General features: G+C 47.2%; 85 protein-coding genes and 1 other RNA gene. 33 read left to right on the top strand and 53 right to left on the bottom strand.

Annotated features, from left to right (window positions below; all coding sequences use genetic code 11):
- Window positions 1-675: 675 nt before the first annotated feature.
- Complete coding sequence (locus tag K7B67_RS07025) at window positions 676-1,053, top strand: hypothetical protein (protein WP_252179648.1); 378 nt, start codon at window positions 676-678, stop codon at window positions 1,051-1,053.
- Window positions 1,054-1,134: 81 nt separating this feature from the next.
- On the opposite strand, the gene K7B67_RS07020 is transcribed toward K7B67_RS07025, so the two are convergent.
- The 10 genes from K7B67_RS07020 to K7B67_RS06975 form a co-directional block, all read right to left on the bottom strand.
- Window positions 1,135-3,327, bottom strand: coding sequence for a hypothetical protein (locus tag K7B67_RS07020; protein WP_252179647.1), 2,193 nt, complete (start codon window positions 3,325-3,327; stop codon window positions 1,135-1,137).
- A 47-nt stretch (window positions 3,328-3,374) separates the two neighbouring features.
- Window positions 3,375-4,577 carry a hypothetical protein gene (locus K7B67_RS07015; protein ID WP_252179646.1) on the bottom strand — a complete coding sequence of 401 codons (1,203 nt, stop codon included), beginning with the start codon at window positions 4,575-4,577 and terminating at the stop codon, window positions 3,375-3,377.
- Between the two features lie 47 nt (window positions 4,578-4,624).
- On the bottom strand, window positions 4,625-6,421 hold the full coding sequence (locus tag K7B67_RS07010) for a hypothetical protein (protein WP_252179645.1): 1,797 nt from the start codon (window positions 6,419-6,421) through the stop codon (window positions 4,625-4,627).
- A gap of 99 nt (window positions 6,422-6,520) precedes the next feature.
- Complete coding sequence (locus K7B67_RS07005) at window positions 6,521-7,885, bottom strand: hypothetical protein (protein ID WP_252179644.1); 1,365 nt, start codon at window positions 7,883-7,885, stop codon at window positions 6,521-6,523.
- Window positions 7,886-7,984: 99 nt separating this feature from the next.
- The gene (locus tag K7B67_RS07000; protein WP_252179643.1) at window positions 7,985-9,727 is read right to left on the bottom strand and encodes a C2H2-type zinc finger protein; all 1,743 of its coding nucleotides are present in this window, start codon (window positions 9,725-9,727) and stop codon (window positions 7,985-7,987) included.
- Between the two features lie 97 nt (window positions 9,728-9,824).
- Window positions 9,825-11,510: a C2H2-type zinc finger protein gene (locus K7B67_RS06995; protein WP_252179642.1), complete on the bottom strand. Its 1,686-nt coding sequence runs from the start codon at window positions 11,508-11,510 to the stop codon at window positions 9,825-9,827.
- Between the two features lie 69 nt (window positions 11,511-11,579).
- The gene (locus K7B67_RS06990) at window positions 11,580-13,268 is read right to left on the bottom strand and encodes a hypothetical protein (protein WP_252179641.1); all 1,689 of its coding nucleotides are present in this window, start codon (window positions 13,266-13,268) and stop codon (window positions 11,580-11,582) included.
- Between the two features lie 99 nt (window positions 13,269-13,367).
- Window positions 13,368-14,858 carry a C2H2-type zinc finger protein gene (locus tag K7B67_RS06985; protein ID WP_252179640.1) on the bottom strand — a complete coding sequence of 497 codons (1,491 nt, stop codon included), beginning with the start codon at window positions 14,856-14,858 and terminating at the stop codon, window positions 13,368-13,370.
- Window positions 14,859-14,956: 98 nt separating this feature from the next.
- On the bottom strand, window positions 14,957-16,120 hold the full coding sequence (locus K7B67_RS06980; protein WP_252179639.1) for a hypothetical protein: 1,164 nt from the start codon (window positions 16,118-16,120) through the stop codon (window positions 14,957-14,959).
- Window positions 16,121-16,269: 149 nt separating this feature from the next.
- The gene (locus K7B67_RS06975) at window positions 16,270-17,532 is read right to left on the bottom strand and encodes a NupC/NupG family nucleoside CNT transporter (protein ID WP_252179638.1); all 1,263 of its coding nucleotides are present in this window, start codon (window positions 17,530-17,532) and stop codon (window positions 16,270-16,272) included.
- A gap of 170 nt (window positions 17,533-17,702) precedes the next feature.
- On the opposite strand from K7B67_RS06975, the gene K7B67_RS06970 reads away from it, so the two are divergent.
- The 9 genes from K7B67_RS06970 to K7B67_RS06935 all read left to right on the top strand — a co-directional run bounded on the left by K7B67_RS06970 (window position 17,703) and on the right by K7B67_RS06935 (window position 46,420).
- Complete coding sequence (locus tag K7B67_RS06970) at window positions 17,703-20,081, top strand: ATP-dependent helicase (protein WP_252179637.1); 2,379 nt, start codon at window positions 17,703-17,705, stop codon at window positions 20,079-20,081.
- 48 nt (window positions 20,082-20,129) lie between these two features.
- Entirely contained in the window at window positions 20,130-20,915 is a 786-nt protein-coding gene (locus K7B67_RS06965) for a hypothetical protein (RefSeq protein ID WP_252179636.1), read from the top strand.
- 318 nt (window positions 20,916-21,233) lie between these two features.
- Complete coding sequence (locus K7B67_RS23990; protein WP_346658264.1) at window positions 21,234-21,476, top strand: type II toxin-antitoxin system RelE/ParE family toxin; 243 nt, start codon at window positions 21,234-21,236, stop codon at window positions 21,474-21,476.
- Window positions 21,477-21,506: 30 nt separating this feature from the next.
- The gene (locus tag K7B67_RS06960; protein ID WP_252179635.1) at window positions 21,507-21,902 is read left to right on the top strand and encodes a helix-turn-helix transcriptional regulator; all 396 of its coding nucleotides are present in this window, start codon (window positions 21,507-21,509) and stop codon (window positions 21,900-21,902) included.
- 309 nt (window positions 21,903-22,211) lie between these two features.
- Window positions 22,212-22,664 carry a DUF29 domain-containing protein gene (locus K7B67_RS06955; protein ID WP_252179634.1) on the top strand — a complete coding sequence of 151 codons (453 nt, stop codon included), beginning with the start codon at window positions 22,212-22,214 and terminating at the stop codon, window positions 22,662-22,664.
- Between the two features lie 160 nt (window positions 22,665-22,824).
- Window positions 22,825-30,705 (top strand): AAA family ATPase, encoded by a 7,881-nt coding sequence (locus tag K7B67_RS06950; protein WP_252179633.1) that lies wholly within the window; start codon window positions 22,825-22,827, stop codon window positions 30,703-30,705.
- An 81-nt stretch (window positions 30,706-30,786) separates the two neighbouring features.
- Complete coding sequence (locus tag K7B67_RS06945; RefSeq protein WP_252179632.1) at window positions 30,787-33,258, top strand: hypothetical protein; 2,472 nt, start codon at window positions 30,787-30,789, stop codon at window positions 33,256-33,258.
- A complete protein-coding gene (locus K7B67_RS06940) occupies window positions 33,251-38,560 on the top strand; it encodes an AAA family ATPase (RefSeq protein ID WP_252179631.1) in 5,310 nt (1,769 codons plus the stop codon). Before K7B67_RS06945 ends, K7B67_RS06940 begins: the two co-directional genes overlap by 8 nt.
- 63 nt (window positions 38,561-38,623) lie before the next feature.
- A complete protein-coding gene (locus K7B67_RS06935) occupies window positions 38,624-46,420 on the top strand; it encodes an AAA family ATPase (protein WP_252179630.1) in 7,797 nt (2,598 codons plus the stop codon).
- A gap of 241 nt (window positions 46,421-46,661) precedes the next feature.
- Here K7B67_RS06935 and K7B67_RS06930 read toward each other — a convergent pair whose 3' ends face one another.
- Window positions 46,662-47,321 (bottom strand): hypothetical protein, encoded by a 660-nt coding sequence (locus K7B67_RS06930; RefSeq protein ID WP_252179629.1) that lies wholly within the window; start codon window positions 47,319-47,321, stop codon window positions 46,662-46,664.
- Window positions 47,322-48,193: 872 nt separating this feature from the next.
- Here K7B67_RS06930 and K7B67_RS06925 point away from each other — a divergent pair.
- The 4 genes from K7B67_RS06925 (at window position 48,194) to K7B67_RS06910 (ending at window position 51,539) form a co-directional block, all read left to right on the top strand.
- Window positions 48,194-50,260 (top strand): capsular polysaccharide biosynthesis protein, encoded by a 2,067-nt coding sequence (locus K7B67_RS06925; protein ID WP_252179628.1) that lies wholly within the window; start codon window positions 48,194-48,196, stop codon window positions 50,258-50,260.
- A gap of 110 nt (window positions 50,261-50,370) precedes the next feature.
- Window positions 50,371-50,805, top strand: a complete 435-nt coding sequence (locus K7B67_RS06920; RefSeq protein ID WP_252179627.1) for a nucleotidyltransferase substrate binding protein — start codon at window positions 50,371-50,373, stop codon at window positions 50,803-50,805.
- Window positions 50,798-51,112 carry a nucleotidyltransferase domain-containing protein gene (locus K7B67_RS06915; RefSeq protein WP_252179626.1) on the top strand — a complete coding sequence of 105 codons (315 nt, stop codon included), beginning with the start codon at window positions 50,798-50,800 and terminating at the stop codon, window positions 51,110-51,112. The genes K7B67_RS06920 and K7B67_RS06915 overlap by 8 nt, the downstream gene beginning before the upstream one ends.
- A gap of 16 nt (window positions 51,113-51,128) precedes the next feature.
- On the top strand, window positions 51,129-51,539 hold the full coding sequence (locus K7B67_RS06910; RefSeq protein ID WP_252179625.1) for a DUF86 domain-containing protein: 411 nt from the start codon (window positions 51,129-51,131) through the stop codon (window positions 51,537-51,539).
- A gap of 47 nt (window positions 51,540-51,586) precedes the next feature.
- Here K7B67_RS06910 and K7B67_RS06905 read toward each other — a convergent pair whose 3' ends face one another.
- Together K7B67_RS06905 and K7B67_RS06900 are read right to left on the bottom strand one after the other, a co-directional pair.
- Window positions 51,587-52,072 (bottom strand): hypothetical protein, encoded by a 486-nt coding sequence (locus K7B67_RS06905; RefSeq protein ID WP_252179624.1) that lies wholly within the window; start codon window positions 52,070-52,072, stop codon window positions 51,587-51,589.
- A 1-nt stretch (window position 52,073) separates the two neighbouring features.
- Window positions 52,074-52,475 carry a toxin-antitoxin system HicB family antitoxin gene (locus K7B67_RS06900; protein ID WP_252179623.1) on the bottom strand — a complete coding sequence of 134 codons (402 nt, stop codon included), beginning with the start codon at window positions 52,473-52,475 and terminating at the stop codon, window positions 52,074-52,076.
- Window positions 52,476-52,531: 56 nt separating this feature from the next.
- Between K7B67_RS06900 and K7B67_RS06895 the strand changes: the two genes are divergently transcribed.
- From K7B67_RS06895 to K7B67_RS06875, 5 genes are all read left to right on the top strand, one after another.
- A complete protein-coding gene (locus K7B67_RS06895; RefSeq protein WP_252179128.1) occupies window positions 52,532-53,761 on the top strand; it encodes a transposase family protein in 1,230 nt (409 codons plus the stop codon).
- 566 nt (window positions 53,762-54,327) lie between these two features.
- Complete coding sequence (locus tag K7B67_RS06890) at window positions 54,328-55,617, top strand: capsular biosynthesis protein (RefSeq protein ID WP_252179622.1); 1,290 nt, start codon at window positions 54,328-54,330, stop codon at window positions 55,615-55,617.
- 306 nt (window positions 55,618-55,923) lie between these two features.
- Window positions 55,924-56,532: an acyloxyacyl hydrolase gene (locus K7B67_RS06885; protein ID WP_252179621.1), complete on the top strand. Its 609-nt coding sequence runs from the start codon at window positions 55,924-55,926 to the stop codon at window positions 56,530-56,532.
- Between the two features lie 68 nt (window positions 56,533-56,600).
- Window positions 56,601-57,305: a hypothetical protein gene (locus K7B67_RS06880; protein WP_252179620.1), complete on the top strand. Its 705-nt coding sequence runs from the start codon at window positions 56,601-56,603 to the stop codon at window positions 57,303-57,305.
- Between the two features lie 81 nt (window positions 57,306-57,386).
- Window positions 57,387-57,962, top strand: coding sequence for a Uma2 family endonuclease (locus tag K7B67_RS06875; protein WP_252179619.1), 576 nt, complete (start codon window positions 57,387-57,389; stop codon window positions 57,960-57,962).
- A gap of 26 nt (window positions 57,963-57,988) precedes the next feature.
- Here the strand turns inward: K7B67_RS06875 and recR are convergent, their stop codons facing one another.
- The 4 genes from recR to ffs form a co-directional block, all read right to left on the bottom strand.
- On the bottom strand, window positions 57,989-58,588 hold the full coding sequence (gene recR / locus K7B67_RS06870) for a recombination mediator RecR (RefSeq protein ID WP_252179618.1): 600 nt from the start codon (window positions 58,586-58,588) through the stop codon (window positions 57,989-57,991).
- Between the two features lie 100 nt (window positions 58,589-58,688).
- Window positions 58,689-59,015: a YbaB/EbfC family nucleoid-associated protein gene (locus K7B67_RS06865; protein WP_252179617.1), complete on the bottom strand. Its 327-nt coding sequence runs from the start codon at window positions 59,013-59,015 to the stop codon at window positions 58,689-58,691.
- 102 nt (window positions 59,016-59,117) lie between these two features.
- On the bottom strand, window positions 59,118-61,016 hold the full coding sequence (gene dnaX, locus K7B67_RS06860; protein WP_252179616.1) for a DNA polymerase III subunit gamma/tau: 1,899 nt from the start codon (window positions 61,014-61,016) through the stop codon (window positions 59,118-59,120).
- Window positions 61,017-61,143: 127 nt separating this feature from the next.
- Window positions 61,144-61,240, bottom strand: an RNA gene (gene ffs, locus K7B67_RS06855) — signal recognition particle sRNA small type.
- Between the two features lie 388 nt (window positions 61,241-61,628).
- On the opposite strand from ffs, the gene K7B67_RS06850 reads away from it, so the two are divergent.
- From K7B67_RS06850 to K7B67_RS06840, 3 genes are all read left to right on the top strand, one after another.
- Complete coding sequence (locus K7B67_RS06850; protein ID WP_252179615.1) at window positions 61,629-61,877, top strand: hypothetical protein; 249 nt, start codon at window positions 61,629-61,631, stop codon at window positions 61,875-61,877.
- A 206-nt stretch (window positions 61,878-62,083) separates the two neighbouring features.
- Entirely contained in the window at window positions 62,084-62,467 is a 384-nt protein-coding gene (locus K7B67_RS06845) for a DUF2237 domain-containing protein (protein ID WP_252179614.1), read from the top strand.
- Window positions 62,468-62,536: 69 nt separating this feature from the next.
- Window positions 62,537-62,965: a ProQ/FinO family protein gene (locus K7B67_RS06840; RefSeq protein ID WP_252179613.1), complete on the top strand. Its 429-nt coding sequence runs from the start codon at window positions 62,537-62,539 to the stop codon at window positions 62,963-62,965.
- Window positions 62,966-62,983: 18 nt separating this feature from the next.
- Here K7B67_RS06840 and K7B67_RS06835 read toward each other — a convergent pair whose 3' ends face one another.
- From K7B67_RS06835 to K7B67_RS06820, 4 genes are all read right to left on the bottom strand, one after another.
- A complete protein-coding gene (locus K7B67_RS06835) occupies window positions 62,984-63,757 on the bottom strand; it encodes an enoyl-CoA hydratase (RefSeq protein WP_252179612.1) in 774 nt (257 codons plus the stop codon).
- A gap of 54 nt (window positions 63,758-63,811) precedes the next feature.
- Window positions 63,812-64,969, bottom strand: a complete 1,158-nt coding sequence (locus K7B67_RS06830; RefSeq protein WP_252179611.1) for an acyl-CoA dehydrogenase family protein — start codon at window positions 64,967-64,969, stop codon at window positions 63,812-63,814.
- Window positions 64,966-66,174, bottom strand: coding sequence for a thiolase family protein (locus K7B67_RS06825; protein WP_252179610.1), 1,209 nt, complete (start codon window positions 66,172-66,174; stop codon window positions 64,966-64,968). Before K7B67_RS06825 ends, K7B67_RS06830 begins: the two co-directional genes overlap by 4 nt.
- Window positions 66,175-66,295: 121 nt before the next feature.
- The gene (locus K7B67_RS06820) at window positions 66,296-66,574 is read right to left on the bottom strand and encodes a hypothetical protein (RefSeq protein ID WP_252179609.1); all 279 of its coding nucleotides are present in this window, start codon (window positions 66,572-66,574) and stop codon (window positions 66,296-66,298) included.
- A 227-nt stretch (window positions 66,575-66,801) separates the two neighbouring features.
- Here K7B67_RS06820 and K7B67_RS06815 point away from each other — a divergent pair, with 227 nt between their 5' ends.
- From K7B67_RS06815 to K7B67_RS06805, 3 genes are all read left to right on the top strand, one after another.
- Window positions 66,802-67,155: a hypothetical protein gene (locus K7B67_RS06815; RefSeq protein ID WP_252179608.1), complete on the top strand. Its 354-nt coding sequence runs from the start codon at window positions 66,802-66,804 to the stop codon at window positions 67,153-67,155.
- Between the two features lie 183 nt (window positions 67,156-67,338).
- Window positions 67,339-69,795 (top strand): endopeptidase La, encoded by a 2,457-nt coding sequence (gene lon, locus K7B67_RS06810; protein ID WP_252179607.1) that lies wholly within the window; start codon window positions 67,339-67,341, stop codon window positions 69,793-69,795.
- A gap of 490 nt (window positions 69,796-70,285) precedes the next feature.
- The gene (locus tag K7B67_RS06805; protein WP_252179606.1) at window positions 70,286-73,468 is read left to right on the top strand and encodes a hypothetical protein; all 3,183 of its coding nucleotides are present in this window, start codon (window positions 70,286-70,288) and stop codon (window positions 73,466-73,468) included.
- 5 nt (window positions 73,469-73,473) lie between these two features.
- Here the strand turns inward: K7B67_RS06805 and K7B67_RS06800 are convergent, their stop codons facing one another.
- A complete protein-coding gene (locus K7B67_RS06800; protein ID WP_252179605.1) occupies window positions 73,474-73,950 on the bottom strand; it encodes a YbaK/EbsC family protein in 477 nt (158 codons plus the stop codon).
- Between the two features lie 245 nt (window positions 73,951-74,195).
- Here K7B67_RS06800 and ppnN point away from each other — a divergent pair, with 245 nt between their 5' ends.
- On the top strand, window positions 74,196-75,569 hold the full coding sequence (gene ppnN / locus K7B67_RS06795) for a nucleotide 5'-monophosphate nucleosidase PpnN (protein ID WP_252179604.1): 1,374 nt from the start codon (window positions 74,196-74,198) through the stop codon (window positions 75,567-75,569).
- A gap of 189 nt (window positions 75,570-75,758) precedes the next feature.
- Here the strand turns inward: ppnN and K7B67_RS06790 are convergent, their stop codons facing one another.
- From K7B67_RS06790 to K7B67_RS06780, 3 genes are all read right to left on the bottom strand, one after another.
- A complete protein-coding gene (locus K7B67_RS06790; RefSeq protein ID WP_252179603.1) occupies window positions 75,759-76,472 on the bottom strand; it encodes a Fic family protein in 714 nt (237 codons plus the stop codon).
- Window positions 76,473-76,570: 98 nt separating this feature from the next.
- Window positions 76,571-77,182, bottom strand: coding sequence for a hypothetical protein (locus tag K7B67_RS06785; RefSeq protein WP_252179602.1), 612 nt, complete (start codon window positions 77,180-77,182; stop codon window positions 76,571-76,573).
- A gap of 232 nt (window positions 77,183-77,414) precedes the next feature.
- Complete coding sequence (locus K7B67_RS06780) at window positions 77,415-78,029, bottom strand: hypothetical protein (RefSeq protein ID WP_252179601.1); 615 nt, start codon at window positions 78,027-78,029, stop codon at window positions 77,415-77,417.
- A 189-nt stretch (window positions 78,030-78,218) separates the two neighbouring features.
- Between K7B67_RS06780 and K7B67_RS06775 the strand changes: the two genes are divergently transcribed.
- The 3 genes from K7B67_RS06775 (at window position 78,219) to K7B67_RS06765 (ending at window position 83,165) form a co-directional block, all read left to right on the top strand.
- Window positions 78,219-78,944: a hypothetical protein gene (locus K7B67_RS06775; RefSeq protein ID WP_252179600.1), complete on the top strand. Its 726-nt coding sequence runs from the start codon at window positions 78,219-78,221 to the stop codon at window positions 78,942-78,944.
- A gap of 291 nt (window positions 78,945-79,235) precedes the next feature.
- Window positions 79,236-81,827: a bifunctional aconitate hydratase 2/2-methylisocitrate dehydratase gene (gene acnB, locus K7B67_RS06770; RefSeq protein ID WP_252179599.1), complete on the top strand. Its 2,592-nt coding sequence runs from the start codon at window positions 79,236-79,238 to the stop codon at window positions 81,825-81,827.
- A gap of 102 nt (window positions 81,828-81,929) precedes the next feature.
- The gene (locus tag K7B67_RS06765) at window positions 81,930-83,165 is read left to right on the top strand and encodes a macro domain-containing protein (protein ID WP_252179598.1); all 1,236 of its coding nucleotides are present in this window, start codon (window positions 81,930-81,932) and stop codon (window positions 83,163-83,165) included.
- A gap of 13 nt (window positions 83,166-83,178) precedes the next feature.
- Here K7B67_RS06765 and K7B67_RS06760 read toward each other — a convergent pair whose 3' ends face one another.
- Complete coding sequence (locus K7B67_RS06760; protein ID WP_252179597.1) at window positions 83,179-84,381, bottom strand: O-succinylhomoserine sulfhydrylase; 1,203 nt, start codon at window positions 84,379-84,381, stop codon at window positions 83,179-83,181.
- A gap of 103 nt (window positions 84,382-84,484) precedes the next feature.
- On the opposite strand from K7B67_RS06760, the gene K7B67_RS06755 reads away from it, so the two are divergent.
- The gene (locus K7B67_RS06755) at window positions 84,485-85,360 is read left to right on the top strand and encodes a 5'-3' exonuclease H3TH domain-containing protein (protein WP_252179596.1); all 876 of its coding nucleotides are present in this window, start codon (window positions 84,485-84,487) and stop codon (window positions 85,358-85,360) included.
- A gap of 7 nt (window positions 85,361-85,367) precedes the next feature.
- On the opposite strand, the gene purF is transcribed toward K7B67_RS06755, so the two are convergent.
- The 5 genes from purF to iscB form a co-directional block, all read right to left on the bottom strand.
- A complete protein-coding gene (gene purF, locus K7B67_RS06750; RefSeq protein WP_252179595.1) occupies window positions 85,368-86,879 on the bottom strand; it encodes an amidophosphoribosyltransferase in 1,512 nt (503 codons plus the stop codon).
- Window positions 86,880-86,985: 106 nt separating this feature from the next.
- A complete protein-coding gene (locus K7B67_RS06745) occupies window positions 86,986-87,483 on the bottom strand; it encodes a CvpA family protein (protein WP_252179594.1) in 498 nt (165 codons plus the stop codon).
- A 113-nt stretch (window positions 87,484-87,596) separates the two neighbouring features.
- Window positions 87,597-87,881: a helix-hairpin-helix domain-containing protein gene (locus K7B67_RS06740; protein WP_252179593.1), complete on the bottom strand. Its 285-nt coding sequence runs from the start codon at window positions 87,879-87,881 to the stop codon at window positions 87,597-87,599.
- Between the two features lie 302 nt (window positions 87,882-88,183).
- A complete protein-coding gene (locus K7B67_RS06735; RefSeq protein WP_252179592.1) occupies window positions 88,184-88,438 on the bottom strand; it encodes a hypothetical protein in 255 nt (84 codons plus the stop codon).
- Between the two features lie 112 nt (window positions 88,439-88,550).
- A complete protein-coding gene (gene iscB / locus K7B67_RS06730; RefSeq protein WP_252179591.1) occupies window positions 88,551-89,891 on the bottom strand; it encodes an RNA-guided endonuclease IscB in 1,341 nt (446 codons plus the stop codon).
- A gap of 540 nt (window positions 89,892-90,431) precedes the next feature.
- Here iscB and K7B67_RS06725 point away from each other — a divergent pair.
- On the top strand, window positions 90,432-91,856 hold the full coding sequence (locus tag K7B67_RS06725) for an ATP-binding protein (protein WP_256484766.1): 1,425 nt from the start codon (window positions 90,432-90,434) through the stop codon (window positions 91,854-91,856).
- Window positions 91,857-92,005: 149 nt separating this feature from the next.
- Here the strand turns inward: K7B67_RS06725 and K7B67_RS06720 are convergent, their stop codons facing one another.
- From K7B67_RS06720 to K7B67_RS06615, 21 genes are all read right to left on the bottom strand, one after another.
- Window positions 92,006-92,542 carry a Uma2 family endonuclease gene (locus K7B67_RS06720; RefSeq protein WP_252179588.1) on the bottom strand — a complete coding sequence of 179 codons (537 nt, stop codon included), beginning with the start codon at window positions 92,540-92,542 and terminating at the stop codon, window positions 92,006-92,008.
- 372 nt (window positions 92,543-92,914) lie between these two features.
- On the bottom strand, window positions 92,915-93,604 hold the full coding sequence (locus K7B67_RS06715; protein WP_252179587.1) for a hypothetical protein: 690 nt from the start codon (window positions 93,602-93,604) through the stop codon (window positions 92,915-92,917).
- Window positions 93,601-93,999, bottom strand: a complete 399-nt coding sequence (locus tag K7B67_RS06710) for a RusA family crossover junction endodeoxyribonuclease (protein WP_252179585.1) — start codon at window positions 93,997-93,999, stop codon at window positions 93,601-93,603. Before K7B67_RS06710 ends, K7B67_RS06715 begins: the two co-directional genes overlap by 4 nt.
- A gap of 177 nt (window positions 94,000-94,176) precedes the next feature.
- A complete protein-coding gene (locus K7B67_RS23985) occupies window positions 94,177-94,650 on the bottom strand; it encodes a polysaccharide biosynthesis protein (protein ID WP_346658263.1) in 474 nt (157 codons plus the stop codon).
- Window positions 94,651-94,873: 223 nt separating this feature from the next.
- A complete protein-coding gene (locus K7B67_RS06700; RefSeq protein WP_252179584.1) occupies window positions 94,874-95,356 on the bottom strand; it encodes a hypothetical protein in 483 nt (160 codons plus the stop codon).
- A 114-nt stretch (window positions 95,357-95,470) separates the two neighbouring features.
- On the bottom strand, window positions 95,471-97,312 hold the full coding sequence (locus K7B67_RS06695) for a nucleoside-diphosphate sugar epimerase/dehydratase (RefSeq protein WP_256484857.1): 1,842 nt from the start codon (window positions 97,310-97,312) through the stop codon (window positions 95,471-95,473).
- A 493-nt stretch (window positions 97,313-97,805) separates the two neighbouring features.
- On the bottom strand, window positions 97,806-99,290 hold the full coding sequence (locus K7B67_RS06690) for an aminotransferase class I/II-fold pyridoxal phosphate-dependent enzyme (protein WP_276576725.1): 1,485 nt from the start codon (window positions 99,288-99,290) through the stop codon (window positions 97,806-97,808).
- Between the two features lie 10 nt (window positions 99,291-99,300).
- Window positions 99,301-99,918 carry an acetyltransferase gene (locus K7B67_RS06680; protein WP_252179582.1) on the bottom strand — a complete coding sequence of 206 codons (618 nt, stop codon included), beginning with the start codon at window positions 99,916-99,918 and terminating at the stop codon, window positions 99,301-99,303.
- Window positions 99,908-101,038 carry a UDP-N-acetylglucosamine 2-epimerase gene (neuC, locus tag K7B67_RS06675; RefSeq protein ID WP_252179581.1) on the bottom strand — a complete coding sequence of 377 codons (1,131 nt, stop codon included), beginning with the start codon at window positions 101,036-101,038 and terminating at the stop codon, window positions 99,908-99,910. Before neuC ends, K7B67_RS06680 begins: the two co-directional genes overlap by 11 nt.
- A complete protein-coding gene (gene neuB / locus K7B67_RS06670; protein WP_252179580.1) occupies window positions 101,038-102,072 on the bottom strand; it encodes an N-acetylneuraminate synthase in 1,035 nt (344 codons plus the stop codon). The genes neuC and neuB overlap by 1 nt, the downstream gene beginning before the upstream one ends.
- 38 nt (window positions 102,073-102,110) lie before the next feature.
- A complete protein-coding gene (locus tag K7B67_RS06665; protein ID WP_252179579.1) occupies window positions 102,111-103,202 on the bottom strand; it encodes an acyltransferase in 1,092 nt (363 codons plus the stop codon).
- A gap of 162 nt (window positions 103,203-103,364) precedes the next feature.
- A complete protein-coding gene (locus K7B67_RS06660) occupies window positions 103,365-104,474 on the bottom strand; it encodes an N-acetyl sugar amidotransferase (RefSeq protein ID WP_252179578.1) in 1,110 nt (369 codons plus the stop codon).
- A gap of 2 nt (window positions 104,475-104,476) precedes the next feature.
- Window positions 104,477-105,763 carry an N-acetyl sugar amidotransferase gene (locus tag K7B67_RS06655; protein ID WP_252179576.1) on the bottom strand — a complete coding sequence of 429 codons (1,287 nt, stop codon included), beginning with the start codon at window positions 105,761-105,763 and terminating at the stop codon, window positions 104,477-104,479.
- A gap of 12 nt (window positions 105,764-105,775) precedes the next feature.
- Window positions 105,776-106,585, bottom strand: a complete 810-nt coding sequence (locus K7B67_RS06650) for a HisA/HisF-related TIM barrel protein (protein WP_252179575.1) — start codon at window positions 106,583-106,585, stop codon at window positions 105,776-105,778.
- On the bottom strand, window positions 106,578-107,234 hold the full coding sequence (hisH, locus tag K7B67_RS06645; protein ID WP_252179574.1) for an imidazole glycerol phosphate synthase subunit HisH: 657 nt from the start codon (window positions 107,232-107,234) through the stop codon (window positions 106,578-106,580). The genes K7B67_RS06650 and hisH overlap by 8 nt, the downstream gene beginning before the upstream one ends.
- Window positions 107,234-108,031, bottom strand: coding sequence for an SDR family oxidoreductase (locus K7B67_RS06640; RefSeq protein WP_252179573.1), 798 nt, complete (start codon window positions 108,029-108,031; stop codon window positions 107,234-107,236). Before K7B67_RS06640 ends, hisH begins: the two co-directional genes overlap by 1 nt.
- Window position 108,032: 1 nt before the next feature.
- Complete coding sequence (locus K7B67_RS06635; RefSeq protein ID WP_252179572.1) at window positions 108,033-108,746, bottom strand: acylneuraminate cytidylyltransferase family protein; 714 nt, start codon at window positions 108,744-108,746, stop codon at window positions 108,033-108,035.
- Entirely contained in the window at window positions 108,736-109,731 is a 996-nt protein-coding gene (locus K7B67_RS06630) for a Gfo/Idh/MocA family oxidoreductase (protein ID WP_252179571.1), read from the bottom strand. The genes K7B67_RS06635 and K7B67_RS06630 overlap by 11 nt, the downstream gene beginning before the upstream one ends.
- A 5-nt stretch (window positions 109,732-109,736) precedes the next feature.
- Window positions 109,737-110,945, bottom strand: a complete 1,209-nt coding sequence (locus tag K7B67_RS06625) for a CDP-glycerol glycerophosphotransferase family protein (RefSeq protein ID WP_252179569.1) — start codon at window positions 110,943-110,945, stop codon at window positions 109,737-109,739.
- A gap of 51 nt (window positions 110,946-110,996) precedes the next feature.
- Window positions 110,997-111,551, bottom strand: coding sequence for an acyltransferase family protein (locus K7B67_RS06620; RefSeq protein WP_252179568.1), 555 nt, complete (start codon window positions 111,549-111,551; stop codon window positions 110,997-110,999).
- A 43-nt stretch (window positions 111,552-111,594) separates the two neighbouring features.
- The gene (locus K7B67_RS06615; RefSeq protein WP_252179566.1) at window positions 111,595-111,900 is read right to left on the bottom strand and encodes a hypothetical protein; all 306 of its coding nucleotides are present in this window, start codon (window positions 111,898-111,900) and stop codon (window positions 111,595-111,597) included.
- 433 nt (window positions 111,901-112,333) lie between these two features.
- On the opposite strand from K7B67_RS06615, the gene K7B67_RS06610 reads away from it, so the two are divergent.
- Both K7B67_RS06610 and K7B67_RS06605 read left to right on the top strand, forming a co-directional pair.
- Window positions 112,334-113,185 (top strand): IS630 family transposase, encoded by an 852-nt coding sequence (locus K7B67_RS06610; RefSeq protein WP_346658273.1) that lies wholly within the window; start codon window positions 112,334-112,336, stop codon window positions 113,183-113,185.
- Window positions 113,186-113,654: 469 nt separating this feature from the next.
- A complete protein-coding gene (locus K7B67_RS06605; RefSeq protein ID WP_252179565.1) occupies window positions 113,655-113,933 on the top strand; it encodes a transposase in 279 nt (92 codons plus the stop codon).
- A 29-nt stretch (window positions 113,934-113,962) separates the two neighbouring features.
- On the opposite strand, the gene K7B67_RS06600 is transcribed toward K7B67_RS06605, so the two are convergent.
- Window positions 113,963-115,327: an IS110 family transposase gene (locus K7B67_RS06600; RefSeq protein ID WP_252179564.1), complete on the bottom strand. Its 1,365-nt coding sequence runs from the start codon at window positions 115,325-115,327 to the stop codon at window positions 113,963-113,965.
- Window positions 115,328-115,343 lie beyond the last annotated feature (16 nt).

Genomic DNA, 115,343 nt, shown 5'->3' with positions numbered 1-115,343 from the left:
CACTCATGGACGAGCCAAATACAACTGTCATAACTAAACCAAGAACTTTATTAAATCTATGAAAGCCATTAAAATGAGAAAATTTTTTATATTGCTGCTTATTCTCGTTTTTGTCCCAGATGTAAACGCGAATGATTGTTCTCACCCGAAGAATACTATTTGTCTCTGTAAGCTGATAAAAAAAGCAAGCGACATAGCAGGCATACAATGCAAACTGCTCGCAATATTACCAACCATGTATGGTGAATCACAAAGTCATCCGTCTATACAGGCACTCAATCTGCAACAGTCTGCGCTGCAAAATGAACTGAATCATGAATTCAACCAACTACTATTTGATCAACAGGTACCCCCCCTTAACCAGATACTGGAATTGAGCATGCTCATCATTCTCCAAATACAATTTCAAATACTGATAGTGAACAATTGGAATAAGTAATATTGAAAGACGTAATTCCTGATTCAGTCTGGCTGAAGGTGGCTGCGAACCCGTTAAAAGCATTAGGTTATTAAAAACAACTTGATAAGGCTAAAAGCATATTTTTTCATATAAAAAAAATGACTACTATTAGCTCCATCGTATTTCATGACTGACAGTGCTTATTGCTTGCAGCGCTACTTTTTTAAGCTTTACGGGTGAGTAAGTATTCTGCAGTATCTTTAAGGATTTTATCAATGGCTGTTCGAATTGGTTGGCCAACCGACTTCATCAAAGAAAAAACAATCCAATTAATTTTATTGTTTTCACTTACAATTCCTGCAGGAAGTCAGGCAATAGAAATAAAGGAAGCCATCCTGGTTAGATCAACATACGACAATTTATACTTAATAATAACAGTCAGGGAAGATCAGGGTTACAGCTTTTATCACATCTATCAGTTAGAAAACCGCTCAGGACAGTATTGGGGGACACACCTTCAAGAGCTTGATTCATTTAGAATTAATACCCGAAAACAAACAGTAAACATAGTTTCGTATGGGCTGCCCCCCTCCATTCCAACCAGTTTTTCTTTTGTAAGATGGGTAACCCCTGATGAATGTAATTTTAGATAGATTTTGTACGACACTTTCTATGTAAATACTCAACCTATGTAAATACTCAACCTATGTAAGTACTCAACGATAGATATCTGATCATTCTTTATCACCCTTCCTTCTTTTCTGGTTAGATGGCCGCTGGTCATGCGATTTCCTTTTAAGCCTCTGTTTCGCAGGCAGGTGGGTCTGTTTGTGCGCTTTCAGATTGCTCGTGCGGTCAGTGCTGTAGCTACAGCCCTTATGGTCACAGTGCTGCACCTTGAGTACCCTGATTTTTTTGGGTCTCTGGTCGGCAGGCAGGTGGATCTGTTTATGCACTTTCAGATTGCTACTGTAGCAGGTACTGAAGTTGCAGCCCTCATGGTCACACTGGTGCACCCTGGCTCTCTTGGGTCTCTGGTCAGCAGGCAGGTGGATCTGTTTATGCCTTTTCAAGTGATTTGTGTTGTCGTTACTGAAATTACAGCCCTCATGGTCACAATGATGCAACTTGTGTCTCTGGTCAGCAGGCAGATGAGTCCGTTTGTGATATTTTAGATTCCATGGACGGTCAGTGCTGTAGTTGCAGCCCTCGTAGTCACACTGGTGTACCTTGTTTCTCTGGTCGGCAGGCAGATGGATCCGTTTGTGGTTTTTCAGTTTATACATTTCGTAGTTGCTGTAGTTGCAGCCCTCATGTTCACACTGGTGCCAGGGTTTCCCGGTTCTCTCGGGCTCCTTACGTCTCTGGTCAGCAGGCAGGTGGGTCTGTTTGTGCTTTTTCAGATTGCTCTTGTAGCTGGTGCTGTAGTTGCAGCCCTCGTGGTCACAGTGGTGCGCCTTGGGTTTCAGGGTGGCAGGCGGGTGGGTCTGCTTGTGCTTTTTCAGATCGTCCGCCCGGTTGGTGATGTAGTTGCAGTTTTCATGGTCACAATGGTGCACCTTGAATCTCCTGGGTCTCTGGTCGGCAGGCAGGTGGGACTTCTTATGCCTTTTCAGATTCCCCATCTGGTCGGTGCCGTATCCGCAGCCCTGATGGTCACACCAGTGCACCCTGGGTCTCTGGTCGGCAGACAGATGGGTCTGTTTGTGCCTTTTCAGATCGCCCGCCCGGTCGGTGCTGTAGTCACAGCACTCGTGGTCACACCGGTGCACCTTGGGTCTCTTGGGTCTCCGGCCGACAGGCAGGTGGATCTGTTTGTGCCTTTTCAGATTGCTCACCCGGTCACTGCTGTAGTGACAGCCCTCATGGTCACACTGTTGCGTCTTGGGTCTCTGGTTGGGAGACAGGTGTCCCTGGTTGGAAGAAAGGTGTCTCTGTTTATGCTTTTTCAGATTGCCCCTGTAGTTGCTGCTGAAGTTGCAGCCCTCATGGTCACACTGGTACATCCCGGGTCTCTGGTCGGCAGGAAAGTGGCTCTGTTTGTGCTTTTTCAGATGGCTCGCCTGATCTGTGCTGTAAACGGGTGAGGTGATTTTCGGGTGGTTAACAGGCTCCGTTTCTGTCAGGTTTGCCTCTGACTCAGTGGCTATTTCACTGTCTGAAACAGGCTCCTGCTTAATCTTTTTCAGTGCCAGAGCCGCACAATACTGACTGATTTCATTGGATACTCGAAAAGGGTTCAGTGTCGTGGCTACATGCTGAACATCAGAGTCGGCATCAGAGTCGGCATCAGAGTCGTCTTCGTCAGAACGGTTATCACTGCTTTCATCAGAGGTGCCGCTGTCTTCGCTGTCACTATCTTCGCTGTCACTGTCTTCGCTGTCACTGTCTTCGCTGTCACTGTCTTCGCTGTCACTGTCTTCGCTGTCACTGTCTTCGCTGTCGGCACTCTCATCAGAGGCTGCCCGATTGTGAGCCTTAGCTCCGATGCCAGGGCTAGGAGAGACGCCGGTGGAAGGTAAGACGCCAGTGGCAGGTGAAAAGCAATAGCGGGTGTCTGGCTTTAAGAGGATATCATCACCGAAACAAGCTCGTGACCTATCGCTGTGGTTTGCCTCGGATTCTTGCTTCAACTCCCACCATTCAATAACCTCGCTCTCTTCTTCAGCACCCTCTTCTCCTGGTTGCTCAGACCTTTTGTCGCCTATAAAGCGAGGGAGCATCAGACTCTCCCTTTGTTTGGCTGTTGCAATGATTTCACGTTGCTGATCATCTCCTCGTTGTATCTCAGTGACGATGGCTTTAACCATAGAGTCAAGTTCTGGTAGCAAGAGCAAAGGCAACCTATTTTCCTGAGCCAGGCCATCAGAGCAATGGGTAGAAAAAGCCACGACCAAAATCAAAATCAATGGTTTTTTGGATAGCAAGAGTTGGCTTCTCAGTCGTTGAAATGTTTATTGGTAAGTCAGGTTAGTCAAAATCTGGAGATAGGTTGAAGGTTTATTTGAGGCGGGTTGGCAGGCAGATCATTCTTTATCACCTTTCTTTTCTTGTTAGATGACGGCTGGTTGTACGCTTTCCTTTTCCTTTTAGTTCTCTGGTCGGCAGGCAGGTGGATCTGTTTGTGTTTTTTCAAATTACCCTTCAGGTAGGTGCCGTAGTTGCAGCCCTCATGGTCACACTGGTGCTCTCTGGATCGCTGGTCGGCAGGCAGGTGGGTCTGTTTGTGCCTGTTCAGACGATCCGCCCGTTCAGTGCTGTAGTCGCAGCCCTCATGGTCACAATGGTGTACCTTTTTGAACCTCTGCTCGACAGGCAGATGGGTCTGTTTGTGCATTTTCAGATGACCCATGTCACAGGTGCTGTAATTGCAGCCCTCGTGCTCACACTGGTACACCTTGAATCTCTGCTCGGCAGGCAGGTGGGTCTGTTTGTGCCTGTTCAGATCCCCCTTCCGGTCAGTGCTGTAGTCACAGCCCCCGTGCTCACACTGGTGCACCTTGGATCTCTGGTCGGCAGGCAGGTGGATCCGTTTATGGATTTTCAGATTGCCCTTCTTGATGGTGCTGTAGTTGCAGCCCTCATGGTCACACTGGTGCTCTCTGTGTCTCTGGTCGACAGGCAGGTGGGTCTGTTTGTGCATTTTCAGATGGGTCGAGTAGCCAGTGCTGTAGTTGCAGCCCTCATGGTCACAGTGGTGCATTCTGGGTCTCTGGCCGGCAGGCAGGTAGGTCTGTTTGTACGTTTTCAGATGGCTCTTCTGGTCGACGCTGTCAGCAGGTAAGGTGATTTCCAGGAAGCTAACAGAGTCTGCTTGTGTCTCGTCTACCTCTGACTCAGTGGCTATTTCACTGTCTGAAACAGGCTCCTGCTTAATCTTTTTCAGTACCAGAGTGGCACAATACCGACTGATTTCATTGGCTGCTGAAAAAGGATTCAGTGTCGTGGTTACATACTGAACATCAGATTCGGCATCATCAGCAACGTCTTCGTCAGAACGGTTGCCGCTGTTTTCGTCAGAGGTGCCGTTGTCTTCACTGCCAGAGCCACCATCAGAGGCAGCCCGACAATAAGCCTTGGCTTCGACGCCGGTGGCAGGAGAGACGCCGGTGGCAGTAGAGCAATGCACACAAAAGGCGACGGCCAGGGTCAAAATCAATGGTTTTTTGAATAGCAAGGCTCGGCTTCCCAGTCGTTGAACTGTTTATTGGAAAGTCAGGTTAGTCAAAATCTGGAAGGTCGGAGGTTTCTTTGAGGCAGGTGGGTCTGTTTGTGCGCTTTCAGATTGCCCATCCGGTCAGTTCTGTAGTTGCAACCCTTATGGTCACACTTGAGCTTCTTGACTCTCTGGTTGGCAGGCAGGTGGGTCTGTTTGTGCATTTTCAGATTGCCCCCGTGGCAGGTGCCGTAGTTGCAACCCTGATGGTCACACTCTTGCCACTTGAGATTCCTGGGTTTTTTGGGTCTCTTGGTTATCTTGGGTCTCTCAGGTCTCTGGTCAGCAGGCAGGTGGATCTTTTTGTGCCTTCTCAGATTGCACACCAGGTCAGTTCTGTAATCGCAGTCCTGATGGTCACACTGGTGTAGCTTAGGTCTCCTGGGCCTTTTGGGTCTTTTGGGTCTCTGGTCGGCAGGCAGGTGGATCTCTTTGTGCCTTCTCAGATTGCTCGCCAGGTCAGTGCTGTACTTGCAGCCCTCATGGTCACACTGGTGCACCTTGAGTCTCTCAGGTCTCTGGTCGGCAGGCAGATGGGTCTTTTTGTGCGTTTTCAGATTGCCCAACCGATCGGTGCTGTAGTTGCAGCCCTCATGGTCACACTGCATTTTGAGTCTCTGTTCGGCGGGCAGGTGGGTCTGCTTGTGGTATTTCAGATTGCTTGTCTGGCCGGTGCTGTAGTTGCAACCTTCATGGTCACACCGGTGCACCTTGCGTCTGGGTCTACTGGCTCTCTCAAGTATCCTGGCTCTCTGGTCAGCAGTCAGGTGAGTCAGTTTGTGCGTTTTCAGATTGCCCGAATAGTTGGTCCTGTGGTTGCAGCCCTTATGGTCACACTGGAACACCTTGGGTCTCTCAGGTCTCTGTTCGGCAGGCAGATGTCTCTGTTTGTGCCTTTTCAGATTGCCCGCCCGGTCGGTGCTGTAGCTACAGCCCTCATGGTCACACTGGTACACCTTGAGTCTCTGATTGGCAGGCAGGTGGGTCTGGTCGGTGCTGTAAGCAAGTAAGCTGATGTCCAGATGGTTAACAGAGTCCACCTCTGTCGCGTCTACCTCTGAGTCAGTGGCTATTTCACTGTCTGAAACAGGCTCCTGCTTAATCTTTTTCAGTACCAGAGTCGTGCAATACCGATTGATTTCATTGGATACCGGAAAAGGATGAAGTGTCGTGGTTGCATACTGAACATCTGAGTCAGCATCCCCTTCTTGGTCAGAACGGTTGTCGCTGTTTTCATCAGAAGTGTCGCTGTCTTCACTGCTACTGTCTTCGCTGTAGGCACTATCATCAGAGGCTGCCCGGCGGTAAGCCTGGTGTTCGACGTCAGGGTCAGGGGAGGCGCCGGTGGCAGGGGAGACGCCGGTAGCGGGAGAAAAGCAATAGCGAGTGTCTGGCTTTAACTTTAAGAGGATATCACCACCAAAGCAAACTCGTAGCATGTCACTGTCGTTCGTCTCGGGTTCCTGATTCAATTCCCACCATTCAATAGCCTCGCCCTCTTCTTCAATGCCCTCTTCTGCTGGTTGCTCAGGCTTTTTGTCGCCTCTGAAACGAGCGAGCATCAGACTCCCTCTTTGTTTGGCTATTGCATTGATTTCACGTTGCTGATTTTCACCTTGCTGGATCTCAGTGACAATGGCTTTAACCGTAGAGACCTCAATAAAAGACCCCGAGGTGTTGAAAAGCGCCTTGTCGGCAGCCAGAGCGAACAGCAAAGGCAGACTATTTTCCTGAGTCTGGCCATTGGAGCAATGCACAGAAAAGGCAATGGCCAAGATCAAAATCAATGTTGTTTTGGATAGCAAGGCTTTGCTTCCCAGTCGTTGAACTGTTTATTGGTAAGTCAGGTTAGTCAAAATCTGGAGAGAGGTCGGAGGTTTCTTTGAAGCAGGTCGGGAGGCGGATCATTTTTTATCACCCTTTTTTCTTTTCTTGTTAGATGTCAGCTGGTCATACGCTTTCCTTTTAAGTCCCTGGCCGGCAGGCAGGTGGGTCTGTTTGTGCCTTTTCAGATGGCCCATGTGACCGGTACTGTAGTTGCAGCCCTCATGGTCACACCGGTGCATCTTGGGTCTCTGATTAGCAGGCAGGTGGGTCTGTCTGTGCCTTGTCAGACTGCCCACATGGACGGTGCTGTAGTTGCAGCCCTCATGGTCACACTGGTGCACCTTGGGTCTCTTGGGTCTCTGGTCGGCAGGCAGGTGGGCCTGTTTGTGTATTTTCAAATTGCCCGCCCGGTCGGTGCTATAGTTGCATCCCTCATGATCACACTGGTGCACCTTGGGTCTCTGGTCGGCAGGCAGGTGGATCTCTTTGTGCTTTTTCAGACTACTCGTGCGGCTGGTGCTGAAGTCGCAGTCCTGATGGTCACAGTGATGCAATTTAGCTCTCTTGGGTCTCTGGTCGGCAGGCAGATGGATCCGTTTGTGCTTTTTCAGATAGCCCGAAGAGTCGGTGATGAAGTTGCAGCCCTCATGGTCACATTGGTGCACCTTGGGTCTCTTGACTCTCTGGTCGGCAGGCAGGTGGGTCTGTTTGTGCCTTTTCAGATTGCTCGAACAGTTGGTGATGTAGTTGCAGTCCTCATGATCACACTGGTGCAGCTTGCGTCCCCTGAGTCTCTCAGGTCTCTGTTTGGCATGCAGATGGGTCTTTTTGTGCCTTTTCAGATTGCTCGCCCGGTCGGAGCTGTAGTGGCAGCCCTCATGATCACACCGGTGCATCTTGGGTCTCTGATTAGCAGGTAGGTGGGTCTGGTCGGTGCCGTCAGCAGGTAAGGTGATTTCCGGGTGGTTAACAGAGTCTGTCTCTGTCGCGCCTACCTCTGAGTCAGTGGCTATTTCACTGTCTGAAACGGTCTCATGCTTAATCTTTTTCAGTACCATAATCGCGCAATACTGACTGATTTCATGGGATACCGGAAAAGGATTAAGTGTCGTGGTTACATACTGAACATCTGAGTCGGCATCCGCTTCTTCGTCAGAACGGTTGTCGCTGCTTTCATCGGAGGTGTTGCGGTCTTCACTGCCACTGTCTTCGCTGTAGGCACTATCATCAGAGGCTGCCCGACGGTAAGCTTTGTGTTCGACCCCGGTGGCAGGGGAGACGCCGGTGGCAGGAGAAAAGCAATAGCGAGCGTCTGGCCGGACGAGGAAAAGAGTTTCAGTGTGCCAACACTGGGGGTCGACGTTTTCCTGAGCCTGGCCATTAGAGCAATGCACAGAAATGGCAATGGCCAAGATCAAAATCAATGTTGTTTTGGATAGCAAGGCTTTGCTTCCCAGTCGTTGAACTGTTTATTGAGAAGTCAGGTTAGTCAAAATCTGGAGAGAGGTTGGAGTTTTCTTTGAAGCAGGGTGGGAGGCGGATCATTTTTTCTTGCGCTTCTTTCTTTTCTCGTTAGATGGCGGCTGGTCATACGCTTTTCTTTTGAGTCCCTGATTGGCAGGCAGGTGGGTCTGTTTGTGGCTTTTGAGTCCCTGGTCGGCAGGCAGGTGGATCTTTTTGTGCCTTTTCAAATTGCCCACCTCGCTGCTGCTGTACTTGCAGCCTTCATGGTTACACTGGTGAATCCTGAATTTCTTAAGTCTTTGATTGGCAGGCAAATGGGTCTGTTTGTGCTTTTTCAGACTGCCTTTGAGGTCGGTGCTGTAGTCGCAGCCCTCATGATCACACTGGTACACCCTGAGTCTCTGGTCGGCAGGCAGGTGGGTCTGTTTGTGCTTTTTCAGGTCGCTCGTCCAGTTGGAACTGTAGTTGCAGCCTTCATGGTCACACTTGTGCACCTTTGGTCTCTGGTCGGCAGGCAGGTGGGTCTGTTTATGCTTTTTCAGACTGCCCTTCTGGTCGGAGCTGTAGTTGCAGCCTTCATGGTCACACTGGTGAATCTTGAGTCTCTGGTCGGCAGGCAGATGGATCTGTTTGTGCGCGTTCAGATTGCTAATCCGGTCGCTGCTGTAATTGCAGCCCTCATGGTCACACTGGTACACCCTGCGCATCTTGCGCCTCTTGAGTCTCTGGTCGGCAGGCAGGTGGATCTGTTTGTGTATTTTCAGACTGCTCTTGCGGTCGGTTCTGTAGTTGCAGCCCTCATGGTCACATTGGTGCGCCCTGGGTCTCTGGTCGGCAGGCAGGTGGATCCGTTTGTGCACTTTCAGATTATCCGCCCGGGCGCAGCTGTAGTCGCAGCCCTCATAGTCGCACTGGTGAATTCTGGGTCTTATGGGCCTCTGGTCGGCAGGCAGGTGGGTCTGTTTGTGCGTTTTCCGATGGCCCGCGTCGTTACTGCAAGCAGGTGAGGTGATTTTCAGTTGGTTAGCAGAGTCTGCTTCTGTCACGCCTAACTGTGACTCAGTGGGTATTTCATTGTCTGAAGTGAACCTCTGGTTAATCATATTCAGTCTCAGAGTCGCACAATACTCACCGATTTCGTTTAATGCTCGAAAAGGATCAGGTGTCGTGTTTACACACTGAACATCAGTTTCGGTATCAATTTCGTCTTCGTCTGAACTGTGGTTGCTGTTTTCATCAGAGGTGCTGTTGTCTTCACTGTCAGAACCCTCATCAGAGGCTGCCCGATTGTACGTCTCAGCTTCGACGCCAAGCTCAGGAAAGACGCTGGCGGCAGGAAAAACGCCGGTGGCAGGAAAAACGCCGGTGGCAGGAAAAACGCCGGTGGCAGGAAAAAAGCAATAGCGGGCGTCTGGTTTTAAGAGCATGTCACCATCAAAGTCAACTCGTGGCATAGCGTTGTGGTTCGCCTCGGGTTCTTGCTTCAACTCCCACCATTCAATGGCTTCGCTCTGTTTTTCAATACCCTCTTCTCCTGATTCTTCAAGTCTTTTATGACCTCTGGAACGAGAAAACATCAGACTCCCCCTTTGTTTAGCTGTTTCAATGATTTCACGTTGCTGATCATTTGCTCGCTGTATCTCAGCGGCGATCGCTTTAACCGTAGAGTCAAGCTCTGGTAGCCCATCCCGGACGGGAAAAAGAGTTTCAATGTGCCAACACCAGGTGTCAGAGAGTGGCAGCGCATTAGCCTCCCTGATAGAGCAATGCAGAGAAAAGGCAACGACCAAGGTCAGAATCAATGGATTTTTGGATAACAAGGCCTGGCTTCCCAGTCGTTGAACTGTTTATTGGAATCTCAGGTTAGTCAAAATTTGGAAAGATCGGAGGTTTCTTTGAGGCGGGTTGGGGGGCGGATCATTTTTTATCATCCTTTTTTCTTTTCTTGTTAGATGGCAGCGGGTCATACGCTTTCCTTTTGGGTCTTCTGGATCTCTGGTCAGCAGGCAGGTGGATCTTTTTGTGCGTTTTCAAACTGCTCTTGTAGTCGGTTCTGTAATTGCAGCCCTCATGGTCACACTGGTGAACCTTGAGTCTCTGGTCGGCAGGCAGGTGGATCCATTTGTGCGTTTTCAGATGGTGCTTGTTGTCGGTGCTGTAGTCGCAGCCCTCATAGTCACACTGGTGCACCCTGAGTTTTTTGGGTCTCTGGTCGGCAGGCAGGTGGGTCTGCTTGTGCATTTTCAGATGGTTCGTTCGGTCGGTGCTGTAGTTGCAGTCCTCATGGTCACACTGGTGCACCTTGGGTCTCTGGTCGGCAGGCAGGTGGGTCTGTTGGTGTATTTTCAGACTGCCCCTGCGGTCGGTTCTGTAGTTGCAGCCCTCATGGTCACATTGGTGCGCCCTGGGTCTCTGGTCAGCAGGCAGGTGGATCCGTTTGTGCGTTCTCAGATTATCCGCCCGGGCGAAACTGAAGTCGCAGCCCTGATAGTCACACTGGTGAATCCTGGGTCTTATGGGTCTCTGGTCGGCAGGCAGGTGGATCTGTTTGTGCTTTTTCAGAGTGCTACTACGGTCGGTTCTGAAGTTGCAGCCCTCATGGGCACATTGGTGCGTCCTGGGTCTCCGGTCAGCAGGCAGGTGGATCCGTTTGTGCACTTTCAGATTATCCGCCCGGGCGCAGCTGTAGTCGCAGCCCTCATAGTCACACTGGTGAATCTTGGGTCTTATGGGTCTCTGGTCGTCAGGCAGGTGGGTCTGTTTGTGCGTTTTCCGACGGCCCGCGTCGTTACTGCAAGCAGGTGAGGTGATTTTCAGGTGGTTAACAGAGTCTGCTTCTGTCATGCCTGACTGTGACTCAGTGGCTATTTCATTGTCTGAAGTGACCCCCTGGTTAATCATATTCAATCTCAGAGCCGAACAATGCTCACTGATTTCGTTTAGTGCTCGAAAAGGATCAGGTGTCGTGTTTACACACTGAACATCAGTTTCGGTATCAATTTCGTCTTCGTCTGAACTGTTGTTGCTGTTTTCATCGGAGGTGCTGTTTTCATCGGAGGTGCTGTTGTCTTCACTGTCAGAACCCTCATCAGAGGCTGCCCGATTGTGAGTCTCAGCTTCGACGCCAAGCTCAGGAAAGACGCCGGTGGCAGGGAAGACTCCGGTGGCAGGGAAAAAGCAATAGCGGGCGTCTGGCTTTAAGAGCATGTCATCATCAAAGTCAACTCGTGGCATATCCTTGTGGTTCGCCTCGGGTTCTTGCTTCAATTCCCACCATTCAATGGCTTCGCTCTCTTTTTCAATACCCTCTTCTCCTGGTTCTTCAAGTCTTTTATGGCCTCTGGAGCGAGAGAACATCAGACTCCCCCTTTGTTTAGCTAATTCAATGATCTCACGTTGCTGATCATCTGCTCGCTGTATCTCAGTGACAATCGCTTTAACCGTAGAGCCAAGTTCTGGTAGCCCATCCCGGACGGGGAAAAGAATTTCAATGAGCCAACACCCGAAAAGCAAAGGCAACCTGTTTTTCTGAGCATAGCCATTAGAGCAATGCAGAGAAAAGGCAACAACCAAGGTCAGAATCAATGGATTTTTGGATAGCAAGGCCTGGCTTCCCAGTCGTTAAAATGCTTATTGGGAATTTAGGTTAGTCAAAATCTGAAGAGAGGCGGATCATTCTTGATCACCCTTCTTTCTTTTCTTGTTAGAGGGTGGCTGGCCATGGGCTTTTCTTTTGAGCCTCTGCCTGGCAACCAGGTGGATATGTTTGTGCATTCTCAGGTTGCTCCTGCGGTCGGTGCGGTAATTGCAGCCCTCATGGTCACAACGGTGCACCTTGAGTTTCTTGATTCTCTGGTCGGCAGGCAGGTGGATTTGTTTGTGCGTGTTCAGATTGCCCATGTGGTTAGTACTGTAGTTGCAGCCCTCATGGTCACACTGGTGCAGCCTGAGTCTCTGGATTCTCTGGTCAGCAGGCAGGTGAGTCCATTTGTGCACTCTCAGGTTGCTCGAATAGTAGGTACTGTAGTTGCAGCCCTCGTGGTCGCACTTGTGCTTACTGGACCTCTCGTGTCTCTGATCGGCAGGCAGGTGGGTCGGTTTGTGATTTTTCAGATTGCCCTTGCGGTCGGTGATGTAATTGCAGCCCTCATGGTCACACCGGTACACCTTGAATCTCTCGATTCTCTGATCGGCAGGCAGGTGGGTCTCTTTGTGCGTTTTCAGATTGCTAATCCGGTCGGTTCTGTAACTGCAGCCCTCATGGTCGCATCGGTGCACCTTGACTCTTCGGTCAGCAGGCAGGTGAGTCTCTTTATGCTTTTTCAGATTGCCTGCATAGTGGGTGCTGTAATGGCAGCCCTCATGGTCACACCGGTTCGCCTTGAATCTTTGGTCAGCAGGCAGGTGAATCTTTTTATGCGTTTTCAGATTGCCTTTGTAGTGGGTGCTGTAATGGCAGCCCTCATGGTCACACTGGTGCCTCTTGGTTTCACTGGGTCTCGAGGTGATTTCCAGGTGGTGAACAGAGTCCGCTTCTGTCACGTCTACTACTTTTGACTCAGTGAGTATTTTACTGTCTGCAATAGACTCCTGGTTACTCATTTCCTGTCTTAGAGTCGCACAATACTCACTGAATTCGATTAATGCCCGAAAAGGATCGAGTGTCGTGTTTTGACACTGATCATCCGATTCAGCTTCGTCTTCATCAGAAGAGTTATGGCTGCTTTCATCAGCGGTGCTGCTGTCTTCACTGCCACTGTCTTCGCTGCCACTGTCTTCGCTGTCACTGTCTTCGCTGTCACTGTCTTCGCTGTCACTGTCTTCGCTGTCGGCACTATCATCAGCGGCTGCCCGACCGGAAGCCTTAGTCTCGACGCCGGAGTCAGGAGAAAAGCAATAGCCAGTGCCTGACTTTAAAAAAATATCATCACCGAGGCAAACGCGTGGCATGTCGAAGTGGTACCATTCAATGGCCTCGCTCTGTTCTTCAATACCCTCTTTTTCTGGTTCCTCAGGCCTTTTGTCGCCGCTAAGGCAAGAGCGCATCAGACTGCCCCTTTGTTTGGCTGTCGCAATGATTTCACGTTGCTGATCGTCTCCCTGCCGTATCTCAGTGGCGATCGCTTTAACCACAGAGTCAAGTTCTGGCAGCACATCCCGGACCGGTAAAAGCCTTATCCGGGTGGGTTGGTTATTTCCGCAGGATGCGACTTCAATAGAGCACCTCGGGGTGTTGATATGCGCCTTGCCGACAGCCAGAGCGAAGAGCAAAGGCAGTCCAGTTTCCTGAGCGTGGTCATTAGAGCAATGCACAGAAAATGAAATGGCTAAGGCCAAAATCAATGGTTTTTTGGATAGCAAGGCCTAAATTCCCAGTTGTTGAACTGTTTATTGGGAAGTCAGGTTAGTCAAAATCTGGAGAGAGGTCGGAGGTTTTTCTGAGGTGGTTTGGGAGGTGGTTCATTCTTGATCACCTTTCATTCTTTTCTCGTTAGATGGCCGCTGGTCACACGCTTTTCTTTTGAGTCTCTGGCTGGCAGGCAAATGGGTCTGTTTGTGTGTTTTCAGATTGCCTGCATAGCCGGTCTTGAAGTTGCAGCCCTCATGGTCACACTGGTGCACCTTCGGTCTATTGGGTCTCTGGCCGGCAGGCAAGTGGGTCTGCTTGTGCGCGTTCAGATTGCCCATGTGGTTGGTACAGTAGTTGCAGCCCTCATGGTCACACTGGTGCACCCTGGGTCTATTGGGTCTCTGTTCAGCAGCCAGGTGAACCCGTTTATGTGCTTTCAGATTGCCCGGATGGTCAGTGCAATAATTGCAGCCCTCATGGTCGCACTGGTGCACCTTGGGTCTATTGGGTCTCTGGTCGGCAGGCAGGTGGGTCTGCTTGTGCCTTTTCAGATTGGATCTCAGGTCGGTGCTGTAATTGCAGCCCTCATGGTCGCACTGGTGCATCTTGATTCTCCTGATTCTCTGGTCGGCAGGCAGGTGGGTCTGTTTGTGCGAGTTCAGATTGCTCACCCGGTCGGTGCTGTAATTGCAGCCCTCATGGTCACACTGGTACACCTTACGCCTCTTGTACCTCTTGATTCTCTGGTCGGCAGGCAGGTAAGTCTGCTTGTGTATTTTCAGATGACCCATGTGGTCGTTGCTCTCTGAAATGGACTCCTGATTCATCATTTCCTGTCTCCTCAGAATCACACAATACTGACTGAATTCGTTTAATGCTCGAAAAGGATCAACTGTCGTATTTTCACCCTGAACATCAGATTCAGCTTCGCCTTCGTCAGGACGGTTGTCGCTGCTTTCATCAGAGTTACCGCTGTCTTCAGTGCCACTGTCTTCGCTGTCGGCACTATCATCAGAGGCTGCCCGACCGTAAGCTTCAGTCTCGACGCCAGTGGCAGGAGAAACGCCGGTGGCAGGAAAAACGACAGTGGCAGGAAAAACGACAGTGGCAGGAAAAACGACAGTGGCAGGAGAGACGCCAGTGGCAGGAGAGACGCCAGTGGCAGGAGAAAAGCAATAACCAGTGCCTGGCTTTAAGAGGATGTCATCACCGAGGCAAATGCGTGTCATATCACTATGGTTCGCCTCAGCCTCTTGCTTCAATTCCCACCATTCAATGGCCCCGCTCTCTTCTTCAATACCTTCGTCTTCTGGCACCTCAGGCTTTTTATCGCCGCTAAGACGAGAGAGCATCAGACTGCCCCTTTGTCTGGCTGTCGCAATGATTTCACGCTGCTGCTCATCTCTTTGCCGTATCTCAGTGGCGATCGCTTTAATCCCAGAGTCAAATTCTGGCAGCACATCCCCGACCGCGAAAAGAAGCGCCTTGCCGACAGCCAGAGCGAACAGCGAAGGCCACCTGTTTTCCTGAGCGAGATCATTAGAACCGTGCACAGAAAAGACAATGGCCAAGGTTAAAATCAATATTTTTTTGGATAACAAGGCCTGCTTCCCAGTCGTTAAACTGTTTATTGGGAAATCAGGTTAGTCAAAATCTGAAGAAAGGTCAGAGGTTTCTTTGGGTTGGGTTGGCAGACGGATCATTCTTCATCACTCTTTTTTCTTTTCTCTTTAGATGGCAGCTGGTCATACGCTTTCCTTTTGGGTCTTTTGCCTCTCTGGTCGGCAGGCAGGTGTGTCTGCTTGTGCCTTTTCAGATTGTCCGCCAGATGGGTGCGGTAGTTGCAGCCCTCACGATCACACTGGCGTACCTTGGATCTCTGGTCGGCAGGCAGGTGGATCTGTTTGTGCCTTTTCAGGTGACCCAACTGGTTGGTTCTGTAGTCGCAGCGGTCACACCGGTGCACCTTCCTCTCGGATCTCTGGTCAGCAGACAAGTGAATATACTTGTGCATTTTCAGATTGTGCGCCTGATCGCTGCTGTAGTTGCAGCCCTTACGATCACACTGGTGCACCTTGAATCTCAGATTGGCAGGCAGGTGGACCTGTTGGTGCCTTTTCAGGTGGCCCAGCTGGTCGGATCTGTAGCCGCAACCTTCATGTTCACACTTATGCACCTTGGGCCTCTTGGGTCTCTGGTCGGCAGGCAGGTGAGTCTGCTTGTGCATTTTCAGATGGGTCGTGTATCTGGTTCTGTAGTTGCAGCCCTCATGGTCACACTGGTGCACTTTATGTTTCTTAGGTTTCTGGTCGTCAGGTATGTGGGTTTGTTTGTGCGTTTTCAGATGGCCCATGTGGTCGCTGCTGTCTGAAATGGACTCCTGATTCATCATTTCCAGTCTCAAAGTCGTACAATGCTCACCGATGTCGATTAATGCTCGAAAAGGATTAACTGTCGTGTTTTCAAACTGAACATCAGATGCAGACTCAGATTCAGCTTCGTCTTCGTCTCCGTCAGAACAGTTGTCGCTGTTTTCGTCAGAGGTACCGCTGCCTTCTCTGCTACTGTCTTCGCTGTCACTGTCTTCGCTGTCGGCACTATCATCAGAGGCTGCCCGACGGTAAGCCATAGCCTCGCCAGGAGAAAAGCTCTCGCCAGGAGAAAAGCAATAGCGAGTACCTTCGAGTCCCTCAGGCCTTTTGTCGCCGCTAAGAAGAACGGTTTCGACCTGTGTGTTGATAAGCACCTTGCCGACAGCCAGAGCGAACAGCAAAGGCCACCTGTTTTCCTGAGCGTGATCATTAGAACCGTGCACAGAAAAGGCAATGGCCAAGGTTAAAATCAATGGTTTTTTGGATAACAAGGCCTGGCTTCCCCGTCGTTGAACTCTTAATTGGGGAATCAGGTTAGTCAAAATCTGAAGAAAGGTCGGGGGGGTCGGTCAGATACTGAGCAGAAAGTCGCGCTCATGTTGGATGAGCCGGTGATTTCCGACTCATCCGGTGACAGGCGTTAAACAGCCAGAGTCAAGAACAGACCTGCGATGGTAGCACTCATCAGGTTAGAGAGGGTACCCGCCGCAACCGCTTTCAGACCAAAACGGGCGATGTCATGACGACGGTTAGGAGCCATGGAACCCAGACCACCCAGCAGAATAGCAATGGATGAAATATTAGCGAAACCACATAGGGCAAAGGTCAGAATCGCCTGTGAACGATCCGACAACAGAGTAACACCAGCCTTGGCTGCGGCTTCAGCATCGACGTAGTTAGCCAGGCTGGAGAAAGCAACAAACTCGTTCACGATCACTTTCTGCCCCAGGAAACTGCCAGCAGTCAGCGCCTCAGACCAGGGTACACCGATCACGTAAGCCAGGGGAGAAAACAGGTAACCCAGGATCAGTTCAAAAGTCAGGTCAGGATAACCGAACCAACCACCAGCCCAGCCCAGCATACCGTTGAGCATGGCAATCAGGGAGATGAAAGCCAGCAGCATGGCACCGATAATGGCAGCCAGTTTGAGACCATTGGCAGCACCGGTAGCAGCTGCATCAAAAACATTGGCGGGCTTTTCTTCAGCACTCTCTTCGACAATGTCGTCTACGTTATCGTGAGGTGTCTCGGTTTCAGGTTTGATGATTTTTGCCATCAACAAACCACCGGGAGCCGCCATGACGCTGGCAGCGATCAGATACTTTAATTCAACCCCCATGCTGGCGTAGCCCACCATAACCGCACCGGCAACCGACGCCAGGCCACCCACCATCACGGCAAACAGTTCAGACTGAGTCATACGACTGATGAAAGGACGAACCAGCAGAGGCGCTTCGGTCTGGCCAACGAAAACATTAGCGGCCGCAGACAGTGATTCTGTACGACTGGTGCCTAATACTTTACGCAGTGCACCACCAAACAGCTGAATGATAACCTGCATGATACCCAGGTAGTACAACACAGCAACCAGAGAGGCAAAGAAGATAACAACAGGAAGCACATGGACAGCAAAGATAAGACCCAGTTTGAAGCTGGACAGCTCGCCAAAAAGGAAACCAATGCCATTGTTAGCGTATCCCATAACAGCGTTTACGCCGTTGGTAATCGCTTCGAGAACGTATTGTCCGGCGGGAATGTAGAGCACAAAGGCACCGATACCCGCCTGGATGGCAAAGGCCCCGCCCACCGTTCGTAATTTTATTGCTTTTCTATTGTCCGATAGAAGCATCGCGATACCTAGCAGGACTGCAATTCCTACAAGGCTTATAAGCACCTGTTGCATAAGAACGATCACCTTCAAAGAGATTCTTGGGGCATTATACTTATCTGTCAATAACGGTCATAGAAAGTAATTGCCGAATAAAAAAATAATGTCCCACGTGCACCCTTGCCCCGATTCTCTGATACGATAAATGACTCTGTCTGATAAACTTTCACCGACGCATTGATTGTATGGAACTGACTGGCCCTCAACGGAGGGTAACCCGGCATGTCAATGGACATGCTCTTTGCATAGCCGTAGCCGGTTCAGGTAAAACAACCACCCTCGCCTTTCTTATTCGTGAATTGCTGAATCAGGGAATGGCTCCCCGACGCATCATGGTCATGATGTTCAACAAATCAGCCCAGCTGGACTTTACCCGCAAGCTCAAAAAACGCTGCCAGGAGTGGCCGGTACTGCCGCAAGTCCGCACCTATCACTCAACCGGCCTGAGACTCTTGAAGTCTCTCGAAGCCTGGGGGTTGAGAGCACCCTACAACCACAAGCCCCTGACAGAGAAAGAAATCGAACTGAAAATCCGGGAGCTGCTGCTGACATTAGCTCCTGATGTGCTGCAGGACAGGATCAAATCAGACAGCGCCCGCTACATTGAAGTGGCCAGCAGCTTTATCGATAACGTTAAAGCTAACCTGCAAACACCCTCCCACCTGCTGGCGCAGGCAGACTATTCTGATCATTTGCCATTTCTGGTGGAACTCTTTGAGGCCTTCGAGCAATGGCGTCACCAGCACCGAAGAATAACGTTTACCGATATGTTGTACGACGCAGTCTGTTTGATAGAAGCCAACCCGGACGTCATCCCCCGTATCACCAATAAAGTCGATCGAATCATTGTTGATGAATACCAGGACACCTCAACCCTGCAACACCGGCTGACACGCATCATCGCCGGTGAGCGAGCCAGAGTGATTGCCGTAGGTGATCCCGATCAAACGATCTATGAATTTGCCGGAGCCAATATACAAAATATTCTCCGGAACTTTGAAATGGATTATGCCAGCTCCGATACCGTTCACCAGTTGACTCTGCCCCATACTTTCCGATACGGCCACGAAATCGCCATGGCAGCCAGTCACCTGATCAGCCGTAACAGAAGCAGAAAAGACGTGATCTGTATTGCTCACCCGGACAACCCGGACTCGAGCATCACACTCTCACAGGGAGCTGGCGAAGATTCAGAACGGGTATTAACCACCATCCAGCAACATCTTGCCAGCTCCGGATCCCGGATTGCTGTGCTGTTGAGGGTCTGGGCACAATCAGTCCCACTGGAGATGAGGTTGCTGGCAAACGGTCTTGCCTACCAGTGTGAAGGCCCTTCCCTGTTTGACCGCCCTGAAATATCAGCCTTGATTTCAGTCCTGAGACTGACCTCTGGTGAATTGCAACACTTAAACCCTGCCGCTCGCGCTGAGATATTGACTTCGCTGTTTACCCTGCCCCACCTGGGCGTGAAGACGCCCCTGATAAAGCAACTGGTCGCCCATCTTCAGGAACACACTCAACAATGGGGAAAAGTACTGGATCAGTACGCCAGTAAAGTGTCCGGTATCACTTATTATCAACGTCAGAAATTATACGACAGGGCTGAAATACTACAGTCACTGGAAAAGACATCCGATCAGCAAGCGGCCGCAGCGGTGCTGCAACACTACATTCAACGCTCAGAACTCAGGGAAAGCCTGCAATCCATGAGCCTTAATGACCAAAGAACAGAAGAACAACTGCTGGCCATTGATGGTTTCTTAAGTTATCTGAGAAAAACCAACCTGACCGTCAGTGACAGTTGTCTGCACCTGGATGAATTAAGATCGAAACAGAAACAACCCTCCAAAAACCCTGGGCAACGCACCGAACAGATCGTGATCAGTTCCTGCCACCGGGCCAAGGGACTGGAATGGCCCACCGTTCTGATTCCGGGACTGACCGCAAAATACTGGCCATTCACAAGAACAGATGAGCTGACTCAAAGCAACGGTGAAGACCTGGAAGCAGAGCGAAGACTGCTCTACGTCGCCATGACCCGGGCCAGGGAAAAACTCTATCTGTTTACTGGCAATGGATCCCTGCAGCCCAAAGCCAACAGTTGGAAGAATAACAACTCGCAACAAATCAGCCTGTTTCTGAAAGAAATGCAGGTTCCCCATGTTCAATCCATTTGCCGGTCACTTAACCGTGTTTCAGAAGATGAACTGGTCGATCAACTCAAGAAAACAGGATTAACTAAAGCAGCTCGTCGCTACCTTCAGGCAATAAAACCGAATCTGGCACAGGTGATTGAAACGATCCCCTCACTGACACACCGCTCAAAACCAACCGCTTCCCCACACAGTCCGGCCTACCTGTCAGCACGGCAGAATATCTTGCGCAGGGAGGTGCCAGAAAACGCTCCCTGGCAACTCAACCGGAGAGTAAAACACAGCATTTTCGGGAAGGGTAAAGTCATTGAAGTCAATGACACCAATTTTGTCATCCTGTTTGACCGGCAACATAGCGTCAAACGATTTGCCCGCAATGAACAGGTTTTGCACCTGTTTGAGTTGCTTTGAACGGTAATTCTTGAAGGACATTTTTCTACCCTGTGCGACCTTTGGTTTTTGAAAAATGCTTTTTTCTTGATCTATCAACCTCTTGGTCTAAATTTCCGGTTCAGGAAAAGCACAAAACCGATGATCCCTGTAGAGGCAATGGCTGCTGTCGGCTTGCTTTTGAAAAGCTATTGGAACCCTCATTACCCTCTGTTTAACCTAATGGATCAACTGGATACGATATCTATGTTGACACAGGGGGATTACCCGGTTTTGATCACCACCAAAACAAAACCCGAAAATGGTGAAGGACAAAACGGGCAACAAAACCAATCACAAAACCAATCACAAAGCCAGCCATCTCAATCGCAAGCCTCAGGAACAATTACTCTTCATACAGCTGCTTTACCCAGCCTCATGTCTTCCGGCTCTGGTGGCGGTAACCAGAACCCCGAACAACCCCGACATACTTTTGGTTTAAATTGTTTCGTCGATTCCTGTCATGGTGTTTGTCAATTCCTGTCAGAGCATCCCGAAAGAAGTTGGACGGGCCACACTCATCACGGCACGACAGGAACGCAAACCGATCAGCGAGGAGTCGGTCGTTCCAGGCTTGTTGGCATTCCATCTATTCTTGTGCGTCGTTTCGACCTCATGTCTTGCGGCTTTGGCAGTGGATCTTCGTCTCTTAACGCTCTACCAGCCGAGTCATTGCCAATTTCGCAACTTTTGCCGATAAGTCACGCGCATATTGATCCACCGGAGCTTGCGGGCACTCTGGAAGATTCCAGCGACACTCATGGAGCAGAGTGGGATGTTGATCCCGATATGGATATTGAACCCTATGAAGAGTAGTACGTCACTTCAATGAGTTTGATGTGAACAATCTACGTTCATCCTGAGCGCCCTTCGACTCCGCTCAGGGTGAACGGAGTTTGGGTGCCACTGATAGAGGGAACCCGTCAATTATATTGAAAGCGTGTACCAGTTTGTTAGGTGGGGTATGCATTCCCACGCTGGAGCGTGGGAACGAGGGGGGGGAAGCCTGCTAGAGAGTTTTGCGACACCCTATGGAGCGTTGAAACAATTTTTGATTTACAAATTCAATTAACATGCTTTACTAAAAGCAAATTATTAATTTACCGATAGCAAATAACAAAGTACTATATACCCATGTTCGAGAAACGTTATACGAGACGGGCAACCAAGGAACTGGCAAAAATACCGGAGCCCGACAGATCACGAATCAGGCGAGCAGTGGAAAAGCTTCCGGACGGAGACATAAAGAAGCTTCAGGATGAACCAGGTTACAGACTAAGAGTTGGAAATTGGCGAATAATCTACGAAATACAGCATAATCAATTGATTATTGAAGTAGTAAGAGTTGGGCCGAGAGGCGGAATTTACAAGCATTAGAGAAGGGCTTTGTCCCTCCGGGGTTTTAAAATGGCTGAAATATTTAAACACGAAGGAAAACCGGCTTTTGTTGTCATGCCTCACGATGAATATCAGGCGATGTTGGAAAAAATGGAGGATGCTGAAGACTCTGAAGCCTTCAGAAAGGCAAAAGTGGACCTCGCCAACGGCAATGACGAAATATTGCCCAAGCACATCACAGACAGGCTTCTGAACGGTGACAACCCCATTACCGTCTGGAGAGAGTACAGGGAGCTAAGCCAGAAACAGCTACACGAACTATCAGGCGTCTCGACTTCCATGATTAGCCAGATTGAGAGCGGACAAAAAACCGGTTCTATAAAAACCATAAAAAGGCTGTCAGAGGCTTTGGATATTGATGTAGACGACATTGTTGTTTATCAGGAGATGGATAAAGAAACCTGAAAAAACGGCACCTGTAAGTCAGGTGCCGTTTGATATGCATACAACCCCCTCGTTCCCATGCTTTGCGTGGGAATGCATACCTCGCCTAACAAACTAGTGCATCATTTCAATGAGTTTGATGTGAACAATCTACGTTCATCCTGAGCGCCCTTCGACTCCGCTCAGGATGCACGGTCGAAGGATGCGGACTCCGAACCAACAATGGCATCTGTGCTTTGGTCATTCATTTTGCGCCCTTTCTGTTATTTGTCTACAGTGGTAGGCCAATGGAAGTATTTTATTTACAGGGTATCCAGTTGAGGTAAAACGATGAACTTGTATCAAAAAGACTTTTATAGTTGGACTTGTCAACAAGCAGAACTAATACGACAAGGTAAGTTCAATGAGCTAGATACTGAGAATTTACTTGAGGAAGTAGAAGATATGGGTAAGTCTCGCTATCGTGCTTTAAGAAACTGTTTAAAGCAACTGTTATTTCACTTACTAAAATGGCAAATGCAGTCGCAAAACAAGGACGATCTACATGATATGGATGAATGGTATCGTAGTTGGAAGGTCACTATTAATGCGCAGAGAGTTAACGTTGAAGTAGAACTAGATGAGAACCCCGGGTTAAAACATAAAATAGATGAAGTATTGCCTATAGCATATAGGTTAGCCCGTAACAGCGCAGCAGATAAGATGAAATGTGAGGTTAAAGATTTCCCAGAAACTTGTCCTTGGTCTTATGACCAGTTAATGACTGAAGACTGGCTGCCATGACTCGCTCCCATGCTCCAGCGTGGGAGCGTGACACACTACCGGTATGCATTCCCACGCAGAGCGTGGGAACGAGTGGAAAAATGAACTTCCATCCTGTCTAAAGGTCATAACATTTAACAATTTCAATGCAGTTCTTCATACGACAGGAGAGAAATTGACTATGGATGGTCAGATTGGTGGGGAAATAAACAAACCCGTTGTTGAGCTTGGTGTGCCTGATAACAGCGTGCCAGCCAAGCGAGCAAAGCTGGATTTATCGAAGGCAAAGCAGGTAGAAGCCTGCTCTGAAGTCATGTCCAACCTGAAGATAGCGCCATCTTCAGCGATCCCCGGTAAAGCGAGAACCGTATCCTCCACGGACGGCTCATGTCAAAAGTCATCCCATGCCTTCGATTTCCGTTTTGTCGCCAGTGATGATGAGGTTCGGCAGCTTTTAGTGGCCCGTACCTGCGATCAACATCAGGACGTCGCTGTTATTTCCCACCCCGATGACCTCTCACAGGCTAACCTGGTGAGCCGGTTGAGTATTGCCGATGATGGCTGCCATACGCTGAGCTCAGGCAAGCTGTTTGAAGGCTCACAGCCATTGACCCTGGTGATGGATATCCGAAAGCTCAGCGGCGAGGAGCTGCCGAAATTCAACGATCTGCTGGATCCCGACAACCCCTGTTTATACGACAAAGTTAGCCAAAAGAAACGCCCCCTGGGCGCGCATGTTTCGCTGTTGGTTTTGGCAGACCCTGAACAGTTGTCATCGGTTGGCCGGTCTGACGATGCCCCCGGTGCTGATTTCTGGCGGCGGATTAATCGACCGGGCAATAGCTGGCAATTTGACCCACAAAGCAACAATGCCTCATCGATGGATATTGATGAGGTTCCACCATTAGTGATTGAACTCCCCCCTGCCGAAAGGACTACGGACGACGACACTACCCTTGTTATTGACTGCCACTTGCACAGCAACTGGCGACAGTTGTTGTTGGGTGGCCCCGGTGTCAATGAACAGGGACGAATCCAGCACATCCCCGGCAGGCTTGAGACATTAACAGCCGGACAACGGGTAATTTTGAAAGGAGCCGACTGGCAAGATCTGGCCTTTGAACAGACAATTCGACAGATGCTGGCGCACAAGTGTTTTGAGAGCAATGGGAAGGTCTGCCAGTTACCCGACGATGTTCAGTTTTATCAGATGCCGGTAGAGAAAAAAGAGCTCCGTTTACTGTTCCAAAACCTATCCCACTCTAATGACCAAGAAGATGATAAAGAGCGGGCACCACCAAAGCCGATCATCATCAACGAGAGTAATATCAGCAAATGGCTAAATCCGATTGCCATTGCCCCGGAAGGTTATGCAGTTCCTAACACCTGCCTGTTGGAACAGATTCGGGCGGGTGGTGTCGTTACCGTAACGTCTCCTCTTACTGAGGCCGTCTGGTTTCGTTTGTTGGGATCCTTGCACACCATTCGCGAAACGACCGGTCTGGAGCCCCGACTTCAGGTAGCTCACTCAAGAAAGCAGCCGCAGGTGTTGGGGTTGCAAGAAAACGATGAACACCCTCTAAATGTCAGAACTCAGTCTGCCTTTAATGCAGCCATTTATCAGAAAGACGCTCAGGCAAGTCATTGGATCAACGATGGCCCGGCAAACAATAACCCGGAAAACGATGACCCGGCAAACAATGACCCGGAAGACCCCCTGGTCATTCAGGTCAATGACCAGACCGGCTTCAGCCAGCTATTCGATAATATTCACATCACTTCGGAACAAAAAGCCCATTTTGGACGACGCCTAAGTGGCTTGCAGGAAGCATTGACCACTGGCAGGCCGGTGGTATTGCGAGGGTTGGAAAGCAATTCAACCCTGCAACAGTTGCTGGAACCTCTGGCTGTCGGGCAACCTCTGTTGGTGAATGGCCAATTACAGACCTACCCGCAGGCTCATGTCACTGTGCTCTGGCCTGAGTCGGCGAACAGCCCCTCTCCAATATTTTGTTCGATGATTGCCAGGGGCGAGCCGTGTCCCGAGGTTGATCTCTGGGGTATTAATGCCGAAAGGCATGGTATTCCCCGGACTGAGCTGCCAGAACAAGCACTTAATAAACTTTACAAAGCCTTTAAAACCGTACCTGTTGAGCTTTGTAACCCTCTGCCTGAAATCACCGAAACCCTGTTAAATAACCTGATATTGGCTGCCCTGCGGGCACAGCAGCTTGACCAGTCACTACAGCTTTTACCCCGCCACTGGCGCAAGGCCATTAATAGCACCATTACCCATGGCACCCGTCAGCATCCGACGGTAAGGGATTTTATGAAAGTGGCTTGTTGGCGGTTATTGCCAGATGCCCAGAAAAAGCCAGATGCCCAGAAAAAGCCGTATGCCTATAAAAAGCCGGATAAACCAGCTTCGGTTGACCCGGATCAATTAACGGCCATCGTTAGCGGGGCTTACCGACTGGACAGAGCATTTGTAAAGCAGAACCTGTGGTCACTGGCCAGAGCATGTGACCCGATAGTATTTAATAGAGATTTAGAACTGTCCTATGAAAAACCATATCTATCGATAGATGAAGACGAAATTCTGGACAGGCTCTGTGCCATAATCGTCGCCAATGGGCCTGACAATCAACGAGAGGCCATGGCGTATCAGTTGAAAGTCGACCCGGCGGCAGTAAAAAAGTATCAAATGCTACCCATCAGGCCATCAAGACAGATTAAACGTTTGCAGGATGCACTGGCTTCTGACAAGCAATTAACTTTGCCACCAGAGCGGACCCGATCCGATGCTATTCACGCGCTGGCCACCGATTGTTTTCAAATTACCAAAACAGCAACGTCTAAAACAGAAGGCATTGAACGTATAAAACATCGACTGTCTGAAACACTGGCATTGCAAGACGCTGGTGATAAGCCTTTAGCTGGTGATAAGCCTTTAGCTGATAATAAGCCTTTAGCTGATAATAAGCCTTTATCAGCACTGGCCGAGGATCTTTATCACGGTAAGATCAATCAGCAGGATCGTGAAAACCGTCGATTATCCCGACTCCATGAACGGCTTAAAGATTCTCCCGTGATCTTCCTGCAGGGGGAAACCGGCACCGGGAAAAGTTACTTTTCCGCCAAAATGGCGAAAGCTTCAGGACCGGCTACGGTGCTGTCCCTTGGCCCTTCTGACACTGAACAAACCCTGATGAAACGCTGGCAGTGGCAAAAACAGGCCGATGGTGACCGCGCTATGGAACAGCAACACCGGATGCTGATGGAATGGGCCGAGGCCCGATCCGATAGAGACGAAGAATACCTCACCCTGATTCTGGATGAAGCCAATCTGGCTCAAACTGGCTTACTGGCGTCCCTGAATGGTTTATGGGAACCGAAACCCTGCATCTACGTAAATGGCCATCCTGTCCCGATCAGCGAAAAACACCGGGTAATTCTCACCGGTAACCCGGATGATTACGCCGGACGCCAGCTGGACCCGGCCCTGAAACAGAAACTGCCCAGGGCTTACTACCCACGGCTAGACGAGGCATTCCTCAGGGACAGGGTGGTGGAACCGGCTCTGGTCAATCAGTTACAACAATTACAACAACGTCAGCTGCCGGAGTCTCAACTAAGGGAGTCTCAACTAAAGGAGTCTCAACTAAAGGAGTCTCAACTAAAGGAGTCTCAACTAAAGGAGTCTCAACTAAAGGAGTCTCAACTAAAGGAGTCTCAACTAAAAGAGCTTGAAATAAACGACATTGCCCGCAGTGCCACCCACAGTGTTATGACACTCTGGCAATACTATCAGGAACTGTTGCCCGAACATGAGTTTACCCCAAGGGATTTAACGGATATCTGCAGTTGGGTGGGCTGGTATCTGGATCGTTCGTTATCCCCCGGTGACACGGTGACCTGCGGGCAAATGGATGCTTTGATCCAACAAAGTTTTCGGGATGTATTGGGCCCTGAAGTCAACGAGGCTGATCGGGATGCCCTGTCCGCACTGGACATCTGGTTTACTGCCCGTTATCAACCGGACAACGCTCTGAAGGACAAAGTCCATAACGATACCCTGCCCGAAATTCAGAAAGCCTTCACAGAATTCACCAGGAAATACCGACCTGAGTTTGATACCTCCGGCTCAGCCGTCTGTGAGCTGGTGCAAAGGATTGGGCAGGATTTAAGCCGTGCCCAGCAGGCTTATCATCACGGTATAAAACACGGCGGAAGACAGGCGACACTGATTGAAGGCCCCGCCGGGCGGGGTAAGGATGTCACCCTGAACCTGATGATCGAAAGTATCAGACAGCAGGCCAGGGAACGGCAGGAATTGATGCCGAAAGTCTTTTACCTGAATGCCAGCGACTGTTCCTGGGACAAAGTATGTGAAGCCATCCAGGAGGCAAAAGCTAAAGGCGGCATCGTGGTGATTTCAGAAATGAATCTGATCGACAGCCAGCATCTGGAAGGCGAGTTAAACGATATTCTGGCCGGTGACGCCCATCCGGGTTTTCACCTGTTTGCCACCATCAACCCACCGGAGTACAGCGGTCGAAAACCCTTGTCACCGGCGCTGAAAGGGCGTTTTCGACATTTGCCCATCCGCCAGTACAACCCGACAGAGTTGCAGGCTATTGCTGAGAAAGTGTTGCCAGAGACCCCGGAGGGGAAAAATGCGGCTGAAATTCTGACCTGGCTGCATTGTCGATTGAGGGCTGATCTGAACCGGAAAAAATTGTCGTTACAGCCCACCAGCCTTGATTTACAAAATGTCGCCAGGGCTGTTAAAGGGGGCGATTTTAGCCAAAAAAGCCTTCATCAATGTTTCAATCAACACTATCGGCTGTATCTGATGGCCGCCAAAACATCGCTGGAAAAACTGCCCGGGTTATCGGCTCCTGCCATCAATAGAGGAGCGTTTGATCCTGGACTGTGCCGTTGGTTAAACGAAACGGTATCAGGTATGGATCGCCCGTGGTTGATACGCTGCAGTCATCTCGACAGTTTTGATGAAAAAAACCGTGAAATCCGTATTAAGGTTCGTCTGGATAACCCGGATAAAGAGGAAGTCAAAGCGGAAATCATCAAGAGAGTGGCCCATAGCCAATGGCAGGCATCCGGTCTTTCCCTGAAGCCGGATCCGTCGGATGATATTCTCACCCAGGCACTGTACCGACACTGGCAACAATGCTGGTTTGCTCGTCACTTTGGCCAGACGGGCGTGGCTGTTAGTCGCGTATTTTCCATGACGGCAGAACAGGCACTGACGCTGAATTCAACCGATAACCAGCCTTACCTTCTTGAGGCTGATCGTCATATAAGTGCGTGGGACGCCCATGACGTTAAAGGATGGGCTGTGCTTTGGCATCAGATCAGTGAACTGTTGAACCATTTAGTAGACGATTTTAACAATGAGGCATCGGCTGTTGGTGATGATGATAACGCTCCGGCATTGAGTCAGCAAATGGATCATAAGCCACAACCTGTTGGCGCAACCGTTAGTGATAACGCTGCAAAAAAATACAATCCACAATTCGACAAGAAACAGGCTTTGGAGTTGGATAAGAGCACGAACTACAAGAATCGAAGTACACGAAAAATAGACGACCATATCATTTTTAACAGGCGAGACTTTCCTACCGGGCTTTATCGGTTCAAGGCTCATGATATTTATGTGTCTGCTGAGGGCGATATCGAATACTTCGGCATTAATGATCCCGTGCAGGGGGTCGAAATCCTCAAGCCTGCCCGGTTACCAAAACCTGACCAGGAAGTAACATTAACCGGCAACCAAACCCTGGCAATCTTTAAAAGGCGATCAATCAGTCGTTTCTATGAATTGCCCAGCCTCATGCCGGGCGATCGTATCACGGCTATGCGTACGAATCCCGCTACGGAATTTTTCTTGTCGCGGAACCAATACACTGGACTGCACACACTGACTATTCCAAGGGGCAGTATCCATCAGGAAATTGAATTTACTTATATCGTAGAACATGGAAAATCGGGCAAAAAAACACAGGCTGAAGCAGTCCAACCCTTACCATCAACACGGTTTGACGCCCGCTGCTGCGAAGGTATGAACACAGTACTGGACAAACTGTTTGACTCCATTGACCCGCCACCCGCCGAATTACAGATGCTTTTACTGCCCATAACAGCGGCTAAAACCACGAGGCAACGCATTGAGGCGATCAGGGACTATTGTCGGAGTTTTTCCGGTGATGCCGTACCAGACCCGGATTCCAATAAAAACTTCTTTGAATTCCTCGTCACCCAGCGACAAGGGAGCTGTCGTCATCGTGCGCCTGTTTTTGTTGCAATGTGCCGTTATTTCGGGATTCCATGTCGGGTGATTACCGGTAGTGCCCACACCTTTGCAGAGACTTCCGTCGATGGAGGCCGAACCTGGGAATCAGTAGACTTGGGTGGGGCGCCTGTCGAGACAACAGAAATCGTACCTGAGTTCCCGCACGTCAAGCGGATCAAGGACGATGACTCTGAGCCAAATAACATCAGTGATCTCCTGAAAGAGACTGATGAAGCACAACTGCAAAGTCTGGCTGACACCCTTAACATCACCCTTGAAGAACTGAAAGCAAACCTTGAGACAAACAGTGTATTGCTAGAAACCGGGCCAACTATTGCCACCATAGTAAGGCAACTCTGGAGGAAAAGAGATTTAGCCAGCTTTTCCATGGGTGTCTCACTGTTAGCGTCACTGGATAAAAAGGCATTGAGCCCTGAGGAGAAAGAATTGATCAGTGATGTGACTTATGACGATGAAAGTTGTGCACCAATGGTGAATACAGTCCTGGAAATATTACAAGACAATGATGAAGATCAGGTCACTGAACCACTCAAATTACTCTATTCAAAAATAATAGTTGAGGGCAAAGCAGAACCGGAAAGTTGGTTGAATGCAATAATAGGTACTCTGATTAGAAGTAACAGAAAAAAACGTTCGGTTATTGAATTTACCTTTAAAGCCCTGGAATTGGATTGGCTGGATCCATTGCCGCCCATTGACAGTACTAAACGCTTTCTCGAACATCATGATCTATTGGTGCATCTGCAAAGCATTGATGAACTCAAGGTGGGTGCCACCCGTTGCCTGAAGAAGTGGTATCAGCAGTTATTTTCCAGGGAAACAAATAACGACCTATGGCAGTCCGCTTATAAAAACTTCCGATTTGTTAGGGGCGATGCCTTGCACGTCACTGATAGTCATGATGGGGTTTCGTCATACTTTCAAAGAAAATTACCCAAATCATCGTTACAAAAAACCTGGACGCATGAACCTGAGGGTATTCCGAATATAGAACGAATGTTGGTACATGATCCCGCATTTGAGCAATTAAGCTCGCTCAAGGCAAACCACCGTCCGGTGATTATCATAGGGCAACCTGAATGGGAAAATACAGTGTTGGATGAAAAAGTCAAAGCCCTGATGCAACGAATGATTGCCAACAGCCCGGAATGCCTGCAGCCGATTTTTGACAAAACTAATCAATATGAGCAGATGCGAAAACAATGTAACAATGAGCTTGAGGCATTGAAAGACGCATATTATGATCATTATGAAACTAACAAAGATGAATATAATAAAAAATATCTTGAAATTGAAAACAGGTATAAACCTCTTTTGAAACACTTCTATCTGTCGGATCATGAGTTAAGTCTTCGGTTCAATTTTAAAAACAAATGCCATCAGGCGATTCAGCAGGCTTTCAGTTATTACCTGTACGGAATGACACACTCGAAAGGAGGTTGCTTAAAGTATTGTTGGGCTGATGCTGTTTTCTGGGAAAACATAAAAAAATGGCGCATCGATGATACCTATGGTTCTCACGACCCATCCTCACCCATTGAGCTGCATGCCATGATGTCTGTCATCATAAGCTCTTGGAGGTTCCAGGATTCCGTTGAAGATGCCTACTTGCGGGAGGTAAATAACGCCAGTGATGCCCTGGTGCTGAGACACGGTGATTTAACAGCCATCGCCAATGAGTTTTTGCACAGCGTGAATCTGGATTCACTGAGTGAGTCATTATCCTGAACTGAACTTCCATCCTGACTGAAGGTCATAGCATTAAACACTTTCAATGCAGTCCTTCAGATAACAGGAGAGAGATTGACTATGGATGGTCAGATTGGTGGCGACATAAACAAACCCGTTGTTGAGCTAGGTGTGCCTGGTAACAGCGTGCCTGGTAACAGCGTGCCTGATAACAGCGTGCCAGCCAAGCGAGCAACGCTGGATTTATCGAAGGCAAAGCAGGTAAAAGCCTGCTCTGAAGCAGTGTCCAACCTGAAAATATCGCCATCTTCAGCGACCCCCGGTAAAGCGAGAACCGTATCCTCAACGGACACTCCGTACCAAAAGTCATCCCATGCTTTCGATTTCCGTTTTGTCGCCAGTGATGACGAGGTTCGACAGCTTTTGGTTGACCAGACCTGCGATAAACGTCAGGACGTCGCTGTTATTTCACACCCCGATGACCTCTCACAGGCCAACCTGGTGAGCCGGTTGACTATTTCCGAAGAAGGTCGCCATAGGCTGAGTTCAGGCAAGCTGTTTGAAGGCCCGCAGCCATTGACTCTGGTGATGGATATCCGAAAGCTCACTGGCGAGGAATTGCCAAAATTCAACGATCTGCTGGATCCAGACAACCCCTGTTTATACGACAAAGTCCGCCAAAAGAAATGCCCCCTGGGTGAGCATGTTTCGCTGTTAGTTTTGGCAGACCCTGAACAGTTGGCATCGGTTGGTCAGTCTGACGATGCTCCCGGTGCTGATTTCTGGCGGCGGATTAATCGACCTGATAATACCTGGCAATTTGACCCACAGAGCAACAATGCCCCGTCGATGGATATTGATGAGGTTCCACCATTACTGGCTGAACTCCCCCCCGAAAGGACTATGGACGACGACACTACCCTTGTTATTGACTGCCACTTGCACAGCAACTGGCGACAGTTGTTGTTGGGTGGCCCCGGTGTCGATGAACAGGGGCGAATCCAGCACCTCCCCGGCAGGCTTGAGACATTAAGAGCCGGACAACGGGTGATCCTGAAAGGAGCCGACTGGCAGGATTTGGCCTTTGAGCAGACGATTCGACAAATGCTGGCGCACAAGTGTTTTGAGAGCAATGGCAAGATCTGTCCGTTACCCGACGATGTTCAGTTTTATCAGATGCCGGTAGAGAAAAACGAACTTCGTTTACTGTTCCAGAGCCTGCCCTGCCCTTCTGACCAGGAAGATGATAAAGAGCAGGCACCACCCAACCCGATCATCATCAACGAAAGTAATATCAGCGAATGGCTAAATCCGATTGCCATTGCCCCGGAAGGCTATGCAGTTCCTAACACCTGTCTGTTAGAACAGGTTCGGGCGGGTGGTGTCGTTACCGTGACGTCTCCTCTTACTGAGGCCATCTGGTTTCGTTTGTTGGGATCATTGCACACTATTCGCAAAACGACCGGCCTGGCGCCCCGGCTTCAGGTGGCTCATTCAAGACAGCAGCCGGAAGCATTGGGGTTGACAGAAAACGATAAGCCCCCTCTTTCCAACGTTAGAATTAACTCTGCTTTTAGTGCGGTGACTTATCAGCAACACGCCCAGGCAAGTCATTGGATCAACGATGACCTGATAAACAATGACCCGACAAACAATTACCCGACAAACAATGACCCCACAGCCCCCCTGGTCATTCAGGTCAATAACCAGACCCGCTTCAGCCAGCTATTCGATAATGTTCATATCACTTCGGAACAAAAAGCCCATTTTGGACGACGCCCAAGTGGCTTGCAGGAGGCATTGACCACTGGCAGGCCAGTGGTGTTGCGAGGGTTGGAAAGCAATTCAACCCTGCAACAGCTGCTGGAACCTCTGGTTGTCGGGCAACCTCTGTTGGTGAATGGCCAATTACAGACCTACCCGCAGGCTCAGGTCACCGTGCTCTGGCCTGAGTCGGCGAACAGCCCTTCTTCAATATTTCGTTCGATGGTTGCCACGGGCGAGCCGTGTCCCGAGGTTGATCTCTGGGGTATTAACGCCCACAGGCATGGTATTCCCCGGACCGAGCTGCCAGAACAAGCACTTAATGAACTTTACGAAGCTTTTAAAACCGTACCCACTGAGCTTTGTAGCCCTCTGCCTGAAATCACCGAAACCCTGTTAAATAACCTGATATTGGCTGCCCGGCGGGCACAGCAGCTTGACCAGTCTTCACAGCTCTTGCCTTATCACTGGCGCAAGGCCATCAATAGCACCATTACCCATGGCACCCGCCAGCATCCGACGGTGCGGGATTTTATGAAAGTGGCCTGTTGGCAGTTATTGCCGGATGCTCATGAAAAGCCAAATGCCTATAAAAAGCCGGATCAAGCCGCTTCGGTTGACCCGGATCAATTAACGGCCATCATTAGCGGGGTCCCCCGGTTGGATAGGGCGTTTGTGAAGCAAAACCTGTGGCCACTGGCCAGAGCCTTTGACTCAACAATCTTTAACAAAGCATTACAACTGTCGTATGAAAGGCCTATTCCGCTGCGGGACGAAAAAAAAAAATCTGGACGAATTCTGCGCAATGATCGTGGCTTACATGCCTGAAAAACAACAACAGGCCATAGCGCATCAGTTGGAAGTGGATCTGAAGGCCGCAGAGCTCCACCAACCTTTAGCCATCAGGCCATCAAGACAGATTAAACGTTTGCAGGATGCACTGGCTTCTGGCTGGCAATTAACTTTGCCAGAAGGGCAGACCCGCTCCGATGCTATTCACGGGCTGGCCGCCGATTGTTTTCAAATGGCCAGAACAGCAAAATCCAAAACAGAAGGCATTGAACGTATAAAACATCGACTGTCTGAAACATTGGTATTGCAGGACGCTGATGATAAGCCTTTAGCTGGTGATAAGCCTTTAGCTGGTGATAAGCCCTGGTCAGCACTGGCCGAGGATCTTTATCACGGTAAGATCAATCAGCAGGATCGTGAAAACCGTCGATTATCCCGACTCCATGACAGACTTACGGACTCTCCCGTTATCTTCCTGCAAGGAGAAACCGGCACCGGCAAAAGTTACTTTTCCGCCAAAATGGCAAAAGCTTCAGGACCGGCTACGGTGCTGTCCCTTGGCCCTTCTGACACTGAACAAACCCTGATGAAACGCTGGCAGTGGCACCAGCACGCCGATGGCGACCGCGCTATGAAACAGCAAAACCGGATGCTGATGGAATGGGCCGAGGCCCGATCCAATAAAGACGGTGAATACATTACCCTGATTCTGGATGAAGCCAATCTGGCCCAAACCGCCTTACTGGCGTCTTTGAATGGTTTATGGGAACCGAAACCCTGCATCTACGTAAATGGCCATCCTGTCCCGGTCAGCGAAAAACACCGGGTCATTCTTACCGGTAACCCGGATCATTACGCCGGACGCCGGATGGACCCGGCCCTGAAAGAGAAACTGCCCAAAGCTTACTACCCACGGCTAGACCAGGCATTCCTCAGGGACAGGGTGGTGGAACCGGCTCTGGTCAATCAGTTACAACAACAATTACAACGACAATTACAAAAACGGCAGCTGCCGGAGTCTCAACTAAGGGAGTCTCAACTAAGGGAGTCTCAACTAAAGGAGTCTCAACCAAAAGAGCTTAAAATAAACGACATTGCCCGTAGTGCCACTAACAGTGTTATGACACTCTGGCAATATTATCAGGAACTGTTACCCGAACATGAGTTTACCCCAAGGGACTTAACGGATATCTGCAGTTGGGTGGGCTGGTATCTGGATCGTTCGTTATCCCCCGGTGACACGGTGACCTGCCGACAAATGGACGGTTTGATCCAACAAAGTTTTCGGGATGTATTGGGACCCGAAGTCAACGAGGCTGATCGAGATGCCCTGTCCGCACTGGACATCTGGTTTACTGCCCGTTACCAACCGGACAACGCTCTGAAGGACAAAGTTCATAACGATACCCTGCCCAAAATTCAGAAAGCCTTCACAGCAGTCACCAAAAAATACCGACCTGATTTTGATACCTCCGGCTCAGCCGTCTGTGGGCTAGTGCAAAGGATTGGGCAGGATTTAAGCCGTGCCCAACAGGCTTATCATCACGGTATAAAACACGGCGGAAGACAGGCGACACTGATTGAAGGCCCCGCCGGGCGGGGTAAGGATGTCACCCTGAACCTGATGATCGAAAGTATCAGACAGCAGGCCAGGGAACGGCAGGAGTTGATGCCGAAAGTCTTTTACCTGAATGCCAGCGACTGTTCCTGGGACGAAGTGTGCGAAACGATCCAGGAGGCAAAAGCCAAAGGCGGCATCGTGGTGATTTCAGAAATGAACCTGATCGACAGCCAGCATCTGGAAGGTGAGTTAAACGATATTCTGGCCGGTGACGCCCATCCGGGTTTTCACCTGTTTGCCACCATCAACCCACCCCAGTACAGCGGTCGAAAACCCTTATCACCGGCACTGAAAGGGCGTTTTCGACATTTGCCGATCCGCCAGTACAACCCGACAGAGTTGCAGGCCATTGCTGAGAAAGTGTTGCCAGAGACCCCGGAGGGAAAAAGTGCGGCTGAAATTCTGACCCGGATACATTGTCAATTAAGGGATAGGCTCCAAAAGCAAAACCGACAATTACTGCCAACCAGTGGTGATTTACAAAATGCCGCCAGAGCTGTTATGAGAGGGCGCGATTTTACCAAAGAAGGCCTTCATCAGTGCCTCAATAAGCACTATCGGCTGTATCTGATGGCCGCCAAAACATCGCTGGAGAAGCTGCCCGGCTCATCGGCTCCTGCTATAGGTAGAGGAGCGTTTAATGCTGACCTGTGCCGTTGGCTCAACGAAACATCGGGCACGGATCGTCCGTGGTTGATACGACGCAGTGATCGCAATAGTACCGATGAAAAACACCATGAAATTTGCGTTAAGGCTCAACTGAGTCCAGAGGAAACCAAAACAGAAATAATCAAAAGGGTGGCCCAGACCCAATGGCAGGCATCCGGTCTTTCCCTGAAACCGGATGAGTCGGACGATATTCTCACCGGGGGACTGTACCGACACTGGCAGCAATGCTGGTTTGCTCACAGGTTTGGCAAGACGGGCGTGGACGCTAATAGCGTCTTTCCCATGACGGAAGAACAACAACTAACACTGAAATTATCAGCTAACCAGCCTTATCTCCTTGAAGCTGATCGTCGGATCAGTGCATGGGACGCCAATGACGTTCAATGCTGGACTGAGTTTTGGCATCAGATCAGTGACCTGCCGAACCATTTGGTAGACGACTTTATCGACGAGCCAGCCGCTGTTGACGGCACTGTTGACGGCACTGTTGACGGCGCTGTTGACGGCGCTGTTGACGGCGATAACGCTCCGGCATTACCTGTTGGCGCAACTGATAGTGATAAGGCTCCAAAAAAATACAATCCACAAGTCTACGGGAAACAAGCTCCGGTGTTGGATAAGAGAACGGACTACAAGAACCGGAGTGTGCCAAAAATAAACGAAGCTATTATTTTTAACAAGCCAGGCTTTCCTACCCGGCTTTATCGGTTCAGTGTTGAGGATGTTCATGTGTCTGCTGAGGGCCATGTCAAATACTTAAGCATTAATAATCGACACATGCAGGGAACCGAAGTCCTTCTGCCTGCCCGGCTACCAGAATCTGGCCAGGAAGTGACATTAACCAAAGACCAAACCCTGGCAACCTTTAATAAGCGATCAGTCAATGGTGAATATGCATTGCCCGGCCTCAAGCCGGACGAGCAGATCGTAGCCCTGCGTACTAAACCCGCTTGGCAAGTTATCCTGTTAAGGGACCGATACAGTGGGCTGCACACACTGTCTGTTCCAGAGGCCAGGGCCGACCAGGATATTGAATTTACTTATATCGTAGAAGCCAGAAAACCGGGCAAAAAAACACGGGCTCAAGCAGTCCCACCAGTACCATCAACACGGTTTGACGCCCGCTGCTGCGAAGGTATGAACACCGTACTGAACAAACTGTTTAACCCCATTGATGACCCGCCACCAGCCGAATTAACGGCGCTTTTACAGCCCATAACAGCGGCTAAAACCACGACGCAACGCATTGAGGCGATCGCGGACTATTGCCGGAGTTTTTCCGGTGATGGCATACCAGACCCGGACCCCGGTAAAAACTTCTTTGAATTCCTCGTAACACAGCGGCGAGGGAGCTGTCGTCATCGGGTGCCGGTTTTTGTTGCTCTGTGTCGTTATTTTGGAATTCCATGTCGGCTGATTATCAGTCATGCCCATGCCTTTGCAGAGACTTCCATAGATGGAGGCCAAACCTGGGAGTCAGTAGACTTGGGCGGGGCACCTGTCGAGGCAACAAAAATCTTACCTGAGTTCCAGACCATCAGGCAGGTCAAGGGCCATGGCCCTGAGTCAAAGAAGGTCAGTGATCTCCTGAAAGGGGCTGATTTAGCACAACTGCAAAGTCTGGCTGACACCCTTGGCATCACCCCGAAAGAACTGAAAACAAATCTTGAGACCAACAGTGTATTGCTAAAAACCAGGCTAACGACTGCTGACATAGTAAAGAAACTTTGGAAGAAAAAAGAGTTAGCCAGCTTTTCCATGGGTGTCTCACTGTTAGAGTCGCTGGAGACAAAGACATTGGGCTATGAGGAGCAAAAATTAGTCGGTGATACGACTTATGACCATCATAGTTGCGAACCAATAGTTGAGGCGATCATACGAATCTTGCACGACAATGATGAAGATCAGGTCACTGAACCACTCAAATTGCTCTATTCGAAAATAGTAGTTGAAGGAAAAGCAGACCCGGAAAGTTGGTTGAATTCAATAATAATTATTCTGAGTAGAAGTAACATAAGCAAACGTTCGGTTATTCAATTTGCCCTTGCAGCCCTGCGATTGGGTTGGCTGGATCCATTGCCGACTATGGGAAATAGTGTGCAGCTTTTCCGACACCATAGTCTATTGATACGTCTGCGAAGCATTGATGAACTCAAGGTTGATGCCACCCGTTGCCTGAAAAAATGGTATCAGAAGTTATTTTCCAGAGAAAAAAACAACGACCGATGGCAGTCCGCTTATAAGAACTTCCGCCTTATGACGTGGTATACCTCGCGCGTCACTGGTAGTCATGATGGGGTTTCGTCATTCCTTGAAGGTAAGCTAGCCAGCTCATATTTACAAAAAACCTGGACGCGTGAACCTGAGGGCATTCCGAATATAGAACGAATGTTGGTACATGATCCCGCATTTGAGCAGTTAAGCTCGCTCAAGGTAAACCACCGTCCGGTGATTATCATAGGGCAACCTGTATGGGGCGAGACCGTGATGAACGAAAAAGTCAAAGCCCTGATGCAACGAATGATTGCCAACAGCCCGGAATACCTGAAGCCGATTTTTGACAAAATAAATCAATATGAGCAGATGGAAAAACAATTTAAAAATGATAAGGAGGCATTGGAAAAAGCACAACACCTCAAGCCGTCGTATAAGGAGAAAATGCTTAAGTGGAATTTAGAAGACCATTGCCAACATGGGATTCAGCAGGCCTTTAGTTATTACCTGTATGAAATGACACACTCGAAAGGGAGTTGTTTAAGGTATTGTTGGGCTGATGCTGCTTTCAGGGATGTCAAAATAATATGGGGCAACTATGGCGCTCACGATCCATCCTCAGCCGATGAGCTGTGTGCCATGATGTCTTCGATCAAAAACTCTGACCGGCTACAGAAATCCGTTGAAGATGCTTACTTACGGGAGGTACAAAACACCAGTGATGCCCTGGTGCTGAGATCCGATGAGCTGACAACCATCGCCGATGAGTTTTTGCACAGCGTGAATCTGGATTCGCTGAATGAGTCATTATCCCGAACTGAACTTCCATCCTGACTGAAGGTCATAACATTAAACAATTTCAATGCAGTCCTTCAGATAACAGGAGAGCGATTGGCTATGGATGGTCAGATTGGTGGCGACATAAACAAACGCATGGCTGAGCGTGCTGTGCCTGATGATAGTGGCCGTGGTCTGCCAGACAAGAGAATAAAGCTGGGCCTGTCATCAAAGGCAAAGCAAGTAGCAATCTGTTCTCAAGTCATGTCCAACCTGAATGTATCGCCCCCTTTGGTGTCGATACCTGGTAAAGCGAGAACCGTATCTTCAACGGATTCCTCGTGCCAAAAGTCAGCTCATGCCTTCGATTTCCGTTTTGTCGCCAGTGATGATGAGGTTCGGCAGCTTTTGGTTGACCAGACTGGCGATGGCAATCAGGATGTCACGGTTATTTCCCACCCTGATGACCTCTCTCAGGCTAACCTGGTGAGCCGGTTGAGTATTTCCAAAGAGGGTCGCCATACGCTGAGTTCAGGCAAGCTGTTTGAAGGCTCTCAGCCATTAACTCTGGTGCTGGATATCCGTAAGCTCACCAGCGAGGAGCTGCCCAAATTCAACGACCTGCTGGACCCTGATAACCCCTGTTTATACGACAAAGTCAGCCAGAAAAAACGCCCACTGGGCGAGCATGTTTCGCTGTTGGTTTTGGCAGCCCCTGAACAGTTGGCATCGGTTGGCCAGTCTGACGATGCCCCCGGTGCTGATTTCTGGCGACGAATTAATCGACCGGACAATACCTGGCAGTTTGACGCACAGACCGACAGTGCGACCGACAGTGCCCCGTCGATGGCTACTGACAGGGTGCCACCGTTACTGGCTGAACTCCCCCCTGCCGAAAGTGCTATGGACGACGACACTACCCTTGTTATTAACTGCCACTTGCACAGCAACTGGCGACAGTTGTTGTTGGGTGGCCCCGGTGTTGATCAACAGGGGCGAATCCAGCACCTTCCCGGCAAGCTTGAGACATTGCGAACTGGACAACGGGTGATTCTGAAAGGAGCTGACTGGCAGGATCTGGCCTTTGAACAGACGATCCGACAAATGCTGGCGCAACAGTGCTTTGAGAGTAATGGCAAGGTCTGCCAGCTACCCGACGATGTTCAGTTTTATCAGATGCCGGTAGCGAAGGATGAGCTTTATGCTTTGTTCCAAAGCCTGTCTGATGCTAATGAGGAAGGGCTTTCCAGTAATGCAGCAGGAAACCCGATCATCATTAACCAAAGTAATATCAGGGAATGGTTAAACCCGATTGCTATTGCCCCTGAAGGCCATGCAACCCCAAATACCTGTCTGTTGGAACAAGTTCGGGCGGGTGGAGTCGTTACCGTAACCTCTGCTCTTACTGAGGCGCTCTGGTTTCGCTTACTGGGTTCATTGCAAACCATTCGCGAGACAACCGGCCTGAAGCCCCGACTTCAGGTGGTTCATACCAGGCAGCAGCCGGATGCCCTGGGACTGGCAGAAAATGATGGGCACCTGTTGTCTAACTCATGTAAAAAAGCCAGGGGCTTTACTACCGTCACTTATCAGCAACATGCCCAGGCCAGTCATTGGATAAATAGTTTGATAAAGAGCCAGCTATCAGCACCTCTGGTTATTCAGATCAATGACCAGACCAGCTTCAGCCAGCTATTTGATAATATCCATATCACCTCGGAACAAAAGGCGTTTTTTGGTCGACGTGAGAGTAAGTTGCAGGCGGCATTGACTGCTGGCGACCCTGTCGTATTGCGGGGGCTGGAAACTAATCCCGCCCTTCAGCGGCTTCTGGAACCCCTGATGATTGGGCAACCTCTGTTGGTGAATGGCCAATTACAGGTCTACCCACAAGCTGCTGTCACCATTCTCTGGCCTGAGTCTGAGCAAAGCGCATCGACCCTATTCAATTCGTTGGTTGCCAAGGGGCAGTCGTGTCCTGAACTTGATGTCTGGGAGATCAGTGCAAAGAAGCATGGTATCTCCCGGACTGAACTGCCAGAACAAGCACTTGAGCAACTTTATAAAGCCTTTGAAACCGTACCTGACAGACTTTGTAATCCCTTGCCCAAAATGACCGAAGCCTTATTGAATCACCTGATACTGGCTGCCCGGCGGGCACAACAGGAGGATCAGTCTCTACCGCTTTTACCCTGTCACTGGCGCAAGGCCATCAATAGCGTCATCACCCACGGTACTCGTCAGAATCCGTCCGTGCGGGATTTTATGAAAGTGGTCTGTTGGCGGTTACTGCCGGATGCCCGTAAAGAGCCAGATGCCCGTAAAGAGCCAGATGCCCGTAAAGAGCCGGATGCTCGTGAGGATCAAACTGCCTCGGTAGACACGGATCGGTTAAATGACATCGTTAATAGTGCCAAGCGATTGGACAGAGCCTTTGTCAAGCAAAACCTATGGCAACTGACCAGAGCCTTTGACCCGGCATTATTCGAGGATATCGAATGTCTACCCTATAAACCTCCTTTTGCATCGGAGTCTGGACAACTGACTTTGTTGGACCAGCTTTGTGCCTTGATCGTGGCTCACAGTCCCGAACAACAACGACAGGCCATAGCGTACCGGTTGGAAGTGGATCTGGAGGCAGCGGAGCCCTGGCAATCCTTAGCCATCAGGCCAGCAAGACAAATGAAACGTTTGCAGGATGCACTGGCTTCTGGCTGGCAGTTAACTTTGCCACCAGGGCAGACCCGATCCGATGCCCTTCTCTCGCTGGCTACCGATTGTTTTCACATAGCCAAAGCAACGAATTCTAAAACAGAAGGCATTGAACGTATAAAACATCGATTGTCTGAATCACTGGCATTGCAGGACTCTGACGATAAGCTCTGGTCAACACTGGCCGAGGATCTTTATCTGGGTAATATCAATCAGCAGGATCGTGAAAACCGTCGATTATCCCGACTCCATGACCGGCTTGCAGACTCTCCCGTAATCTTCCTGCAAGGAGAAACCGGCACCGGGAAAAGTTACTTTTCCGCCAAAATGGCAAAAGCTTCAGGAGCAGCCTCAGTGATTTCCCTTGGCCCTTCTGACAGCGAACAAAGCCTGATGAAACGCTGGCAGTGGCGGCAATACGGCGATGGCGACCGCTCTATGGTGCAGCAAAACCGGATGCTGATGAAATGGGCCGAGGCCCGATCCAACAAAGACGGAGAATACCTTACGCTGGTGCTGGATGAAGCCAACCTGACCCAAACCGGATTGCTGGCATCCCTGAATGGTTTATGGGAACCGGAACCCTGCATCTATGTGAATGGTCATCCGGTCCCGGTCAGCGAAAAACATCGGGTCATTCTTACCGGCAACCCGGGTGTTTACGCCGGACGCCAGCTGGACCCGGCTCTGAAAGAGAAGCTACCCAGGGCTTACTACCCACGGTTAGACGAGGCATTCCTCAGGGACAGGGTTGTGGAACCGGCTCTGGTCAAGCAGTTACAACAACGGAATCTAACGGATTCTCAACTAAGAGAGTCTGAAATAGACGACATTGCACGCAGTGCCACCAACAGTGTGATGACACTCTGGCAATTTTATCAGGAACTGTTGCCAGAGCATGAGTTTACCCCGAGGGATTTAACGGATATCTGCAGTTGGGCAGGCTGGTATCTGGATCGTTCGTTATCCCCGGATGACACGGTTAACGGCAAGCAAATACACGGTTTGATCCAACAAAGTTTTCGAGACCTTCTGGGACCCGAAATCAGCGAGACGCATCAGGATGCCCTGTCCGCACTGAACATCTGGTTTACTTTCCATTACCAGGTGGACAACACCCTGAGAGACAAAGTTCATAACCAGATCCTGCCCGATATTCAGAAGGACTTCAGAACACTCACCGAAAAAAACCGACCTGACTTTGATACCTCCGGCTCAGCCGTCTGTGAACTGGCGCAACAGCTTTGGCAGGATTTAAGCCGTGTTCAGCAGGCTTATCATCTTAAAACGAAACACGACGGTCGTCAGGCAACACTGATTGAAGGCCCAGCCGGTCGGGGTAAGGATGTCACCCTGAACCTGATGATCGAAAGCGTCAAACTACAGGCTAAGGAACGGCAAGAATCCATGCCGGAAGTCTTTTACCTGAATGCCTGTGATTGTTCCTGGGACAAAGTGCGTGAAAAGATCCAGAAGGCAAAACTCGAAGGCGGCATCGTGGTGATTTCAGAAATGAATCTGATCGACAGCCAGCATCTGGAAGGTGAGTTAAACGATATTCTGGCCGGTGACGCCCATCCGGGTTTCCACCTCTTTGCCACCATCAATCCACCCAAATACAGTGGCCGAAAACCCTTATCACCGGCGCTGAAAGGGCGCTTTCGACATTTGCCGATCCGCCAGTATAACCCGACAGAGTTGCAGGCCATTGCTGAGAAAGTATTGCCAGAGAGCCCGGAGGGGAAAACTATGGCTGAACAGCTGACCTGGATACATTGTCAATTGAGGGATCAGCTAGAAAAGCAAAACCTGCCGTTACTGCCGACCAGCCTTGATATACAAAATGCCGCCAAAGCTGTTATCAGAGAGCGCGTTGTTACCAAAGAAGACCTTTATCAATGCCTCAATAAGCACTATCGGCTTTATCTGATGGCCGCCAAAACATCACTGGAGCAACTGTCCGGGAAATCGGCTCTCGCTATGGGCAGGGGAGCGTTCAATTCTAAACTGTGCCATTGGTTTAACCAAACGGTATCGGGCATTGATCATCCGTGGTTAATACGACACAGTGATCACAACAGCACGGATGAACAACACCATGAAATTTGTGTTAAGTCGCAACTGAGTCCAGAGGCAGCCAAAACAGAAATCATCAAAAGAGTGGCCCAGACCCAGTGGCAGTCATCCGGTCTTTCCCTGAAACCGGATGAGTCGGACGGTATTCTCACCGGGGGACTGTACCGATACTGGCAGCAACGCTGGTTTGCTCATAAGTTTGGCGAGACGGGCGTAGACGTTAATAGCGTATTCCCCATGACGGAAGAACAGCAACAAACGCTGCAGTTATCGGCTAACCGGCCTTACCTTCATGAGGCTGATCGGCAGATAAGCGCGTGGAACGCCAACGGGGTGCCATTGTGGACCGAATTCTGGTGTCAGCTCAGTGATCTGCCAGAGCATCTGGTTGACGATTTTATTAACGAAGCACCCCCTGTCAGCATCAAGTCCGCTCCTGAACAGGAGATGCCGGAAGACCCTGAAGAGCAGGTTCCGGCACTGGATCAGAGCGCGGACCATAGACCGCAATCTATTGACAAAGCTCCCGTTGACAAAGCTCCTGTTGACAAAGCTCCCGTTGACAAGACGCTGACCACTGTCGTTGATAATGCCCCTGAAAAATACAATCCACAAGACCACGAGAAAGAGGCTCCGGCATTGGACCACAGCACGACTTATCAGAAGCAGGCGGTACCACAGATTGACGATCATATCCTGTTTAAGTCGCCTGGCCATTTTCCAGGGATTTATCGCTGGTGGGCAAGGGATATCTATGTCACTCCTGAGGGCGAGATCAAAGAGATCGATATTAGTCATAGGTTCATGCAGGGAGCCGAAGTCCTTATACCGGCCCAGTTACCAGAACATGATCAGGTCGTGACATTAACCGAAGATCAAACGCTGGCAACCTTTGACTGGCAACCGAACTGGAAATTGGATAATGGTCGATATGCGTTGCCGGGCCTCTCGGCAAAAGAGTCCATTGTGGCAATGCGCTTAAAACCCAAAGTTGGATATTCCCTGTTAAAGGACCGATATACCGGGCTTTACATACTGCAGCTGCATGAGACTACAACCCGAAATATTAAGCTTGCCTACGTCGTTGAACACCTGAAACCGGGCGAAAAAATACCAGCCCGGCCAGTACCATCAACACGGTTTGACGCCCGCTGTTCAGAAGATGTGAAAACACTACTGAACGGTATGTTTAAGAACATTGGCGATCAACCCTCCGACCTACAGGAGCCTTTGCTGAGAATAAAAAACGCCCGAAACACGAGGCAACGCGTAGAGGCGATCAGGGACTATTGTCGAGCGTTTTCCGGTTATGCCATGGCGCAACGCCATCAATCATTCTTTCAATTCCTTGTCACACAGCGGCAAGGGAGTTGTCGTCATCGTGTGCCTGTTTTTGTGGTTTTGTGTCGTTATTTCGGGATTCCTTGTCGGAAAATTTGCAACCGTACTCACAGCTTTGCAGAGTGTTCATTGGATGGTGGCCGCAGCTGGGAGTCCGTGGATTTGGGCGGGGCGCCTGTGGAAGAAAAAGAAATCCTGCCTGACTTCCAGGACACCCGACAGGTCAGAGCTTCTGGCATTGAGTCAAGGAAGATTATAAATCTCCTGAAAGAGTCTGACTCAGCACAACAGCAAGCTCTGGCTGAAGCCTTAGGCATTAATCCTGAAGAACTGGAAAAAGCCCTTGAGACAGGCAGTTTGTTAGCAGTAACAACGCCAAAAATCTCCGGTGTGGTAAGGAATCTTTGGGTTAAAGAAAATTTAACCGATTTTGCCATGGGCGTCTCGCTGCTGGTATCGTGGGAAACAAAAGCATTGGGCGAGATGGAGAGTAAATTGATCTTTGATGTGCCTGATCGCAAACGGACTCGCCATCAACCGGGGCAGGAGCTTGTCTATCAACCGATGTCGGAGGCAGTCAAAGAAATATTGGTGAACGGTGATGGAGATCAGGTCACTGAACAACTCAAGTTATTGTACTCAAAAATGGTTGTTCAGGGTATAGCAAACCCCCTGCAATGGTTGGGTGCAATGGTGAATATACTGACCAAAACAATTTTCTCAGAGCAACCTCCAGTTATTCGCCTTGCTGGTGAAGCCCTGGATTTGGGCTGGTTGGATCCACTTCCTGACTATCAAAGCGATGTAGTAAGTGCCGAAAAACATCAAGAACTATTGCAGCGTCTGCAGGACTTTGATGAACTGAAGGTTAAAGCTATACATTGTCTGAAAAAGTGGTATAGGACAGTATTGTCGGGGGAAAATATTAGCCGGGAATGGCCCTTAGCTTATAAAAGCTTCCAAAAGCAAAAAAAGGACACCCTCATCGTCAAACATAATCATGGTGGGTGTTCGCAATCCTTTAAACGTAAAATTGTCAGCCAATCTTTAAAAGCCGCCTGGACTCACGAACCTGAGGGCGTTCCGAATATAGAACGAATGCTGGTGCAGCAACCTGCATTCGTCCAGTTAAACTCGGATAAGGCGAACCACCGGCCAGTGATTACCCAAGGGGAACCTGACTGGTTCAATACAGACCTTACAAAAAAGAGCGAAGAGCTGTTTCAACGAGTGGTTGAAAACAGTCCAGACCTGAAGCAGATGTCGGAAAGAGTCAAAAACTATAAGGAAATTCTTTTTGATAACCAATTCGATGAACAATCGCGTAGTAGGCTAAATAGGGAGCTAAGTGCTGTATATTATTTAAAATCCAAATGTCACGAAGTGATTAAGCAGGCTTTTAGTTATTACCTGTATGAAGTGTCACACTCGATGGGTGGTCGTTTAACTCATTGCTGGGGTTGTGCCTTCTTCAGCACGGACTTCTCTATTGACATTGACACTGACACTGACACTGACAGCGGCAGCGAACTCGACAGCGACATAATATGCGACAGCTATGGCGCACATGGCCCATCTTCACCAGAAGAGTTGTATGCTATGTTTTCTGAAATTAATAGTTCTCCATCATTTGTGAGACCTGGTGAGGGTGACTACTTACGGCAGGCACTTAACATCAGTGATGCTCTGGTGCTCGAATCCGAAGAGCTGACAAAAATTGCTGACGAATTTTTGAGCACCGTGAATTTGAATTCGCTGTGTGACTTATTATTAATGTACCAGTCATAGAACTTTCTCCTTGCCTGAAGGTCATAGCATTAAACAATTTTAATGCAGTCCTCCCAATCACAGGAGAGAAATTGACTATGGAAGGTCAGGTTGGTGTGGACAGAACCTCCCGGCAGGCTTCCATGGTGTTTGCCAGGCACAAGTCAGTACCAATAAGATGAGTTTGTTCCATGGAAGAGAGGTCCGACTGGACGTGAGCATCTTCACGGCGGTGTTTATATTCCTTCTCAATGTCTTTTTGCTACCTGACTGTGATTCCCTCGGTTTTTGCAATGTGCATCCTTCGGGAACTGTCGTCGTCTATTACGTCTCCAGCGATCACTTCTTCGGCGATTTTGATCTTCAGCCTGTCTGTGGCTATTTCCTGGGCTGTGATTTTAAGAATTCGGTCCCTTTCAGTTTGCTGCTCTTTAAAAAAAGTCTGGTAATCGGACAGATCGTATTCCGGAAACAACGGTTTGGAGCCGTGGGTATAATGCAGGACAAGGTTCTGGTGAGAATCGGTTTTCAGATATAAGGGCTCTGCGGTGCTGAGCGCCACGCTGGTAATGGACTCAAGGCCAAAACATTGCCAGGTTTTGTTTTCAGGAGTGTCTATGGGCTGACAAAGAGTATGCGGGTCGGCCACAGGTTCCGGGCCACTGATAATAAAAGGATCATCCGATGAAACGTGAAGAAACTGATTATTGCACGACTCCGGTTTATTATTTTTTTCCGGATCATAGAGAAGCGGTTGCCAGGTTTGCTGCCTGATTGTCAGTACACCCAGTGCCACCAGAGATCCTGTAATAGCAGAGGCTTGGTCTGGCAGAGGGTACGCCGTCAACCCGCCGGGAATTTGTGCTTCTGCTGAAGCTATGAAAGTCAGGAAAAAGAATAAAGACTTCAGTAGCTGTTTCAATGTCTTGTCTCTCTTTTGTTGTTGAACATTCTTGTTGAACAGCAAGGAATAGATCAAATATCCCATAAGTTTTTTTTTTGGTTTTTTTTTTTGGTTTTTTTTTTGGTTTTTTTTTGGTTTTTTTTTGGTTTTTTTTTGGTTTTTTTTTGGTTTTTTTTTGGTTTTTTTGGTTCTTTTTAAAACTCTGGTTCCCATGCTTTTAGGCCCTGTGGGTTCCAGCGTGGGAACGAGTCAACATCAGGCGGCACCAGCTAGCTGATTGGCTGCGTAGAGCAATGCAGCCTTAATCTGCTCAGCCAGAAGATTAGGGTGTTCATCCAACATTAGTCGCGGGGTTCTCCATCCTTTTGCGAAGCAATAGGGTGGAGGGGGATAGCGAGCAAGGCGCTAGCCTTGCCCTGTATACTGGTCACTGAAGAAAAAGACACTGAAAGAGCGGGTGCATCAATGCGAAGTCTGTGGTTAAATGAGTTGGGGTCGGAAACCGGCCTACCCAGAGCTTGCTCTGTAAAACCACCACCAAATCTTTAGAATTGGTGGTGGTAGTTTATTATCTCTGTCTGCGTCATACCACTTGCCAGCATTTTAAGTATGTCTGTGACCGTTATTCGGGTTCCCTTAATACAGGGTTTCCCGAAGCGTTTTGCCTTATCAACCCCAATATGCTCTGAATAATCTTCTCTATTCATGAACCGCCACTTTTTTCGTTTTGTAGCCAACTGATTTTTGCACCTGTACAATCAGGTCATCGTCGATAGCAAGGTTGCCTAAGAGCCTGACTTTAGCTGCTGTATCGCTTACACAGTTCCAGTTTAGTCCTGCCGGTCTTCAGATTCCAAGCCATTTATTTCTATCAAATATCAGTAACTATTTTGCAGTCTTATTTAAAACCAAAACCCGCTTTTATCACGCTTTCTCGCGGTATCAGTCACGCAAGGGAGTTAACCGCTCTGTTGCAGTGCGATGCCATAGAGCTAAAAAAGCCTTTCACGACCATACATCCTTCTCATGTTGTCCTGGGCTGGGGTAAAAAAGCCAACACAGCGCCAGCGGTTGCGCTTGCAAAACAGCATCAGATTCCCTACTGGCATCTGGAGGACGGCTTTATCAGCTACCTGGGCCACCCTGCCCTGGGTGACAAACGCTTTGCCCTGATCGTCGATCAACGAGGCATTTATTACGATGCTACCGGCCCTTCAGATATCGAAGACCTTCTCAATCATCCCGACTGGTTCAGCGTAGAGTTAAAAGCACGGTCTGCCAACCTTCTGGCTCAGATTACCCGGCACAAAATCACTAAATATAATCATGAGCCTGTAGACAACTGGCAGCCTGACACGGGTGAACAGAAACGGGTGCTTGTGGTTGATCAGACGTACGGCGACTGTTCCGTTAAGTTCGGGTTAGCCGATGACTCCAGCTTTAAGAATATGCTGGATGCGGCGCTTGCAGAGAATCCGGATTCTGAAATCTGGATCAAAGTGCATCCCGATGTGGTTCTGGGTACTAAAAAGGGCTATCTCGGCAGTCATCTTCCTGATCATCCCAGGGTGCGTATTCTTGCTGACAAGGTGAATGCCCAGTCGCTGTTTCCCTGGTTTGAAAAAGTCTACGTCGTTACCTCTCAACTGGGGTTTGAAGCACTCTGGCATAAGAAACATGTCGTTTGTTTTGGTGTACCTTTTTACAGCGGTTGGGGGTTAACCGATGACCGGGTTCCCTGCCCTCGTCGGAAACGGACTCATACCATTGAAAGCCTCTTTGCAGCTGCCTGCCTGAAGTACACCCGTTATATTGATCCGGAGACGTGTGAACGGTGTGAGCTGGAAGACATTCTGGAGCTGATTCCCCTTCAGAGACAATCACGAAGCCAACCCGTCAAAACCCTTTATGCGGTGGGTTTCAGTTTATGGAAGAGAGCCTTTTTAAGGAGTTTTACCCGAGGGATTTTGGAAAAAATTCAGTTTGTAAAATCACTTCAGCAGGCTGAAGCGAAGGCGACAGCGGGCGATGGTATTCTGGTTTGGGGAGCCAGGCATCATGACTATACACCGCCATCGACTATTAAACTGTTCAGGGCAGAAGACGCCTTTATTCGCTCTGTAGGCCTCGGGGCGGATCTGCGTCGGCCCAGTTCTTTGATCCTGGATCAGACCGGTATCTATTTTGATGCTTCACGGCCTTCTGATCTTGAAACTGCCATCAATACCCTTGAGTTGAATGATCAGCAACTCGTTCGGGCAAAAGCTTTGCGTAATACACTGAAACAGCAAAGGATCAGCAAATACAATCTGCAAGGTTCAGAGCAATCTCTGTTTGAGTCTGCCAGAACAGATCAGCGCAAGATTCTGATTACCGGCCAGGTGGACAGCGATGCTTCTATTCAATGGGGCAGTCCTGAGATCGCAGCCAATCTTGAGTTGATCAAGGCGGTTCGGACCTATGCGCCTGATGCTTTTATTGTTTACAAGCCTCATCCGGATGTGCTTTTAGCAGGGAGAGAGGGTCATATTCCTGAGCAGCAGGCCTTGAATTGGGTCGATCATGTTGTGACGGATGGTGATATTTTTGATTGCATTGAGCAATGCGATGAGCTGCACGTTATGACTTCTCTGGCGGGCTTTGAAGCTCTGACACTCGGCAAAACCGTTCATTGCTGGGGTCAGCCTTTTTATGCAGGCTGGGGGGTAACGGTTGATCACTTTAGCTGTCAGAGACGCGATGGCCAGCGAACGTTGGACGAATTGATCTATTTTGCCCACTGTTATTACCCTGTGTATGTCAATTGGCAAACCCGACGGTATACGACACCGGAGAGAGTTATTGCTGCCATTGAAAAAGAACGTCGTTCAACAGCTGAAAGTGGTCACTTTATAAAACGGTGGGTGAGCAGGAAACGACGGAAGCTGGGGTATTTGGTTGAGGCTTTACTGGGGTAGGTTTTTTTGGCGCTTTTACAGGCTGGCTGGTCATTTTGAGCTAAACCGACTTTACTAATCAAGTTTCTGGGATAAGATGATCTAAACAGAAATGACCACCAGTAAGATACATGACGATAGACACTACTTTTTTTTCCCGCTGCATTAAGACACTGGACACTGCTCGTCAGCAATTGCTCGACTGTGAAGAAGGCAGTATAGAGTACGATATGTACCGTTCGGCCTGTGTGAAAGAGTTTGAAATCATCCTCGAACAGGCTGGCAAACTGCTTCGCAAGTGTCTGAAGGATTTTGTTCATAGCCCCAAGGCAGTCAATCGCCTTGTGTTTAAAGAAGTCTTCCGGCAGGCGGCGCAGCATAGCCTTTTGTCTATTGAGGAAACCGAACGCTGGCTGATTTATCGGGACAATCGTAACAACACAGCCCACGATTATGGTAAGAAGTTCGCTGAATACACCGTTAAATTGCTGCCAGACTTTATCGCTGATGCCACTGCTTTGGAGAAAGCGATAGTGCAGCACATGGAACGAGTTAAAGATGATTGATTTACGGGAAAAAGATCGCAAGTCTGTCTGTGATCTGGCATCACAGATATTCCCCTGTGGCACCATACTGTGGGCTTATGGGAGCCGTGTAAAAGGCACTCATCATGATGCCAGCGACCTGGACCTTGTTGTTCACTTTCCCGATGGGCAAGACGACATTGATAGTTTCAATCAGCTGGCAACATTTAATGAAGCCTTGCGTGACTCCAACATACCGATCATTGTGCAGGTACTCTCCTGGTCTGCTATACCAGAGTCTTTTAAAACCAATATCAAATCCTGTTATGAAGTGCTTTGTTTGGTTTGAACTCAGCAGAGTTAAAATGGATGACGTGATTCTGAGTATATACAGCATCATCAAACGATGCCTTGTGCGTATCGAAGAAGAGTATGTCGGGCACGAAGATGAACTGACAACAAACTTTACCCGACAAGACGCCATTATTTTAAATATCCAGCGAGCATCATATGCAGCACAGGATCTGGCGAACCGAGTCATTCGCCTGAAGCAACTGGGCATCCCACAGGAAAGCAGGGAATCGTTTTCCCTGTTATCTGATCATGGTTATGTGCCTGTGGATCTGGCAGATAGCATGATAAAAATGGTCGGATTCAGGAATATTGCTGTTCATGAGTACCAGAAATTGAATGTAGATATCCTCAAGGTGGTCATTGAAGAGCATGTACAGGAGATCAAACTATTTGCTGAAGAAGCAATGAAGAGTTTCCAGTGACTCAAGTGACAAACAAGCCATGGCGGTACTGAAACCCGGATGTATTTTTATTCAGAGCAATTTTGCGCTCTTTGCATCGAAGGCAAGATTATCTTGGGAAGATTCATTCTATTGCACAAGCTGGTCAAGTATTCACGCCAATAGGGCCAGACCTGAAAGCTGACATGTTTTAAGGCAAACTCACTGATAGCTTGTTCAGAGAGCTTTGCTTGTTGGAGTTCATATTCTGCAACAAAAGTTGCCTCTATAACTGCTTTCGGGATGACAGAATCTGGCTCTTCAGCTTCTTGTGAAACCAGCCGGGCACCAAGCTCTACATGAAAGCGTAGAATATGAGTTTCCTTGTTATCCTCATCTAAAAAGGTAACTTGTTCCGAGCGAGTGACCCGATGCTTGAATTGGGGCTGCAACAGGTAAGAAGAAGGATCATAAAGTGGAAAAAAACGATCTGCCAGCTCGCTGTTAGAATTTAACAGACCAATATTTTTTAGCTCGAGGGCATCCAATGCTTCTTGAAGTAATTCGTCATTCATTTTAATGCCAGCCAACTTTCGCTTTCGGTAGAAGAGTTTCCCTGCTTTGAACCAGCTTTAGATTAGGCTTTCCTACCGGTTCAGAAGAAGTTGAAGCCTGGGTCCTGTACCCTGTGATGTTTTGATAGCCAGCGTTATAACCGGACTGATAAGACAGCACATTAACCAGATATTGATTAAGACTGATACCTTCCTGCTCAGCACCTTCAGACAGGCTGCGATGCAATGTTTTTGGTAAGCGCAGGGTTACCCTGCCACTGTATTCATTGGCTGGTTCATAGGGTGTGGGCATGGCTTTACCCTTGGCAGACAAACATTCTGCTGTCACCTCAATGGTATCAATTGCCAGTGCGAGTCTCTTCCAACATGAAATGAGCCTAAAGGGGACTCCTGTTTCTAGCATGAAATGAGCCTCACGCTTTTGGATCTTTCGTCCATTATTACTGGATGAAAATCATCATGAACACGAGGCTAATTAGTACCCTCCAGCAGGTTCAAGAACTGCTTAATCAAGCACCATTGATAGAGCCCGGTTGGGAGTCAAAAGACGAGTGTTATCAATGGGTTGAAGAAGTTTTGAGGCACTTCCGATATCGATCACTCACTCGGTCAGAGAAAGGGATTATTAAGCGGTATCTGACAGTTGCCACAGGCTACTCAAGAGCTCAAATCAGCCGCCTTATCAAGGCATACCTCTCAGCAGGTCATTTGAAGCGCAAACAGCGGACCAGCAATGGGTTCAGCAATCAGTACACCAAGGCCGATATAAGGCTCCTCGCTGCGACAGATCAGCTTCATAATGGTCTAAATGGGGCTGCTATCAAAAAGCTCTGTGAAAGGGCGTATGTGCAGGGTGACCAGAGCTATGAACGCCTGAAAGATATTTCCGTCTCACACATATACAACCTGAGAAAGTCACAGACATACCGTAACATCCGGTCACCTAAAGACGTCACCAAACCGACAAAACGAGCAATTGGTGTACGGCGAAAACCAAGGCCAGAAGGACAGCCAGGCTTTATACGCATCGACACTGTACACCAGGGTGATCAGGATAGAGTCAAAGGCGTGTACCATATCAATGCTGTTGATGAGGTGACACAGTATCAGGTTGTTTGCTCTGTTGAGAAGATTAGTGAGACATTTTTGATTCCTGTTTTGGAGGAGCTGCTGGCTTCATTTCCCTTTAAATTAAGGGGTTTTCATTCTGATAACGGTTCTGAATACATTAATGGTCGTGTATCAGAATTACTTGAAAATCTTCGTATAAATTTTACGAAATCAAGAGCAAGAAAGACGAACGACAATGCACTTGTAGAAAGCAAGAATGGTGCGATCATCAGAAAAATACTTGGGTATGCTCATATTCCTCAGAAGTATGCGACAGAAATAAATGAGTTCAATAAAATCTATCTTACCCCATACCTAAACTTTCATCGTCCGTGCTTCTTCCCGGAAACAGAGGTAGACGCAAAGGGCAAGGAAAAGAAAAAGTATCACTATGAAAACATGATGACCCCCTATGAAAAATTCAAAAGTCTCCCCGACTTTAAGAAATATTTGAAAAAGGGAGTCACCCTCGAAGAACTTGAGGCAAGAGCTACAAGCATGAGCGATAATGAGTCAGCAAAGCAGTTGCAGGCTGCCAGAGAATTACTGTTTCAATCAATTTTTGAACGAAAGGCCTGAAAGCACTGGCTTGACGCCCCTTCAGGCTCATTTTGGGATTAGAAAATACTATCAGGCAGACCGTCGTGAGTAAACACTTTGTGGCCTCCACGCTTCCCATCCTTTACGTCAAAGCCCAGAGTGACAAGCAGAGCGGTAAGTTCGCCGCAGCGCATTGATGCACCAGCATTGTCCAATTCTCTGATCACCCTATCAAATAAATTATCTGTAATCATGACACTATATTTAGTGGCAGACTCAGAATATAGCAATGAGAAACCTGACAAAACCAGTATTTATTCTAAATATGTATAAATGCTAGTTATGTATATTTCCTTACAACTCGTTCCCACGCTCTGAGGGTGTCAAAAAACTTTGCTTTTCACGCTGGAACTCACATGGCCTAAAAGCACGTACAAGAGATCAAACTGTTTGCTGAAGAAGCAATGAAGAGTTTTCAGTGACAACTTCCCCCTTGCTGTAAGTAATTACACCGGGTTATATTTTTACACTCCTGTGCTAGCATTTGCGCTTTACACGACTGTTAACAAACGACCCAGATCACGCAAAGGGAGCGGGTTTAATCAATGACTGAATCTGCTGTACTGTTCCTTCAGGGTCCGCTGGGACCGTTTTTCAAACGGCTGGCACGCACCTTTTCCAAAGCCGGTTACATCACCCATAAAATCAATTTTAATGGGGGCGACCGGTTTTTTTCGTGGGCTGATGTTCAAACCCATTACCAGGGTAAACCCGCTGACTGGGCCGCTTTTCTTAAGCAGTACCTTACTGAACATCGTATTGAAGCCGTCTTTCTTCTGGGCGATTGCCGTTATTATCACAGAACAGCGAAGCCGGTCTGTGATGCCCTGGGGGTTCAATTTTGTGTCTTCGAAGAAGGCTATTTACGACCTGACACCATTACCCTGGAAGCCGGTGGCGTTAACTCTTTAAGCCAGATGGATCTCAGCCGTGAGAATCTGGAGAAAGTACTCCCCTGTTCAGTTAAGTCCAGCCAGACAATCGGCGGCACCATGAAACAAAGGGCTGGCTACGCTGCTTTTTATTATTGGGCCAGTTTTTTCGCAAAAGGTGAATTTTCTGAGTACCGGCATCACAGGGCTACTCATCCGGTCAAAGAAGGCTTTTGCTGGTTGCGGGGCTTTACCAGGAAGTGGCTGTTTAAAAGTTACGATCAGCAAACGCAATTTCGTCTGGATAATGAGTTTGACAAGAGATTCTATCTGGTTCCATTGCAGGTGCACGACGACTCTCAGATGATTTTCCACTCCCCTTATGAGTCAGTTAAAGCCTTTATCGAAGAGGTGATGATTTCTTTCCGAAGACACGCTGATTCAGATAAAGTGTTGTGTTTTAAGCATCATCCGATGGACAGGGGCTACACAGAATACGGTCGGTTTATTGAAGCGCTGGCAGTAGATCTGGGCATCGGGGACAAAGTGCTCTACTGCCATGACATTCCTTTACCCGATTTATATCACCACACCTGTGGCGTAGTGACCGTTAACAGCACCGTTGGGATTTCTGCCCTGCTGCATCACCTGCCTACCAAGGTCATGGGGCGTGCTTTTTACGATATTGAGGGGATTACCCACCAGGGGTCACTGGCATCATTCTGGACAAACCCTGAGCCTGTTGACCGTGATTTATTTACCCAACTTCATTCATTTTTGTTTCAGAAAACCCAGATCAATGGCAGTTTTTTCAAGCACTGCCGGCTTACTTGCAATAACTGCCTGAGTTTTTACGAAGCATTTCTGAAACCTGTCTCCACATGCCCGCCCTCAAAGCCAAAGCTTGATTTGATCTCTGAACAAGCAGAGTCGTTCCCCTCCGCTTATATCCGTGCTGCATAAAGCAGCACCGCCCTGACACTCCTGCCCTTCCTATACACCTCTGCCTGACATATTTCTCTACCTAATATCGGTGGGAGACTCCTGTTAGTCACTTGAAATGCCAGGCAGGTGGAGGACAGTTGTGGAAGAACTACTCTTTATTACACATAAGCCCGCGTAACCCATGGGCAGAGGATTTTAGCCCTACCCTCCCATCACAATCCCCCCCAGCAATAAGCTATCAAAAAATTTCTCTAAAGCCTGGATTTTATCGGCCGATAGCTAATGCGTGGAAACCACAAGGATGATAATTTCCAGGGGAAGTATATGAAAAAAGCTATTGCCAGCCTCTGCCTGTCAGCCCCGCTGCTGATCCAGGCACAGAGTGCTCACGCAGAAGATTTTGTTCCAGATAGTATCAATGTTAGCTATGGACAGTACCTTGACCTTGTTTCGGGTCGCTCAGCGGATTATACCAATCTGCGCCTGGGCATTACCTGGGACTGGAAAAAGAACTTTTATCAATCTGATCACATGGTGCTCAGCAGCTATTTCGAATTGGCTGCCAGCTCGTGGAAAAGCAATCTCACAGCCAGTGACAACCCCAGCCCTGATGGCAAAGATAAAGCGACGGCTATCAGTTTTTCGCCGGTATTAAGAATGGCCTTTCTGCCAGACGCCAGCGTTCGTCCGTTTCTCGACCTGGGCGTGGGTGCCGCTTACCTGTCTGAAAAAGATCTGGAGAAAAAGAAGCGATCTCCCATTAATATGGGCGGTCATTCCCAATTCGAGATCCGGGTCATGGCAGGGGTTGAATTTGGATCCCAGCGGCAGTTTGAACTCAGCTACGGCTGGTTTCATTACTCCAATGCCGGGCTGCACAGCATGAATGAGTCCATTGACTTTCATTTTGTGACACTGGGCTACCACTGGTAATAACTTAGTCAGCAGCCTGCTGAATCCATAACTAGAATGGATACATCATAGCGTTATGGTGTATCCCAATGGCTGCTGGCTTATCGACAATTCTTGGTTTTTTTACCGCCTGGATGTCTCACGAGTCCCCCTGGGTCTATATAGCTACAGACACCCCGGAAGATTTCAACCCTCATTGCCACTATCAGGTGGAGTTCGATCAAACCTGGTTCTTCGCAGCCGCTGTCAATAAAGATGCTCTTTTGCTGACCCCCTATGGCAGTCTGGAAAATGCGGATACTTACGTACTCAAAATTTCTGCCACCCAGAAAAACTCCCTGATCATAAAAAGCAATGGCAGCACCAGTGAACAGCCTCTTGGCTTTGAATCCATTCGCAGATGGTGCCCTTCTGCTCCTGAAAAAATAGACCTCAATAACAACAACAGCTTTAACCTCAGCCAACGCCAGAATATTGAATGGAAGGAGTTTCCGGACGCGGATTCCACGAAAAAAGTGATTGAGCAGGCCAAAGACAAAAAACTTCAGGCCAGCAGCTTCAACAGAAATTGTTTTTATCGAGTAAAGCTCGACAACAACCAGAGCTGGCAAACCGCTTTTGGGACAGATAATGGCGGCTTCACGCTTTATATCAACACTTACTTCCCGGACTCGGTAACGGGCACACAGAAAACCATTGACTGGATGACGACGGATCAATATACCCGAACACGAGAGGGCGAGGAGAAAAGCACGGGGCAGGTAAGACGTATTCAGTACTTCTGCCCTGAGTGACAAGACTGTACCAAGCCTGAGTGATTGATTTTGCTGAATAGAGTTATAATAAATTGCCCGGTAAACAGAACAGGACTTAACATGTCTCAAAAAATCAGTCACTCCCTGGTCACCCCTGATGCTTATCTGGCCCACGAAAGGGCATCAACGACTACTCGCCATGAATATATTGATGGCTATATAGTGGCTATGGCAGGCGAAACCATTCAACATGGCAGAATGATCGCTAATTTAACCCGCATTTTAGGTAATCATTTAGTGGGAAAGCCATGTGATGTATTTGCAGCGGATGTTAAATTAAAAGTTGAGTCCGCCTTTGTTAAGTCCTTCAGATATCCCGATGTCATGGTCTCCTGCGAACAAGAACGGCGTTTCGAAGATATGTGCGAGTCTGCTACGGTTTTGGTTGAAGTGCTATCCGAGAGCACAGAACTGACCGACCGCGTTTATAAGTCAGCGGAGTACGGGCATATTTTAAAGGCGACTCAAGGTGAGTATCTGGTCGTTAATCCCAACTACCCTGTCGTAGAAAAAAGAATGTGGCGAGATGGACGTTTTAAGGTCGTAGCCACTTATAACGAAACTGATAGCATCATACTGGAAAGCCTGAAGCTGGAAATACCCATGACTGATCTATACCACTCACCCTCCCAATAACCCGTTTTCAAGAATACCCCTGAATTTCAGAGCTCCAGTTTCCGTCGGCCTGCCAAAGCGTGGGCCAAGGTTCCGCCATCGACATATTCCAGCTCACCCCCCAGTGGCACACCGTGGGCTATCCGGCTGGCTTCCACCCCCATGCTTTTCAGCTCTTCAGCAATAAAGTGGGCCGTCGCTTCGCCCTCAACCGTTGGGTTGGTGGCAAGGATCACTTCTTTGACCTTGTACTCGGCGACACGCTCCAATAAATCGGTCACGCCAATCTCGTCAGGACCAATGCCATCAATCGGCGAAAGATGCCCCATAAGCACAAAATAACGGCCTGAGTAGCCACCAGCCTGCTCCAGGGCCATCACATCAGAAGGGTTTTCTACCACGCACAGTGTTGACTGCTCGCGACCCGGGTGACTGCAAATATCACACAATTCACTTTCGCATAATGTTCTGCACGACTTGCAACGCCCTACCCCTTCTGCCGCATTGGTCAGGGCTTTAGCCAGCCGAAGTGCGCCCGCACGGTCTTTTTCCAGCAGATGTAACGCCATTCTCTGGGATGACCGGGGCCCTACTCCGGGCAGACAACGGAGGGATTCCATCAATTCCTTGATCAGAGGACTGAACATAAATGCACTCAAACTCCAGTCAGGAGCCACCCACAATGAGTGGATCCTGATCTTCAAAAACGACTATTAAAAGATGCTTCGGAAAATAGTGCTATGACACTTAAAAAGGCATCTTGAAGCCGGGAGGCAGACCCATACCCGAGGTCAGGCCACCCATTTTATCTTTGCTGTTTTCTTCCACTTTACGCACGGCATCATTGACAGCTGCAGCCAACAGGTCTTCCAGCATTTCCTTGTCTTCTTCCATCAGGCTAGGATCGATTTGCACATCCTTGACATCATGACGACCGGTCATAACCACTTTCACCAGACCTGCACCAGATTCACCGGTGACCTCAGCGTTTGCCAGCTCTTCCTGGATGCGCTGCATGTCTTCCTGCATTTTCTGGGCCTGCTTCATCAGGTTTCCCATACCGCCCTTAAACATAAAAACTCCTTTACATTAACGTTTGGCTCATCAATGGATCACAGAAAGCGACGAGCCAAAAACAACCAGGATCACCGGACGATGGAAACGCCCGGCCAATCCTTACTTAATCACATTGCCAATTGGCTGAACGCTGTCTTCGATAACAACAGCGGAAAACTGATCAATCAGGCTTTGCACATGCTGATCGTTAAAAATACTGGCGCGAGCTTCAGCCATTCGCTCAGCTATTTTACGCTCCCGCCAGGCGGCCGGGGTTTCTGCCTGAGCCTGACCAATCTCTATCTGAACTCTGAGCGGCTGGTCAAAATAGTCGCTCAGCGCCTTCTCAACCCTTTGCCGGTGGGTGTCGTTGTACAAGGTACTTCTACTGCCGTCCAGCCGCAGATCAACCTTGCCTGCCGAATGACTGACATACTCACAATGAGAGGCAATGGTTCGGGTCACACCACCCAGGGGAAGATTTCTGAACACCGGGATCCAGGACTGCACATCCAGATCAGCAAAAGATATTTGCGCTTCAGGTACGAGACTCTGAACATGCTCCTCTTGCACTGCCGCAGGTTCAGGCTCCGACTGAGTGACTACTGGCTGTGATGCCAACTCAGAGGCATAAGCCTCATAAGTGGACACGGAGGGTGGAACCTCCTCTGCCTCCTGCTCCAGACAAGCATCAACAGCAGGCGGAGGCTCTACTTCGACACTTTGCTCAACCTGGGCCGACTCCGGAGCCGGTGAAGGCGAAAAATCTTCCGGTAATGGATTTTCAACAACAGCCGGTGTCGGCGGCTGAAAGTCAGCAGGCTCAGGCTCAGGCTCCGAATCAAGAGCAGGAGCAGATGCCACAGGCTCTGACGACTCTGCGGTTTGAGTCACCGCTTCACGCTGGACACCCTGGGGTACCTGTATGGCAACAGGCTCAGGCTTGAATGCCAACATTCTTAGCAAAACCATTTCAAAGCCACCCCGCGGGTCCGGTGCCAGGGGAAGATCTCTTTTCCCCACCAGACCGACCTGATAATAGAGCTGCACATCTTCAGCCAGCATATTACCCGCCAGTTCCAACACCTGCTCACGATCACCCTGGCTATTATCTACTGCCTCAGGGACTGCCTGCGCAATGGCAACCCGATGCAGCATGGAGAGCATATCATCCAGCACAGCCGCGTAATCCGGTGCATGTTCAGCCAGATTGGCAACAGCGGCCAACACTTCAGGGGCAGTGCCTGATGAAAGAGCTTTAACTATTTTCATCACCTGACCCTGATCAATGGTACCGAGCATGGCACTGACTTCCTGCTCGGTGACCTGACCATTACCGAAGGCGATAGCCTGATCGGTCAGGCTCAGGGAATCCCTCATACTGCCATCAGCTGCCCTGGCCAACTGCCAGAGTGCCGAACCTTCAAAAGGAATGGACTCCTGACCAAGAATGTTTTCCAGGTGACCAACAATCCTCTGGGGCGTCATATTTTTCAGCCCAAACTGCAAGCACCGTGACAGAATGGTCACTGGCAGCTTCTGAGGATCAGTGGTAGCCAGCAAAAACTTCACATGGGGAGGCGGTTCTTCCAGGGTTTTCAGCAGCGCATTGAAACTGTGCGCCGAGAGCATGTGCACTTCGTCAATCAGATAAACTTTATAACGCCCCCGGGTAGGCGCGTACTGGACGTTATCAAGCAGCTCCCGGGTATCCTCTACCTTGGTTCTGGAAGCCGCATCCACTTCAATGAGATCAACAAAGCGCCCTTCATCTATTTCGCGACAGGCAGCACACTGCCCACAGGGAGTGGAACTGACACCCGTTTCACAGTTAAGGCATTTGGCCAGAATCCGGGCAATGGTTGTCTTGCCGACGCCCCGTGTACCCGTAAACAGATAGGCATGGTGCAGTCGATCCTGGTCCAACGCGTTGACCAGAGCCTGTAGTACGTGAGTCTGGCCCACCAGCTCTTTAAAAGTGCGGGGTCGCCATTTGCGCGCAAGAACCTGATAACTCATTGAAAAGTTTGAATACCGGTAACAGAAACTGAAGGCTCTATGCTAACCAAGAAAACGAAAGATTGCACGGTTCACAGGGGTTAGATAAGGATATTTCAAAGACAGGCAAAATACAGATGGAGGCAAACCCTGCCAGCCACACCCCGGCACATGATGTCACTGCTACCGTTGCTCCCTTCCGGGCCTGGCGGGGTTCACAGCTGATCATTGCGAGGGGACCGACAGGGTCCACCAAAAACAGACGTCTCGTCTGGATGCAGCGCATTCTCCACAAAACAGCCTGCCACGTCAACCACTTATGGCAACGAAGCCTCTGCCCTCCGTCACCAGGTCGTCAACAAACCCTCAACGCTCATCTCATAAAGAAAGCAAAAGAGTGTTACCTTCTACCCCTTCCGTAACGTAACACTGAGAAAAATAACTCAAAAAAACCGCTTGCACGCCTACCAATCACAAACGCAATACGTATACGTATAAGTATCTATACGCACCGGTTTACAACTGGCACGTATTGTGCAAAATACTCCCCTGTAGCGACTGGCCAGCCTGAAGAAGAGATGCCAGTTTTTTGCAGAACACGTACTTTTCGACCAAGACTATGTTGGAACAGCCATGAGTAAACCTGCACAAAGTCACATGGAAACTTACCTGAAATACTTGCGAGCCAGTGTGCAATTGAAGGAAAGCAGCAAGCCCGAAGTAGAAGACACTGTTAAGGCAAAAGACTCCTCACAGATTGAAGACTCTTTACAGGTCGAAGCCGAATACCTGAGAAGCATTTATAAATTACTGCCAAGAGAACAGGCTCTGCAAATGACGGTCAGACAGGCAAAAGTCCATACGTCTATCAGACCGCATTGATTTCCTGCACAGAGCTAAACGATCATGTACGTATACACCAATAAAAATCAGTGTCCTGACGACCTCTTTCAGATCAGGACCTTCCTGAAAATTCTCCATTGACTATCGAAGCAACCTGCTGTTAACTCCCACCTTCGGATTGTCTTTGGAATACGGCGTCACTGAACCCCGCCCTGAAGCACGGGGTATCCAGTTGAGGTAAAACGATGAGCACACCGACTTCTGATCAAAAAAATGTTCTCGGGGAACCTCTTCAACCCTGCTGCCTTGATCCCATTACCGGCATCTATCGGGATGGTTACTGCCATACCGACAGAAATGATATTGGGGTGCACGTTGTCTGCGCCAGAGTCACTAAAGCGTTTTTAGAATTTTCGCTTGAACAGGGTAACGACCTGATTACACCCAACCAGGCTCACAGTTTTCCCGGGCTTAAAGAAGGTGATCAATGGTGCCTGTGTGCACAAAGATGGGTACAAGCCTATGAAGCCGGAGTCGCTCCTCCGCTCTACCTGAGATCCACTCACGAAAAGGCTCTTGAAATGATCAGCTTTGAGATATTGAAATCAAAAGCCCTTGATATTCATTGACCATTGAAGCCCACAATGCAGTACAATTGCACAGAACAAACATCTCAAGTAATCAGTCATGAGCACAGTATGCCCAATGCAGATACTCAATGCAGCCTTTCCTCTTCCGATGAACAGTCTTCAACTGAAAACAGCCACGAACTGTCCAGTTCTGAAGCACTCCGCCTGATCAGGGAACGCTGGCCAGAAGCCTTTCGAGTGGCTTCACCCCGCCCTCTTAAAGTCGGCATCCATAACGAGATGAAACAGACCGGTGAGTTTCCGGTCAGTACCATCAAAAAAGCTTTGAAACTGTTTACCCAGCAGGATCGCTATTTATCATCCATCAAGGAAGGCAGAAACCGGATCGACCTGAATGGCAAGCCTGCCGGCAAAGTCAAATTGAAAGAAGCGGTCAACGCCGAGATTCTTCTCTATCAAAGACATCTGGCCCGCCAGAAAAAGCATGAACGAGTCTTTGTCGGGCAACTCAAGCGGGTGACCGGGCAACCCGGCTAAGCCGGGATGAGCTTTCGCCTACTCATAGCGCCATTGGGGTGATCGTTTTTCCAGAAAAGCCTTGACGCCTTCGTTCTGATTCTGACCTTCGAACAACTCCAGGAATAGATCCCGCTCACGATCGTATCTATTCCTTGATGCACGCCGATTCAATTGAATCAGCTTTTTACAGGCCACAACAGAATCAGGACTTTGTCGGCTGACTTTTTCAGCAAGCTCCCGGGCCATAGAATGCCCCTTGCCCTGCTCCACAACTTCATCAACCAGACCTATCTCAAAGGCTTTTCCGGCATCCACTTTCTCACCCAGCAATATCATGCGCTTGGTCCAGGGTTCGCCCACCAGCCACATTAAATTCTGAGTACCACCTGCACAGGGCAACAGACCGACACCTGCTTCCGGCAGGCCCAACAAAGCTTGTTTTTCGGCCACTCTCAGGTCACAGGCCAGCGCCACTTCAAGACCACCACCGAGGGCGAACCCATTGATTGCAGCGACAGAGATACCCTTGAACTCTGTCAGTGCCTCAAAAGCCAGGGCAAACGCTTCCGCCAAAGGCCGGGCCTGTTCAGGCGAAACATCGGCAAACAGATTAAGGTCGGCTCCGGCACTGAAAAACCGTTCCTCTTCGGAGCGAATAATCAGGGCGGTTATCCTTGGGTTTTCATCCAATTCATAAACCATCTGCTCAAGAAGTTTCAGACCTTCCAGCGTCCAGGTGTTGGCCGGTGGGTTATTCAACTGGATGGTGGCAATATGACCTTCCAGAGAAAGTTTTAAACGATCAGACATTGTTCACTCCAAGACATTGTTCACTCCAAGACATTGTTCACTCCAAGACATTGTTCACTCCAGTCCTGAACATTCATCAGCCAGAACCCGGCGGGCAATGATCAGCCTCATGATCTCATTGGTCCCTTCCAGAATCTGGTGTACCCGTGTATCTCTGACATGGCGCTCAAGAGGATACTCATTGATGTAACCGTAACCCCCATGAAGTTGCAATGCCTCATCACAGACTTTAAAACCAATATCCGTGGCAAAACGTTTAGCCATGGCACAATAGGCAGTGGCTTCAGGGTCGTTCTGATCCAGCTTGAAGGCTGCCAGCCTGACCATCTGCCTGGCTGCCGTTAACTCGGTGACCATATCAGCCAGCCGGAATTGCAGAGCCTGGAACCCGGCTAACGCTTTACCAAATTGCTTACGGTCTTTAAGGTAGTCCCTGGCCGTGTTCAGCGCCTGTTGAGCCGTACCGACCGAACAGGTTGCGATATTAATTCGACCACCATCCAGGCCTTTCATAGCGAGCGTAAAACCTTCGCCCTCTTTACCCAGGAGGGCACTGATGGGAATCCTGACATTATCAAAACTGACCAGCCGGGTAGGCTGACTTTTCCAACCCATTTTCTTTTCATTGCGACCATAGGTGATGCCCTGACTGTCAGCGGGCACGGCAAAGGCAGAGATCCCTTTTGGACCTTCCTGCCCCGTACGTGCCATAACCAGCAGGAGATCGGTACTGCCAGCACCTGAAATAAACATTTTCGAACCGGAAAGGACGTACTCATTTCCTTCCCTGACAGCACGCATTTTCAAAGAAGCGGCATCACTTCCGGAACCCGGTTCTGTCAGACAGTAGGAGGCCAGCTTGTCACCGGTTACCAGGGCTTCGCTCCACTCGGACAGCACTTCGTCACTGGCCGCCAGCCCTACCATCCAGACCACCATGTTATGAATGGTCATATAAGCGGTGGTTGAGGTACACCCCATGGCCAGCTGTTCGAATACCAGACTGGCGTCCAGCCGTGATAAGCCCATCCCTCCCATTGACTCAGGTGCGTACAGGGATAAGAAACCCAGCTTGCCTGCTTTTTTTAAGGTTTCGATCGGGAAAATACTGTCTCTGTCCCAGTCAGCGGCATTAGGCAGCAGCTCTTGCCGGGAAAACTGGGCGGCAAGATCACGAAAGGCAATTTGATCTTCTGTGAGAGTAAAGTTCATTGAATCAACTCCACGGCAATAGCAGTGGCTTCACCCCCACCAATACAAAGTGATGCAACGCCTTTGCTGCCACCTTTCTTTTTCAGGGCATTAAGCAGTGTCACAATGATCCGGGCACCGCTGGCTCCCAGTGGGTGACCCAGGGCACAGGCGCCACCAAACACATTCACCTTGTTGTGATCCAGACCCAACTCCTGCATACAGGCCAGGGTTACCACCGCAAAAGCTTCATTGATTTCAAACAAGTCTACGTCTTCTGCCTGCCAGTCTACCTTTGCCAGCAATTTACTGATGGCAGTGATGGGAGCAATGGTAAACTCTGCCGGTAACTGAGCATGGCTCTGATAACCTTTGATGCGGGCAATGGGGGTTAAGCCTTTGGCCAGCGCGTCTTCCTCTCGCATCAAAACCAGGGCTGCCGCACCATCGGAAATAGAACTGGAGTTGGCTGCTGTGACCGAACCGTCTTTATCAAACGCCGGCCTTAGCTGCCGGATCTTTTCAGGACGTGCTTTACCGGGCTGCTCATCCACGCTGATTTTACCGCTATTTTTACCGCTGCTATTTTTACCGCTGCTATAGCGAGTGCCCACTGGCACAATCTCGTCAGTAAATGCCCCCTCCTCAATGGCAGCCTGGGCTCTTTTCAACGATTCCAGTGCATAGTCGTCCATTGATTGTCTGGATACTTGAAAACGTTTGGCAGTCTGCTCAGCAAAGACACCCATGGCATGACCATCGTAGGCATCCTCCAGCCCGTCAGTGAACATATGATCCTGAACCTGACCGTGCCCTAATCTCAAGCCTGCACGGGCTTTATCCAGAAGGTAGGGGGCGTTGGTCATACTTTCCATGCCGCCTGCAACCACGGCATCAGCCTCGCCCAATTGTAGCTGAGCCGCTCCCATCATGACGGCTTTCATGCCTGAGCCGCACACTTTATTGACGGTTGTCGTACAAGTAGAGTCCGGCAGGCCAGCCCCTCTGGCAGCCTGTCTGGCAGGAGACTGCCGACAGCCTGCCGGCAGCACACAACCCATCAGAACTTCAGAAATATCGGCGGCAGCAAGACCACTTTTTTCAACAGCAGAACGGATGGCAACAGCCCCCAGCTGGGGAGCGGTAACCTCGGAAAGACTCCCCTGGAAGCTTCCCATGGGAGTGCGTGAAGCTGAAACGATGGCAATAGTGACTTGATCAGACATGGTAATCTCTTGTTGTTGTTCACAGAGCCAGTATCCGACACAACGGACCAGCTCTCAAACATTCTACTGCAACAACCGACAAAAAATACCATCTGAACATTTGACTCAGGATTGTTTTCCTTTAAAAACAACTGTCGTCCGCAACATCAAAACACCCCCACTGGACGAACAGGTCTTCAACTTCACGAATGGCCTCTTTATCCGCTTCACTGATATGCCTCAGGACAGCATTGGCCATGACCGAGGCCAGATCACTTTTAAGCGACTCCCCCAGGCCCGCTGGTAGGCGAAGAATGACATCCCCAAAAAGAATCGTGCCACCCTGGGTCACCCGGATGACATATTCCCCCTGGGTCGATTCAGTCATGGTGAGAACGGCTTTTTCTATAGACTTGCTCATTACTTTTCTCCTCTTGGCTGATCGCTGACCTCTATCCATGCATCGGCTGAGAAGAAAAAAACATTGCCCGAATTCACCCCATCATAACCATCGTCGTGAACAGTAAGGGAAAGTCACCTTGTGAACGATCTCCGACATTGGTTTAATAGCCAGGCTGTACATGACGTCCAACTCGGTTATCCAGACAGTGCCCGATAACAGCAGATTGGCCAGATGGGAAAAGTGCATTGCTACAAGAAAGCAGGATTCAAAACGAACCTATCCAGACCCTCAGGGACTCGCGACCCAATGTAATGCTGCCAGAGTCAACCCGGCATCATCAACTCTACGACTGCCCTGTCTATGTCTGGTATGCCAGTGGCTGGATCCGCTTTAAGAAAGCACAGCCCCAAAGACGCTGGTTCGTTTATATTGAATATCGAGACCGCACCAGAGCCAGCCAATATCACCTGTCAGAGTTCGACACTCCAACCTGCGCCCTGGACTTTATGGACAATGAAGCCATTCATCTGGCGCTTCCAGACATTTGTCCAAAGCAAACCCGAACATACCCCATTGTGAAAAGCACTACTCTTAAGTAGCTTCACTACACCCCGGCCATTCATCACGGGCTCCGGATTCTTCTTTTTCTGCAAATCAAGTGGAGTGGCAGGCAGCTTTTACTCAACCATACTTAATAGCATTGCCTATTGAAATCACCGGAGATGACTCCAGATAGTCATTATCCACTTTCTATTCATTCCGAGACTTAATCTGAAAACACTATGACAGATCAGGATAATCAGGAACCCGAAGTTATTTCAGCTGATGAACAGGTAGACGACATGGGAACCGGGCTGGTGCTCCCGGAACAGGCTCTACCTGACAAGCTTTACCTCATCCCTGTCTCAAACCGGCCATTTTTCCCAGCCCAGGTTCAACCTCTGGTATTCAGCAGTCAGGAATGGGAAGAAACACTTCAGCGAGTTGCCCAGAGTCCACATAAAGTGGTGGGACTTAGCTATGCTGCCGGCATGACAGGAGCAGGCCATAAAATCAGCCCCGAAGATTTCCCGGAAGTGGGCTGCACCGTAAAGATCCATAATATTCTTGCAGAGGGTGACCAGATTCAATTCATTGCCCTGGGAATGCAGCGCTTTCGGATCACGCAATGGCTTCGCAAGCGCCCACCCTATCTTGTTCAGGTGGAATACCCCGACAATATTGAAGACGATACCGATGAAATCAAAGCCTATGCGCTGGCACTGATTCAGGCCATCAAGGAACTGATCCCGCTAAATCCACTCTACAGCGAAGAACTCAAAAATTACCTCAATCGCTTCAGTCCAAAAGACCCCTCCCCACTGGCGGACTTTGCAGCAGCCATTACCACAGCACCCGGACCAGAATTGCAGGAAGTGCTTGAAACGCTGTCGGTTCAGCGTCGAATGGAAAAAGTGTTGACCCTTATCCGCAAGGAACAGGAGGTAGCCCGACTTCAGGGTGAGATTAACGCTGAAGTGAACCGAAAAATCAGTAAGCATCAACGTGAATTTTTCCTGAAAGAACAGCTGAAAGTCATACAAAAAGAACTGGGTATTTCAAAAGACGACAGAACGGCTGAAATAGAAGCGTTTGAACAACGGATTGCCGAACTGGATATTCCGGAAACACCCCGGAACAAGATCAATGATGAGATGAAAAAGCTCTCGATTTTAGAAATGGGCTCCCCCGAGTACGCCGTCTGCCGCAACTACCTCGACTGGGCAACCTCAGTACCCTGGGGCAAATACTCCGAAGATATATTTGACCTTGCCCATGCCCGCAAAGTATTAAATGCTGATCACGATGGGCTTGAAGATGTCAAAGACCGCATCATCGAATTTCTGGCTGTTGGCGCCTACAAGCAGGAAGTGTCAGGCACCATTATGTTGCTGGCGGGCCCTCCTGGTGTCGGTAAGACCTCTATCGGACGATCTGTTGCCCGTGCCTTAGGCAGAAAGTTTTATCGTTTCAGTCTGGGCGGCATGAGGGATGAAGCAGAAATCAAAGGCCATCGCCGCACCTATGTCGGCGCACTGCCGGGTAAACTGGTTCAGGCGCTGAAGGAAGTTGATGTTGCCAACCCCGTTATCATGCTCGATGAAATAGACAAAATGGGGGCTTCCTATCGGGGAGACCCTGCTTCCGCCATGCTGGAAGTACTCGACCCGGAGCAGAACAACGAGTTTCTCGACCACTACCTGGACATGAGAATCGATCTTTCAAAAGTACTGTTTATCAGTACCGCTAATCAGTTGGATACGATTCCCGGGCCGCTTCTGGATCGCATGGATGTTATAAGACTATCTGGTTATATCACGGAAGAAAAAATGGCTATCGCCAAAAATCATCTGTGGCCAAAACTATTGAAACAGTCTGGTTTAAAAAAGAGCCAGATCAGACTTTCCGATGCCACCCTAAAAGCCGTCATCGAGGGCTATGCCAGGGAAGCCGGTGTCAGGCATCTTGAAAAGCTGCTGCAAAAAATTATACGTAAAGTGGTTGTTCAACTACTTGAAGGTTCAAATCAGAGCCTGAGCGTGACCAGCAGGAATCTATCTGAATACCTGGGTGCACCCTACTTCAGAAAAGAGAGGCCTATTGAAGGCATTGGTGTCGTAACCGGTCTGGCCTGGACCGCCATGGGGGGCGCAACCCTGCCAGTGGAGGCCAGCCTTATCCACCACCAGCGAGCAGGCTTCAAGCTGACCGGAAAACTAGGGGATGTCATGAAGGAGTCTGCTGAAATAGCCTACAGCTTTGTTTCAAGCCAGGCTGAAAAACTGGGCATTGCAAAAGACTATTTTGAAAAAGCCTTTATCCATCTCCACGTGCCTGAAGGCGCCACCCCAAAAGACGGCCCTTCAGCCGGTATCACCATGGCAACTGCACTGCTATCGCTTGCCACGGGCAAAAAACCCGCCCCTGTTGCCATGACCGGGGAACTGACCCTCACCGGCAAAGTTCTGGCTGTAGGTGGAGTCAGGGAAAAAGTCATCGCTGCCAAACGACAGGGTATTCACACCCTGATCATTCCGGAGGAGTGTCGAAGGGATTACGACGAGCTACCAGATTATATCCGAAAAGGCATGACCATCCATTTTGCCAACACTTTCGAAGACGTGCACAAAGCAGCATTTGTTACAAAGACGTCACCGATAAAGAAAAGCGCAAAGAAGAGTGCGGGTAAAAAGCCCTAACGAACTGTGCCGCCCCTTAGGGGGCGGCACATGATGCTTTGCTCGAACAACGAAGGAGACCTCCGTTAGGACACATGAGTGAGCGAGCTTAAGTATTGTCTCCAAAGGCTGTATTGTCCATTCCCGGTCAAGAATTTTGAAGCATAAAGAATGCTCTTTTATGTCACTTTGTAAAAGTCCAGCCTTTCTCTTTTTTTATCTGCCATTGATTCGACATTTTATAGCGGCAAAAAAACACAGTTGCTCTTTTCAACTCCCCCTTCTTCTGAGCACTACAGCCATCAGCTAAAATGGGTTAATGAGTGTAAAAACCTAACAAACCCATAAGCTGACAACGGACTGTGGCGACATGTCATCACCCCTTACGCCAGGCAGTAACAATTCATCCCCCTCCCGCAGGTTAACCGACAACAATGATCTGCCTCCCGCTCCAGTTACTGGACAGGATCATTTGGGCAGACAGGTCAGTGAGACGGCAACAAACAGTCAATTGAGCCACGAATCATCTGACCAGCACACACCTGAACCTCCCCATATCAACGAAAGAAAGACGGAAAGACGACCCTGGTTTTTCCAACGATGGTACAGAAGTTACATCGGTAAAAAAGGCGCGGCATCCCCTCAAAACCCTGACCTTAACCCTGATGAAGAGGAAAAGCAGAGCCATTACCTTGGCATACTGAAAGGCCTGCCAGGCAAAGCTGCCGGAGCACTGGCGAACCTTCCTGGCGCAGGTTATGAAAAGGCTGCATCAAAGCTGGATAATTTCGTCAGTCGTCAGGCCGGTATTGAGATAACCCATGAAGACGAAAAGGGTCAATGGCGCTCTTTATTGTATGACTTGCTGTGCAGTTATACCGGAGTCGTTGTCAACGGCGAGCAAACCCCATTTAACTTTAACGAAATACTCATCAAGAATGGTGAGGATCTGCCCGTTAGAGTGACGGCATTAAACTTCGACTCAAAAAGAGTCGTCCAGGCATCAGCAAGCTATTTAATCAATGGACAGGCGACAGAAAACCACTTTCAAGTGGGAGACCTTTCCTGCACCGTTGAAATTCCGCTTGCAGATCGCCCTCCTCTGACTCTTCATTTTAAACTCGAAAACACGACCCTCTCAGTCGCCACCGATATGAGTATCGCCCAACTATTAAAAAACACATTCGTTGCCTCTTCTCAGGATCGAACAGCGGTGCAACTTTCAGCCGAAAGAGTAGAAGTCCGATATGAAAATCTCGATACTTATGAAGAACTGACGACCGTGCCTGCCCCTTCAGTAGAGTCAGACTGCCTGGTGGGTTTTGAGCGGGGAAAAGTCACCATGGAAGGCGTCCGGTTTTGCAAGCCTCTGGACTTGCTTGAAGCTTCACCGAAACAGACTTCCATACTCGTTTTCGACTCGTTAAAGTTTACCAACGAATCAGCCCGGCCAGCTTTGGTAGAGGTCAAAAGTGTCAAGGTTCAACACCTTGATGATGCTCATAACGGAACCTTCGCCAGTTCACTGACCATTCACCCCAAGACCATTCGCAACATGCCCTATATTGGCTGGCTGCTGGCCCCTCTCTTCTCCAGGCCTGTTCATCTCGAAGTTGTCGCTTTTATGCAACACGGCGAAATCAGGATAAAAGATTTAAAACGCGGTATCAGTGTTTCCGGCGGAAGACTGACGAGCTGGTTAGTAAAAAAAGCACTGACGGCCAGGCAAACACGACTGGTTCCCCATGAAGCAAGTACGGCACTTCAGATTGGCTGGCCATTGACATTTGTCGCCTGCCAAGTCGATCTGCCTGGCCTGCTCCCTGGAAAGCCGGCAAGCAGGGCAGAGTATCAGGATCAAGTCACTTTTGAGCAACTGCATCAGAGGCCGACTCACGATCCTTCAATAGCTGACCCATCTCCGCTGGACGACACTTCACTTGAAGAACTTCCTTCACGTCATCACCTGCATTTAGAAGCGCTTGATCAAGAGGAAGGAGTACTTATTATACCCGACACCTTCAGTAGAATACTGAGTGAGATCGCCTCAGGAGATCAAGCCTTAGCCCAGCCATTAAGAATGGTGCCAAGGTTGTTGGAAACACGTTGTATAGAAGCAACAAAAGGTGACGAAGCCGCCTGTCGGGCCTTGCTCCGTTTTGTCCGGGATCAGGAAAAATTTCAGCACGAAAGTGACTGCATGATCGCTCTTCAGGCGATTCCAGCAGCGTTCTTTGTCAAGGAAGCTGCAAAGGCCGATGATGAAACATGGTTATGGCTTGAGAGTGTTGCCCACAGGCTGATTGCCGTCGATGGCGAGAAAGCCTTTGAGCTGTACAAACAGCTACTAAAAAGAAAAGACATCGAAAATGCCAGTGAACTGGTCACTGATATTGAATGGCTGATTCATCTGGCAAAGAACCTGCCTACCAACACGCCCGAGGAAAAAGCCCTGGCCTTTCGACTGGCTGAGTTTACCTATAAGTCCAACCCGGAAAAAGCAGAAGACATTATCAAACTGCTTATCCGTTGGAGCCAGAACAAGCTCTATAAAAACAGCCAGATGAGAACCTTTATTGAAGATTTAATCAGTCACCACCCTTACTTTACCGACCCTCATCATCTCGTTTCATTACTTAATCTGCTTGACCGGAGTCATCCGGACATCGTCGCCCATGCACTGGCCCACTTCCCGATACAGACTCTTCTGCAAAACTTCCAGGTACACGACAACATCCGGGCGCATAACACGCTGGGTTTTCTTAAAGAACTGCTGATTAGACATGGTTTATTCAAAGAAGCTGCTGAACTGTTGATTGAGTCAGGAAATCACAGACAGGCCGCAAGGATGCTTGACCTTGGCATCAGGCAGGGTAACCCTTCAGCCCTGAAAGTCATGCTGGAACTGGCGGTAAGGGATCAGCTACCTGAAGACATAACCTTAGAAAAAGAAATGCGTCGCCTCAGACACTTAATGGAAAATCCCACAACCTCTGAAGCAATGAGCGAGGCGGCTATGTCAATCTTAGCCGATGTTATGAAACAAAAGCCTCACCCGGAACTTGCAGAGATTTTCACTGAAGGTGTGCTGATGGCAGAGGAAAAAAAAGCGTATTTTGTTAAAGCCGTCAACAGCCTGTTTAACCTTCAAGACGGCGAAGCGGTGACTCTGAGTGACCGCCTGCAAACCCTGAATCAGATTGAAGAATATCTGAAAGCCGCCCGAACGGATGAGTCAGCCTATTTAAACAAACCTCTCATATTGAAGCAGATTCAGGATGCCAATCAACAGGTTGATCGGGTCATGAAATTACTCATCAAAGTAAGAGGCCCTGTTGAACCCAATCTGCTGGCCGCGCTCATTTCAGCTTCTCAGGCAGAAGCAGACATTGAAACAGAAGAAGACGACGATGTGTTTTTTGATGCTGAGGATAACTTCTTCGACCCAGTGATTGATGAAGCGTCCGCCACTCTGAATGAACACACTGCGACAGCCAATAATGAAGAGAACGAAACAACAATCGCTTCAACCGATCACACTGATCACCAGGAAGAAGAAGCTTTTCTTTCAAGAAGCTTACCAAGCTATACGTCACTACTTGGCCAGCCGGTATTCTCCAGACCTTCGAGCGAATTTCTCGACCCGGCACTCAGGAAAGTATGGGCCTCAATACTTGGGATGAGGGTCAAGTGATCCCTTCAGGCTATCGCGGCCCTCTGTTTCTTTGAGAGCACAACGGGGTGTACCAACTCCTGAAAGTCCTGCCAGCCCATCACCAAAAGTTCCGATGAATCACCACTGTTGAAAGCGACGATGCTGCCCCTGTCCAGCGAGTCAACTGCGTAAACAGGCAGACCAAACAACCCTCCGAAAGGCGGTGTGGCTCCCAACCCACAATGACCAAAGGTTGATGCAAACTCTTCCTCCGTGGCCAACTCTGCGGTATGACTGCCTGCTGCGTGTCGCAATTGACTGAAGTTGACTCTTTCGGTGGCTGGCAGTACACACAGTGCCAGCTTGCCATCGAGTTTAACCACGACTGTTTTGGCCAGATTATGCCCACTGATGTGCGCTTTTTCGGCAATTTCCTGGGCCGTAAAAGCAGGAGGATGACGATGGACGGCAAAGGGCACATGATGATGGTTCAGATAGTCTACTACTCTTTGTTCAGCCATTTTCACTACCTCTGGCAAAGCCTGAAAGAGCCGAAACGAGATGTGAGCCGAAGCATTCAACTCATAGAACGGAATTAACATTCTAAATTTGTCAGAGGATAGTCAATCCGTCAAGACTGAAAAAATGTCTTATATCCACATATAATAAATCTGTCGCCGATTGCACAATACGACCATGGGACCAGACCCACTGTGCTATTCAAATCGCTGGACGATTTTCACGATAAAAAAAACCAGGGGGTATCATGACCGCCAGAAATACTGTTTCCACCATCGTTAACCCTGTGGGTTCTATGCGTGTTCTCTCAAACCGTGAGGTCAGCAGTCTCCAGGACACCAGCCAGAAAGGCCTGCATCGTTTGTTCCGACAGTGCGCCCTGGCCATACTCAACTGTGAACAGGAAGGTGATGACGCCGAAGAAATCATGGAGCAATTCCAGGATTTTGACATCCGCATAGTCCAGGAACACCGTGGGCTGAAACTGGAGTTAATTAACGCGCCCGCCGATGCCTTTGTGAGCGGAAAACTGATTCGCGGTGTCCGGGAAAACCTGTTTTCCGTTCTCCGAGATATACTTTATGTGTCGTCTCACATCACAGAAGACCCACGCTTTACCCTAGAAAGCTCCACTGACATCACCCATCTGGTTTTCCAGATTCTCAGACACGCAGATGCTTTTATTACCCAACAGGTGCCCAGTATTGTGGTGTGCTGGGGTGGACACTCTATCGCCCGACATGAGTATGAATATACCAAGAAAGTAGGTTATCAGCTGGGTCTGCGGGGTATGAATATCTGTACAGGTTGTGGCCCTGGTGCCATGAAAGGCCCGATGAAAGGCGCCTATATCGGCCATGCCAAGCAGCGCACCTCCCGTGGTCGATTTATTGGTTTAACCGAGCCGGGCATTATTGCGGCGGAATCACCCAACCCTATTGTTAACGAATTGATTATCCTGCCGGATATTGAAAAACGTCTGGAGGCGTTCGTTCGTCTGGGTCATGGCATCACCGTTTTTCCGGGTGGGCCGGGCACCTGTGAGGAAATTCTCTATATTCTTGGCATTCTGCTCAACCCTGCCAACAGGGACGTTCCTTTCCCACTGGTGTTCACAGGGCCGGAAGCGGCCAGAGACTATTTTGAAAAAATTGATGCCTTTATTGGCAATACTCTGGGGGAAGAAGCCCAGTCACGCTATCGGATCATTATTGATGATCCGCTGGAGGTCAGCCGGGTAATGAAAAGCGGACTGGAGCAAGTTACCCGCTATCGCAGAAAGCATGGTGATGCGTACTACTTCAATTGGTTACTTCAGATTGATGAGGATTTTCAAACCCCCTTTGACCCAACCCATGAAAACATGGCGAATCTTGAGCTAAATACCCAGCTGCCTCCCCACGTCCTGGCAGCAAACCTTCGACGGGCCATGTCAGGTATTGTGGCGGGTAATATCAAAGAAGAAGGCGTTTGCCAGATCAGGGCAAAAGGCCCGTATCAGTTAAAGGGAGAGCCGGAGCTTATGAAACAGGTAGACAGTCTGCTTCAGTCTTTTGTCGAGCAATTCAGAATGAAGTTGCCAGGCAGTCGTTATGTTCCCTGTTACGAGATTGAAAGCTAGTACACGCTTTCAATCTAATTGACGGGTTCCCGGTTCCCTCTATTAATGGCACCCAGACTCCGTTCACCCTGAGCGGAGTCGAAGGGTGCCGGGCACGGTCTTTATTGTTGGTTCGGAGCCCACATCCTTCGACTCCGCTCAGGATGAACGTAGATTGTGCCTGGCACCCTTCGCTTTCTTGCTTTTTTGTTAGCCACCCAATGGGGCAGGTTTGAAATTACCTAAGATTTTCTTATTGAGGCATGATCTCAGAAAGGTATTCATCCCGCTCATATCTGCTGTTGCATAGAAGTCAAGCATCAACTGGTTAAACTCTATCTGTCGTTTGGCTGGAACATTGATAATTGGAAACCCATGTGAAAGCAGAATACCATTCATCATAAACCGTCCCATACGCTTATTCACATCCCAAAAGAATTGTGCCCTTGCCATTCTCAGAAAGGCAGTGATTGCCCTGTCATAGACATCGTTATAACCGATTATTTCTGACTCAATCTCAGCCCAGACAGTATCAAGTTCTTCAGATGAAGGAGGCTCGTATTTTGAGCCACTGATCGTTACGGGACCCGTCCGAAAAACTCCCCACGCCAGAGCTTCTTCTTTACCGGCAATGCCGTGAATGGCCAAAGCAACGTCTTTGGAAAAAGAGAACTTACCTTCAGAAACCAGGGCAAACAGATATTTCCAAGCCTCTGCCTGATGCAGAGCCATATTCTGGTCGCTTATTTTATGACCGCCAACCGTAATTCCATCTAACAGGGTTTGGATTTCTGAAAAAGTCATCGCAACGCCTTCAAGGTTTACAGCGTCGTAAACCAAAGAAGGAATATCACGGATGGCAAGCTGCCTGGCCATCCCGCGATGAGGAGTCATTCCCCAAACAGTATCTTTTGCCGTTGTCATTGGCTCGTCTCGAAGGTAGAAATCCCTGCATTATATCTGCATGAGCTCTGATCGTCATGCAGCTCGATCTTTTATATGTATTTTTTTAGACGGCAATGTTACTGCAATGCTGCACGAATTAAATTCATAGTTTCTTCGTACTCTTTTGCTAAGTCGAGATTAGTACACGTTGCTAAAAAAACCTCATCTTTTACCAATATCTCGTACAATTTTGATAAAAAATCTTTTGCTGCTTCGGAAACTTGTTCATCTTCTAGCTTGTCTCCTTCATTAAAAAGATCAAACTGTGGAACAGTAAATGTAACTTCATTATCAAATGGAGCGCTAGCCACCCCTCTACCAACGGACATCATCCGAACACAATCCTGCACCGCTCGCTCAGCAAAATCTTTATCTTTAGACCCCTGGCGCCTGGCTTGTTTTCTTACTAGTTTTAAAAAGACATCGCTTGAAGCAGGCATATCTGGCTGCTGCCTGGCAAGCAATGATGCATGATAAAACCTCAGAAATGAGAGATTTTCTTGAAACTCTAAACCAGAAAAAAGAGTCGCAACTTCTGGTTCAAGCTGCTTTTGTTTGACACCTATCTCATTAACAAGAGACACCAGACTATCCATCGCTTTATAGACTGATGCATTGGCGTTATATGAACAAAAAACAGATAAAACAAAAATAATTCGAGCTATTATAATGGATTTTTGATTTTTCATGTGATTCAGACTTCTTTACTTTGAAAATGAACACTGAAATGTAGCACCTTTTTATTATTTTGCAGGATATTTAACTTCTCAGCCGCTCTGACCTGTCGCTGCTTGTTATGTCCACTGACTCGAATGTTAGTGAAACTTTCTTTTTACAAGGATTTGATAGGGCTTTCAATCAGCTATCAAGGATGAACCGTTTTATTACGGTTCATACGTGTTATTTTTTGAGACTACAACGTTACTGCAATGCTGCACGAATTAAATTCATAGTTGTTTCGTACTCTCCTGCTAAGCCCAGATTAGTACACGTTACTAAAAAAACCACATCTTTTACCAATATCTTGTAAACTGCTGATAAAAATTCTTTTGCTGCTTCGGCAACTTGTTCATTTTCCAGCTTGTCTCCTTCATCCAAAAGATCAAGTTGTGGAAGATGATAACGTATTCCATTAAAAGCTGTAAAGCTAGCATCTCCTTTACCCATGGACATTAGCCCAGTTAACTTTTGCACCGCAAGCTCAGCAAAATGCTCAGACTTGGAGCGCCTGGTTTCTTTTCTTACTTGTTGCATATAGACAACTCTTGAAGGAACTACACCTGGCTGTTGTCTGGCAAGTAATGTTGCATGATGTATTCTCAGATGCATGACATGGTTGTCCATTTCTGAATCAGAAAAAATGGACACGCCTACTTGGTTAAGCTGCTCTTGTTTGAGACCTATCTCATTAACAAGAGAGACCAGGCTATCCATCGCCTTATAGACTGATGCATTGGCGTTATATGAACACAAAACAGACAAAACAGACAAAACAAAAACAATTCGAGCTATTACAATGGATTTTTGATTTTTCATGTGTTTCAGGCTTATTTACTTTGAAAATGAACACTGAAATGTAGCACCTTTTTATTATTTTGCAGGATATTTAACTTCTCAGCCGCTCTGACCTGTCGCTGCTTGTTATGTTCACTGACTCGAATGTTAGTGAAACTTTCTTTTTACAAGGATTTAATGAGGCTTCCAATCAGCTATCGAGGAAGAGCCATGCAACCATTACAAGGTAACCAGGCATCAAAAGCTTTATTAAGATCAGGAATGGTTGCTCCATGCACCACAGCATCTAATCCACCAGCACAGTGGAAACTGGAGATCTGCCAATACAAGGCAAACTTGCTACCGAATTATTTTAAGCTTAAGCACTTTCCATTTATTCTCAATGGGAAGCTTTATCATCGTATACACCAGCAAACAGGCTGTGACTCTGTTTCAAAAAATGATGAGATTTTATTAGAAAGTTTTACTGACCGACAAGAAGAAAAAAGCAGCCTGATAAAAAAGAGACTTTCTGATGTCATAACAAAAGGTTTTAACAATGTTTGTACCGGTTTTGATGAATATACAAAAAAAACAATATATGGCGTATGTCACGACTTTGCTCACTACCTCAGCCTTGGCTTTTCAAATTGTGAGTCCAGGAAATATAAAGATTATGATGCTTTTTACGAATCACTCCCATACATAAAAGTCACTGAGTTTACTGGAGAACAGGATTTAAGGTTTGGAGATATTGTGGAAATAACAGAGCAGCCTGCCTGCGTTGAACATAAACCTCCGGTTTACCACAGCATGGTTTATATCGGTGATGGAAAATATATTAGCAAGATTTCCGGGCTTGATATTTACATCCACGATCGTGAATCAATATTGGATATGGTTGAGGACTGGAAAAAAGGAAATCTGAGGGTTATCAGAGAGGCAGACACCCGGTAAACACCGCAACCCGGAACCAGCTTGTCAGGTGCGCATCTACCGACTGGATGGCATTATACAACCAGTATTCACCTGATTTATAGCAAAGATTTCGGGATACCCTTAACTTGAATAATGCTATCCGCTATACTGCCCGCGCCGCCGGTGGGTTGAAGAACCAAAGGTTACGGTTGTTTTCACTGATAACCTGTACACAATAATTCCCACCAGTATACGATGCCTGCACACACCACTGTAGCAATAACAGCAAAGGTGACCGGACAGGCCGCACAGATTAATGAGGGTAGATGCGTGCTAGAAGCCTATAGAAAACATGTCGAAGAGCGTGCAGCAGAAGGTGTCCCGCCAAAACCATTAAGCGCCGAACAAGTCACCGGGCTGGTAGCCCTGCTGAAAAACCCACCAGCCAGTGAAGAAGAATACCTGCTGGAGCTGCTGGAAAACCGAATTCCGCCAGGCGTCGACGAAGCCGCTTACGTTAAAGCCGGTTTCCTGTCCGCCATTGCCAAAGGCGAAGCAGAGTCCCCATTGCTGGATAAGAAAAAAGCGGTTGAACTGTTGGGCCTGATGCACGGTGGCTACAACATTGAAACACTGGTTGAGCTGCTGGACAGCACCGAACTGGCGGAGCTGGCTGCAGAACAGCTGAAAGGCACCCTGCTGGTGTTTGATGCCTTCCACGACATTGAAGAAAAAAGCAAGGCCGGAAATGCCCACGCTAAAGCGGTACTTCAGTCCTGGGCGGATGCCGAGTGGTTCACCCAGCGTCAGGCCGTTCAGGAAAGCATCAAAGTGGCTGTCTTCAAAGTGTCTGGCGAAACCAACACCGATGACCTCTCTCCGGCTCCTGATGCCTGGTCCCGTCCTGACATTCCGGTTCATGCCCGTGCCATGTACAAAATGACCCGCGATGGTCTGGAACCTGAAGAACACGGTGTGACCGGCCCGTTGAAACAGATCGACGATATTAAGGCCAAGGGCCTGCCTGTTGCCTTCGTAGGCGACGTCGTGGGCACCGGCTCTTCCCGTAAGTCTGCTACTAACTCGGTACTCTGGTTCTTCGGTGACGATATTCCCGGCGTACCTAACAAACGTGCTGGCGGTATCTGTATTGGTGGCAAAGTCGCTCCTATCTTCTTCAACACTATGGAAGATGCGGGTGCCCTGGTTTTTGAAGCCCCCGTTGATAAGCTGAACATGGGGGATGTGATTGAGATCCGTCCCTACGACGGCAAAATCCTGTCCGAGTCCGGTGAAGTGCTGTCTGAATTCGGCTTCAAGTCCGATGTTATCCTGGACGAAGTTCAAGCTGGCGGTCGTATTAACCTGATCATTGGCCGTGGCCTGACTGACCGTGCCCGTGAAGCCCTGGGGCTGGGGCATTCTGATAGTTTCCGTCGTCCTGTTGCTCCCAAAGCCTCCAACAAAGGTTTTACCCTCGCCCAAAAAATGGTCGGCAAAGCCTGTGGGGTAGAAGGCGTCCGTCCCGGCACTTACTGTGAACCCAGAATGACCACCGTCGGTTCTCAGGACACCACCGGCCCAATGACCCGTGACGAGCTGAAAGACCTGGCTTGCCTTGGCTTCTCTTCTGACCTGGTGATGCAGTCGTTCTGTCATACAGCGGCTTATCCCAAACCTGTTGATGTTGAAACGCATCACACGCTGCCTGACTTTATCATGAACCGTGGTGGCGTCTCCCTGCGTCCCGGTGACGGTATCATCCACAGCTGGCTGAACCGGATGCTGCTTCCAGACACGGTGGGTACGGGGGGCGACTCTCACACTCGTTTCCCACTGGGTATTTCCTTCCCTGCCGGTTCCGGTCTGGTGGCCTTTGCTGCGGCTACCGGAGTAATGCCTCTGGATATGCCAGAATCCATTCTGGTTCGCTTTAAAGGTGAAATGCAGCCGGGTATCACACTGCGTGATTTGGTACACGCTATTCCTCTGTACGGTATCAAGCAAGGTCTGCTGACGGTTGAGAAGAAAGGCAAGAAAAACGCCTTTTCTGGCCGCATTCTGGAAATCGAAGGTCTGGAAAGCCTGACTGCCGAGCAAGCCTTTGAACTGTCGGACGCTTCTGCGGAACGTTCCGCTGCCGGGTGTACCATCACGCTGTCTGAAGCGTCCATTAGCGAATACCTGAAGTCCAACGTGACCATGCTGCGCTGGATGATCAGCGAAGGTTACGGTGACCCCCGTACTCTGGAGCGCCGTGCCCGCAAGATGGAAGAGTGGCTGGCTAACCCTGTTATGATGCGCGCTGATGCTGACGCAGAGTACGCTGAAGTGATTGAAATAGACCTGTCTGAAATCAAAGAGCCGATTCTCTGTGCGCCTAACGATCCAGACGACGCCCGCACACTGTCTGACGTAGCGGGCGACAAGATTGACGAAGTCTTCCTGGGTTCCTGCATGACCAACATCGGTCACTTCCGTGCAGCAGGTAAACTGCTGGAGCAGAACCAGAACCCTCTGCAAACCCGCTTCTGGATGTCTCCTCCCACCAAGATGGACAAAGCCCAGCTGGAAGAAGAAGGCTACTACCACATCTATCAGGACAGCGGTGTTCGTACCGAAATTCCGGGCTGCTCACTGTGCATGGGTAATCAGGCTCGTGTCGAACCGGGCGCCACGGTACTGTCAACCTCTACCCGTAACTTCCCGAACCGTCTCGGTGACGGCGCGAACGTCTACCTGTGTTCCGCTGAGCTGGCTGCTGTTGGTGCAATTATGGGTAAGATTCCTACGGCGGATGAATACATGGCCTACGCTCAAAACCTGGACTCCATGTCCGGCGAAGTCTACCGTTACCTGAACTTTGATCAGGTTGAGTCTTATCAGAAGGCAGCCGATGACGTTATCGCTAAAGCAAGCTGATCAGTGAGCTGATTATCACCCCAACAATCCCCGCTATTATGCGGGGATTTTTTTAACTCGTTTTACGGGGACTGGTTGCCGGAAGCCTGTTCAAGAGAAGAATTGCTTATACTGAAAACTATCGGTAAATTTTCTGGCATAACAAAATTTTCTGGCACAACAATGATTCCAACGCCTGATTCGGTCAGCTCAGCATCCAACTGGAAGATTTTCAAAAGCTGGGTAAAACATAAACTGCGCACCGCCTTTACCCGGAACCGGAAAACCCGGGTACTGGAAGATCCCGCAGCCTTACTTCAGGAAGCCAGAGCCAGGGGCGACAATCCTTATTCGGGTATCAGACTTCGCAACATCAAACGGGATGAAAATCCGCAGTCCCACATCAACAGAACCGCTCGACAATCCAGAAATGACTTTGCCCGCATTGGTATTAATGTCGACTCACTGCCCGAAGAAACTGACCTCTTATGTGAGCTTCAGAACAAGCTGCTAACCCGTGCCAAGCTTCTTCAAATCCAAATCTTTAAACAGGGAACGCTGGCAGACATGCAAGCTTTCTCCAGGCTGGTGAATCAGGTGATCGTCGGCGACTGGGTAGCCGTCCTGAATCATCTTACTCTGCAAAACCCTGCCGACAGGGCCCATGAACTGGCCGCTTTTGTCAGACCTCTGCAACGGCTACTGACTCCCGAACAGGAACAGCCTGCCGACACTCTGATCCAGAAGGATGTCAGGATACCCGCTGACCAACTGTTAGAAAAAGAAGTCTTTTTGCTGTCCGGGGATATCAGCCGCATAAACGAGTTACGAACCCAGCCCATTCAAGCCATTGCCTGCCCCTACACGCCCAGGGGGGCAGAAAATGAAACGGCTTTACTGACTCAGCTTTCCGAGATTGACCCCGGTTTGGCTAGAAAAGGATTTCTGGAGACCATTAAAAGGATGAACCCGGGACTGGCCATCATTTCACCCAGCCCTGCCCTGCAGGACAAAGGCTTCAGTCACATGGTTCATGCCATGCTTCCCCATGCCAGTTCCAGGAATATCAATTCAGAGCTGAATAGCGCCTACCAATCGGCCATCGAAGCCGCTCACAGAAAAAACCTGTCGAGTATCGCCATCCCCATTTTCAGCGCCGAAATGAATATTCGCCCTCAAAGAGCAGCAGCCATTGCTTGTATCGCCATCAGCCGATATATGAGCAGTCACCCTCATAAAACCAGACCGCCCAAGGTGTACCTGGTTTGCCCTGGCACCCCGGAAGGTCAAAAGATTCAGCTGTACATGAACCATTACCTGAGCCAGAAGATGCCAAAACCTCCTGCACAGGAACACTAGGAGCCTCAGGGGATTACAGCAAACGCCTTAAGCCTTTCTCAAGATCCGCCTTCAAATCTTCAAGATTCTCAAGACCTACCGCCACCCTGATCAAATTCTCAGTAATACCGGTTCTTGCTTTGTCTTCATCAGAAAGACGACAGTGTGTGGTCGTGGCCGGATGGGTGATCGTTGTGCGGGTATCCCCCAGGTTCGCGGTTCTGGAAATAAAGGTGACGGCATTCATAACTTGCCAGGCCTGCTCTCTGCCGCCTTTCACTTCGAAGGCAAGAACACCGCCAAAGCCTTTCTGCTGACGTTTTGCCAGACTGTGACCAGGGTGAGACTCAAGGCCGCTGTAGTGAACCCTTTCGACAGCAGGATGGGCTTCCAGCCACTGGGCCAGCGCCATCGTATTACGACAATGGGCATCCATTCTCAGGTTGAGTGTTTCAAGGGATTTGTAAAAATTCCAGGCATTGAAAGGGCTCATTGAAGCGCCAGCCGCACGCTGCCAGAGATGCATCTCATTAATAAGCTCTCTACTACCCACCGCCACGCCACCCATGCAGCGTCCCTGACCATCGATATACTTGGTGGTAGAGTGGACAACAATATCCGCACCCAGCTTAAGAGGTTGCTGCAGGGCCGGTGTACAGAAGCAGTTGTCCACCATCAGCAAAGCGTCATTGTCATGAGCAATGGCGGCCATAACTTCCAGATCCACCACCTCACCCATAGGGTTCGAAGGCGTTTCCAGAAACAGAAGACGCGTTTTGGGACGCATGGCTTCTCGCCATTGCTGGTAATTCGTGAAATCAACAAACGTGGTGTTAACGCCAAACTTGTCCATGTATTTGGCAAAAAGGGTAACCGTTGTGCCAAAAACACTGCGTGAGCAGATCACATGATCACCGGCTTTCAAGATGCCCATACACATACCCAGGATAGCCGCCATGCCTGAAGCCGCGGCACAGGCCAGCTCTCCCCCTTCCAGGGCTGCCATACGTTCTTCAAACATTTTTACTGAAGGGTTGGTGTACCGTGAGTAAACGTTGCCCTGTTCATCACCGGCAAAAACAGACTGTGCCTGCTCAGCACTGTCGTAAGTGAAGCTGGAAGTCAGATAAATCGCTTCGCTATGTTCTTTTTCGCCACTGCGGATGACACCTGTCCTGATCGCCTGCGTTTCAAACGCCCATTGATTCTGGTTATTACTTTCGTCGTTGTCTTTCATTTTTGGTCCTATACTATCGCTCGGGCTGCTTAGTGGCTCAGGGCTGCTTATCAATCGCTCAAGGCTGTTCACCATAAAAAATAGTTTGCCCTGCGATTGACAAGTGACCAACGATAACGAAAAAATCCGACGGTTAACAGTAAAAATACCCACTCTGGCTACCGGGTTTACGAGTGATAAAGGAAAAAATAGAATGCGCCCTCACCTGCTTTTGATTGATGCTCTTAATCTTATCCGAAGAGTGCATGCTGCTGTCAGGGCCCCCGATGAAGACAGTCAGGTGGATGGCGCTATTTCGGCCACCCTCTCTTCACTGACACGAGCCATTAAAGAAACCGCGCCTAGCCATTGCCTGATGGTGTTTGATGGCAACCCTCCCACCTGGAGACACGCGCTTTTCCCTGACTATAAAAAGGGTCGTAAGCCCATGCCCGAACCCTTGAGGAAAAGACTGGGTGATTTTAACCGGGCGTTTCTGAACATGGGGGTGAAGACCTTCCGAAAGTCAGGCCTGGAAGCGGATGATGTGATTGCAGCTGTGGCCTGTAAAGCATCAAAAGCCGATATCGAAACCACCATACTGTCAACAGACCGCATTTTTCTGCAACTGTTGAGTGCCCCGCAAATAAGGCTGCGTGATCATTTCCAAAAGTGTGATTATCAAGGCGAGAGCGTACAGAACCTGTACGGTTTTGGCGCAGACAGGCTAACCCAGTTCTGGGCCATGGCTGGCGTGGGGGATGTGCCCGGAGTTCAGGGCGTAGGCGACAAAGGAGCCACTTCCCTGATTCTGGAACATCAGGAAATAAGCAATATTTTTTTGCTGGACGAGGAAGCTAAAGGAGCGGCAGGAAAGGTAGTGAGGCAGAAAGACCTGGCATTATTAAGCCTGAAACTGGCGACTCTGGCCTGTGATCTTGAGGTTGGGGTTAGGATGAGGGATTTGAGATATGTGCCAGCTTCCGGAGAAGCTGGCTGAGAAACTGTCAGTCAAGCTCGTCATCATTATAAAGATCAATGATCGAGTCGCTTCCCTCATTCGCCCGGGTCTCTTCGTTCCTGCTGGCAGCCAGGCGGCTAAGATAGTCACTGTCGATACCGCCGGCCACGTATTTACCATCGAAAACCGAACAGTCGAAGTCAGCAATATCGGGATTCAACGAAGAAACGGTCTTTTTAAGATCATCCAGATCCTGGAAGATCAGACGATCCGCCCCGATTTCCTGCTCAATCTCCTTATCACTCCGGTTATAAGCTATCAGTTCTTCTGATGTCGGCATATCAATCCCATAAACATTGGGGTAGCGAATCGCAGGGGCAGCCGAGCTAAAATAGACTTTCTTTGCACCACTGTCCCTGGCCATATCGATAATTTGCTGACAGGTCGTACCTCTGACAATAGAGTCATCCACCAACAGAACATTCTTGCCTTCAAATTCCTGGCGAATCGCACTGAGTTTTTGGCGAACGGATTTCTCGCGAACTTCCTGACCTGGCATGATAAAGGTACGACCGATGTAGCGGTTCTTAACGAAGCCCTCTTTATATGAAAGCCCTAATCTCCTTGCAATCTCCAAGGCGGAGGTTCGGCTGGTGTCAGGAATGGGCATGACGACATCAATATCGTGTTCTGGCCACTCTCTGAGAATCTTGTTGGCGAGAATCAGCCCCATTCTCTGATGAGCCTGGTAGACAGAAATACCATCAACAATAGAGTCAGGACGGGCCAGATAGACATATTCAAACATACAAGGGTTCTTGACGCCCGACACACACTGGAACGTGTGCAACTGATTATTTGAGTCTATAAATACAGCTTCGCCCGGCTCAACATCACGGATAACCTCAAAGCCGGAGGCGCTTAAGGCAACGGATTCAGAAGCCATCATGTATTCTGTGCCTTTGTCGCTTTCTCGCTTACCGTAGATCAGAGGGCGAATACCGTGAGGGTCGCGGAAACCAATGATGCCGTGACCATTGATCATAGCGACCACAGCGTAGCCACCTTGGCAACGCTTATAGACTTGCCCAACAGCCTGAAAGAAGTCTGCCGGACTGGGCTGCAGCTTGCCAGACTGCTCCAGCTCATGGGCGAAAACATTCAGCAAAATCTCTGAATCAGAGTGAGTATTGATATGGCGAAGGTCGGTTTGAAAGAGCTCTTGCTTGATATTCTCGGCATTGGTCAGATTCCCATTGTGGGCGAGAGCAATGCCGTAAGGAGAGTTAACATAAAATGGCTGGGCCTCGGCTGAGCTGGAAGTCCCTGCGGTAGGGTATCGAACATGAGCAATCCCCATATGCCCTACCAGTTTCTTCATATGCCGGGTTCTGAAGACATCACGCACCAGCCCGTTATCTTTTCTCAGACAGAAATGACCACCCCCCAGGGTCACCATTCCAGCTGCATCCTGCCCCCTGTGCTGAAGCACGGTCAGCGCATCGAACAACAGCTGGTTTACATTCACCGTCGCCGAAATACCGACAATTCCACACATTTATCACACCCTCTATCACACCCTCAGGCTGGATTAGTGACTCCAAAGCTCTGGTTTTTTGTACTTATCGCCGTCTTTAGAGACTGTTTTTTTTCAAGAGTTCATTTCAACCGGCTTGCAGCACAGGTTCAACCCACTGGACTACGGTTTGTCTGGACCAGTCTGCAAGCAGTAAAAAGTGTGGCAATAGTACCGAATCTTGCCATGCTTCGTCATTCTCTAATGGCGCAAATGTCATTAATCCCACCACCAGCACTACCAGCAGGCAGCCCCTGAGTCCTCCAAATACCATGCCCAGCATTCTATCAGTACCCGTAAGGCCGGTGACTTCAACCAATTCTGAAAACAGTCGACTCACCAAGCCACCCACCAACAGGGTAGCGACAAAAAGCAGAATCGATGCGGAAATGACTCTGACAGAAGGGGTTTCGACGTACTGGGTCAACAAGTTCGCAACACTGCCATTAAACGTCCAGGCCACAAAAATAGCCGCAACCCAGGTCAGAAGAGAGAGAACTTCCTTAAAAAAGCCACGTTTAAGGCTGATGAGAGCAGAAACAGCAACGATGGCCGCAATAACCCAGTCAATCCAGGTAAAGGTCAAGGGAATACTCCTAAACAAGTCTTAATTCAGACCAGACTATCGGTTTTGGAGCATGGACTCAACATACAAAAAAGCCCGTCACTCTGGACGGGCTTTTTTGTGGAAGTGATTCACTACTCTTCAAAAATAATCCTGGATTCGTTTTTCTTCATAAAGGCTTCACCAATAAACTTCACTCGGTCAAGGTCATCCATACTCTTGAAAGGGCCGTGCTCTTTACGGTGTTTTACTATTTCTTCTGCGGTTCGTCTGCCCACGCCGATGAGCTTTTCATCCAGTTCCTGAACAGTGGCTGTGTTGACATTAACGACCCACTTTTGTTCATCGCTGTTGGCAAATGAACCGCTAGAAAGCATCAGAAGGCTGGAAAGAGCAATGGTTGATAGAAGTTTTGTCATAATCAAACATCCTTATTGATTATTGAAGTTTGGCTTCGGATATCTCGAAACCGTTATTTTCAGTTTTAGACCTTTTTTTAAAAAAAAACCAAGTAGATTAAAAAAATTTAAGAACACCACAAAGCGATTGAATGTAAACGACTGATTTTATAAAGAACTCAGGGCAAACTTCAGGATAAGCACTCGGACAATAAAGCCAATATTTTGACCATGCGGTAATACAGAGAATACTCTTTCTTTCATCGTTGACAGGAAAAGATTGCGGCTGTGCGCAATCCATTCTTATTAGTCAGGTGACGTGATTATTTTTTGAGGAGAGATACGATGATGGATAGGGTGTCTTCAATTCTGTCAAGGCGTTTGTCAATCGCATCGAAACGTTTGTCGTGCTCGTCCAAGCGTTTGTCAAGTGCATCGAAACGTCTGTCGTGCTCGTCCAAGCGTTTGTCAATCGCATCGAAACGTCCGTCGTGCTCGTCAAGACGTTTGTTCAGCTTTTTAATATGGCTGTTTGCTTCACCGACTGTGCTAACCAAATCAGTCAGGGTGTCTAGCATGTGGTCAAACTCTGTCGACTGGTACTTGGACTTTAAACTCACTTTATTTACTCATTTTTCCTCAACTGGATACCCCGTACTTCTAGTGCGGGGAGGAATGTTGACTTGCTCGTTAGAGCAAGCTGTAACCATAACCATCCACAGACTGAATTTTCTGACAGTTTCTCCATGAAATTCCTTGGATGGTATCACTTTCAGTCTTGATGTTGAATGAGCCTGTCGTTCTCACTGCAACCCGTCCTGTATACGCTCCTTGCCGTTTACCGGCCGGAACGATAGCCTTGATGATATCTCCAGTCTGAAACCCCTGAACCTGCTTAGAACCTTTAGCTTTTGTACGGGGAAACCCATGCTTGTCAACTCTACACATTTGTCGTGAGCCTCTACCCATAGCCTTAATGATTAAGGGTTGTGTGCTCTCTGCTATGTATACACTGGCTCCTGACTCCCCTACACAAGCGGCATCGATCCAGTGCTCTTTCTTGTATCCTTGCTGAGTGCGGTTGAACTTCGTTCTACCGCCAGTAGCAAAGATGGTAGGAAGACCGATAGCCTGAACACGTCTGGCGGTTTCGTTTCTTGTGGCATTGACAGCAGCAGCATCTTTCAAACAATTGACCTTCTTTCCTTTCAGGATGTTGGTCACATTTCTGACTCTTGCTGTATCCAGCTTGTTCTTGTTCTTTTTCTTTGAAATAGATTCAAGCCACTGCTTAGGGTGGATGGCTCCTTTCTCTTCATTGCATGTACGACATGCAATGTACAAATTGCCGATCCGGTTTGAGCCTTTCAGGGCTCTGGATATGAAATGTTCGATGTTGAGGATTGGGTCGTTACTCACTCCCTTACAGTAAGAACACTTGTGTCCATCTCGATACAACAAATATTGTCTCAACTCAGTGCCAAACAACGTACCACGTTGATACTCGACTCCTGAAATGTCTGGATTCTCCATAAGTTGCATATCGAACTTAACACGCTCAACAGCTACATTACTGATGGGTGCTTTCAGGCAGAGCCTTTTAGTCCAAGTCTCAGTATTGAAAACCCGACTCATAAGGCTAGGCGGTAGCCAACCTTCGGGTCTTGTTCGATTCATGAAACGGGCTTTTCTATAGCGGGTTTTCCGGTTTCTTCTGGCTCGACGTGTTGCACGTCGAGACTCAAGAGAATCCTTAACCCTCTGTCCTCTATGCTGGAGTTCAGCAGCAAAGACAACTTTCTTTCCACGATCACAGTCAGCAACAACGGCTATGCCTGTTGTTTTGCTTCCAACGTCGAATTTGAGTTCCAGTGGCTGTACATCGCCACCTTCTCTTTCCTTCAGGATGATTGTGAAAGGATAGCGTCTGAAGACAGCCGCTTTACCCTTGTCTAACAGCTTTCTTGCCCTTGCCGGATGGCAAGGCATAAGAGGCTTTTTGTTTTTGTCTAATACGAACACTCGGTTCATACGTCGTTGTCCTTAGATTTGGTGCTTACGCATCGTTCTAGCCTTGCGGCAGTAAAGTTCACCTCGACAATGTTATCCAGCGGTTTCGAGATAGGAACACTTCGATTAACCCTCAATACGATGTTTAATCCCTATCCTTAGAGCTTGGGACTGGTGAAGCATCCCAAGGTAACTATATATTCGTTGGTAACGTAGCAACCTTGCGGTTACTGAGTCTGGTCACTTCTAACCCTAAATTGAGAGCTTTCTCAAGCCCCGTCCTTCAGGGCGGGGTTCAGTGACTAAGATTGCAAGAGTGATCAGCATAGCAGTGATCAGCATAGCAGTGATTAAAATATAGGGAGCAAAAAATTTACTCAGCCTGCCAAGAGTCCAAACCGACCTGCACTGGCTGCTAGAAAAAGGCTATTTCTTCCCGTAAATTATGTCGAGTAGTCGTCAAGTCCGGGCTTGCCCAATAATCCAATAAGATCAATCTATTGACTTTATCTAACCCTGAAGCACAATTAAGATCAACTTTTTGATCTTAATATAAATCCTATGTTAACTATATCTGGCAATGAGATAGTAAAGCGCCTCTATTTCGATAACCCCTGGTGGGAAACCTCCAGTGTTGAATCCAGGTACCAAAGCTATCCCAGGAGGTTTTATTTCACTCCTTTCTTTGAACTGGTCAGGGAATCATCCATAAACCGGGCTGCCGTCTTAATGGGACCCAGACGAGTCGGTAAAACCGTTATGGTTTACCACACCATTGAAAAGTTACTTGAAGAAGGTGTAAGCCCGACCAACATTCTCTACGTTTCTCTGGAAACACCTATATACACGGGTCTTTCGCTTGAACAAATTTTAAATTTTTTTAGCGAAGAATTTAAGCATAAAAGAGACAGTAAGCTCTATATCATTTTTGATGAGATACAATATCTTCCAAATTGGGAAGTTCATTTAAAATCACTGGTTGATTCCTATGTATCTCACAAATATATTGCCACAGGTTCAGCGGCCCCTGCTCTGAAACTGAAAAGTCGTGAGTCCGGTGCCGGTCGATTCACAGAATTCCTGCTTCCACCGTTAACATTCGCTGAGTACCTTTCGTTTATCAATAAGTCAGATAAACTGATGAGCTATGACCATGGGTTTTGGGAAGCTTTAGATATAGAAGAGCTCAACAAAGAGTTTGTAAACTATCTGAACTATGGCGGCTATCCAGAAGCTGTATTTTCAACATTGATACAAGAAAACAGCTCCAGATTCATAAAAAGCGACATCATTGATAAAGTGCTCTTAAGAGACTTACCAAGCCTGTATGGAATCAATGATGTTCAAGAACTGAATAAGCTTTTTAATGCCATAGCCTACAACACTGGTAATGAAATAACGTTAGAGGCACTGTCAAAATCATCAGGCGTTTCAAAAAACACCATAAAGAAATATATTGAATATTTAGAAGCGGCTTTTCTAATAAAGATTATTCACCGCGTAGACATCAGTGCAAAAAAATTCAAAAGGGCAACAACCTTTAAAGTCTACCTCACAAACCCTTCAATGAGAGCAGCTCTTTTTGGCCCTGTTGAGGAAAACCATGAAGCTATGGGAGCCTTGACAGAAACAGCCATCTTCAGTCAGTGGTTCCATAATGCTGATATAGAAAACCTGCACTACGCTCGTTGGAAAGCAGGTGAAGTTGATATCGTCTGGCTAAACCCTGCCACTCAAAAACCCTACTGGTGTGTTGAAGTAAAATGGTCTGATTTACCATGCTCTGACTTCAGATACTTAAAGGGAATTGTCGCATTCATTAAACAGCATAATTTAGATGATGGCTTAGTCACCACAAAAACACTGTCACGGAAGCAAATCGTTGATGGTGTTGACTTACGGTACAAGCCCAGTGCTGCTTATGCATATACCCTGGGGGCAAACATGCTCGGAGAATTAAATCAGGTAGTCGGAGAACTATCTTGAAAACACCGGGGACTAATACTCGTACTGACAAAAAAGTATCCCCTTTGTTCCGACGCTGGGGAGGCTGTCGCAAAACTCTGGCTCCCATGCTTTTAGGCCCTGTGGGTCCCAGCGTGGGAACGAGGGACGGGTTTGCGCCAGCATTTCGATCAATATATATCCATTACAGAAAGTTCCAGACCAACTGAACGTAAGTACAAAGTGTCTCCTTCCCTATAACGCTGGGTACACCATTGACCTCCTTCCCGCCGGTATAGATCGACCAGAACCTCATATTGAGAAACCAGCATGTATTCCTCCAGAGTCGCTATTTGGGTATAGGCCTCAAGTTTGGCAAAACGATCATGCTGCTCGGTAGACTTTGAAAGAATCTCAATAATCAGCTTTGGGTTTTCTTCTACATAATCATCATCAGAGCCATGTCCGCAAGACACCATGATGTCGGGATAAAAGAAAATATGATCGCTATCAGAGCCGGCACTGACCTTCATGTCAGACGCAAAAACATCACAGCCAGTGCCAGAAAGATGCTGGTGAAGCCTCGTTGCCAGAGACACGGTTAATAAGTTATGCCTGCGACTACCACCCACCATAGCGTAGACATAACCATTGATGTATTCGCTTTTCGATTTAGCGGCCTTTTCAGACTCAAGATAGGCATCAACGGATAACAGTGGATTTTTCATAGCATGTTGCATCTGGCTCACCGATGGTTTCTGAAAAATGAGCCATTCAATATAGACAGAGATTAAGCAAAAATCACAGCGCAGCAATAATCAGTAATAGCTCAAAGCGCCGCGCTCAGGTTTCGATTCAACCGGCCTGGACTGATCTATCCAGTCCACCTGTAGTCGTCCCACAATTTTTTGTGTTCCATCGCCATACTGATTTCAGGATGGCTGGTGCCTGTCAGCGGCTGTAACTGAACTACTATGAAATACCAAAAGGATTGACGGTAACAATTGCAAAATCTCAAGGAGAAAGTCTTTGAACCTGAACAATTCAAAAGGCATGGCCGAATTAACCCGGCGTTTTCAGCATTTCCTTCCGCCTTTCCTTCAAGTATTTTCCCTGTGAGCACTTCCATAATTGCACTGCAATCCTGACAAAAGAGCTTCTAATATTTTTATCCCTGTGTTCAACTGATCGACTTGAACTTCCGTTTTAAAACCATGAGCAGCTTGATTTCTCAATACTATTATCTGCTTCAAGTACTCATACTGATCAATAGATAATTCCCCACTAGAATACAAGTGATCAGATAATTTATTAAACGGTAATCTTTCTACTGGTAATTTTGTATTCAGAGCTAAAACCCTTAAGCAACTTTCCATTGTACTCCATAAATAAAGTAGAGCCGCATCAAGGATGCCTATTTTTATCAGCTGCTCAACATTTCCTTTGCGCTCATCTATTTCATCTCTACTGAATAGAGATTCAATACTGTATGAAAATAAATCGCCCCCTTCATCCTCAAGGGTGACTAATATGAACCTCCACCCTTCGTGCTTTGAAATTTCATTTGAAATATTATGGAATTTATCAATAGAGATTCGTTTAGCTGAGGACTTTATTTCTATGATAAGACCTTCATCACCTTTTGTGGCAACAATATCAGGCTGATAATTTTCAAGGGTGAAAGGTAGTGACTCTCTTTGAGGTTGTAAATTTACAGTGTATCCTTTCTCGCGCAATTCATTAGCAAGCTCATTTGCTTTTTGTTCGTACTGTTCAAAAAAAGATTTCATAAGTATTCCTCTAGAGCACTAGCAAGTTCAACTCTAATATATACACTTTCTTCACCTGTCGCCGCTGCTTCAGCTAGCATAGATGGCAAATTAGTAACATCAATACCATCGGACAAATAGCGCCGATGGCTTTCTACGTCTGTGATTTGCAAATCATCGGCGAATACAAGACTACTAAGTGCGTCCTGGATAGGTTTAATTATATTGTCCATATCGACAGGTGATTCGTTACAAAAATAAACGACTGTTAAATGTATGTTGTTATCTTCTGTTAGAGGTGGGGCACGCCAACACTGCCTGGCCCTCCCATAAATAAAGTCTTTCCATGCTTGAAGATTTTCTCGTCTCTTTACCTGGAGCGATACTGGCCTTTTATGCAATACAAACTCAATCACATTGTACTACCTTGCTAATTTCTCGTAACCTCACGCTACGCAATCAAGCCTTGTTTTCTTGGCTTATGAGCAAGAATAGTTTTACCTATAATCATCAAAAATCAAGATATCCAGTACAGAAAGTTCAGGATAGACTGAACTAGACGAGATTAAGCAAAAACCAAAGTACAACAATCATCAGTGATAGCTCAAAGCCCCACGCTCAGGTTTCGATTCAACCGGCCTGGACTGATCCATCCAGTCCACCACATCAGACGACGGACTAAAGCCATTGACATAACTGGCAAGCAGATTTCTCAGATCATGAAAGCGCCGTTCACGAGCCACCTCAAAAACAGTTTCTAAGGCCAGCCTGTAGTCGTCCCACAACTCTTTGTGTTCCATCGCCATACTGATTTTCGGATGGCTGGTGCCTGTCACATTGTCGCCTATCAACAATTCTTCATAGAGCTTTTCACCGGGACGTAAACCTGTGTAGACAATCTCAATATCCCCTTCAGGATGACTTTCGTCTTTAAGCGTCAGGCCAGACAAATCAAAAGCCATGGGCCGGTAAATACGCCTTCCTTGAATTGCACGACCGGCGTTGTCTCTTTTGTCATCTATAAAAGCGACCGGCTGATACTCAATCCCCTTATCCAAAGCAGACATCACCTGGACCCCTGCCGCACCTGCGCCATAAATGGCAACAGGAATACCGCAGTTTGAGAATAGATGAAGTGCAGCGCCTTGACACCCATACAGCCCCTCGCTCTCCGTGGTAATGCATACAGATGGCTGGTGACACTCCGATGGGAGTGAGTTGAACCAGGCTCGAGAACAACACTATAAGATTGCGGCGGGGCGCAATCTATCCTTATTCATTACGCAGCGGTTAACTGGGAAGTCTGGTCAATATGAGCTTTAAGACTTCTTTGATTTCCGCATTGTCTGCTTTCAGTGCAGCAATATCTTTTTCTTGCTGGTCAAACCGCTCTCTGACCTCATGTTTGAATTCACTAAATTCTTTTTCTTGCTGGTCAAACCGCTCATTGACTGCATGAAACTGCTCTTTGACCTCATGTTTGAATTGACTCAGTTCTTTGTCTTGCCGGTCAAACTGCTCTTTGACCCAATGAAACTGCTCGTTGACCTCATGTTTAAATTGACTCAGTTCTTTGTCTTGCCGGTCAAACTGCTCTTTGACCCAATGAAACTGCTCGTTGACCTGATCTTTGAATTGACTTAGTTCTTTATCTTGCTGATCAAACCTTCGGTGCATTTCCCCACGGGTATTACCCAGAGCATGAACCACATCAGTCAAGGTGTTGCGCATATGATCAATCTCTGTCGGCTGAGGCTTTGCTTTCGCACTCACTGGCATAACTCCAATCAATATAAATGAATGAAATAGAGTAGCAGAGATTAAACCAGGTAGCCGGAAACTATCTTGAAAAACACCGAACGAGGCAAAACCACAACACAACAACAATCAGTGATAACTCAAAGCCCCACGCTCAGGTTTCGATTCAACCGGCATGGACTGATCCATCCAGTCCACCACATCAGACGACGGACTAAAGCCATTCACATAACTGGCAAGCAGATTTCTCAGATCATTAAAGCGTCGTTCCCGGGCTACCTCAAACACAGTTTCCAAGGCCAGCCTGTAGTCGTTCCACAACTCTTTGTGTTCCATCGCCATACTTATTTTTGGATGACTGGTGCCTGTCACATTGTCGCCTATCAACAATTCTTCATAGAGCTTTTCACCGGGACGTAAGCCTGTGTAAACAATTTCAATATCCCCTTCAGGATGACTTTCGTCTTTAAGGGTCAGGCCAGACAAATTAATCATCCGCTTAGCCAGGTTCGCTATTTTGACAGGCTGCCCCATGTCCAAAACAAAAACCTCTCCCCCGGTAGCCATGGCACCGGCCTGAATCACCAGCAGCGCAGCCTCCGGGATGGTCATGAAATACCGATTAATGTCCGGGTGAGTCACCGTCACAGGGCCGCCGGTTCGAATCTGTTCACGAAACACAGGAATAACTGAGCCACTTGAACCCAGTACATTGCCAAACCGCACCATAGTAAAACAGGTATTCACCGGTATTTTTGTGCCTGGCGCAACGCCAAACTGATCTGAGTGAAACAACTTCACTGAGCTTTCATCCGCCAATCCCTGCAAAGCCATTTCTGACAAACGTTTTGATGCGCCCATAACATTGGTGGGTCGAACGGCTTTATCCGTCGATATCAGTACAAAACGTTCTACCTGAGTCACAATGGCTGCCTGTGCCGCATACAGTGTACCCAGCGTATTGTTACGCAACCCTTCTTCGATATTGTGCTCAACGATAGGTACGTGTTTATAGGCAGCCGCATGATAAAGCGTATCCACAGAAAATCTGCGCATGGTTTCAATCAAACGATCCGGATTATTGACCGAACCCAGTATTGCCGCAATCTGAACGGCTTTACAGTCATGTAAACGATTTTGCGCCTTGATTAAATCCTGCTCGACGGAATAGAGACTGAATTCACTGTGTTCATAAAGAACCAGGCACAAAGGCTTCTTCTTAAGGATCTGCCGACAAAGCTCAGAACCAATAGACCCCCCTGCCCCGGTCACCATGACCACTTTACCCGTAATACACTTCTCCAAAAGGTCTTGCCTTGGAGCCACTTCGTCCCTGCCGAGCACATCACCAATATCAACAGGCTGAATTTCCTGCATTTTCATGCGACCACTGGCCAGGTCAGACATGGCGGGTATGGTTCGAATCGGCAGACCGTGTTGCTCAAGTTCCTGAACGATCTCTTTCCGCCTTTGTCTTGTCGCTGAGGGTATAGCCAGCAACACTTCCTGGACGCCTGTTTCCTGGACCATCTGCTCAAAAGCTATGGGCCGATAAATACGCCTTCCCTGAATTGCACGACCAGCGTTGTCTCTTTTGTCATCTATAAAAGCGACTGGCTGGTACTCAATTCCCTTATCCAAAGCAGACATCACCTGAACCCCTGCCGCACCTGCGCCATAAATGGCAACAGGAATACCGCGGTTTGAGTGTCCCTGCCTTTTGGGAAAAAACTCAGGAAAAATATCGGCTATGGATTCCTCTAACAACCAACTCCTGATCACATAGCGAGAGATGGTCATGGTTGGCAGTAACAGGAGCCAATAGATGAAAGGGATGGAGCGAGGGAGATGGGCCTGCCCGGAAACAAATCCGGCCAGCATTAGACAGATGGCGGAATAGGAGCAGGCTTTGAAGATTACTATGAGAGAATCGGAGCCCATGTAGCGGAGGACGGCTCGGTACAGGCCCATTCTGATCAGGAAAGGTAAGGTGACTGCTATGGCAACAATGAATGCAGGGTAATATTGAGATAATGAGTCTGTCACTCCCAAACGTATATAAAAAGCTAACCACAGACAAAGTAATATTCCTACTGTATCAAATAGTAAAGTAATTAACCGTTTGCCTGATCGGGGTAGTGTGAGTAATATCTGCCGCATAAAAACCTACAAGATAAACCTGAATATAGTTATCAAATAATCATATCATTTTGATAGCTTTTACATTCTATCAACAAGTAACGCATAAAAAATCTATTTTGTCACATGAAAATCATAGCTGCCTTTGAACGCCTTCCTTGTTCGGGTATTTTGGGGGCTCTGGGAGGTAAATCCTATGATCCAGGGTCTGTAGTTTTGCTCAGCATGAGACTTTCACCCATACTAAATTCAGTACTTTCCTTTAGGGTGACTCGGTTTCCTGAATACAGCGACCTTAGAATTTTTTCCAAAATCTTAAACAGTCTCATGCTCGATGACTTTTTCTAAGAATATATTTTATTTTTTCAACAACAAAATAAATCTGTTCCTCATTCATGCTAGAGCCAGATGGGAGGCACAGGCCAGATGCAAATAGACCTTTGCAAAAATCAATGTCAGAATGCTTAAAATATTGCACCCCAGTAAACAATGGCTGCAAATGCATAGGTTTCCATAAATGACGAGCTTCAATATTGAATTCATTCAGTTGTGTAATCATTGAAGCAGGAGAAATATTTGTTTTTTTAGGATTTAGACTTAATGCAGTCAACCATCTATTAGAAAAATCACCTTCAGGTTCTGGCATCCAGTCAAGGCACTCAAAATCAATTAGAGCCTCTCTATATATCTCAAAAATCTTCCTGCGCGCGGTTACTCTTTTATCAAGGACTGATAATTGACCCCGCCCAATACCTGCCAGTACATTACTCATACGATAGTTGTAGCCAACTTCAGTATGTTCATAATGGGGTTCAGGCATTCTAGCCTGCGTAGAAAGATACCTTGCCTTCTCGATCATAGCTTGATCGTCAGATATCAGCATGCCGCCACCCGATGTGGTAATGATTTTATTTCCATTAAATGAAAACACACCGAACTTTCCGAAAGTTCCAGTATGCTGACCTTTGTAAAGACCACCTAATGACTCTGCAGCATCTTCAACGACAGGTACATCATATTTATTACAGATGGCTATGATATCTGCCATTTTAGCGCTCTGACCATAAAGATGTACAACAATCACTGCCTTTGGCTTTTTACCTATTTCTAAACTTCTTTGAAATGCACACTCCAAAGCTTGAGGAGACATATTCCAAGTATCAGGTTCAGAATCAATAAATACAGGTGTTGCACCTTGATATAAAATTGGATTAGCACTGGCAATGAAAGTAAAACTAGAACAAAAAACAGTGTCTCCATGAGAAACGTCTAACAACCTTAAAGCCAAATGAATGGCAGCCGTGCCAGAGCTTAACGCTGCGGCATGCCCTGTCTTCACATACTGTGCGATTTCTTTTTCAAAACCATCAACATTTGGCCCTACAGGTGCTACCCAATTTGTAAGAAAAGCTTCTTCAACATATTTTTGTTCTAAGCCTCCCATGTGTGGAGTAGAAAGAAGTATTCGAGGCTGTATTTCACTTCTCAAATGCAGCGAAACAGGGCATCCATCATTATTAACTGCAGGCAACTGGCTAATTCCATGGTCATTCATGATAGAAAGTGCATCTTGATCAGAAATGCTTGCTGGAACGGTAACAGGTTTTTTATCAGGGAGCTTTTCCAAGGTATCTTCCATTCCATAACCGGATAAAAGCAACCTGCGAATATCGCCATCTGTCACTGTACGCCGAAGCTGCCCCTTCTTATTAATCTGTAATAAAACAGAAGCTCCACTTTTATCAAGCAAAAGCAGGGCTTCCTTCAAAGTACATTGATTTGAAACTAAAATCTCTTCGAGATCTTGCATAATTACTCCATTAAATTGCTCTTCCCGGTATACCCATTACTGTTTTACCTTCGGGTATATCAGAGGTAACAACAGCTCCAGCACCAATAACTGCACATTTCCCTATTTTCACCATTGGCAGAACAGTTGCTCCAGCACCAATTAATACCCCCTCTCCAACACTAACACCTCCACAAAGAGTAGAGTGAGGAGCAATATGACTAAACGCACCTATATGGCAATCATGGTCAACAACCACACCGTGATTAACAATACAACCGTATTCGATGATTGTTTCAGCTGCAATAACAGTACGAGCGGCGATAAAAGTACCATCATGAATCGTAGCGGAGGGTGATATAATGGCATCAGGGTGAATCACAGAGTGTAGCGAGCAATTTAGTTGCTCAATCCAATTGCACAAACTTCTTCTTACTTGGTTATTACCAATCGCAATGTGGCAAATGTTAGGTAAGATACTGCTGGAATCTAGTAAGGTTACTCGGTACTTTTCAAGAAGTAGTGTATCAACCTTTTCTGATGACTGATCCACTACATTCAAAACTAACTGTGGACTCGAAAGATTGCAGGCTTCAATAACAACTTTTGCATGACCGCCTGCTCCAATAATGAGTAAATCAGTAGGCATTTGCTTTCTCTAAAACAGCACTGTCGAGAGTTACATCATTTAAAAAACGAACAATTTTATCTGAAGCTGTACCATCACCATATACGTTCGTCCACTTTTTTCCACGAATTGACATTGCCTGCATCAATCCGTTTCTAATCTCGATCTGACTGGTGCCAACGTCTACTACATTAGCACTGCGCTCTCTGAGATTCTGTCTAGTGCCAACATTTAGTACTTTAGTACCAAGCGAGGCTGCCTCGATGATGCCGCTACTTGAGTTCCCAACCAACACGTCAGCGTATTTGACCAATGACAAAAAGTCATTTCTAGGCACATGAATTGCCAACTTTAAATTAGGGTGATCTTCAAGCTTGTCAATCTCTCGTTTGATCTCTTGACCTCCTGCATCTGAATTAGGCATCAGCATCAGTACAGGCTGCCCCAGTTCAAGTACAACAGACAATAAGTTATTAACTTGCTCAGAAAGAGAGTCAATTTGCTGAACTACTGGGTGAAAAAGAACAAGAAATAAAGGTTTATTAGGATTTAATTCATAACGGTTGAACAACAATTCTTTTTGCACAAATTTCAGATTCACAATAGAGTCAAGCCCAGGAGCACCTGTAACTACAATATTGTCAGGCATCTCTCCCATTCTAATTAACCGCTGTCGAGAGTTTTCTGTAGCGACAAGATGATAGTGTGCAAATTTTGTTATTGCATGACGAATAGACTCATCAATTGTACCTGAACGCTCACCACCATGAATATGAACAACCGGAATATTAAGGTGAGCTGCGGCAATAGCACCAGCAAGCATCTCTCCTCTATCGCCTAATAAAAGCAGTACATCAGGCTTTTCAATTTCCAGAATGTGCGTATAAGCGATAATATTTTCTCCAATTGCAAGAGACATGTCTCGTTTGGAGGACCCTGATAAAGAAACCGGAACCTTATGCACTATATCAAGACCTGCATGCTTAATTTCTTGCCAGGTATTCCCATAATCTTCAAGCAAGTGCATACCTGTCACTATTATACTTAGAGATAATTCAGGGTGACTATGAATCTTTTTCAGCGTATCTTCCATCAGGCCAAAATCAGCCCGTGTTCCCGATACATAAAAAACCTTGCGCACTAGATCAGATCCTGCCAGTTAATTTGTGTACCTTCTCGACCAGATACTTTTAGACATCGACCAAGCACCTTCTCCAACTCTTTTGGAGGAATTCCCGTTCCGGGTCTTAATAAGATAATATCCTCTTCTCTAAGAGGCTTATTTGCCGGAATATCTGAAGCCAGTGTTATACTGCGACGCACCAAGTCTCTAACAGGCAACTCACTATCGCTGGGCTTTTTCTCACCAGTCCCAAGGCAAACTTCTATTTGGCGAATTTGTCTAACCATTTCAGACAATTCATTAGGCTCAAGTGAAGCTTTGTGATCAGGTCCGTCCATCTCACGATCAAGCGTAAAGTGCTTTTCAATAACCGTTGCCCCCATTGCTACGGCTGCAACAGGCACTAGAATACCATCGGTATGATCTGAATAACCGACACTAAGATTAAACTCTTCAGCTAAACTGGTCATTGCTCTGAGATTGACATCCTCATGCCTGGCTGGGTAGTTAGAGGTACAATGCAAAATGGCTAAATAATCACGCAAAGCACCTTTTAGATTCAGCCGTATACGTTCAGATCTTATAGCTTCCACTGCATCATAAACCTCTTCCAATGAAGCCATACCAGTAGATAAGATAATAGGCTTGTCGAATACACAAAGCGCCTTTAAAAGCGGTATATTCGTTAGCTCACCAGAGGGAACTTTCAGCCGCTCCATTCCTGATTCGATCAGGTATCGTGCAGAATCAATATCGAATGGCGTTGACATAAATTCGATATTTTTTGTCTTGCAACGCTCAAACAACTGCTGATGAAAGTCTTCAGACATTTCCAGTTTTTTTAGCATCGAATGCTGATCATCAACACCAGTTCTATCGAGCTGGTACTGAGCGGTTTTAGCCTGCCTCGATACAAGCTGTTCTGCCTTAAAGGATTGAAACTTAACGGCATCAGCACCTGACTTTGCAGCTACATCAATAAGTTGTAGAGCTAAATCGACCGAACCATTATGATTTACACCAGCTTCGGCGATGATAAAGCATGGTTTCATTTTGACATATCCAGAATCAGTATAGAGATGGATTAAAATCACAGAGTAGTTATTCTATTTCCTAAAGAAATATTTTTATCAATAAGAAAATACAACTTATCTTTTATATTTCTAGTTGCTTTTCCCTCAATATAAAACCCCATGATATATGCAATAGTATTTGACAACAAAAAACCCACAAAAAATATTAAGACTCCACCACCATAGTGGGAAACTAAAAAATCATACAGAGAATAATGAATTAGATACAAAGTATAAGAATAATTAGCAAGCTTACTAGAAATCAACAAGATTAATTTATTTAAATCTAATAGAGAGGCCACCTCAACAAAAAACAATATAGAAATTGATAAAAACAATGCAAATAGTTTATCGTACTCAACAAGAGTATTTAACACTCTATAAACTGCCAAAATTAAAAACAAAACAAAAGCAAGAATTTTTTTATTGAAAGAAAGACTTCTTACGTAGCCTTTACTCCAAACTAGAAATACCCCCACCCCTAAAAGCCAATATAAAAATAAACCATTCCCTCTACCCCCGATGAAATTATATAATGGTACAATCATGAAAATTAATGCTAGAAATATATATTTAGTCTTTTTATCTCTAAAAAAAAAGAACAAGCTTCCAACAAAAAGATATATCCACCATTCTATAGCCAATGTCCAAAATGGTCTAGCTGAACCGAAACTGGTAGCAAAACTAAATACAGGGTAATCTTGAAGCATTAATAAATTTGCAATAAACGTTATTGGATTATAAGCCGCATAATATTGATATACATCACTACTTTTAGTCAAACTCAGAAAATCAATAAAAACAACAAAAAGTAGTGCCGGTATAAATGTCACATAGATTCTTGAGAACCTATCAGAAACATAATGATAATAGGTATAACCATTATTATTTCGCTTCCCAGCTAAGGAGTATGCTATAAGAAAACCTGACAATATAAAAAAAATAACAACGGCAATATTTTGCATCCATGGTGCATTTGGTTGATGAAGCGATGTCAAAATACCACAAAAGGAAATACCATGACCGATAACAACAAGTAGTGCTGAAATTGCTCTTAAAAAATCAAGTGAAGCAGATTCTTCTTTTGAAAGATGTCGAAAATCAATCATTCCAAACCAACTGTGAGCATCAAATTAAATGTAGAAATCTGTATTTTTTTCGCTACATCTTATGCTAAATACAAAAAAATAAAGACGATAATACTTTCTAATTTTGACCTGCAAGCGTAAGTATTTCCAATACATAGACAGCAGGCCGTTCCACTTAACGATTTAAGTGCGTAATGGATATTTTAAAACCCATTCCCCCCCCTTCATTTCCCAAATATCTTTATTCCTAAATTTATCTACAGTCTCCCAGAACTCCTCTTCCGAAATTTTATGGAAGCGTAAGAAATCCTGAAAATACTCCTTTGGAAACTCATCAGATAAACGGTTTACAATTTCAACAGCTTCATTCCGACTCATTCGATTATTCCAAATATCATAGCAGCATTGATCTGTTGCTCGCCAGAAACCAAATTTAAGGTACTTAAACCAGATGTTGATTTCACAAAGTTTTTCGTCAATGTTATCATAATTTAGATAATTACCAGACAAAGGACCTGCTCGACGTCCAGTAAAACCTCGTTCTTTTACAATCTCGTAGTTTTTTCGCCCATACCAGTGCAAGAAATGACCTAAATAAATACTATTCACGTTAGCATTTTTTAGTTTGTCATAATCAGGATATTTATAAAAAAATACATCCCTTTCAGAGATGTCAGCGCCCAGCCAATCACTCACTGTTTTTTCTTTGATCAGGTCACTTTTATTGATAGCAATAGCACTGGGCTTGCTTTCTTGTCTTTGCAAGCCGCCAAATTCAAAAGCAATATCTTCACCCCATACTACCAAGGGAACTTCATAAATTAGTGCAGTGTTAATAACGCTCGAAAACATTGCGCAATGCTCTGCCCAGTTGGGCTCACCTTGCTCAAGAAAGCATTTTCTTCGAATATTTCTGAAAACACTGGGCTTAATTGTTATTTTCATATGATCAACATTTAAGCCTTTGATCATATTATTAAGGTTTTCTATTCCTTCCGTTGTTGGTAGGTGCGAAGCCAAGGTCACACAAAGCACTTTTAACCCAAAGCGTTCAGCGAGCATCATTGCCTGAAACCAGCTATCTTTGCCACCGCTGACTGGCACTATGCAATCATAAAATGGATAGTTTTTTGCTTTAATTTCAGCAATTAGAGTTTCCAATTGCTTGAAGCGTTCATCCCAATCTAAGCTTTCTTTTATCTCTTTTGTTCTACAGGCATTACAAAAACCACGCTCATCAAGAACTACCCCTGGCTTTGTATCCGGCATCACACAGTTGGCGCAGTATTTCATAGTTAGCCCTCAACTGCTTTAAAGTTAAATTCATCAATGTAAGACCGACCGAGTAAAATGTACTGATCAGTAATTTCATGTTCTTCAAGAAGATGAGTCATTTTATATTCTCTGGGATCAGTCACAGGCCGTTCAAGCTTCAAATCAGCTTCTGTATTTTGATGATTATCTACAGAGTCTTTTAGATGCCATAACCCATCTTCATTTTTATGCCAAATTCTTAAGTCTCTAAAGGGGTCAAGATAGCTTAAGAAGGTCTCTTCAGAAATATCAAGCCAACGCAAAAACTTATCCAGTTGCTTAGGTTTAACTGACTGGTATTCTCTCACCCTTTCAATAGCCTCACTGCGGCTCAAACGCCCAAGCCTGATATCACGTGAGGCATGGTCACTAACCTTTCCGAAGCCGTATTTTAGAAACTTCACATAGTCGTGTACACTGGCATTGTTACCACAATAAATTGATTCGTAAGTATTGTAGGTTCTTTCCTGAGGTGATGTTTCATAGCCATATTTCTCAATCATCTCTTCTATCTGCTTTTGAGAATCCCACAAAACATAATTTCCAAGGTAGATTCCACGTACGCGGGATTTTTCTAGTTGCTCATCGCTAGGGTATGTATAAGCTTGGAGATCTTTTGCAGAAATTTTAGTACTGCTGCCTAGTAAAGACTCTGCATCTAAACGACGAAGTGAGTGCTCTTTACGCACTTTTTTTGTCATTTCAACTTGATCATGATGAGAAAACATACCCACCTGATCCAACCAACCATTAACACCCCAAATAATAAGAGGAATGTCCAACTTTGTAGCCACCTGTACGGGAAAGGTCTGGCTGCCAGCCAAGACATGCCAGTAAATATCACCAATTTTTTTTAGAGTGATTCTGGTTATTTCCTTTATTGTATCTGGTCCAACAGTTGACATCATATGATCACAATCAAGCTCTGTGATCAGGCGGGCAAGGTTACGCACCCCCACTTTTGTACTAAAGTGTGTGTTATAGGTAACAAGCAGTGGGTTAAGCTGAAAGCGGTTTTTTATAGTATCTACCACAAAGAAATCATCGCCTGTACCTGTCACAGGAATAATACAATCGTAACTGGTACCAGGACGCTCACGATACTGAGAGAACAGCTTGTCTAACTCTTTTTGCTTACTATCCCAGTCAATCTGGTACTTTTCTTCATGCACTAGGCAACCACTACAAATACCACGATCATCAAAGATAGGGCTCAGTGGGTGGTTTTCGGGATACACACAACGTTTACAGTATTTCATATTACTCATCTGACCCCTTGTTTAATAAGGCCGACCCATAGCATCGAACTCGAAGTTTTCATACTTCACACTTGAACTCAGCCGCACATCAACGCCATGATTTAAAAGGGTAGATTTGGCGGCAATAGTACTATGCTCACTGTGCTGGAAAATATTGGCAGCAGCTACAGCCTGGCAACCACCCTTGAGTACCCCCGCAGGCAAATGCTCAAACCGGCCCACACCACCACAAGCAATTACAGGTATCCTTAATGTGGAACTAACAGATTTCAATAGATCAATATCATAACCGGTTCTAGCACCATCACGGTCGACAGAGTTCAGAAAGATCTCACCAGCCCCCAACGCTTCCAACTCCATAGCATAATCTGATGGGAGTTTTTCTGTGACAACCTTTTGTGAATGGTCATATACTCTGTATCCATTAGGTGTTAACTTAACATCAATAGACACCGTCACGCACTGACTACCATAGATATAAGAAGCTTCGCTGATAAAAGCTGGATTATGTAATGCAATAGTGTTTACGCATATTTTATCAGCACCCGCATTGAGTAAATTTTTTACATCCTCAGTGTTTTTTATACCGCCACCAATTGTCAGTGGAACAAAACATTCTGTTGTAGCCCATTCTACTAACTGTAAGTTCGGACTTCGCCCGTTCTTAGTTGCATCAATGTCCAGGATGACAATTTCGTCTACATCCCAGTTAACGAAAAACTCAATTGCTGTTTTAATATTACCAATGGGCAAATAACGATTAAAATTATAGCTTTGAACAACAAGGTCACCTTTTGTGATAATGCATGGAATCAGTCGAGACTTAAGCACAGTTCAATTCCTCCGCCCAGCGTATTGCCTGCTTTATAGAATTCATCCCATTTACCTGACTTTTTTCTGGATGAAACTGCATGCCTAATATATTCTTACATTGAACAGCTGCGGTAAACTCTTTACCGTATTCAAATGTAGCTATTTTATATTTTTCTGGACAGTCGGCATAAAACGCATGAACAAAATAAAAATTCTTATCATCTCTCAATTCATCAAAAACAACAGAGGGGCGCTTGATAATAAGATCATTCCAACCAACATGAGGTATACGATACTCCTTATCTAAGGCCATAAATTTGACATGACCAGGTATCCAAGAAAGACCTTCGTTAACACCACCTTCTTCTGAGGATTCAAATAACAGTTGCATACCAAGACAAATACCAATAATAGGCTTATGTTTGTTTAGCACTTGATCGTTCAATAATTCAATTAATTTTCGTTTTCTGAGATTTTCCATTGCATCTGGAAAAGCACCAACACCAGGCAAAATAAGAAGATCAGACTCTTTTATTAAGTCAGGTTCAGAAGATATATCAATTTGAAAATCACCTATATGCAGTAATGCATTTTTTATTGAACGAACATTTCCCATTCCGTAATCAATAATGGTGACTTTTTCCACCTTACGTGTTGAACTTTCCATTATAAGCTCCAGCCACCATCCACAATAATATTTTGCCCAGTAACATACTTAGAGAGATCTGATGCTAAGAAATGGCAGACACCTTTAAAATCTTCTTCACAGCCCATGCGCCCAAGAGGAGTCATATTCTTATAACGATTCTGGAACCGCTCATCCTGCCCTCGCTCAATGCCACCCGGGCTAATACAGTTTACTCGAATAGGCGGCAGCACAGTTGCCAGATATTTGGTTAACTGAACTAGCCCCCCCTTACTTGTGGCGTATGCAGCTGGTGTTAAATAATTCATGTCAGAGTACATAGACATTTTTTGACCTGCCACACCATATATGCTGCTGATGTTTATGATAGAGGCGGAGTAAGAGCGCTCAAGCAGTGGCAAGCAATGTTGGATTAAAGAAAACACTGATGTCATGTTAACATCAAGAGCTTTTTTCCATGTGGTTAGTTCTTGCTCCTTGAATGAAGTTGCCCAGCCCTTCAAACCCGAGGTACCCACTAGAGATGCACTATGGATAAGAACATCTAGTTTACCATAGTGCTGATTCAACCAGCCAGGCACTTCTGAAATTGCTAAGTCATCTGCCAGATCCATCGCCAACCCAAAATGCTTGCCTCCATATAGCTGAGTCAAATGGGCAATTGCTTGGTCTATAGAGGTTTGATCAAGATCGATAATTGCAATGGTTGCACCAGCTTCAGCTAGCGCCTCTGCCATTGCCAGCCCAAGGTGACCTGCCCCCCCAGTAATTAATACCACACGGTTGGTCATATCGGATAGCTGACGAAGTGAACTCATATTAAGACCTTTGACTCATCAAAAATTCTGCAAACTTAAAGTCTAATTCTGTGTCTATATCGACAGCTCTTTCATCAGGTATTAATACACTCTTCATTTTACCATCAAAAATAGATTGAGACTTTGTAATAAATTCAGGTGCACAAACATAAGCAACTGTTGTCATGTCATAAACGACAGGTGCATCTTGCCTACGAGTGCAACGAGTACCATCCGGAGCTTTGTTAACTAACTCGCATAAGCCGTTGCTATTTTTAGCAACCATGTTAAAGAATGGACTTCGTGCTGCTTCTTTAACTGTCACAACAATATCTGATTGTTCGACATGATATAAATCAATACAAGCCTCAATATCATCAACACTACGAAGAGGGGATGTAGGAGGAAGACTGACAAATATATCGAAGTTAGTATCAAAGATAGTTGTATAAGCAGCGACTGCATGTTTCCATGCAGATAACTCACTACTTTTATCATCTGCTAAATTAGAGGGTCGGATAAAAGGTACTTCTGCTCCGTATTGCCTTGCAATATCTGCAATTTCTTCATCATCTGTTGATACAATGACTTGATCTATAGATGGGCATTTTTTAGCGATTAGTATTGAATAACCAATCAGAGGAGTACCATTCATTAGCCTTATATTCTTGCGAGGCAAACCTTTTGAACCACCTCTTGCGAAAATAAAAGCCACACAACGTTTCTTACTTTTCATTAAAAAAATGCCTTGTACTTGTTGAAGAGCGAATGGCATCGACAAGAGACATAACTGTCAGTGCATCATCTATACAGATTGGAACATCACTATCATTTTCAATAGCATCGATAAACACTTTAATTTCAGACAAGTAACTTATGTTACGATTCATATCACCCTGAAAAAGAACTTCTTCCTCCTTATCAGTAAATAATATTACATTGTCAGCTATTGCATCCCAAATAATAGTTCCTTTCTCACAAATTGCTTTACATTGGCGGAAGGCTCTGCGCTGCAGTAAATCAAGGTGAATGCTTGCATTAGTACATATACCATTATTTTCGTAGCCTACTTGAGCCATTACCAAATCATCAACATCAATTTCAAGATTACTGACTTTTAACGATTGCCCTATAACATAAGTCGGTTGGCCAAAAATCCAAGACAGGTAATCAAGCTCATGACTTAACTCAAGCAGAGCCCCGCCACCGAGAGACTTCAACGCAGAGGCTGAATTGATGTAATCCATGCCTGGCCGCCAATCAGGTAGATATTGTCCAACCTCTGCCTTTACGCAAAAAGTTGCTCCATATCGACCCATTTGTAGTAATGCTCGAAAAAAAATTAACGACTCCAAAAATCTAAGATTGTAACCAACCATAACCTTAATATTATTGGCTAATGCTTTTTGCTTTAATTCCAGAATACCATATGAACTATTACTAATAGGTTTTTCAATAAATACATGAACACCATTATCAAGCAATTGATGAGCCACATTTAAGTGATATGTCGATGGTGTACAAATCAAAGCGGCCTGAGGTTCAAATGCTATTGCCTCTTCCAATTCATGTACAACAATACATCCATCATAGCTAGAAAGGTGTTCTTTTCGACGAAGGATAATAATTTCAATATTTGGATAAAGTTCTTTTAAATTTTCAAGGTGACGTTTACCAATACTGCCAAGTCCGATAATCAGAACACGCTTTATGCTAACCATAATGTTTACAGCAAATCCTTAATCACACTAATAATGTTATCTGTTGCAGAGCCAATAGTTGTTAGGGTGGAATTTCTAGGCTTTTCATTTAATGCTTGGATGATAACTTCATTTAAGTCATTCAAATCGTCAACTCCGGTAGATAGTCGCATTTCATCATAAGGAGCATTTTTCGAAAATATTGACAGTTTTATGTTGACTAATGGCTTCCTTAATAGTGCAGCCTGCATTCCTACTGTGGAAGCCAGTACTACAACACAATCAACAGCAGTTAAAAGTTGGTTTAAATCATCCTTTTGCGAACTCAACTCAATACGATCTGAATCAGTAAAGGGCAACCTACTATCATTAGGATGTGGTCTGATAACGAGCTTTATACTGGGGTCAGCATCAACCATTTTTTTTAACATTTCTTCTACTTTTAATGGTAATAATGCATCCCCCTTCTGACTTGTGTATGGATGCATTTCAGGCTCAACGTTTGACGCCCAAAGCACTATTTTATCTTCTAAAGACCACCCTTTTTTCTCACGAAACAACCTAACACACTCAGGATTCTGGTACTTACTTAATTCATCAAATGCAGGGTTTCCAGTTACAACAATCTCTCCAGGCTTTCTTCCAGCTGCAAGCATTTTTTCCTTAATATATTCAGAGATAACACAAACTTTGTTTGCAAAACCAGGCTGTCCAATCCATGAAATTTCTTGTAATGCAAATAAGTCAACTAAGCACAAAGAAGGGATTCCTAAATCCTTTGCAGCATCTACTGCCGCCCTTTCTGCCCTGGGAGAGTTAGTGGTTATTACCAGATCAGGCGCTTCTTTTTCTAATAATTTTCTCAGAGTATTTAATGGGTAAAATGCCTGCCTACCGTATTTCGCATATAATTCCTTAGCTTTATTCTTTCCAACTTTCTCTAAAAGGTCGCAATATGATAACCCCATGTATGCTATGCTTTCTTCATATGAAACCATAGAGTGGTTATGTTCCACACCAATAAGTTTCTTACCTACCTCTAAAGCATAATCATTTTCAACAACCAAATCCTTAAAACCAATGCACGGCAGATTTTTATTTTTAACCTGTTGATAAGCCGTCGTCAATGCCAAAAAGTTGCAATTAAACCCTTTTTCTAAAAATAGCTTCTCATAGACGGGGAGTAGGCCTTGAACATGACCTCCACCGTAAGACACAAAAAGAATATTTTTCACAACTTTATTTACCAATAATATTTATATAGAACAAGAAATCATTCACTAAAACTAATATTTAAGATCACTTACCAAATTAACTGATAGAGCTTTTGCCTTTTTGATCGAAGGACGTTCAATAAACTTATAGCTTAAAGATGATAGAACAAAAACTATAACTATAGAGAAGAGGTATGAATATTTCTCATCCAATAAAAATATTTTAAAAATTTTAGCCAAAGGTAAGGCTACTAGTGGATGGATTAAATAAATAGAATAGCAAGTCTCTCCAAGAAACAACAAAAACTTACCTATCCAACCCACAACCTTCAAATCCATTAAAAAAACAACAAAAACAAAAAGTACGCATATCAAAGAAAGAACTAACCTAGTATTGCCAACAACTAAGTTAATCTGCCCTCCTGAAACAGGAAAAAAAACAAACATGAAAAGCAAAAAGGCAGAAAAAAATATTAAAAGGCAGTTATTATTCTTACGCCCCCGTAAACGATCTCCCGCCATGCCCAAAAAAACACCTGAAGTAAAAAGATACAATTGCCCTAAGGGGTTCACATACAGTAACTGCTCATTTTTTGTAGGCAAAAGTGCTCGTTTTGAAATTGGCATCCTTGGTTTTACTGGGCTGTAGCCAATTGGTGGCAAAATTTGCCTACAAATTCTGAGCAGTTACCACATACACACTCCATTGGACATCAAGATTTTGAGCAGAGTCAAGCAAAATAAATGAAAAGTAAATTCCTAGAACTACACTACTGATCCAAAAAAATATTAAATTAAACTTACGTTTACCCGGAAAACTTAAAATCACAGCAAGAAGAATATAAAATACAATCTCATTACCAATAGACCAACCCCCAATAGGTAAGTACGCAGAAGGGTCTATAAAAGCAAAAAGCAATGTGTAGTTTATAAAAATTTCGTAAGCCGACAATTCAAACTCTACACCAAAAAACATACTAAACCCAAACCATCTAGAAAACCGGAGTTTAATGGATTGGTACCTAGCGCACCCCGGTATAGGGAAGGTGCGCAATCACAGTCGTTCATTTACCTGTATGACTACGCCCACTACGACATGCCAAGCCCGTCGCTATAAGTAAGATAGTTTTCATTTTTTCTTGCTTACCCATGGTATTAAAAGTCTCCCCTCAACAGTGGCAGCAGACACAAGATTGTCTGCTCCAGCAGTCCATACATGCAGCTCACCCACGTACACGAGAGCGCTTTTCTGCGCTCTATCAAGTGGCACAGGGTTCTTCTGCAACTCAGGTTGCCAAGCAATTGGGGCGGCATCTCGAAACGGTCACTGACTGGATTCACCGCTACAATTCAAAGGGGCCGGAGGCTATGGTTTATAAGCGGACTGGGGGCCGCCCCCCTTTTGTCAAATTATCAGTAAAGCTGCTGCTTGCCTGATTGACCGGACACTGGAAAAAGCAGCTAACCAGGAAAGTTCTCTTAACTCACCTCGCTGGACGTTGAAATACTTGGTTCAATGGTGTTGGGATTGCTTTCAGGTACGATGTTGCCGTGAGACCATACGACAGGTTCTTAAACGGCAGGGGTATTCATGGAAGAAAGCCAAAAAACTGCTCAACAAGGCTGACTCGGTAAAACGGGCTACCTTTCTTGAAACTTTAAAGCCGTTGCTGTCAGAAGCCACTTTCCAGAAACGCCTGCTGGTCTACATTGACGAAGCTCATATTCATCAAGATGCCGATATTGGCTATGGCTGGTCCCGTAAAGGCGAAAGACTCTGGGTCAGTTCACACTCTCCAAAGCTGGCTGACAAGATCACCTTCTACGGAATCTATTACTACAATTTTGGTCAGGTCAGAATGTGGCCTTATCCCTGTGGGCGGAAAGAGCACACCGTTAATGTTCTGGAACGAATCAGGCAGGAGAACCCTGACAGGAAAATCGACATTGTGTGGGATGGTGCATCATGGCATACCGCACACTTTGTAAGGGACGCGGGGCTACGCCTGAATTTGAACATTATCCAGATGCCAGCCTACAGCCCTGACTTTATGCCTGTAGAAGCCTTATGGCGCTGGTTCCGGGAAGATGTTACATACCATCACTGCCATAAAACGGCAGAAGATCTGCTCGAAGCCGCAAAAAAATTCGTTGAACGTATAAACCGAAATCCTGAAAAAGTAGCTGACAGACTCTGGGTCAAAGATTCTCTTAATGATGAAGAAGAGCGCCTAAGGGCAAACAATCTGTCAGAGTGGTAAAACTCCGGTTTTCTAGATGGTTTGGGTTTAGAAAGTAAATTTAGTGCTATGTATGCGGAGACCACAACTATAAACAAAGGTAAAATTCTAAAGATTCTTTTCAACAGAAATTCATAGCAGTTAAACTTATTCGCCGAGCGATTAACATAAACAATAGAAAGACTCAAACCACTTAAAATATAAAATATAGAAACAGCATAAATACCTAGTTTAGATAATAGAGAACTCGCATCAAGGCTGCCAAAAGCCCAAGAATAATAATGGAACAGCATGACTGATAACGCCATGATCCCACGTAAATAGTCCAGTGACTCAATTCTTCTAGAGTATTGATTTGATGCCTGATTCTTCATTTCTGACCACTTGTTTACTCGACTTTAGAGTTCTCAAAGGACAATAGTTCTACTTATTCATCCAAATTCTGCTAAAAGCAACCGTCTCAAGCCAAGTAAAAAGAGAGACGGTTGCCATGCTCACAGCTGACCATCGAGTGATCCTCCGGGAGCTCGCTTTTTATACAACTTTTCTTGCCGGTGCGCTATCACCAACAGCAGTACCAACGTTCTGTGAACTTCTGTTTGGCTGCCTCTTGTCAGGAGATGGTTTTGTCACCCAGTCCTTGCTATCCATTGACTACCAGCGTTTATGGAGCAGTTATCACCACTGGATTTCCCATGGCAAGTGGCGATGGAAAGATTTATCCCGTCACCTGATTCGTCTGGTTTGTTCCAAAGTCCCTTCTGAGTAACTCCCTCGGAACTCGCCACTTGCACAGCGTCAAGATGGTGAGGCTGTTTCAAGTTTGACCAGTTTATAGCCCATATCTTCAGCACGCTTTTTCATGTTTTTTACAACTCGATCACGGTATTGCTCTTCGTAGTACTCCTGACCTCGGTCAACGTACTCCGAGCCGTTTTTCAGCATGCTGTAAATCAGCCGGGCAAGTTTATGCGCTGTCGCCGTAATCGCTTTTGGAGCCCCCAGCTTGCTTCTCATCCTGCGATAATAGGCTCCCAGCGCACTTTTCGAGTTCACTAGTGTCAGAGCAGCCATACGCAGGGCTGAAGCAGCCCGATTGGGGATTCTTTTGGTTTTGCTGCTCAACACTTTTCCGCCTGATATCTTGTTTCCAGGACTCAGCCCCAGCCAGGAACAAAAGTGCTTAACCGTCGGCCAACGACCCATGTCTGTACCAATTTCAGAAACAACCTTCAGGGCGGTATTTTCCTCTATTCCCTCAATCGCTGTCAGATCTACCCCTGTCGCCCGGTAAAGATGGGATCTCACGTCAAAACCAGGGGCGCTGGCTGATTTTCGCTTTGCAGCAGGCAGAAAGGAACTCTCGGACTTATCATCAAACTGGTTCAACTGGCCTTCCAACGCCTTGTCACAATCTTCGATTTGCTTTTCATAAAAATCATAAAGCGCAACAGATTGCTTTAAGGCAAAGAGATGCTCTGCCCGGTAATGCCCATGCAGTGACTTGGCAATGACTTTCTCTGATTTTTTACAATGAGAGTCCCGATGTTTGGCCAGTACCTCTGGGTCATGCTCTCCCGCAAGAATGGAGCGAATGATGCCCATACCCGTTTTACCCGTGATATCCGTAACCACATTGTCCAACAGCAGGTTCATTTGTCGTAAAGCTTTCTGCATGTGCTGGATGTGTGACGCCCGATAGCGGATCAGGGTTTCACGCTGTCGCATGTAGGCTCGCAAGGCGCACATTTGATCTTCTGGGCGAAAAGCCCCCTCAAGCAGACCATGAGTATGCAATTGCTGTAACCACTGGCAGTCCTGAACATCTGTTTTACGACCAGGGACGTTTTTGACATGCCGTGCATTCACCAGTTTGACGTCCAGGCCGTGTTCTTCAAGCATTTCAAAAGCGGGAATCCAGTAGATTCCGGTAGACTCCATGACCACAGTTGTAATTCCGGTTTTCACGAGCCATTGGGCCATCATTTCAAGATCAGCGGTAAAGCAGGCAAAAGACCGAACCGGCTGGTCATCCAGCTCTTCAGGGACAGCAACGAAGTGGAACTCAGAGCCAATATCAATGCCTGCAGCATAGAGATTGACGGTTTTGAGATGGCCAGATATCCGCTTTTGAACTTTAACCGAATTTGGGTTGTGCTTCATGACTGTCTTCCTATAC

The organism is Endozoicomonas sp. 4G (assembly GCF_023822025.1).
Taxonomy (GTDB): Bacteria; Pseudomonadota; Gammaproteobacteria; order Pseudomonadales; family Endozoicomonadaceae; genus Endozoicomonas_A.
This window is presented reverse-complemented; position numbering and strand designations above follow the sequence as displayed.

Coding starts and splice junctions, on each gene's coding strand:
- ppnN (WP_252179604.1), top strand. CDS start 74,196: ATGACCGCCAGAAATACTGTTTCCACCATCGTTAACCCTGTGGGTTCT.
- K7B67_RS06820 (WP_252179609.1), bottom strand. CDS start 66,574: ATGAGCAAGTCTATAGAAAAAGCCGTTCTCACCATGACTGAATCGACC.
- K7B67_RS06845 (WP_252179614.1), top strand. CDS start 62,084: ATGAGCACACCGACTTCTGATCAAAAAAATGTTCTCGGGGAACCTCTT.
- K7B67_RS06945 (WP_252179632.1), top strand. CDS start 30,787: ATGGATGGTCAGATTGGTGGCGACATAAACAAACCCGTTGTTGAGCTA.
- K7B67_RS06900 (WP_252179623.1), bottom strand. CDS start 52,475: ATGCTAGAAACAGGAGTCCCCTTTAGGCTCATTTCATGTTGGAAGAGA.
- K7B67_RS06725 (WP_256484766.1), top strand. CDS start 90,432: ATGTTAACTATATCTGGCAATGAGATAGTAAAGCGCCTCTATTTCGAT.
- K7B67_RS23985 (WP_346658263.1), bottom strand. CDS start 94,650: ATGTCTGCTTTGGATAAGGGGATTGAGTATCAGCCGGTCGCTTTTATA.
- lon (WP_252179607.1), top strand. CDS start 67,339: ATGACAGATCAGGATAATCAGGAACCCGAAGTTATTTCAGCTGATGAA.
- K7B67_RS06720 (WP_252179588.1), bottom strand. CDS start 92,542: ATGAAAAATCCACTGTTATCCGTTGATGCCTATCTTGAGTCTGAAAAG.
- K7B67_RS06680 (WP_252179582.1), bottom strand. CDS start 99,918: ATGCCTACTGATTTACTCATTATTGGAGCAGGCGGTCATGCAAAAGTT.
- K7B67_RS06695 (WP_256484857.1), bottom strand. CDS start 97,312: ATGGGCCTGTACCGAGCCGTCCTCCGCTACATGGGCTCCGATTCTCTC.
- K7B67_RS06825 (WP_252179610.1), bottom strand. CDS start 66,174: ATGTCTGATCAAGTCACTATTGCCATCGTTTCAGCTTCACGCACTCCC.
- K7B67_RS06665 (WP_252179579.1), bottom strand. CDS start 103,202: ATGATTGATTTTCGACATCTTTCAAAAGAAGAATCTGCTTCACTTGAT.
- K7B67_RS06790 (WP_252179603.1), bottom strand. CDS start 76,472: ATGACAACGGCAAAAGATACTGTTTGGGGAATGACTCCTCATCGCGGG.
- purF (WP_252179595.1), bottom strand. CDS start 86,879: ATGTGTGGAATTGTCGGTATTTCGGCGACGGTGAATGTAAACCAGCTG.
- K7B67_RS06915 (WP_252179626.1), top strand. CDS start 50,798: ATGATTGATTTACGGGAAAAAGATCGCAAGTCTGTCTGTGATCTGGCA.
- K7B67_RS06630 (WP_252179571.1), bottom strand. CDS start 109,731: ATGGTTAGCATAAAGCGTGTTCTGATTATCGGACTTGGCAGTATTGGT.
- K7B67_RS06840 (WP_252179613.1), top strand. CDS start 62,537: ATGCCCAATGCAGATACTCAATGCAGCCTTTCCTCTTCCGATGAACAG.
- K7B67_RS06865 (WP_252179617.1), bottom strand. CDS start 59,015: ATGTTTAAGGGCGGTATGGGAAACCTGATGAAGCAGGCCCAGAAAATG.
- K7B67_RS06970 (WP_252179637.1), top strand. CDS start 17,703: ATGGAACTGACTGGCCCTCAACGGAGGGTAACCCGGCATGTCAATGGA.
- K7B67_RS06895 (WP_252179128.1), top strand. CDS start 52,532: ATGAACACGAGGCTAATTAGTACCCTCCAGCAGGTTCAAGAACTGCTT.
- K7B67_RS06935 (WP_252179630.1), top strand. CDS start 38,624: ATGGATGGTCAGATTGGTGGCGACATAAACAAACGCATGGCTGAGCGT.
- K7B67_RS06715 (WP_252179587.1), bottom strand. CDS start 93,604: ATGAAATCTTTTTTTGAACAGTACGAACAAAAAGCAAATGAGCTTGCT.
- K7B67_RS06640 (WP_252179573.1), bottom strand. CDS start 108,031: ATGAGTTCACTTCGTCAGCTATCCGATATGACCAACCGTGTGGTATTA.
- dnaX (WP_252179616.1), bottom strand. CDS start 61,016: ATGAGTTATCAGGTTCTTGCGCGCAAATGGCGACCCCGCACTTTTAAA.
- K7B67_RS06775 (WP_252179600.1), top strand. CDS start 78,219: ATGCAACCATTACAAGGTAACCAGGCATCAAAAGCTTTATTAAGATCA.
- K7B67_RS06950 (WP_252179633.1), top strand. CDS start 22,825: ATGGATGGTCAGATTGGTGGGGAAATAAACAAACCCGTTGTTGAGCTT.
- K7B67_RS06605 (WP_252179565.1), top strand. CDS start 113,655: ATGCTCACAGCTGACCATCGAGTGATCCTCCGGGAGCTCGCTTTTTAT.
- K7B67_RS06875 (WP_252179619.1), top strand. CDS start 57,387: ATGTCTCAAAAAATCAGTCACTCCCTGGTCACCCCTGATGCTTATCTG.
- K7B67_RS06760 (WP_252179597.1), bottom strand. CDS start 84,381: ATGAAAGACAACGACGAAAGTAATAACCAGAATCAATGGGCGTTTGAA.
- K7B67_RS06975 (WP_252179638.1), bottom strand. CDS start 17,532: ATGCAACAGGTGCTTATAAGCCTTGTAGGAATTGCAGTCCTGCTAGGT.
- K7B67_RS06780 (WP_252179601.1), bottom strand. CDS start 78,029: ATGAAAAATCAAAAATCCATTGTAATAGCTCGAATTGTTTTTGTTTTG.
- K7B67_RS06955 (WP_252179634.1), top strand. CDS start 22,212: ATGAACTTGTATCAAAAAGACTTTTATAGTTGGACTTGTCAACAAGCA.
- K7B67_RS06660 (WP_252179578.1), bottom strand. CDS start 104,474: ATGAAATACTGCGCCAACTGTGTGATGCCGGATACAAAGCCAGGGGTA.
- K7B67_RS06615 (WP_252179566.1), bottom strand. CDS start 111,900: ATGTTTTTTGGTGTAGAGTTTGAATTGTCGGCTTACGAAATTTTTATA.
- K7B67_RS06620 (WP_252179568.1), bottom strand. CDS start 111,551: ATGCCAATTTCAAAACGAGCACTTTTGCCTACAAAAAATGAGCAGTTA.
- K7B67_RS06600 (WP_252179564.1), bottom strand. CDS start 115,327: ATGAAGCACAACCCAAATTCGGTTAAAGTTCAAAAGCGGATATCTGGC.
- K7B67_RS06800 (WP_252179605.1), bottom strand. CDS start 73,950: ATGGCTGAACAAAGAGTAGTAGACTATCTGAACCATCATCATGTGCCC.
- K7B67_RS06885 (WP_252179621.1), top strand. CDS start 55,924: ATGAAAAAAGCTATTGCCAGCCTCTGCCTGTCAGCCCCGCTGCTGATC.
- K7B67_RS06960 (WP_252179635.1), top strand. CDS start 21,507: ATGGCTGAAATATTTAAACACGAAGGAAAACCGGCTTTTGTTGTCATG.
- K7B67_RS06735 (WP_252179592.1), bottom strand. CDS start 88,438: ATGCTAGACACCCTGACTGATTTGGTTAGCACAGTCGGTGAAGCAAAC.
- K7B67_RS06655 (WP_252179576.1), bottom strand. CDS start 105,763: ATGAGTAATATGAAATACTGTAAACGTTGTGTGTATCCCGAAAACCAC.
- K7B67_RS06785 (WP_252179602.1), bottom strand. CDS start 77,182: ATGAAAAATCAAAAATCCATTATAATAGCTCGAATTATTTTTGTTTTA.
- K7B67_RS06835 (WP_252179612.1), bottom strand. CDS start 63,757: ATGTCTGATCGTTTAAAACTTTCTCTGGAAGGTCATATTGCCACCATC.
- K7B67_RS06850 (WP_252179615.1), top strand. CDS start 61,629: ATGAGTAAACCTGCACAAAGTCACATGGAAACTTACCTGAAATACTTG.
- K7B67_RS06635 (WP_252179572.1), bottom strand. CDS start 108,746: ATGAAAAGTAAGAAACGTTGTGTGGCTTTTATTTTCGCAAGAGGTGGT.
- K7B67_RS06890 (WP_252179622.1), top strand. CDS start 54,328: ATGACTGAATCTGCTGTACTGTTCCTTCAGGGTCCGCTGGGACCGTTT.
- K7B67_RS06905 (WP_252179624.1), bottom strand. CDS start 52,072: ATGAATGACGAATTACTTCAAGAAGCATTGGATGCCCTCGAGCTAAAA.
- K7B67_RS06690 (WP_276576725.1), bottom strand. CDS start 99,290: ATGCAAGATCTCGAAGAGATTTTAGTTTCAAATCAATGTACTTTGAAG.
- neuB (WP_252179580.1), bottom strand. CDS start 102,072: ATGAAACCATGCTTTATCATCGCCGAAGCTGGTGTAAATCATAATGGT.
- K7B67_RS07025 (WP_252179648.1), top strand. CDS start 676: ATGGCTGTTCGAATTGGTTGGCCAACCGACTTCATCAAAGAAAAAACA.
- recR (WP_252179618.1), bottom strand. CDS start 58,588: ATGTTCAGTCCTCTGATCAAGGAATTGATGGAATCCCTCCGTTGTCTG.
- iscB (WP_252179591.1), bottom strand. CDS start 89,891: ATGAACCGAGTGTTCGTATTAGACAAAAACAAAAAGCCTCTTATGCCT.
- K7B67_RS06740 (WP_252179593.1), bottom strand. CDS start 87,881: ATGACAAAACTTCTATCAACCATTGCTCTTTCCAGCCTTCTGATGCTT.
- K7B67_RS06940 (WP_252179631.1), top strand. CDS start 33,251: ATGCCTGAAAAACAACAACAGGCCATAGCGCATCAGTTGGAAGTGGAT.
- hisH (WP_252179574.1), bottom strand. CDS start 107,234: ATGGAAAGTTCAACACGTAAGGTGGAAAAAGTCACCATTATTGATTAC.
- K7B67_RS06880 (WP_252179620.1), top strand. CDS start 56,601: ATGGCTGCTGGCTTATCGACAATTCTTGGTTTTTTTACCGCCTGGATG.
- K7B67_RS06830 (WP_252179611.1), bottom strand. CDS start 64,969: ATGAACTTTACTCTCACAGAAGATCAAATTGCCTTTCGTGATCTTGCC.
- K7B67_RS06920 (WP_252179627.1), top strand. CDS start 50,371: ATGACGATAGACACTACTTTTTTTTCCCGCTGCATTAAGACACTGGAC.
- K7B67_RS23990 (WP_346658264.1), top strand. CDS start 21,234: ATGTTCGAGAAACGTTATACGAGACGGGCAACCAAGGAACTGGCAAAA.
- K7B67_RS06910 (WP_252179625.1), top strand. CDS start 51,129: ATGGATGACGTGATTCTGAGTATATACAGCATCATCAAACGATGCCTT.